Source organism: Cytobacillus gottheilii (genome assembly GCF_001636345.1).
Classification (GTDB): Bacteria; Bacillota; Bacilli; order Bacillales; family Cytobacillaceae; genus Cytobacillus; species Cytobacillus gottheilii.
This window is the reverse complement of record NZ_KV440945.1, coordinates 1,262,318-1,377,660: the sequence shown is the minus strand read 5'-3', so window position 1 is coordinate 1,377,660 and position 115,343 is coordinate 1,262,318. Positions and strand designations below refer to the sequence as shown.

Sequence of the window (115,343 nt, the reverse complement as noted above, 5' to 3'; positions counted from 1 at the left end):
TGACTTCGCTGACAGCTGAATATCTCCCTCCAAAAGTAATTCCTGCATTGCTTTTATTTGTTTCTTAGCGAGCTCCTTCCCTTTTATAAAGTATTTCTTTGCATCTTTATTTTGTGCACATTGAGCAAACCCCATGATCAGCTGCATTCCAATATTATTCGCTTCAAGATTATGGTGAAGGATGCCAACCTCCAGATCATTTAAAGGCCTTTTATCACCTATTAACTTAAAACCTGCCATATAATTCTTATTTCGAATCACTTCCGTTTGTTTCGGTACCGTTACGAATGGCGGCGGAACCAAAATGCCTTTTTCAAGTAAATACGATGTGGATAGCTTATAGATTTTCTGAGTAACTGTAGTGAGTCCCTCATAAATTCCCATAACCTTTTTATTGTAGGTCATATTCATGCCAAGCGTGTAAAGGCCCATACTCACTTCCTTTAATATACGGACAAACATGATATCGAAGCCGTTATCGTATAATTTCGGAGCCTCCAGATTAACATCTTCTGAAGTAAATCCTATTGGTTTAACCATTCCTTGCTCAGAAAAAAGATTCTCCATTTCAGTCACATAGAAATTAAGCTCTTGCCATAACCCGCCAAGAATATTTCTGGCTTGAGGATCCTCTGCCTTTTCAATGAAATATTCCAAAAATCTCATAATTAGTGTTTTCTCTTGATAGGTCTGCCAAATGGAACCTATTTCCGAGACATTAAGCTTATTGGTTTGTACCATGCCATGTACCTCCTGAATCCTAAAAAATATCCCTACTATTAATTTGTCATTTATTTCTAGAATATCCAATAACGAAAATACGATACCCATTGTCAGGAGACTAATGAATCCTATTCAATCGAGATTTATCTAAATTGAAAAAGCACTTTCCGATTGGAAAGTGCCTAGTGGATGAAAACCAAATCATTATATGTTTATGCTGCTTCCTTAAAAAACTCCGTCCATTTAATCACGGTTACTTTTTCACGCAATAAATAACAAAGCAGGGTAATGACACCTATAATGACGATGATCATGGTCGGTGTAAATCTGCTGATAAACTGGCCAAACACGGTATAGAATACTGCAAGCGGAATATTTGCAATGACCGTAGCTTTTGCATACTGTGGAAACCTTTTGCATTTTTCCATTATACAAAAGCTGATCAAATGATAATGGAGGAAAGGAACAAGCCTTAACACTGCCGCTTGGGATACGTTTATATTTCGGTATTCCCCAAACCAGCGCTTTTTTAAATTCGATAACTTCCCATGTGTGTTTGGCAGCCTATGAATCAAAAAGAAAAACAAAAAGCTGCTGAGGGTTAAGCCAATTAAGGAAAAAAGCGCACCAAAAACACTGCCAAACATCACTCCTCCTGCTACACAGACAAGCGGAACCGGAATAAAAAGAAACTGCCTTACAATATGAAAAAGAATAAATGCCATTGGAGCTAGAATTCCTGCGGTCTCCACCATCGTTAACAGTACCGCCACCTTATTTCACCCCTTCATTATGCTTAAGTCATGATGTCTACTCTAGCATATGGGGAGAAATCAGCGGTTATGACAACTTGGATTAAGAAAGCGATCAGCCTACAGTATGTCCTATCTGATTCCTGCTGGTTATGAAGTTAAATGATGTGCGGTAAAAAATATAAAATAACCAGCTGAATAATAGTAAGCAAGGGCAGACCTATTTTAAACTGAGTATGCTTTGTTTTATGCCTAAACATGTTCATGCCTACTGTCATCCCCGCTGCACCAAAGAATATGGCGACTGTCCATAGAGTTTTTTCACTGATTCGGTACTCCTGTTTGACCGCTCTTCGCTTATCGATCATCATGATCAGAAACCCGACGATGTTTATAGCAATAATAATGAATGCTGCTGAAATTAATATCATACCTGTACCTGCTTCTCTTTCGTTTTAAGTTGAGTATACGTTCTAAAAGTATAAAAAGCCATTCTCATGAAAGAGAATGGCTTTTTTAGAAGCAATTACTTGCTTAAGTTTTGTTTTGCAACTGCAGCTAATTCAGCAAATGCTTTTTCGTCAGCGATCGCTAATTCAGCTAGCATTTTGCGGTTTACTTCGATGCCTGCAAGCTTTAAGCCATGCATTAAACGGCTGTAAGAAAGACCGTTCATGCGAGCTGCTGCGTTGATACGAGTAACCCATAGTTTACGGAAGTCGCGCTTTTTCTGGCGACGGTCACGGTAAGCATACATTAAAGATTTCATAACCTGCTGGTTAGCAACTTTGTATAATGTATGTTTTGAACCGAAATAACCTTTAGCTAATTTTATAACTTTTTTACGACGTTTGCGAGTAACAGTACCGCCTTTTACACGTGGCATTAAATTTCCCTCCTAATATCGGATATTACTTAAGATTTACTAATAAGTTACGGATGCGCTTGTAATCGCCTGAAGAAACAAGAGTTCCTTTACGAAGTTTACGCTTTTGCTTTTGAGATTTATTCGCGAACATGTGGCTTCTGTAAGCGTGAGAACGCTTCAGCTTACCAGAACCTGTTCTTTTGAAACGCTTTGCAGCGCCGCGGTGAGTTTTCATTTTTGGCATTTGGAATTCCTCCTCTTACTTGTCGTTTTTCGGTGCTAGCACCATGAACATGCTACGGCCATCCATTTTAGGATGTGATTCTACCGTTCCAACTTCAGAGCAAGCCTCTGCAAATCGGACGAGAACGCGCTGGCCGATTTCTTTATGTGTAATTGCACGACCTTTGAAACGAATCGATGCCTTTACTTTATCGCCTTTTTCAAGGAATTTAATCGCATTGCGAAGCTTTGTATTAAAGTCATGCTCTTCAATCGTAGGACTTAGACGCACTTCTTTAATACTGATGATCTTTTGATTTTTACGCGCTTCTTTCTCTTTCTTCTGCTGTTCGAATTTAAATTTGCCATAGTCCATAATACGGCCAACTGGCGGTTTTGCATTCGGTGCAACAAGCACAAGATCAAGATTTACACGAGCAGCAATCTCAAGTGCTTCATTTTTAGACTTGATTCCTAATTGCTCGCCATTCTGGTCAATGAGACGAATTTCGCGGGCGCGAATACCCTCGTTTAACAACATATCTTTGCTAATAGTTAGACACCTCCAAGGTTTAATCGGAACACAATGTTTGGGTCAAGATTGATTTGATCAGTAGCTTTGTTGGGGCAAGACGTATTCTTTAGCTCCACCATACTGTCGAATTCTGAAAGAAGCTGCTAGCTGCACCGGATCAAAGCTAAATGGGCAATAAAAAAAGTGCGGATGAAAACACCCACACTTACGTATATAAACAAAAAATGTTCACGTAAAACCTGCCAACTGCTATTTGCGTCAATCAGGTGAGAAGCGGGTGCTTCTTCTTTTCCTCAAACAGTATTCAATTTCCTTAGATACTATATCACAAAAGACAATAGGCTGTCAAACTGTCGTTTTTATTGCAACGAAGAAAATGATATCAAAATAATAGGGATTTGGCAATATAAATTTTTTCATTTTCTTTTTTAACATTTAAAAACGAGGTGATTTCCACTGCATGGCACTCGCTTTCCGCGGGTGAGAGGTGAGCTTCTCCCGCAGGAGTCTCGTGCCATTCCGTTTCAATCAATTGGCGTATTGCTAAAATTCTCTTTTTGACAAAGCAATTAATAACTGAACTTTTATCTCTTAACTTCTTTTGTAATATTCTCCAAGAAGTCTGCAAAGGAGATGGTTTCTGATTTTTGTTCGCCGTATTTGCGGACGTTGACTGCTTTTTCAGTTACTTCATTGTCTCCGACTACTAGCATATATGGTGTTTTTTGCACTTGGGCTTCACGGATTTTATAGCCGATTTTTTCATTGCGGTCATCAAGCTGGACACGCAATCCTTGTGCCTGAAGCTGTTCTTGCACTTCTTTTGCATAGTCGAAGTGCACTTCTGGTGAAACTGGGATCACCTGAACTTGTACAGGAGCGAGCCATGTAGGGAACGCACCTTTGTATTCTTCAATTAAGAACGCCACAAAACGTTCCATTGTTGATACAACACCGCGGTGGATAACGACCGGACGATGCGGTTTCCCGTCTTCACCAACATATGTTAAATCAAAACGCTCTGGAAGTAGGAAGTCAAGCTGAACTGTTGACAATGTTTCATCCTTGCCAAGAGCTGTTTTCACCTGTACATCAAGCTTAGGACCGTAGAATGCCGCTTCTCCTTCAGCTTCAAAGTAGTCAAGGCCGATTTCATCCATTGCTTCTTTCAGCATTGCCTGTGCCTTTTCCCACATATCGTCATCATCAAAATACTTCTCCGTATCCTGAGGATCACGGTAGGATAAACGGAAAGAGTAATCATTTATGTCAAAGTCTTTGTATACTTCTAAAATTAAATGAACAACACGCTTGAATTCTTCCTTGATTTGATCAGGACGCACAAAGATATGAGCATCATTCAATGTCATTCCGCGCACACGCTGAAGACCTGAAAGAGCACCTGACATTTCATAGCGATGCATTGTTCCTAATTCTGCAATACGGATTGGCAATTCGCGATAGCTGTGAATGCCATTTTTGTATACCATCATATGGTGCGGACAGTTCATTGGGCGAAGCACAAGCTGTTCGTTGTCCATTTCCATCACAGGGAACATGTCTTCCTGATAATGATCCCAGTGACCAGATGTTTTATATAAATCAACGCTTCCCATGATTGGTGTATACACATGGTCATAGCCTAGGCGTTCTTCTTTGTCGACAATATAACGTTCAATGTTGCGGCGGATGGTTGCACCTTTAGGGAGCCACATCGGCAAACCTTGTCCAACTTTTTGAGAAGTCATGAACAAGTTTAACTCTTTCCCAATCTTACGGTGATCACGCTCTTTTGCCTCTTCAAGCAAGCGAAGATGCTCAGCCAGATCTTCCTTTTTAAAGAAAGCTGTTCCATAAATACGCTGAAGCATTTTGTTATCGCTGTTTCCGCGCCAGTATGCACCTGCAATGCTCAGGAGCTTAAACTCTTTTAGCTTTCCTGTTGACGGAACGTGGACACCGCGGCATAGGTCAAAGAAATCTCCCTGCTCATAGATTGTTACCTTTTCGTCTGCCGGAATGGCTTCAATAAGCTCTAGCTTATATTCATCGCCGATCTCCTTATAAAGAGCGATCGCTTCATCACGGCTGACTTCTTTACGGACGATATCGATGTTTTCATTGATGATTTTCTTCATTTCTTTTTCAATTACCGGCAGATCTTCTGGTGTTAATGATTCTTCAATGTCCACATCATAGTAAAAGCCGCCTTCAATAACTGGACCAACACCAAGCTTCACGTTTTTATATAGACGTTTAATCGCTTGAGCCATTAAGTGAGCCGAACTGTGGCGCAATACTTCAAGCGCTTCCGGAGAATCATTCGTTACGATTTCAACCGCTGCATCTCCTTCAATTTCTCTGCGGAGATCGTACATTTCTCCGTTCACCTTGCCAGCGATTGCCTTTTTCTTCAGCCCTGGGCTGATGGACGCTGCAATTTCCTCAGTTGTTACACCATTGGCAAATTCTTTAATTGCACCGTCTGGAAATGAAATTTTAATCATTTCAGTCATCGTCTTTTCCTCCTAATGAATGGTAAAAGTTATGTTTTTCAGAAAAATAAAAAAACCCGTCCCTAAAAAAGGGACGAGTTATTATATACACGTGGTTCCACCCTACTTCTCATTTTCCCCATAGGAAAAAATGACTTGTAGAAAATAACGGATGTAATCCGCCAGCCCATTTCCTGGCCGGAGCTCGATAGGTGGTAAGTATCCGATCTATGCTAGGAAGGTTGCAGCCGTGCCTTCCCTCTCTTCAAACAAGAAAAGAATACCCATGTCCTTGTCATAACTTTTGCTGTATTAATGTAATATGTACGTATTATAGCTTTTTTACAGCAAAAAAATCAAGGGCATCCTCAGTAAATTTTTCTAAACAAAACTGCAGGTTGTGTCTTCCTAATTAATTTCACGTTTTTGTCCGCTTAATTCCTGCATGTCCTTACAGGTTTGGAAAGCAGAAACCGGTTTAATTGTCAGCCGTTCTTCAAAAATATTCGAGATTGTCCGTACTAAAGGAAGTTCCTCATCATCACAATACAAATAAACTGTCTGCGGTGCGATGGATAAGAGCGGTGCAATCGTTGCCGAGTCGACATAAACAGGATGATGAAAGAGAAGCTTCCTGTCTATAAGGGCCCGCAGCTCGGTATTTCGAATCTCAATCAGGCTTTCATCATAAAAAAAGACCCCTTCATTCATCAGCACATGAATCTCTTCGAACTTTGCCTGGCGCTTTGCGAGGAACTCACGCAGCATTTGCACAAACATTTGGTATTCCTGCTCCATTTTGTATTCATCAATGGAAATTTCAATATACTTGACCAGCTGATCCATAAATGAGCGCATTCTAAATTTCACAAAAGAGTCAAAGGAGAAGTTGATGTCTGGCTGTATCATCTGGTGAATATCTTTTCTGACACTTTCCTTCACATTGCGGTCAGGGACAAAAGAAGAAAGGTCCTCTCGATTGCCTTCAATAATAGATTGAGCTATCTCTATAATCTGATGCTGCTCTTCCTCATCGTGATAATAATATTGATCTATTAAAATAGTGCGAAACCAGTCCTCCATCTTGCTTTCTATGACAAACTCATAAAAAGCATCTTTCAGCAAGTGTATCGAAATTTCAGCTTCATGAAAAAATTGCAGCTTACCTATATGGTGATCTTCATATCGAAGGTGAATTTGATCAGTACAGCCTGAAGCGGTCAGCAAATTTTGAAGCAGTGTATGTAAACGTAATGCATCCTTCTTACTTCGGAAAATGATTTCGATCAACCAAATCCCCCCTTAAAAGAAATCTCTACCTTTCGCTTCCCCTGCATAGTGAATGACTAAACAGGGGCAAGGTTTCCTTTAATGTATATGGGGGACATGTCTAAATTAGAAGCAGAAATGTGATTAGCAGATTCAACTAATTATTGATAGATGGATTTTGAGGAAAAAAAACCGTTTAAGTTAAAATCAGGCAGATTTTTGCTGTATTTGTGAGACTTTGAATAAAATATCTTTTTTACTGATGAAAAAGAAGAAAACAGCTGTGCTATTCTTTTTGAGACAGACGTGATATCCGCCGTCCAGAAAATATATCCGCCAAAAAAGAGGTTTTATCCGCCGTTAAAATTTTTTTATCCTCCAAAAATACGGGTTTATCCCCCAAACTTTAAAAAAACAAAAAACCGCCTGTTCTAAACAGGCAGTCCAAAAATATCATCTTCTTCTATTCGGACCTTCAACCAAAACAGGCTCAGATAAAAATTTAATCCGTTCCATAATGCGGCGCGCCTTCATCCGTTCTTCTTCACCGCGCTGTGTATAGGATAAATGATGTTCAAGTTCTTTTAAATCAAAGTTTGAAGTGAAAAATGTCGGCAGGTTCTCAAGCATACGGAATTGAAGCAGTGGTCCAAGAACTTCATCCCTTGTCCAGCTTGACATCGTTTCGGCACCAATATCATCAAACATAAGAACGTTAGCCCGTTTAATAGCTTCCATTTTATCATTTAATGTTGAATCACCTATAGAGCTCTTCATTTCCCTGAATAATTCTGGAACGTATACGATCATCGAAGAGACCCCTTGATTTGCGAGCGCGTTTGCTATTGCACCTAACAAGTATGATTTTCCTACACCAAATTGTCCGTAAAAATAAAGGCCCTTTTGAGAAGGGTTTTTACTATAATTTGTTATAAAAGTAACAGCTTTGTCTACTGCATCAGCTCGATATACGTCATCATGCAAATCTTTAAATTTCGCATGCAATATATCCTTTGGCACATACAAGCTTTTTATTAAGCTTTCGTTTTTGCGCTTTTCATCGTGAATCACTTTACGCGGGCATTTATCATACTTAATATCTATCAGGCCTCTTGTGATGACTAGCTCAGGATGATAGCCTTGCATAAAGTTAATGCATCCTTCAAGATTTGGACATTTGTTGCATTCTTTACTAAGCTTCGAATACTCATAAAGCTTAATAAGACTTCTGTTCACCATATCTTCCGTTAATTCATGCTGATGCTCAATTAGAAAAGCCTTTATATCTGGATGATTTAGTGTATCTGCCCGCTGCTGTTCATATCTTTTTTTAAAGTCCTGGTTGCCAGTGAGCCTCTTTAATGTATCATTAATATTCTCCATTTTTACTCACCACCCGAATGCAGTTTCTTTAAAGCTTCCTGCATTTTTTTCTTTTTCTTTTCCATTTCTTCATCCTGACCTTCATTCGCGGTTTTTACATCCCCGCCATCGTTATCAAACCAATCAGGCAAAAGTTCAGAGCGAATTGGCTGTTTTTTCGACGTTCTTTTGCTCGTCTTATTTCCCCCAGCCCATTCTAAATATTGTCTATGTTCGTTTTTCGCCAGCTCCATCGCATCTTTTGCCCTTTTTACTTGCTTGCGGGCCCAATGGCTGGCAATCTTCTCCACATATGACTTCGTAAGCTTCATATCTGTTTTTAACATAACATATTGTATAAGAACATTCACAACAGCCGGCAGCAGTTTTTGCTGAAAAAGAACGTCCTCAATTATTTTCAAGTCGCCTTTGGAAGGCTCGGCTCCTCCCGACAGATCCTTCAATAATTGTCTCGGAGAAGTCGTTTCTAAGTATAATATGAGCTCATCCTCTTTGGATGCTGGTGCTGATTGTGCTGTACGTTGTGCTGCTGGCTGTGTACGGTCCAATAAGGAAGGCAGCTGGTCATTGTGCTGAAATTGATACCAATCTCTCGCAGACTTTCGCAATTCTTCAATATTGATATCATTATTTTCGGTAAGCGCACTTATCATAACATTTTTCATCTGCAATACATCTATATCATATAAAAAAGCTAGATTACTAATGGCTAGTTTAACTTTTTTCGTTAAGGCATTTTTGGGTACCAGCGATTCATTTAGACCAGCCATGAGGAGATCAAAGTCAAATGTATCTATGCTAATCTGAATGCCGTCTGATTCATCTCTTCCCATAAAGACCGCATCTTCCTGCAAATCATGCTCCTCATATTGTGTTAACCCTTGATGGCCTGACATATAAACATCTTGGAACGACTTTGTTGCCTCTGTGTACCCTTCCTGCGAATGTACCGCTTTATCGGAAAAGAACCGCTTTAAGCGTGCATATTGAGTTTTTCCGACTTTTTTAAATAAGTATATATTCAGCATGCCATCTAGAAAGAATTGCTGTGGCGATAAGGGCGGCTGCAGTTCGTATATGAAAGAGCGTATGTCGTCCTCTTTTTTTATAAAAACCTTTAATAATCCCATGCCTTCAAGCTTTGCCCTTGCCTCGTATATTTCTTTCAGCCCCAGACCCATTGTTGTCATCAGGTAATGATGGGTGCTTGACTCCGACCAGATTCGATTTTCCTCCACTTCTGCCCATAACGTCATATAAAGACTTAGACAGGTGGAACCAATCAGCGGCTGGTATAAGAGTGTCATAATTTTTCTGTCGTATTCATGCAGCAGTCCGCCAGCGGCCACGGCATATCGATCAATCGGTATCAGTTCTGTCCAATGCTGGGCCAATTGTATTCAACCTCACTTCATTATAGAGAAAATCCTTTTTATAGCCTTAACTTGCAAAAAAAGAGCCAGAGATTCTACCATACACTCTTAGGCTCTGACACTCTATTGCTCTTTTTTAATTAATTCCTTTAATTCATCGATAAAAACATTAATGTCTTTAAATTGTCTATAGACTGAGGCAAAACGAACATAGGCGACATCGTCCACCTTGGCGAGCCTGTCCATCACCATTTCTCCAACCTCGTCACTTTTGATCTCTGACACGCCGTTGCTGCGCAGCTCTGCTTCTACCTCTGCAGTAATCGCTTCGAGCTCCTTAAGTGCAACAGGCCGTTTCTCACAAGCCTTAATCAATCCGCGCAGTATTTTCTCCCGGCTGAACTCTTCTCTCGTGCCTTCCTTTTTTACGACAACAAGCGGTATTTCTTCCACTTTTTCAAACGTCGTAAAGCGATAGTGGCATTGCTCACATTCCCGTCTTCTTCGGATGGATCTTCCGTCATCCACCGGCCTGGAGTCGAGCACACGGGTATTATTATTGTGGCATGAAGGACATTTCATACAATCAACTCCCGATTAACGATCAATTTTTTCCTTAAGCTTATCTTATAAAAAAGAAGTTGTCAGTACAAGCACTTGTCACTTGTTTCCGTACCTTCCTGCTCCAATAAATTCAAATTCATTGTTTATTGCATCATATAAAGACAGCAGTTCTTTTTTTAGCGTTGGATAAATGCCTAGCGGTGACGACTGTTCAGTTGAAATAGTAATATCCACTGCTGTTTCTAACGGCATAAGTCCTGTAACGGTAATCACAGCAAAACACTTTTTTACGCCATTTAGCTCTGCCGCTATTTCTCCATGCTCTCTTGAAGAGCTGATGATTCTCAAATTTTGTTTCCTGCGCAGTAATTGTTCCAGCAATTGAAATAATTCAGATGAATTTTTTTTATAATATCTCGTTTGCAGACTTGGATCCAAGTGATGATCATTTGTTTCACACTGCTTCTCAAATCTGCCCATTATTGGACGTAAAATCGGCATTTTATTTCCTCCATGATGTACATATATCTCTATTGTACTATTTTTTTGGAGAAAATTAAAAGGAGTGCATCTTATGCACTCCTGAGATTTCATTCGTTGTTTAAATTAAAGTACATTTGCTTTTGATTGCTTCACTTGAACAGGACCCATTCCACGAGGCAGTTCAATGTTTTCGCTAGCACTAGCACCCAGCGACTCTGCAATATGCTCAGCAGCAATGTTAGGATCAAGATCTCCGCAAGTATAAACATCAATGCTTGCATAGCCATGCTCAGGAAAGCTATGAATCGTTAAATGTGACTCAGAGATAATAACAACTCCGCTCACACCTTGTGGAGCAAATTTATGAAATGCCACCTCACGAATTTCAGCACCTGACTTTAATGCAGCATTTACAAACGTCTGTTCAATATACTCCATATCATTTAACTTTTCAAAATCGCATCCCCATAGTTCAGAGATTACGTGGCGACCCATTGTTTCCATATTCAATTTCCCCCTTTACGTTAATAAAATGAAATTCTAAGTTCATATTGACGTACTACTACCACGGGGGAAAGTTAGTCCGGAGAGGTCCTAACCCTTTAAGTAGTGATCAACCGCCATTACTTTAGAAGTTCACGATGATTAGTATACTTTGTTTATTATTTTTTTGCAACAAAAGGATTAAATATTTTATTTGCAAATTTCCAGGGAAACAGACACACTTTTTCAGCTTCCATTCGCATTTATAACATCCGCCTGGAAATGACAAAGTGAATCAATTCTTACTATTGCCCGACCAAGCAGAGATATACACCAAAGTAAAAATGAACTCATTGCGCCTGATGATGTCTGCTAGTATGGTTACTGGAAGTTCCATGGATTATAAAAAGGTATTTACGGAAGGAGACGCAGCTTATTTCATTCTAAATCGCAAAAAAAATCCCACTCTGCATGAAACAGAATAGGATCTTGATCTTCGGTTTTCTTTTAAATGATTAACTTACCTTGATGTTCTCTATCTCAACAAGCTGCATGGCCACGTGTTTTGCCAGATCTACAACTCGGCAGGAATAGCCCCATTCGTTGTCGTACCAGGCCAGAACTTTTACTTTATTTTCACCTATTACCATTGTCGACAAGCTATCAATAATCGCCGAATGTTCATTTGTATTAAAATCAACTGAAACTAAGGGTTCATCTGTAATTGCAAGAATACCCTGTAACTCATTGTCTGCAGCCTGTGCGAATGCTGCGTTGATTTCATCAATCGTCACTTCCTTTTGCAGATCCACTACAAGGTCAACAAGTGACACGTTTGGAGTTGGCACTCTTAGAGCCATGCCGTGTATTCTTCCTTCTAATTGCGGCAGCACTAAAGAAAGTGCTTTCGCAGCGCCTGTAGAGGTTGGGATGATTGATTGTCCGCAAGCACGTGCACGACGTAGGTCCTTATGCGGATTATCAATATTTTTCTGATCATTTGTATATGCATGAACAGTTGTCATTAAACCATTAATAATGCCAAAACGCTGATCAAGCACCTTTACTACCGGAGCAAGGCAATTTGTTGTACAAGAAGCATTTGAAATAATATCATGCTCTTCAATATTTAATACGCTTTCATTTACACCCATCACAATTGTTACATCCTCATTCTTCCCAGGTGCTGTTAAAATGACCTTCTTGGCGCCAGCATCAAGATGAAGACTTGCCTTATCACGAGAATTAAATTTACCTGTCGCTTCAATGACTATGTCGATCGCAAGTTCATTCCAAGGAAGCTGCAGGGGATCTCTGCTGTTTAATAATATTATTCTTTTGCCATTAACAATTAAAGCATTTTCCTCTGTTTGGATAGTTCCCTCAAAGGTTCCGTGATTCGTATCGTATTTAAGTAAATGTGCTAACGTTTCAGCAGGATAACTAGCATTGATCGCTGCAATTTCAAGATTATGATCAAGGATCGCCTTTCTAAAAACCATTCTCCCAATTCTGCCAAATCCATTAATCGCTATTCTCGCCGTCATATGATGTGATGACCCCTTTCAAATTAATGTTATACTTATTAATTTGCTAATCTTCAATTAGTATAACATATATCAAACTAAATGTGATATATTAAATAACACATTTAAGGAATATCATTTACATTCATATGCATATAAGACCGATTTCTTTCTCTCTTCCATTTTTCAAACAAAAAAACCTTGCATGACGATATGCAAGGTACGTAAGATGTAAACTAAAATTATTTGGTGTCAGTGACGATTCGTTATTCCCCACTTTTTCAATAATGAGAGTAATTGATGTTGAGTCTCTTCAATGGTTCCATTGTTGTAAATGATGTCATCCGCAAGCTTCTTTTTATCCGCCAGCGGCAATTGTGAACGTATACGTGCTATTGCTTCATCTTCAGTAAGCTTGTTTCTTGCCATAAGACGTGCTAATTGCGTCTGTTCATCAACATAAATTAACAAAGTCTGATCCGCCAGGTATTCCAGCTTACTTTCAAAAAGAAGAGGAATATCAAGGATAATCAGTGATTCTCCTTTTTGAATCGCAGCCTCTTTTTTCTGCAGCATCTGTTGGCGTACGGCTGGATGCACAATGCTATTAAGCTTTAAACGCTGTTCTTCTTCTTGAAAAATAATGGACCCTAACTTCGCTCTGTCAATTTCTTCTGTTTCGTTAAGTATATCCTCACCAAAATGACGCACAATTTCTTCATAAGCTTCTGTCCCTTTTTCAACTGCTAAACGAGCTTCTATATCTGCATCAATCACCGTAAATCCCATTTGTTTCAACATGGAAGAAACTGTACTTTTCCCACTGGCTATTCCGCCAGTTAATCCAATTACAAGTGACATGTTAAATCCTTTCTCCTATATTTTCCAAACACCTATAATAATCAGCAATAGACCAGGCAAAAATGAAAAGCGCTGAATAAATAGGCTGTTGGAAAATATTGCACCGATTTTAAGTCCAAACAGAACAAAGAGAGAACTCATAACAGCTACCGCTAATGCAAGCAAGTAAGGTGAATATCCAAGCAGAGCCGCTCCAATTCCAGCTCCAAATGCATCAAGTGAAAGAGCAAGCCCCAGCAGGATCGCTTCAATTCCCACAATCGTTCCTGACTTATCAAAATCGGCTGACATAGGTTTCTTTAAAATATGAACCACAAGACCAAGTGATTTGATTTCAAAATTAACAATGGTTTTTTCATGAGGAAGCAAGTCCTTATCCTTCTCTTTTTCCGGCCGGAAAAACTGATATAGTACCCAGCAGCCAAGAGCAATGAGAATGATTCCGCCAATTTGGTCAGCCGCATGAGGCGACAAAAATTCAACAATAATATGCCCAAGCCCCATCGCGATAAAAAGAGTGACCGCCGAACAGCAAGCAATAATCACGATAGACTTTATAGGAATTTTCATTTTCCTTAATCCATAAGTTAAGCCAACACTAAAACTATCCAAGCTTACCGCGAACGCAAGCAATAGAAGTGTAAATGAATACGACATATGATAGAGCTCCTTCCTGTCAATCGCTAGGATAGTATATGGAAGAAGCCCATCCAGTGTTAATAAGAAATGCGGAAGGCGCTTGCTCAGGGGCGACAATGACCTCGAGCCCCTAGCGCCTGCAGCTGGACACTACGAAATGCGGAAGCGCCTTGTTCAGCCCCGACAAGCATAAGACGAGCCAGACAGAAGGTCGTTCTTTGACCTTTGGCTGGATTGGCTTATGACCTCGAGGGGCTAGGCGCTGAAGCTGGACACTACGAAATGCGGAAGGCGCTTGCTCAGGGGCGACAATGACCTCGAGCCCCTAGCGCCTGCAGCTGGACAATCGAAATGCAGATGCACCTTGCCTATTCTCTTTTTTGGCAGGTTGGGCAAAAAACAGTGCCTCTGCCGCCGGTAATGATTCTTTCTAGGGCAGTTCCGCATATTTTACATGGTTCGCCTTTTCTGCCATACACGAATAAATCGAGCTGGAACATTCCGATTTGCCCTTGTGAATTAATGTATGAACGGATGGTGCTGCCGCCCTTCTCGACTGCATCTTCTAGGGTACGGTTTATTTCAGTATGAATGCGTGCAATTTCTTCTTCATTTAACGTATTGGCTACTCTCTCAGGATGAATATTCGCTCGAAATAACGTTTCATCTACATAAATGTTCCCAAGGCCCACCACTGTTTTTTGATCAAGCAAGACCGTTTTTACATGCCTTGCTGTTTTAGCAAATCTTGCGGCTAATAAATCAGGTGTAAAAGACTCTGTCATTGGCTCTGGTCCAAGCTGTGAAAGAGGAAGATATTGAAAAACCTCCTCCTTTTTATATAAATGCATCGTCCCAAATTTACGGACGTCTTTATACCTTAGCTCAGTATCATCGGTAAAATGAAAAATCACATGTGTATGTTTATCAACTGGCTCATCGCTTTGCGTTAATGCGTATTTCCCTTCCATTCGCAGATGAGAAATCAGTGCCAGACCTTCTGTATATAGTATTAAAAACTTCCCTCTTCTGCCTATGTCAATAAAGGATTGACCCATTAGCGCATCCTTGAACTGAGACAGCTCTTCTGGAAACTTAATTATTTTTGGCCAAAATACAGAAACATCTTTAATTTCTTTTCCAATAATCAGCTCTTTCAGTGTTCTGCGAACTGTTTCAACCTCTGGCAATTCTGGCATCTCTTATCACCTGCATCTTTTGCTTAGTTTTTATTATTTTGCATCAAACCATGTTGGACCAAAGGAGAAGTCCACTTTCAAAGGCACTTTTAGTTCTACCGTGTTTTCCATAACCTCTGGAACGATTTTAGAAAGCAATTCAATTTCATCTTTTGGTGCTTCAAAAATCAATTCATCGTGTACTTGAAGCAAAAGACGAGATTTTGCATTTTCTTTTTCTAATCTGGCAGCCATGTCAATCATTGCTTTTTTGATGATATCTGCTGCACTGCCTTGAATTGGTGTATTCATAGCCGTTCTCTCAGCAAAGCTGCGCAGATTAAAGTTCCTGCTTGTGATTTCAGGCAGATATCTTCGTCGCTGCAGAAGTGTTGTAACGAAGCCTTTTTGCTTCGCATCATAAACGATATCTTCCATATATTGTTTTACTCCAGGATAGCTTTCCAGATAGCGTTCTATAAATTGACCCGCTTCCTTTCTTGTAATCCCGAGGCTTTGAGATAGTCCGTAATCACTTATTCCGTATACGATGCCAAAGTTAACCGCTTTAGCATGGCGGCGCATATTAGAGGTAACATCTTCTGCTTCCACATGAAAAACTTCCATTGCTGTTTTCGTATGAATATCAAGATCTTCTCTAAAAGCAGAGATCAGTTTCTCATCATCAGCAATATGAGCCAGCACTCTTAGCTCAATTTGAGAATAATCAGCTGCAAAGATCACCCAGTCTTGCTCAGAAGGAATAAAGGCTTGTCTAATTTTTCTGCCTTCCTCCAGACGAATCGGGATATTTTGCAGGTTAGGATCCGTGGAACTGAGCCTGCCTGTTTGCGTGAGCGCCTGATTAAATCTTGTATGCACCTTTTCAGATTCATTATTCACAACTTTTAATAAGCCTTCAATATAGGTGGACTGCAGTTTGCCAAGCTGGCGATAATGTAATATTTCACGAATAATTTCATGATCTGCTTCCAGTTTTTCAAGAACATCTGCAGACGTAGAATATCCTGTTTTTGTCTTTTTAATTACCGGCAGGCCAAGCTTATCAAACAAAATAACGCCAAGCTGTTTTGGAGAATTGATATTAAAGGCTTCACCGGCTAAGGCAAAGATGTTTTTTTCAATCTCATCCAACTTTAATATGATTTCTTTTCCCATTTCTTTTAGGCGGTTCAAATCCACCTGAATTCCAAATGACTCCATGTCAGCAAGAATAAGGGATAAGGGCATTTCCAGATTGTAAAAAAGATCGGATTGCTTATTTTCTTCAAGCTCATCAATCAGCTGATTCTTTAAGGAATCCAGCACTAACGCTTTCCGTACAAGATGCTCGGCCAATTGTTCCGTTTCCGGCACTTTGCGCTTTGCGCCTTTCCCATAGAAAATTTCATCCGATTGAATAGCTGAATATCCGTGCTTTTTGGCAACTGATGCAACATCTTCAATCGTTTCAGATGGATCAATGATATAAGTCGCTAAAAGCAGATCAAAGTCAACACCCTTTAGGTGGATGCCATGATGACGAAGTGATACTTCCGAACGCTTAGCATCATAAACGGTTTTCTTCTTATCAGGGTCTTCCGCCCACTTTTTAAACAGTTCAGACTGCAAGGCAGCTTCCTTGCTGATAAAGTAGCTTCCTGATTCATTTACAATTGAAAAACCTGTGATATCAGCATAATGGTAATTATCTTCTAGTATCTCTACATAAAAAGCACTGTGATCTGTCAGCATCTCTTGTTCAATTTTCTCGACAATTGTATACGAAATTTCCGCTAAGCTTTCTTCCTCGGCATCCTCATCGGCAACACCAAGCTTGTCCAGCAGGGAATTAAAGCCTAGTTCCTTATATAAACTTTTAACTTGGTCTAGTTCATATCCTTTATAATGCAAATCCTGCAGAGATACTTCAACTGGTGCTTCCCTAGTAATGGTGGCCAGCTGTTTGCTCAAGATCGCTTGGTCCTTATGTTGTTCAAGCTTTTCTTTTAGCTTGGCACCACTTACTTGATCGATCGACTTCAGCAGGTCTTCAAGAGTTCCAAATTCTTTTAAAAGTTTTAGCGCCGTTTTTTCACCGACTCCTGGAACACCGGGTATATTATCTGAACTATCTCCCATTAGTCCCTTCATATCAATAATTCTATCCGCTGTAATCCCATACTTTTCTTCAATATGTGCGGGTGTATACTCTTCAATTTCGGTAATTCCTTTTTTCGTTATCGCAACGGTTGTGTTTTCGGAGCTTAATTGTGTTAAATCTTTATCTCCAGAAATCACTTTCACTTCAAAGCCTTCCTTTTCCGCCTGAAGTGAAAGGGTACCGATAATATCATCGGCTTCATAGTTTTCTAATTCATAGCGGGAGATGCTATAGCGATCCAGCAGTTCTCTTATAAATGGAAACTGTTCTGACAGCTCTGGCGGCGTTTTCTGTCTTCCGCCTTTATATTCGCTGAATGTCTGATGGCGAAAGGTCGTCTTTCCAGCATCAAAGGCGACAAGAATATGTGAAGGTTTTTCATCCTCTAATATTCTTGTCAGCATCATTGTAAAGCCATATATAGCATTGGTATGTACACCTTTATCATTGTTTAGGAGCGGCAGTGCAAAAAACGCACGATAAGCGATGCTATTGCCGTCAATGAGAACAAGCTTATTTTTCGTCATCTTTTTCTTCCTCCCGTATTTTTTTCTGGCATCATGTATTATAAGCCTAAAAAAACCGTTATTTCCTTTATTTTATCATGTCATGATAAGGAAAGGAAAATAACGGTTTGTGTGTATGGTTTCTATTTATTCTGTATCAGTGTAACCCATCAACAAGCGTGCATATGGTGAATCAGATGGCAGAACAATAACCGTTTCGCCATTGATCGTCTTTTTATAAGATTCTAATGTTCGATATAAACTATAGAAACTTTGATCTTTTGAAAAAGCTTCATTATAGGTTCTTGCTGCTTGTGCTTCTCCTTCAGCCCGGATTTGTTCAGCTTCAGCCTTTGCAGCTGCCAGCATTTTTGTGACATCCCGATCTGTCTCGGCAATGATCTTATTTTTTTGAGCATCCCCTTTGGATAAATACTCCTGTGCAGTTGATTCACGTTCAGAAATCATTCTTGTAAACACGGATTGCTCGTTCTCTGGCGGAAGATCTGTTCTTTTAATGCGGACATCAGTCACTGAAATACCATAATTATCTTTTGCAAGAAGCTCATTTACCATCTCTGTAATCTCAGTGTTGATCGATCCCCTAGAAGACTTTTCATCATTAATGATCTCGTCATAATCAAGCTGCCCAAGCTGCGTTCTCGTAACAGAATAAATAAATTCCTCCATTTTTGCTTCTGCACCCTGAAGCGTTCTTGCATTGGAAATCATTTTAATTGGGTCTTCTATTTTCCAGACTGCATAGTTGTCAATAATCATACGCTTTTTATCTTTTGTATTAATTTCCGCTTCAGATACATCGTATGTCATTTGATATTTTGGCAATGTTGTTACGCTTTGGATAAACGGAATTTTATATGAAAGACCTGGTGAATTCTCAATGCGGACAACTTCTCCAAACTGGCGGACTACTTTATATTCACCCTCCTTGACGATAAAGAGGTTCATAAACAAAATAATAAGAATTGCGATGAAAATAACAGCAAAAATACCAAACTTAATAAATTTGCGGTTTCTAAGCTGATTGCCTCCCCCGCCTCCGCGTTCATTCATATTTACTATGTTTTGATCACTCATTATTTTCACTTCCTTCAGCTGCTGGCTTTTGCTGCTCTTTCTCTAAGGGTCTGATTGGGAAATACTTCATCGTATTGCCATCATCATTCATGATATAGATTTCAGAACCCGGCAATACTTGCTCCATCGTTTCGAGCATTAACCGCTCCCTCGTGATTTCAGGGCTGTTTCTATATTCTTCATATAAACTGTTAAAGACTGCAACATCTCCACGGGCACCCTGAAGCCTGGCCTCCTGCTCACCTTGTGCGCGGGATTTAATGGCTGAAACCTCACCTTGTGCCTCATTCATTCTTTGATTCTTGTATTTCTCTGCTTCATTGATCTTTGTGTTCATTGTTTCACGTGCATCTGTTACATCGGTAAAGGCTTTTCGGACATCTGCATTAGGAAGCTCTACATCCTGCAATTTAACCGCTAAAATGGAAATGCCTATGTCATATTTTTCAACGAGTGATGTTAATAACTCCCAAACATCTGCTTCTATTTGTGCTTTCCCTGAAGTTAGAGCATCATCAATTTGTGAGCTTCCGATAATACTGCGAAGTGATGAAGATGTACCATCATATAAAATTTCTTCTGGATCTTCAGCATTGAAAAGGAATTTTTCCGGATCAGTAATTTTCCATTGAACAACAAGGTCTGCTAATACAATATTCTCATCCCCCGTGATCATTTTCGTTTCATCAGGAAAGTCCTTTATCTCTCCTTCTTGCTCTTCATAACCAAACTGGAGACTGAATGTTTCTTTTGATAATTTTTCGACGCTCTGAATTGGCCAAGGCATTTTAAAATGCAATCCAGGTTCGGTAATTGTATCTTCGGCATCTCCAAAGGTTAAAATAACCGCTTGATCTGATTCATCGACTGTATACCATGAAGTAAAGGCAATAATGGCTAAAACGACAATTGCAATCGCCAAACCCGATAATGTATAAATTCTTTTTAAACTAACCATTTATACTCCCCTTCCCTGTTTCTTTGTCTGTAACTTTATTACGAGCTGAATACAGAAAAGTTTCATAAGATTTACAATTCAATAAATATACAATTGAATATTCGGAAAGTGGAGGAAAGACAAGAAGACAGAGAATGACTAAAAACAACGAAGTTCATATGTTTTTTAACATCTATGAAGAAAAGATCTTAAAAAAGCAAAAAGAAAAGGAGAAAGCGGGGTAAGCTTTCTCCTTTCTTTGGTACCTTGGATGAAGGGGTTTCCCTAATCATTATAAAGGTCTATTGTAAATAGAAAATAAAAAGACTGTAAATATAATGTAAACCCCTCATTTTTTATCTATTTTTCCAAATCTATTGAATATGGTCTTCAATTTTTCCTTTTGGAAGTTCAATATGAAAGGCTGTGCCTTCACCTACATCACTTGTAACAGAAATTTTCCCCTTATGAGCTTCCACAATATGCTTTACAATTGCCAGACCTAATCCGGTTCCGCCTGAATTTCTGCTTCTTGCTTTATCGACTCGATAAAAACGTTCAAAAATCCGCGGAATTTCCTCTTGGTCAATTCCAATACCTGTATCCTGAACCTTAACATGTACCTTTTTTGGCCCTTCTGATACCGACAAAGAAACTCTTCCGCCTTGGGGCGTATAGGAAATAGCATTTGATAATAAATTGATGATTACCTGTTTTAGCCTAGATGGATCTCCTTCCATTAAGACGGCTGCTTCCTGCCTCTCAAAGAAAAGAGAAATATCCTTTTCTTCCAATTTCCCATGCATAATAGCCAAAACTTCTTTCATCATCACTTGTATATCGAATATTTCTTTAGACAAACTAAAGCCCTGCTGCTCAATTTTTGATAAATCTAGCAGGTCCTGAATAAGGGATTGCAAACGATCGCTTTCCTGCAAAATGATTTTAAGGAAGTCGGTTAATGCCTGCTTATCTTCCATTGCACCGTCCAGCAAAGTCTCTGAAAACCCTTTGATAGATGTAATAGGAGTTTTCAGTTCATGTGAAACATTTGCAACAAAGTCTTTCCTCATTTGCTCGAGTTTCTTTAACTCTGTAATATCATGAAAGACAAGCAAGACGCCTTTCCAGACATTATTCGTACCAATAATAGGCACTCCTGAAACATCGAAATGCTTTCTTTCAATTCCAACAGGAATCATAAGCTGTTTGCGCACTTTATGTTCGGTCATAAATACTTCTTCTACCATGGATGTTAACTCATTATTATTCATCACATCATAATACAGCTTATGTAAGTAAAAAGAAGATTTTGCTTCGAAAATCTCTTTATATGATCTGTTAATTAAATTGATATAGCCTTTGCTATCAATAAGAACAAGACCGCTGCCCATGTTTTCGATTAATGTCTCAATTCGATCTTGCTGAATCTCTTGAGATTTCACCATTTCCTGCAGATTTCTAGCTAAAATATTGATAGAATTACTTAACATACTTGTCTCATTCAAAGGATCTTCATATGTTCTAGCCCTATAATTCCCTTTTGCCAGTTCAATTGCTACTTTTGTAGCTGACTCGATCGGCTGTGTATAATTAGACGTAATACGAGTTACAAGGAGAATAATGACAAAGAGCGCCGCTCCAAGACTAATGGTCAATGTCCACCAGATTTGCCTGTAGGCATCTTGTACTTGTGTGATTGCTGTGCTTAAAATGATGTAACCATCAGGATCTTCACTTGAACCTATCGGACGCCAATAATAATTCAGGTCAAAACCGCCTTGAATCTCCAGGAAATCTTCTGAGCTGTAGACTCCATTTGTTATTTCCTCAACAATGGCTTCATGCCTGCTTACATTGTTTTTGTCATGGCTCTCAAGTACAATACTTCCATTAACATTAGCAATTGTAATCTGGACATTTAATGCATCAGCCATTTCTTTTACTTTTCCGTCGTTAAGCCCGTTGACACCGCCTTGGTCATCGACATAATTTTTTACTAGATCACTCTCATTTTGCAAGCGTTCATCAAAAGACTGTAAAGAATTCGTTTTAAAAAGCTGCCCTAATAAAATACCCAGAAAAATTAACACAGCGATTATTAAGGTAATAAGGGCAAACAAAAGCCTCGATCTGAAATTAATCATTCTTTCTTAGGTTCCTCCAGTTTATATCCTAGTCCGCGGATCGTTTTAATATAAACAGGCTTTTTCGTATCATGTTCAATCTTTTCTCGCAGATGGCTGATGTGAACATCGACGATGCGTGTATCCCCTGCAAAATCATAGTTCCAAACTGCACTTAAAAGCTGATCTCTTGTTAATACCCTGCCTTTATGTCTGCCTAGATAAAGCAGAAGCTCAAATTCCTTTGGTGTTAATTCTAAAAGCTCTTCATCAGCAAAAGCTTCGTATCGATCCGGATAAATTTTCAGCTCTGCAATTTGAATATAATCCTGAGATTCTGCTTGGCTTACATCATATTCCGGCTGCGTTTGTATTCTGCGCAAAATAGCTTTTACACGCGCAACAACCTCACGGGGACTAAATGGCTTCGTCATATAATCATCAGCGCCTAATTCAAGTCCTAGTACTTTATCAAATTCATCATCCTTTGCCGTCAGCATTAAAATAGGCACTTCTATCTTTTGCTGTCTAAGCTGTTTGCATACTTCAATTCCATCCATTTTTGGAAGCATTAAATCAAGAACAATTAAGTCTGGTTTTTCTGAAATAGCAAGCTCCATCCCCAATTCTCCATCCTCTGCAGTTAAAACGTCATATCCAGCTTGCTGTAGATTATATTGCAGCAAAGTAACAATTGATTGTTCATCATCGACGACAAGTACTTTTTTATTCATGAAAAGCCTCCGATATTTTTATTCCCCCAAAAGCATTACCGGCTAACCGGCAATGACCCCCCAACTACCTAAATCTATTATAATATAAACACTTCTTTACAATGCAACCCTTTCAGAAGAATATCTGATAATGTAAGCATTTTCATTATAATTGATAGAGCTTATAAGTGTCGTCCTAATAGGAACTTTGTTCCATCAGGCAGAGAAAATTAATTTTTTTAACATAAAGTACTTTAGGAAAATATATGGCAAGTGTGGAGGGTGGGAACAAAATATTGAACTCTAAAGATAACTCTCAATACAACAAGCAATTTTGTCATTCACTAAAAAGCAAGATTAAGCTTATTCTTCGAACACTTTCATGCACTGGGAGGAAGGCTGGCGCTTCTAGACAGGTCCGCAGAGTTTCCCTCTGAAATCAATTGAACTTACTTCCTCCCGCACATGCATTTTTGGGGTTGTATGATCTAAACGAACAATCCATGTTTGATGTTTATAGAACCTCTATCTACTTAAAAGCTTTCTGCTTTTTCACAGGAATATAAATATCCATTTCTTTGTCTTCAGTACCATAGCATCGTTCATCATAGAACTCGAATTCAATCGTTCCATTATGCTCATACCCTGATTTCGGAAACCAGTCTGTGAAGATATAGTTCCAGGTAGACTGAATAGATGCAGTGAACATTTCCTCACTTGCTTTCGGTGTTGTAAACACTGCATATTCCTGCTCTGGAAAACTTCTGTAAACTAATCCCTCAGGTGCAATAGTTCCCTCAGCTACTTCCATTCCAATGACGTAAACAAACTCACCTGAAGAAGAATTAAAATCTGTACAAATTCCATATTCTTCGTTTTGATGCAAAGGATCGGGAATGGCAGCTCCTAATTTATTTTTCATATACTGCTGCCAAAATTCTGGAATATCTTGATTATTTTGACCATCCTGATTCTTCGTTTTAAGTTCATAGCCAATGATGTGAAAAGCTGGTTTCGCAAGTAGTTTTGGTTTCATTTTTAGTCCTCCTATTAAAGGGTTTTTATTTAGGCAGGCTTTTCCTCTTAACGGACCGGACATTTTCTTTGCACGCCGATATTGCTTTGGTGAAACCCCATAGAACTTTTTAAATGCCCGATTAAATGATTCATGATATTGAAACCCAACGCTGATTGCTATTTCAAGCACTTTTTCATTTGTATAGAATAGTCTTTCCGCTGCGGTTGTCAGCCTTCTCTTTCTGACATATTCCATCACAGATTCTCCAACCATTGCCTGAAAAACACGATGATAATGAAAAGGAGAAAAACAAGCAATCTCAGCCAGCCGCTCCAACGATATGTGTTCATGAATATGATTTTCAATATAATCCAGTGTTAATTGGATAGAGTTTATATAATCCATTTCCGTCACCTGCCTACTACCACTATAACAGCAAACAAACGTTTGTTCTTAACTTTTCTTGCTAAAGAACTGTTTTTGCGAACTATTCTGTTTCTTGGATGAGTGTGCTAGTATTTTTCTTTCCATGAGGAGGCAACTGGACCCTTCTACATATTGATGATAAATAATCGACATTAAAAAAACCGAAAGATTAGAAGGGGTTTTCTAATCTTTCGGCTTTTTTCTTAAGTCTCGTTATTCTTTATAAACTTTAGTACATTAAAAGTTATCAAGCGCATTTCCATCCATTTGCTGAATCCGATGAGGTGGACACACAACTAGTTCTCCTCGAATGACAACTTCATTTTCTTCATTTGTTCCTATTACACTGAGGTGAATGGTATGTTCAGAGGTGTTTACCGCTGTTACCTCAAATAAAAAAGTAACAGAAGCATAATGATAGACAGGCTTAACATAATCAAGGTCCTGCTTTAAAATGTGGCTGCCAGGGCCGGGAAGGTACTTGGAAACAGCTGAAGTGATCATGCCATTTAACATGATACTTGGCACAATAGGTTTCTTATACGGAGTCTGTGATGCATAATCATGCTGAATATATAAAGGGTTGGCATCATTGGTTAGTCCTAGATATAACAACAGATCTTTATCCTCAATTACTTCTGTTAAGGTTAATTTTTCGCCTTTGGATATCTCTTCAATCTTTCTTCCGATCTTTCTTTTTTTCCCTAAAAGCATGCAAACACCTCCATAAACATGTAAGCGGTTTCATTATTGAGTAAAAAATAAAAGCCTTCTTTAGCATATTAAAATCAGTTGTTGACTTATTATTCTGTCATTTTATATTATCATAAATCATCTGGATAAGCAAAATGAATATGAAAAGGTGAGTCTTATTTCTTTTTTGTTATTTATCAAAAGCAAACAATCAAAAAGGATTGAAGGAATTGTACAGCTAGTCACATTCCTTTCAACCCTTTTATATCTGTCAAATCGTATCAGTATTAATTTTATACAAGTATCTCTAAAACGCTTTTAACAGAATGAACAGATTGATTCAGTGCTGCTTTCTCGTTTTCTTCTAAATCAAGCTCAATAATCTTTTCAATTCCGTTAGCACCTAAAATTGTTGGAACGCCAAGATAAATACCTTCATATCCATATTCACCCTCGAGGTAGGCAATGGCCGGAAGCACACGGCGCTGGTCTTTTATAATGGCTTCACACATTTCAACTAAGGCAGCTGCTGGGGCATAATATGCACTGCCGTTTCCTAGCAGGTTAACGATTTCACCGCCGCCTTTGCGGGTCCGTTCAACAATTGCCTCTAAGCGGTCTGCTGGTATTAATGTTTCAAGCGGAATACCACCTGCATATGAATAACGGACAAGCGGAACCATGTCATCACCATGGCCTCCTAACACAAATCCAGTAATATCTTTTACAGAAAGATTCAATTCCTGCGCTACAAATGTTCGGAAACGTGCAGTATCTAATACCCCTGATTGTCCAATTACACGATTTTTAGGAAAGCCAGACTCCTTAAATACCGTATAAGTCATAGCATCAACAGGATTTGTTAAGACGATAATATAGGAATTAGGAGAGTATTTAACGATCTCCTGTGTTACACTTTTCATTACCTTTTGGTTTGTCTGTACTAAATCATCACGGCTCATGCCAGGCTTACGTGCAATTCCAGCAGTGATCACGACAATATCTGAATCCTTCGTATCCTCATAATTGGATGTACCGATAATATTTGCATCAAACCCTTGTACTGGACTTGCTTCAAGCATATCAAGCGCTTTCCCTTTTGTGGGATTTTCATTATGAGGCATATCAACCAGCACGACATCTCCAAGCTCTTTTTGAGCAAGCAGAAAAGCTGTTGTTGTGCCAGTAAATCCGCCGCCGATAACAGATATTTTTTTTCGTCTCATTGTCATGAAATTTCCTCCTAAACATGATGAATATATTCGGTTTAAACAAAAGGCTGTTCTATTCGAACAGCCTTTTGCATCAGTTATTGAATAGGATTAACCCATATTTTTAATTAATTCATCTCCGAATTCAGAGCATTTTACTTCTGTTGCTCCATCCATTAAACGGGCAAAGTCATATGTTACAACTTTAGATGCAATTGTTGTTTCCACTGATTTCAGGATTAAGCTTGCTGCTTCACTCCACCCTAAATGCTCAAGCAATAGCACACCTGATAGAATCACAGATGATGGATTTACTTTATCAAGACCAGCATACTTCGGTGCTGTTCCATGTGTTGCTTCAAAAATCGCATGGCCAGTTTCGTAGTTAATGTTAGCACCTGGTGCAATTCCGATTCCGCCAACTTGTGCAGCCAAAGCATCAGAAATGTAATCACCATTCAGATTCATTGTTGCCACAACGTCAAATTCGCTTGGGCGTGTAAGGATTTGCTGTAAGAAGATATCAGCAATAGAATCTTTAACGATGATTTTGCCAGCTGCTTCAGCATCGGCTTGTGCTTTGTTCGCAGCATCTGCACCTTTTTCATCTTTAATGCGGTCATACTCTGCCCAAGTGAATACTTTTTCTCCGTATTCTCTTTCTGCAAGCTCATAACCCCAGTTTTTAAATGCGCCTTCTGTAAACTTCATAATATTGCCTTTATGTACAAGTGTTACAGATTTACGTCCTTCTTTGATTGCATATTCAATTGCAGCACGTACTAAACGAGAAGTACCTTCTTCTGATACTGGTTTAATGCCAATTCCTGACGTTTCAGGGAAACGGATTTTATTAACACCCATCTCGTCTTGTAGGAAAGAAATAAGCTTTTTCACTTCGTCAGAACCTTTTGCATATTCAATTCCAGCATAAATGTCTTCCGTATTTTCGCGGAAAATCACCATATCTGTGTCTTGAGGACGTTTTACAGGAGAAGGAACTCCTTCGAACCAGCGTACAGGGCGTAAACAAACAAACAAGTCAAGCTCTTGACGAAGTGCAACATTAAGAGAACGAATTCCTCCGCCGATTGGAGTTGTTAATGGGCCTTTAATTGCAATTAAATACTCATTAATCGTATCTAGTGTTTCAGATGGCAGCCACTCACCTGTTTGGTTAAATGCCTTTTCACCAGCAAGAACTTCTTTCCATTCAATCTTGCGCTCGTTGTTATACGCCTTCTCAACAGCAGCGTCTAAAACTCTTGATGCTGATGCCCAAATATCAGGACCAATCCCATCTCCTTCAATAAAAGGAACGATTGGATTATTTGGTACATTTAATACCCCATTGCTTACTGTAATTTTTTCACCTTGCATGTTCATTTCTCCCTTCCTTTTCACATCTCGTTTTCATGCCAAAATAATAAAGCGGAAAGGTCAGAAAGCAGGTCTGCCTCTAACCTTTAGCTCTCTTCAATCTAACACAGCAATTATACACAGAAAAGTAAAATGCTGTACATGATTTAGATAAGTGAAACAGCAGCTGGAAATTAGCCTCTGTTTTCAACAGTTACGTATTTTTGCATGCCTGGTCCTGTGTATTCAGCACGAGGACGGATCAAACGGTTATTTTCATATTGTTCTAGAATATGAGCTAACCAGCCAGAAACGCGGCTTACAGCAAAAATTGGTGTAAATAAATCATGATCAATGCCTAAGCTGTGATAAACAGACGCAGAATAAAAATCAACATTCGGCGGCAGGTTTTTCTCTCCTGTTACTATGCCTTCAATTTGTGTAGACATTTCATACCAATGAGGTTCTCCTGTAAGTTCTGTTAATCTTTTAGACATTTCTCTCAAATGTTTTGCGCGCGGATCACCCTGACGGTATACACGGTGCCCAAAGCCCATAATTTTTTCTTTGTTCGCAAGTTTCTCACGAATATACGGGTCGACGTTATCAAGTGTTTCAATCTCAGATAACATTTTCATAACCGCTTCGTTAGCTCCGCCGTGCAGCGGTCCTTTAAGTGCTCCAATGGCTGCCGTTACACCAGAATAGACATCTGATAATGTAGCAACACATACACGGGCAGTAAACGTAGACGCGTTCAACTCATGGTCTGCGTGAAGCACTAAAGCTTTATTAAACGCTTCAATCGCAATATCTTCTGGCTCTTCGCCAGTCAGCATATAAAGGAAATTGGCAGCAAAACCTAAATCTTTCTTTGGCGCCACTGGCTCTAAACCTTTACGAATACGAGAAAAACTCGTAACAATTGCCGGCATTTTTGCTTGAAGACGAACAGCTTTTCGATAGTTTGCTTCCTCATCCATTAAATCCGCTTCTTCATCATATAAAGAAAGCAGTGAAACGGCAGAACGCAAAGCAGCCATTGGATGAACTTTATTAATTGGATACATTTTAAAGTGCTGCAGAACCTCATCAGGCAGTTCAGCATTTTCAGCAAGCAGAGATTTAAATTCCTCTAATTGCGCCTTAGTTGGAAGACTGCGGTGCCATAACAAATAAATAACTTCCTCAAAGCTTGCATTCTCCGCCAAATCATCAATATCATAGCCTACATACGTTAGTGTATCGTCTATGATTGAGCTTATAGATGACTGTGTTGCAACGATTCCTTCAAGTCCGCGTGTTACTGTCATATAAAACATCTCCTTTACGTAATAAAATTTCCCCTTACCCTTTGCACGCATAAGCGTTTACAAATCATCTTTGTGAATACTCTCGAATGAATTTTCAGATTAATTTAAGCTTTAATGCCGGCACAAGCAGCCATTTTGCAGACTATTTTGGATATCTAACCTATTATTGCTCTCGGCTAAATGATCAGGAGGTATGTATAGATCCATTACAGATCCCCCCTAAGTAAGTAACTTTTTTATATCCTTGACCGGACTGAGCGCTTGCTCGAGAATATACAATAAAAAAAGAAAATGCTTACATTTCTTTTTGACACAAAAAATAGTTATTACTATTTTAATAGAGAATATGATGAATAACAAATAGTTTGCGCTTACAAGTCCTATTATAAACAATTATCTGACTTTTGTGAACGAAAACAACTTAAATTAATAAAATAAATTGTTTTATAAGAAAAATGTTATTTGATTAAATCAATTATTTTCATCAGGAAATAGGCTATTCCTGCACCAATTAATGGACCGACAGCCACTGCTTTAAATATGGAGACAGCAAGGATAGTCCCTAATACCAGAGCGACTGTAATTTGCGGATCCTCAGCCAAAAGAGTTACTCCGCCTTTTGCAATCAGAGCGACCAAAATTCCAGATATGAGTGCTACCCAGGCATAAGGTGATTTAAATGCATCTCCTAGATCACGCAGTCCAATATCACCGCTGGCAATGGGAGCTAAAACAGCAATGGTAATAATGGTGACGCCCCAGTTAATTCCTTTTGATTGTATAAAGGAAAACAGGTGACTCCCACCGCCAACCGCCTTTAAAATCAGCAGCACAAATACAGCGAGCATCAATGATTGGTTTTTAGCTATTATACTTATTCCCAATAATAACAATAAGAAAACAAGAGATTGCGAAATCATTATTTATTCCACCTTATACAAATTATCGTAACATAGTTATATGACCGAACATGCTAATTCCTGGTAACAGAATTACATGGTCTTCTGCCCAGACAAAGATGACCCTCAAAACGACCTCTCAGTTTTAAAAAGCAATAACTTTATCATTCATTTTTAAAGGTAATTATGGTTTGATCGTCGTATATAATCATAACACCTTTTTTTAGAATAAAGAGCAGGGGGGCCATTGATTGAACAGTATTTATCTAAATCGGACACTGAGGTTTTTCTTCGTCATAGCTATTATTATATTAGCCCTAATTTCTTTTTACTACATATCCAAAATTACATATCCATTTATCATCGCGCTGGCAATTGCCTTTTTTATTAATCCTGCTGTGAATTTTCTTGAAAGCAAAGGACGCATGCCCAGACTTCTGGCAGTATTAGTTGCGTTAACCCTTATTTTTGCCATTTTCGCCGGCTTGATTACACTGCTTGTTGCTGAAATCGTCTCAGGAGCTGATTATTTATCTAAGGTTGTACCCGCACATTTAGATACACTAATTACACATATCGAACTCTTCTTTGCGGGACAAATCATTCCGCTATATAATCAGATAACCAGCATTTTCAATAATTTAGAAACCGGACAGCAGGACACCATTATGACGAATATTGAAAATGTAGGCCGCAATATCGGCAGTACACTTGGTACATTTATTCAATCCTTTTTTGAAAAAATCCCAAATATATTATCCTGGTTTCCGAATGCCGCGACCGTCATCATCTTTTCATTGCTCGCGACTTTTTTTATTAGCAAAGACTGGTACCGTCTGTCAGGGACGTTTGGAAAAATTCTTCCTTCAAGGGCAAAATCCAGCAGCAGAACCGTTGTTGCTGATCTAAAAAAAGCTTTATTTGGTTTTATCAAAGCGCAGGCAACACTTGTTTCTTTCACAACCGTCATCATCTTAATCGGCCTCTTGATTTTACGAATTGATTATGCGATTACAATCGCGCTCATTACAGGAATCGTTGATATTATTCCCTATCTGGGAACAGGTTTGATTTTTGTGCCTTGGATTATTTTTGAAGCTATTTCCGGTGATATGGGGATGGCGATTGGTCTTGGGATTTTGTATCTTATCGTAATTGTACAGCGGCAGATCATGGAGCCGAAGGTCCTTTCCTCAAGCATTGGTCTCGATCCGCTGGCAACACTTATCGCCCTTTTTGTTGGCTTTAAGCTAATTGGATTTCTGGGGCTCATTGCAGGTCCAGTCACACTTGTCATCATTACAACTCTACATCGCGCCAACGTCTTTCGTGACATATGGTCTTTTATAAAAGGGACAGAAAAGTAAATAAATGACCAAAAAAGACAAAAGAGCACTGAAAAAGTGCTCTTTTTTGTTACGTAATAATTTTGATATTACGTTTATTAACTCGTTTTGTAATAGCTTTAAAGAGTCTTCCTTTAATCAGGGCGCGTGTTGGGGGCAATAACAGAACCAGTCCAAGAATGTCTGTAAAAAAGCCTGGCAGCAATAATAAAATAGCTCCCACAAGGATACAGACTCCATCCATGATCGTATCTCCTGGCATTTCTCCGTATTGCATCTGCCTTTGTGCTTTCCTAAACGTTTCAAGTCCTTGTTTGCGCGCATAATACCCGCCTAAAAGTGCCGTGAGAAAAATAAGAATTAGTGTTGGACCAATTCCAATTATATTGCCTGAAAGCATAATTGCTGTAATCTCTAATACCGGTATGATAATAAATATGGTCAAAAGGATGTAGCGCATAATGCCACCTCACTGTTTATTTATTCTTACTAACATTGTATCAGAAAGTAGAAGAACCTCAGAGTAAAAAGATTATTGGCTATTTTACGCTACATACTAAATTCTATTCACCAAAATGCGATTATAAAATGAACAAAAAACCCGGCAATAAGCAGAAAACGGATGATACTCTGCTTATTGTCCGGGTTTTTATATGCTGAAATACAATGTGCAGTCCAGCCTGTTTAATTGCCTACTATTTATTAAAGGACGCTAGCATGTCCGTTGTAAATAATACCACGGCGTGCATCTACAGTAATCTCTTGTCCATCTTTGATCAATTTCATTGCGTCTTCCACGCCAACAATGACAGGAACCCCTACATTTAAGCCTACTACAGCTGCATGGCTAGTAAGTCCGCCTTCTTCTGTAATTAATGCACTGCACTTTTCAATAGCCGGGACCATTTCACGATCCGTACCAATCGTAACAAGGATAGAGCCTTCTGTTACTTTCTCTAAAGCTTCTTTTGCTGTACGGGCAATAACAGCCTTTCCATAAGCCGTTTTTCTGCCAATCCCTTGTGCTCTTGCAATGACATCGCCAACAACATGGATTTTCATTAAGTTAGTTGTACCAGCTTCTCCGACTGGAACACCTGCAGTAATGACAACTAAGTCACCAGATGAAACAATTCCGCTATTTATGCTTTCTTGTACAGCAACATCTAACATTTCATCGGTTGATGTGGATCTTGGCCCAACTTGTGTATGAACGCCCCACACTAATGCCAAGCGGCGGGAAACAAACTCGTTTGATGTTACAGCCACGATTGGAGACTTTGGTCTGTATTTTGAAACCATTCGAGCTGTATGTCCGCTTTCAGTAGCTGTAATGATCGCACTCACATCTAAATCTAATGCAGTATGTGCAACAGATTGTCCGATCGCATCAGTTAAATTGTGTTCAGTGCTCTTGCTGCGCTTCGATAAAATGTCTTTATGGTTAAGTGCAGATTCCGCACGGGCAGCAATATTATGCATTGTTTGTACAGCTTCAACCGGATATGTTCCTGCAGCCGTTTCACCTGAAAGCATGATAGCATCTGTACCATCAAAGATTGCATTGGCTACGTCACTTGCTTCCGCTCTTGTTGGACGTGGGTTACGCTGCATAGAATCAAGCATTTGTGTTGCTGTAATAACTGGCTTACCTTGAATATTACATTTTTTGATTAAGCTCTTTTGTACTAAAGGAACCTCTTCAGCCGGGATTTCTACACCGAGATCTCCTCTGGCAACCATTAAACCATCAGAAACATCAAGAATTTCATCGATATTATCGACACCTTCCTGGTTTTCGATTTTAGGGATAATGTTAATGTAAGAAGCTCCGTTATCTTCAAGCAGCTGGCGAATTTCCAAAACATCCGATGCTCTGCGGACAAATGATGCAGCAACAAAGTCTACTTTTTGCTCAATTCCAAAAAGAATATCATTTGCATCCTTTTCAGTTATTCCAGGAAGTTTTACTGATACACCAGGAACATTTACACCTTTTTTATTTTTCAATGTACCGCTGTTTAAAATTTTCGTATGAATTTCACTCGTTGCTTTATCAATCTTTGTTACTTCAAGACCGATCAGACCGTCATCTAATAAAATTTTCGAACCGACATGGATATCATCAATAAGACCTTCATATGTAACAGAAAACTTATCTGCAGTTCCTTCAACTTCAGTCATGGAAACAATAATATCATTTCCAGCTACAAGCTCAATCGCACCATTCTGCATGTTGTTTGTACGAATTTCAGGACCTTTTGTATCTAATAAAATAGCAACTGTTTTACCTGTCTTTTCAGATGCCTCGCGAATATTTTTAATCCGCGCGCCATGCTCCTCATAATCACCGTGTGAGAAGTTAAGTCTTGCAACGTTCATACCGGCTTCAATCAGTTGTGTAAGTTTTTCAATGCTTTCACTGGCAGGACCAATTGTACATACAATTTTAGTTTTACGCATTTTTCTTCCTCCAATATCTCTTTTTTTATTTTATATGGATAATTCTTGAGATAACTTATATAGATCAGTATCAATCTCATGCTTCATATTGAAAACCTCTTCGAAATGAGTATCAACAACATTGTTGTTTTGAACTCCAACTGCTCGTCCGCCTTTACCTTCTAAAAGAAGCTCAACTGCACGTGCTCCTAAACGGCTTGCTAATACACGATCGAATGCTGTAGGTGATCCTCCGCGCTGGATGTGGCCAAGCACTGATACACGTGTATCAAAGTCGGTAACTTCTTTTACTTGCTTAGCAAATTCAACACCGCTGCAGACACCTTCTGCAACTACAATGATACTATGTTTCTTTCCACGCTCATGACCTTTTATTAGACGTGTCTTAATTTCTTGAATATCATATCCTACCTCAGGAATTAAGATCGTTTCTGCACCGCCTGCAAGCCCTGCCCATAGAGCAATATCACCAGCATCTCGGCCCATTACTTCAATAATAAATGTTCTTTCATGTGAAGTTGCTGTGTCTCTAATCTTATCAATAGCATCAATAACAGTATTTAGTGCAGTATCAAATCCAATTGTATATTGAGTGCCATTAATATCGTTATCAATAGTTCCAGGAACGCCAGCACATGGGAAACCTTGTTCAGTCAATGCTTTCGCACCGCGATATGAACCATCTCCGCCAATAACGACAAGCCCATCAATGCCGTGTTTCTTTAACTGTTCAATCCCTTTTTGCTGTCCTTCTTTTGTTTTAAACTCCTCACATCTTGCTGAATAAAGCATTGTGCCGCCTCTATGTATAATATCGCCTACTGATCCTAATTCAAGCTTCTTAATATTGCCGCTGATCAGACCGGCATATCCGCCGTAGACCCCATAAATCTCAACATTATGAAAAATTGCTTTACGCACGACTGCACGAACCGCTGCGTTCATGCCAGGAGAGTCTCCACCACTCGTTAAAACACCAATTCTCTTCATGTTCTTCTCACCTCATATTTAGAATTATGAACACATTAGGTTCATATTTGCTAATAATGTAAATTCTTCATATTCTTTACATAATTACACACTTCATTTATTCTATACTAATCAATATTTCTAAAATACCATGAAGAACAGCCTATCTCAACTCAAACAAAAAATAATCACTAAAGACGGAATAATCCGTGAAATGAAAACGCTTATTTGTACAAAATTAAGACACAATTAGAAAACCTGCATATACAAAGTCTTAGATTCCCTTGTTTGTAAAAAAGAATAAACCCGCCGGCAATCTAATCATGCTTTACCATACAAACTTGCTGCCACGGTGAATTTGCAGAAAAAGCATTTAGATTCTCAGCTGCAACTTCTATTCTAAACGAGATTGCTCAAAGTACCAAATCAGCTGTACTGCAGTTTCTATGCAATTCCTTTTAACTCATAAGCTCAATAAAAAAACAAAAAACGTGCGTAAGCACGTTTTATTTTACCCCAATGTAATCATTTAAAAACGAATATTTGCCAATCTGTTTATACTTCCCATAGCGCTGATTGACTAAACCTTCTTCTGTTAAAGAAAGAAGCTCTTTTAATGAAGATATTAGAATTTCTCCTATTGCAATTGCCTGCTGCTTGATATCTTTATGTGCCCCGCCTTTAACTTCAGGAATAATTTCATCAATAATGCCAAGTTCTTTTAAGTCTGGAGCAGTAATTTTCATGGATTCTGCTGCTTTTTTGGCTTGTGTCGAATCTTTCCATAGAATCGCAGCAGCACCTTCAGGTGAGATAACAGAATAGGTTGAGTTCTCAAGCATATGAATGTGATTCCCAACTCCTAATGCAAGAGCACCACCGCTTCCTCCTTCACCAATCACAATGCAAATAACAGGAACAGTTAAGCTTGCCATTTCAAACAAATTGCGGGCAATCGCTTCACTTTGCCCACGTTCTTCAGCAGCTTTTCCAGGATAGGCACCTTTTGTATCAATAAAACAAATAATAGGGCGATTAAACTTTTCAGCCTGTTTCATTAAGCGCATTGCTTTACGATACCCTTCAGGATGAGGCATTCCAAAGTTTCTGCGGATATTTTCCTTTGTGTCCTTTCCGCGCTGATGTCCAATGACGGTTACCGGCAGGCCTTTAAACCTTGCGATTCCGCCGACAATAGCCTCATCATCGCCGAATACCCGATCTCCATGACATTCAAAAAAACCTTCAAATAGCTCAGAAATATAATCTAAAGTGGTTGGTCTTTGCGGATGACGCGCTATTTGTACCCGATCCCACGGCTTCATGTGTTCATAGATATCTTCTTCCAGCTTGGCAAGACGATGCTCCAGTTTTGTAATTTCTGCTGATAAATCAACATCAGCTGTTTTTGTAAATTCCTTTAACTCGGCAATTTTCTTTTTTAACTCAACAACCGGTTTTTCGAATTCTAATTCTCCTACCACTCTAAATCACCTCCTGGCTGATGAATGGATAAAATATTTGAAAGCTGATCTTTCAGCTCGCTCCGGTGAATCACTGCATCCAATTGACCATGCTTCAGTAAAAACTCACTCGTTTGGAAATCCTCTGGAAGATCTTCACGAATGGTTTGTTCAATAATTCTTCTGCCTGCAAATCCAATTAATGCACCAGGTTCTGCAAAATTATAATCTCCAAGTGAAGCAAAGCTCGCAGAAACTCCGCCCGTAGTCGGATGGGTCATAATGGATATAATTAACCCGCCATGATCACTGAATCTTTTCAATGCAACACTTGTTTTGGCCATTTGCATAAGACTTAGTACTCCCTCTTGCATTCGGGCACCGCCAGACGCAGTAAAGATTACAAATGGGACAGATAGTTCATCAGCCTTTTCAATGGCACGCGTAATTTTTTCACCGACAACCGACCCCATACTTCCCATGCGGAAGGTAGAATCCATCACGGCAACAACAAGAGACTGGTTGTCTACCGTCCCAATTCCAGTAACAACAGCTTCATTGATGTTTGTTTTTTGTCTATCTTTTTCCAGTTTTTCTAAATAACCTGGAAAGTTTAATGGATTCTCAGAAACCATATCTTCATTGATTTCTTCAAAGCTTCCATGATCAAGAAAACTTTCCAGACGCTCAGAAGCATTCATGGAAAGATGATAATCACAATTCAAACAAACCTTTAAATTTTTAACCAGTTCTTTTGAATACATGATCTTTTTACAATTTGGACATTTTGTCATAATGCCCTCGGGAACATCCTGCTTCGCTGCTTCCGATGGTATTGTTGCATATTTAATCTTTTTGGTTTTCGTAAAGATCTCTTTAAACAAGATGAAACCTCCCCGTTTGATAATAATACAAATTTATAATTTCCCCACCCCACCAGTGGTCTGACCACCAATGCATAAAAAGTTGCTGATTGCGGTAGACCTTAGGCGCAATCAGACAGTTTTATTTATCATTCATTTCAAAAGTTCATTCAGAGTTACTTCACATTAAAATAAGAACACCGCTTTTGCGTACATCATTTTACTCTTGTCCAACTACTATAAACGATTAAATTTAAAAATAGTGCTGAAATATGTCAGCTTTCATTCGACAAGCTTTCTTAGTTTCTTATAAGCACCGCGAATTCTCATTTCTTCTTTTGTTTGCAGCTCTTCAATTAAATGAAGATAATCATGCTTTTGAAGCTCTTCAGCTGGGAAATCGAGCGAATTATAATAGTCTTTTAAAATTTCCCACATTCTTAAAAACAAATGATTATCTGCCAATAAGATGATTTTATAGAAAAATTCATCATCTGTAAAAGTCGTCTGCTCTGCCCAGTTTTTAAAAGCTAAGAGTTCATCATCAGTCTTTTTTTGCATAATAAGCCATAAGCAGTCAAGCTCGATTAAAAATTTCGTTTCCTTAATATCCTTTTTAGCCTTTTCATCCTGAAGAATAAATGTACTGAGCACCTGTACAAGCTGATGACCTTTAAAGTCGCGTATGAAAGTGCCTTCTCCTCTTCTTGTTTCGATGAGACCGAGCAGTTCCAGCGCTCGAAAAGCTTCGCGAACAGAAGAACGCCCAACCTTCAGGCGTTCGGATAATTCACGTTCAGATGGCAATTTATCTCCAGGCTTTAAATTTTCCGCTGCAATCATTTCGCGAAGCTTCTTAACAATTACGACATATACTTTAGATCCAGTTTGAGCTGATAACACGTCAGTTCATCACTCGCTTTTTCCGATAACAGCTAATCTGATTGTTTTCTCTTTTATTTCTTCAGGATCTACTTTCAGTCGTGCTACCCCAGTTTCCATTGCTGCCCTGGCGACCGCAGCAGCTACAGCAGGCGCAACTCTCGGATCAAATGGCCCTGGTATAACATAATCAGCATGCAAATCTGATTCATCTATAAGACTAGCAATCGCCTCAACAGCAGCAACCTTCATTTTTTCATTAATATGAGTTGCACGCACATCAAGAGCACCGCGGAAAATGCCTGGAAAAGCAAGAACGTTATTGACTTGGTTCGGAAAGTCGGATCGTCCCGTACCTACGACCAGTGCCCCTGCAGCTTTTGCATCTTCTGGCATAATCTCAGGAATAGGGTTAGCCATCGCAAAAATGATTGGGTCTGCGTTCATTGTTTTCACCATGTCAGCTGTTAATGCACCGGCAGCTGAAACACCAATAAAGACATCTGCACCCGTAATCACTTCTGCAAGACTGCCTGATTTCTTATCTCGGTTTGTATATTTAGCTACATCGTTTTTAATTTCATTCATACCTTGCGGACGGCCTTCATAAATGGCGCCCTTCGTATCGCACATAATGATTTCTCTTACGCCATAACTGTACAGCAGCTTAATAATCGCAATGCCTGCTGCACCCGCGCCGTTTGCTACTACTTTAATTTCATTCATTTTCTTGCCAGAGAGTTTTAATGCATTCACTAATCCTGCAACTGTGACAATGGCGGTTCCATGCTGATCATCATGGAAAATAGGAATATTGGTTTCCTTCTTAAGTCTTTCTTCTATATAAAAACAATTAGGAGCTGCAATATCCTCCAGATTTACACCGCCAAAAGTAGGCTCAAGCAGCTTCACCGTTTCCACAATTTTATCAATATCTGTTGTATTTAAGCAAATAGGGAAAGCATCTACACCTGCAAAGCTCTTAAATAGGACCGCTTTGCCCTCCATTACTGGAAGTGCAGCTTCCGGACCAATATTTCCAAGGCCAAGCACTGCTGTTCCATCGGAAACAACTGCTACCATATTTCCTTTCATTGTATATTCATATACAGTCTCAGGCTTATCATATATTTCTTTGCACGGCTCAGCAACACCAGGGGAATAAGCTAAGCTCAAGTCCTTGGCGTCCTTTACCTCTACTTTTGACTTTGATTCAAGTTTTCCTTTATTCACTCTATGCATATGCAGAGCTTCTTCTCTCAACGTCAAATTATCCACCCCTCTGTGTCCCAAAAAGACGAATTAAATTAATCTATTTTAAAGTTCGTATGTTTTAGCTTGCAGACCTCAATATTGGAAGCAGAACCTGTGTTTTACAGCAGATTCTTCTATACAGCGTAGTGGTCTGACCAATGATCTTAACACCAACTACTATAACATATATGATCTTGATGTAAAGGGCTATCGCTTTAATATCACATTTTCACTGCCTAATAAACCTTTTAGCCTATCCATAAAAATTGAAGTGGGATGAACACAATCTTCTTCTCCAAGCTTGATCCTCTTGCCGCTGCTCTCATAATAGAGAATAACTGAAATAGCTCCGGAATTTTCTCTAAACAAATCCTTAAGCTTTCGCAGCTGTTCATTTGTTTCCTGCTGCTCTGTAATTTTCAAATAAAGGATAGGCTCTTTCGGCTTAAATGTAGCTATTGCCTGTTCTGGCGTTTGGATCGATTGTACAATGATCTGCTTCTTTCCATCCCTTTCTTCGGGCTTGCCTGATATGAAGAGAATCCTTCCTTTGTTTAGAAGATGCGAATATTGATTTAGGACATTCGGAAAGATGACTCCTTCTACTTCACCACTCTGATCACTAAGTGTGATAAACGCCATCGTGTCCCCTTTTTTAGTGCGAATTTTATTTAACTCTGCTAAAAAGACGAATAACTTTACCTGACGGGCTGATGTATCCAATTCAGCGATGATATCCGTCCCCATCCTTTCCTGCTCATTTTCATAAACAGATATAGGGTGGTCAGACAAATACAGCCCCAGCACTTCTTTTTCAAATGCCAGCTTAGCTTCTGCAGTTATTGGATCAACGATTGTATATTTAGGTTTCGGGAAAAATTCACCGTCAGAAAAGAAGTCAGCCTGCTCATCATCCGGGTTCACAAGTAATGCATGCTCCAATGCTGCATCAATGCTGGCAAGAAGGACTGCCCGGTCTTCACCGAATTCATCAAAGCTACCGGAATGGATAAGTGTTTCAATGATTTTTCTATTGGCTATTTTGTGGGAAACGCGCATACAGAAATCAAATAAATCATGAAATTTCTGCTGTCCCCGCGCCTTGAAGATTTCCTTTAGAACATTTCCTCCTATCCCTTTAATAGCACCAAGGCTATAGCGGACAGAATGGTGTTCAACAGTAAATGTATACCAGCTTTTGTTAATGGATGGAGGCAGCACTTTGAGTTTCAAGTCTTTTAACTCTCGAATATATTGAGAGATTTTCACCTCATTGCCTGCAGAGGATGAAAGCAGGGCCGCCATAAAATGAAGCGGGTAGTTTGCTTTTAGAAAAGCTAGCTGATACGCAATTAAACTATAAGCAACCGCATGGCTCCTGTTAAATCCATAGTTAGCAAATTTCACAATTAAATCATATATATTGTGTGCCGTTTGCTCTGAATACCCTTTTTTCAATGCGCCAGCAACAAAATGAGTCCGTTCTTGATCCAGTACTTCCTTCTGTTTCTTACTAACTGCCCGTCTGAGCATATCTGCTTCCCCTAAAGTAAATCCAGCCATCATCGCAGCAATCTGCATAATCTGCTCCTGATACACGATAACACCATATGTGTTCTCAAGGATCGGCTTTAAGTCAGGATGGTAGTATGAAATCTCTTGTTTCCCATGCTTACGGTCAATAAAGAGAGGAATGTTTTCCATTGGACCTGGACGATAGAGGGCATTAACGGCGACGATATCTTCAAAGGACGATGGACGCAAATTTTTCAGTACTCTTTGCATCCCTGCTGATTCAAACTGAAAAATCCCATTGGTTCTGCCGCTGCTCAGCAGTTTAAAAACATGTTCGTCATTTACAGGGATAGACTTAATATCTATTTTTTCTTTTGAATGTCTATTAATGGAGTTCACTATATTTTCGATAAGGGATAAGTTTCTTAATCCCAAAAAGTCCATTTTTAAGAGACCTATATTCTCTAAATATTCCATTGAGTATTGTGTCAGGTACACTTGATCATGCCCTGCCTGTATAGGGACAACAGAAACTAGCGGCATTTCGCTGATCACCACTCCAGCTGCGTGTGTAGATGTATGCCGCGGCAATCCTTCCAGTTTTAGTGCTGTTTCAAATAGACGTTTATGCAGGCCTGATTCTTCTGTAAATCTTCGCAGAGAATCGGATGAATTATATGCCTCACTCAGTGTAATCCCCAGCTTGGAAGGCACTGACTTTGACAGCCTGTCCAGCTCCTTTGTATTTAAGCCAAAAGCTCTGCCAACATCCCGCAGTGCAGCTTTTGCTGCCATCGTTCCAAAGGTCACAATTTGGGCTACATGCATTTCGCCATACTTGTTGGCCACATACTGAATCACTTCATCCCGGCGATGATCTGGAAAATCAATATCGATATCAGGCATAGAAATTCTCTCAGGGTTCAAGAAACGCTCGAACAGCAATCCGTGAGCGATTGGGTCCACATCTGTAATATACAGAACATAAGCCACCATCGAACCGGCTGCTGAACCCCGGCCAGGTCCTGTTAAAATATCGTGCTCTCGGCAATATTTCATAAAATCATAGACTATTAAAAAATAGTCGCTGTATTTCATTTTCTTTAGAATACTTAACTCATATGCCAGACGTTCCTTATGCACTTTTGTATCCTGAGGATAGCGTTCCTGATACCCTTGCCAGCATAATTTTTCTAGTAATTGTTCTGACGTTAAACCATCCACCGCAGGATATTTTGGCAGATGTTCTCCATTCAGCTCAAGCATTACATTGCATTGCTCAGCGATTTTTAGCGTATTTTCCAACGCATCAGGATACATGGATAAAAGCCCAGTCATTTCCGCTGCAGATTTTAAGTTGTATTCTTCGCCCTGCAGTCTCATTCTGTCTTCAGCTTGAATCTTTTCACCGTTTTTAATACAAGTCAGGCAGTCTTGCGCAAAAGCGTCTTCCTTCTGCAAATAATGCACCGCATTCGCAGCAGTAAGCTCAATCCCCGTTTCTGAACTGATTTGCACAAGCCCATTTCTCACTTTTTCTTCATTTGATATTCCATGATCATGCAGCGATAAATAAAACTGCTGCTCCTCGCAGTGATCCCGATAGAAACATGCTGACTTTTTCGCTTCTTCGTATTCGTCATTAATCAAGTGCTGCTCAATTTTCCCTTCAAGACCTGGACTCAGCATAATTAAGCCTTGGTTATATGCCTTTAGCCATCTTGCAGGAATTCCACCTGGAGATTTTGTGCCAATCACACTCGAAATCTTAAGCAGATTTTGATAGCCTGTTTGATTTCTAGCCAGTAACACTAGAGGAAATGGCTCTGCCTGTTCAGATTCATCATCTACTACATCTGCTGTTAAACCTAAAATAGGCTTTATCTCATTTTTTAAGCATTCCTTATAAAAAGAGACAGCGCCATACATCACGTTTCTGTCTGTTAATGCAATCGCCTCAAAGCCAAGTTGTTTGGCTTGTTTAGCCAAGTCCTCCACTTTTGCTGTACTCATCAGCAAGCTATATGCACTATACACATGAAGGTGAATAAAAGACACTGTAATCACACCCTTATTTCTTCTATTCCTTTTATTATAGAACGGGAGATATAAAAAAGAAAATATGTTCTCTTTTTTCAATTCACCGTACCTAATGAGGAAGAATCATATGCAGCAAAGAAATCCGCTTTTAGCGGGAGGGTGATGAAAGTTTGAATGCTTATAGCTTTAATACTTATGTGTATGCTTTTGCAGAACGTTATGAAAGGACATTTCTCCAAGGTTTGTTAAAAATGAGACAACCATCATAAAAAAAGCAGTATGTCCATATGATGTAATAATAAATGTTTACGAATATGCTAAACAAGGATGGAGATATATGGAGAATCAACCCTTTTTCGCATCACTGTTTGAAAGCTACTTTATTGCACTTGGTGTTTTGCTTGGCGGATCTATTATCGGTGCACTTGCAGCGTTTATTACTGGAAAGCCGCCGCTAACAGAAGTTTTCCGTCTTTCGAATCTTATTCGAATCTGGGCGATTATTGCTGCAATCGGCGGGACATTTGATACTGTTTATAGTTTTGAACGAGGCGTTTTAGATGGACAAACAAAAGATCTTTTCAAGCAATGCCTGCTCATCCTTTCCGCCCTTGGAGGTGCTCAAACCGGAGCACTGCTGATTAACTGGTTAACACAGGAGCATGTTTCGTAATGAGAATCCCACCTCTTTACCGCAAGCCCTCATGGCAGCGCTTTTTAGGAGGGATGGCTATCGGTGCATTTATCAGCTGGTTTTTTTTTCTGTATATCTTTGGAGAATGGCAGGAGGATTACAGTAAACAAATTGATGGTCAAAAGGACTTAATACAGGAACTCACCAAGGAAAAGGATATTTGGCAGGAAGAATTTAAGAAACTGAATAAAGAGAATAAAGAAAAACTGACCGTTCAGCAGATCCATTTAAAAATAGATAACTATAACAAATACAAACTTGATGTATACAGTGTCTTTGAAGCTGAAAAAACGTTAAAAGAAGAAATCAGCATGATGGTTGCAAAAGATATTGAAACTGTACATTCAAGCTTAGGCTTAATTGAAAGAATCATTCAAAACAAAACACTTGAAATCAATGGAAAGCGTTATAAAGTAACGATTAAAAAAATGAGTGTATATACGACCTTCTCCATCCATGTGAATCTGCAGCTTGAATAGAAAATATCTAAGGCTGGACGGATAGGAGGAAGCTTATCTGCACTTAATAAGCAAAAAAAGCTGACATTTGTCAGCTTTTTACTTTTTACAAACCTCTTCTAAATCCTTTATGACAGAACTCATTTCATCCCACGAATAAATTGATGCACCTGCTGCAAGCGGGTGGCCGCCTCCGTTGTATTTAGCAGCAATCGTGTTGATGACCGGTCCTTTCGAGCGCAGGCGAACACGGATTTGATCATTTTCCTCGATGAAAAATACCCATGCTTTAATGCCTGCAACGTTCCCAAGCTCACTTACAAGCAAGGACGCTTGAGAAGGTTTTGCATCATAGGTTTCGAGCAGTTCTTTCTTCAATACCATCATGGCAGCTCCATGCTGGAGCATTTCAAAATTCTGCAGCACAAAACCATTCAATTTAACGATATTCGGCTGAAGCTCATACATTTTATCAAAAAGCTCTGTCCGGGAAAATTGATAGTGAATTAGCTCACCCGCATATGCAAATGTCTTTTCTGTTGAGCTTGGATATAGAAACCTGCCAGTGTCCCCTACAATTCCTGCAAAAAGAAGACGCGCTGCTTCATCAGACATTTGGAGGCCATCATCCTTGCCTTCCTTATAAAATTCATAGATCATTTCACTAGTGGAGCTGGCATTAGTATCTACCCACATGATGTCTCCATATGGATCCACATTCGGATGATGGTCAATTTTGATTAGGAAATCACCCTTTGTATAGCGCTGGTCACAAATTCGTTCTGTATTAGCTGTATCGCATACAATGACAAGTGCTCCTTTAAATGTATCATCGGAGATGTTGTCCAATCTGCGCAGATAGTGCAGAGTATCTTCTTCCTGACCAACTGTATAAACTTTTTTCTCCGGGAATGATGCCTGAATCACCTCAGCCAGACCGCCTTGAGAGCCATATGCATCTGGATCTGGTCTTACGTGTCTATGTATGATAATGGTTTCATACTGCTTTATTTTTTCGATTATTTGCTTTTTCATGAGATACTCCTTTTGGATATACATTTGATAAATATAAAAACAACAGCAGATCAAGCTGATCTGAGAGATCTTTTAACAATTTACCGCTCTAAACGCCCAAATAACTTTTATCATATATTAATGGATTTTAATCGTTTTGCCTACTGATTGTAAATATAATTGGAATTTTACTGTCTTTCCCGTTAAAATGAATATGATTGATTATACTTGGAGGTTTAACAATGCCCATACTCGTTATACTGGTGATTGTATCTTTTTCACTTTATATTTTCTATAAGATCAGATCCTTCATGGCTAAAGGTCCTGCTGAAAGGCATTGGATTACTGCAAAAGGCAGAATGGCATTAGGCTCATTTGTTGGAATTTTTGGAGTAAACCAGCTATTTCTAACGCCGAACACAACAGCCTATATCGTTTCAGCTATTTTTATCATTGTCGGTGTTCTTTGCCTATATACTGGCTTTAAAGCGTATAAATTTCATCTGCCGCATGCAGCAGCAGAGGTTGAAGCGTATAAAAAAGGATAAAAGTCGTTATTACTTGCCCGCCAGACAATGGCGGGCTTTTTGATGTGCTCTAATTCTCTATTTAGTGATCACATTAGCTTCTGTCAATCAGCTGGCACATCATCATTGCTTTACCGACAAGAATCCCTTCATTGAAGACTTCAACGTCGACTTTACCAAACTTTCTTCCAACCTCAAGTACTTTTGGGAATATATCAAGGGTGCTGTCAATTTGAACAGGTTTTAAAAAATAGATCGTCATATTTTCTACAACAAGATCACCTTTTTTATAGCTTTTCAAAATGCGATTGGCTGCCTCAGAAACAATTGTAGTAAAAACACCATAAGAAATCGTGCCAAGATAATTTGTCATTTGCGGTGTTACCTCGCATTGGTATACATCATCACCTTTGCCTTTGCCTTTCATGACGGTAAACTGATTTGTAACGATATCATCCAGCGTTTCCCCCACCTGCGGCTGGCGCTGAATCATTTGCAATGCCTTTAATACATCCTGCCTGCTGATGATGCCAATTAATTTATTGGCATCATCAACTACAGGCAGCAATTCAATTCCTTCCCATACCATCATATGAGAGGAAGAAGCAACACTTGTTTTTCCGCCAACCGTCATTGGATTTTTCGTCATTATTTTTTCAATAGAAGTATGCGGGTCTCTGCCCATAACGTCTTTAGAGGTAACCATTCCATAGACTTTTCCATTATGATCTACAACAGGAAAACGGCTATGGGTAGTCTGCCGGTTATATGTAAACCAATCCTCGACTGTATCAGTTGTTCTCAGAATAGTCGTATCTTCAATAGGTGTTAAAATGTCCTCTACCAGGACAATCTCTTTTTTTATGAGCTGATCGTAAATCGCCCGATTAATCATGGTTGCAACAGTGAATGTATCATAGCTAGTCGAGATGATCGGGAGCTGCAGTTCATCTGCAATTCGCTTCACATCCTCATCGGTATCAAACCCACCCGTAATGAGTACTGCCGCACCTGCTTTTAGAGCCAGTTCATGAGCATTTGTCCGGTTCCCGATAATCAGGAGGTTTCCCGCACCGGTATAACGCATCATGGCATCGAGCTCCATTGCTCCGATGACAAACTTATTAAGTGTTTTATGGAGCCCGGTTCTGCCGCCAAGTACTTGACCATCAACGATGTTTACAACCTCAGCGTACGTAAGCTTTTCAATGTTTTCTTTTTTCTTCCGCTCGATTCTAATCGTGCCTACACGTTCAATGGTGCTTACGTAACCTTTATTCTCAGCTTCCTTAATGGCCCTGTAAGCTGTTCCTTCGCTTACAGATAATGCTTTCGCAATTTGCCTGACAGAAATTTTTTCCCCAACGGGCAATTCATCTATATATTGCAGGATTTGTTCGTGTTTCGTCGCCAATCCATGTCACCCTCTTCTCCTCATTGCTAAGTCTATTATAAGGTTAAGAGGGTCTATATTCAATTCAGTCTGCCGCTCTGCTAGCGATAAGAGCGGATCTTCTTTTTGTCAGCGATTAATGTTTTTTGTGTACGAGCTGCGCGTCTTGGAGCGTAAAGCATCGCTGTTAAATTCCCGGCAACGGCCATAAGCATAAATGCAAGCCATACGGCAGAGAATAAGCCTTGTTCTCCTCCTGCCTGAATACTTAAGCGAGGCACAGCATAATAAAGCATGAGCCCACAAATGAGCAAACATAATAAGTAACGATTTTTGTTCATGATTTCCCCTCCTAATACATCTATCATTAAAATGTATGCGGACATGCTGAAAACATGCAAAAAGCACATGCTCTAAAATGAAGCATGTGCCTCTTTTCTATTTTTAGCTTTCCTCGGTTAGAAGGCAACTCAACATTCTCTTATAATACAAAGCTGACTACAGTTCAATCGACTCGCCGGCCTCTAATACTTTTCCGCTTTGATCATCAAGAAGCTCAATAAATTCATGGGGATCCTGTTTAATTGGCGGGAATGTATTAAAATGAATTGGTACCACTGTTTTTGCCTGCAATAATTTGGCTGCATAAGCAGCATCTTCAGGGCCCATCGTAAAATTATCCCCAATCGGCAAAAATACTACATCGATAGGATGACGCTCCCCAATTAGCTTCATATCTGAGAATAAAGCTGTGTCTCCCGCATGATATACGGTCTTTCCTTCTGCCATAAACAGCACTCCGGCTGGCATCCCCAAATAAATAATTTGCTGGTCATCCGTAATGTACCCTGTTCCGTGGATAGCTTGCGTTAACTTCACTTTCCCAAAATCAAATTCATAAGCTCCGCCAATGCTCATTCCATGGGTCTTGACTCCTTGCCAGCCTAAATAGGCAGCAAGCTCTGCATTCCCAATTACTAACGCATCATTCTTTTTTGCTATTTCAACTGTATCACCTAAATGATCGCCATGGCCATGTGTGACAATGATGACATCTGCTTTTACATCTTCAGCTTTTAAATCTGTTAGTTCATTCCCATTAATAAAAGGATCGATAAGAATCGTTTTTCCATTTGTTTCAATCTTCACGATTGAATGTCCATGATATGATACTTTCAAGATCAACACTCCTTAACATTTTCTTCATTCACTACTTCCACATAGTTGCTATTCCCTTTTTCTATATCCATTATGTAACGAAAAATATAAATTCAGTGAAAATCCCCTTGTAACATGAATTATAAATTTCATCGACATCTCTCTAGGTTCTTGATATTTACTTTTCCTTTATTAGTTGCTACTCTCATAGTAAGGACGATAAGGGAGGTACATATATGAATACAAAGTTACATAGTGTTTCTGAGTGGATGAAAGAGAATGATATCCAGTTTAGCTTTATCACTTCATCTGAAAATGTTTTTTATTTGAGCGGTTTTTTCAGTGATCCGCATGAACGGTTACTGGGACTTGCTGTTTTCCAAGATGCAGAGCCATTTCTCGTCTGCCCTGCCATGGAAATAGAAGACGCTAAACAAGCAGGCTGGAACCATGAAATCATAGGTTATAGCGATATTGAAAATCCTTGGGAGAAAGTTCACCAGGCAGTAAAGAAACGAGTTGCTCACATTTCCAGTGCAGCAATTGAAAAAGAGCATATGAATGTTGAACGATATGAAGCCATTACACAAATTTTCAGCGGAGCGCAGTTTGTATCAGCAGAAGATAAGCTCAGAAAGCTTCGGATGGTGAAGGATGAGCAAGAGCTTGAAATCATCAGAGAAGCATGTGCTTTAGCCGACTATGCTATTGAAGTGGGCTGCTCGGAGATTGCTGAAGGAAAAACAGAGCTTGATGTATTAGCAGCAATAGAGTATGCACTCAAGAAAAAAGGTGTCAACGAAATGTCCTTTTCAACCATGGTTCTAACCGGAGCTAACGGTGCCTCGCCACATGGCACACCGGGCATGACTCAGATGAAAAAGGGTGATCTTGTTCTTTTCGACTTAGGTGTTGTATGGAAAGGATACTGCTCTGATATTACAAGAACCGTTGCATTCGGTGATATCAATGATAAGCAAAAAGAGATCTATGATACCGTACTAAAAGCACAGCTGGCTGCAGTAGAAGCCAGTAGACCCGGCATGACAGCTGCTGATATTGATTTAACAGCACGGAATATTATTGGAGAAGCTGGCTATGGAGAATATTTCCCACACCGATTAGGTCATGGACTTGGAATCAGTGTACATGAATATCCATCCTTAACTGAGACCAATCCGCTTCAGCTTGAAAAAGGAATGGTCTTTACTATTGAACCAGGCATCTACGTACCAGGAGTCGCAGGCGTGAGAATTGAAGATGACCTGGCAGTTACTGAGAATGGGGTAGAAGTTTTAACTAAATTTCCAAAGGAATTGCAAATAATTTAGTATCCAGAATATAATAGCATTCTGCAAAAAAAGCCATCATTTTAAGAATGACGGCTTTTTTGCATTGACATACTCCCTCTATTAGCTGGAGAAACTTTTTAGTGACGTTTTTTCTTATTATGTTTTTGAATTTGTTCTTCTGAATAGTCAATTACACCGCTATTATAAGCGTTTGTAATTTGCTCACTAACTTCGTTTGTACCTTTTTCATCCATCTCGTAATAAGATTGATTATTTGCATCCTGTTTTTTCATTTGTATCGCTCCTTTTTTAAGTTCTCCATATATTGTTCGATTTTTTGTTAGAGTTATACAAGTTTTGGGTATGTATAAATTAGGCAAAGGAGGAGAAATTTTATGACTATGAATTATGAAAATATACTAGTTGCTGTAGATGGTTCGCCTGAAGCAGATTGGGCTTTTAGAAAAGCAATAGAAATAGCAAAGAGGAATAATGCAAAGATCATCGTAGCCCATATTGTTGATACACGCACATATGCTAATGTTGAAGCCTACGACCGCGGCGTTGCAGACCGTGCGAATGAATACGCAGAAGAACTAATGGAAAAATACAGAAAGGCTGCATTAGAAGCAGGTGTCAAAGAAGTTACTTATGAAATTGATTTTGGCTCACCTAAAGTTAAGGTGCCAAAAGAGATGGCTAAAAATCATAATGTCGACTTAATTATCTGTGGAGCAACAGGAATGAATGCAGTTGAACGATTCCTTATTGGCAGCGTTTCTGAGCATATAGCTCGTTATGCGGAATGTGATGTTTTAGTTGTTCGGACAAAAAAAGAAGCTGAATAAATTGTTAATGAAACGAAGCACTTGCCGCTTCATGACAAGAGCACGCTGTTATAAAACAGCGTGCTCTTCTTTATGTTTTAATATTGTTTTTGCTTTTTCTATGGCTGCCTCTACTTGTTTAAAGCCTGTTCCTCCTGCGCTGTTCCGTCTTTGAACCGCATTAGCAGGGTCAAGCACCTCATAAATATCTTCGTTAAATTGAGGATGAGCATTTTTATACTCTTCAAGTGGAAGATCTCCAAGATAACAGCCTTTCTCAACACATAACAGAACTAATTTACCTACTATTTCATGTGCTTCCCTGAAAGGAATTCCTTTATCAGAAAGATAATCAGCAAGTTCCGTAGCATTTGAAAAGTCTGTTTTCGTCGCCTTTTCCATTTGCTGCTTCTTCACCTTCATTGTACTTACCATTCCAGCAAAGATTTTTAATGAACCTGCTACCGTTTTAACTGTATCAAACATGCCTTCTTTATCTTCCTGCATATCTTTGTTGTATGCCAGCGGCAAGCCCTTTAAAACTGTGAGCAAACCAACTAAATTACCATAGACACGACCTGTTTTCCCGCGAATTAATTCCGCCATATCAGGATTTTTCTTCTGAGGCATTATGCTGCTTCCTGTTGCAAAGCTATCGTCAAGTTCAATGAATTGAAACTCCTGTGAAGACCAAAGAATAAATTCTTCACTTAAGCGGGACAAGTGCATCATTAAGATTGAACTATTTGATAAGAATTCGAGAATAAAATCACGGTCACTTACCGCATCAAGACTATTTTCGTAAATCCCATCAAATCCGAGTAAATCTGCTGTTTGCAGGCGGTCGATCGGAAATGTTGTTCCTGCAAGCGCACCAGCTCCAAGCGGAGATATATTTATGCGCTTTAAGCTCTCGATTAAGCGTTCTTTATCACGCTGCAGCATCCAAAAATAAGCCATTAAATGGTGCCCGAAAGATATAGGCTGTGCTCTTTGAAGATGCGTATAGCCAGGCATCAATGTTTCAACATGTTCTTCAGCCTTTTCTAACAGTGCCTTTTGCAGCTCTTCAACGAATTGAATGATTTGCCCAACTTCACTGCGCAAGTATAAGTGCATATCTGTAGCAACCTGATCATTACGGCTTCTTGCTGTATGAAGCTTTCCGCCTACAGGACCAACGATGTCTGTCAGCATGCTTTCGAGGTTTAAATGGATATCCTCCAGCTTCACAGAATATTGCAATTCTCCCTGCTCTGCCTTTTGTTTAAGCACGTTTAGTCCATCCTTAATTTTAGCAGCTTCATCTTCTGAGATAATGCCAGTGGAGGCAAGCATAGTAACATGCGCTATACTGCCTTCAAGATCCTCCTGCACCAGTTCCTGATCAAATGATATGGATGCACCAAACTCATCTACCCATTCTTCAGCAGATTTAGTAAATCTGCCTCCCCAAAGCTTTTTCACACTGTCACCTTCTTCTCTTTTTGAACAATGCTCTGTACTTTTGTTGGAAGTCCCCAAAGCTGAATGAAACCAACAGCTGCATTGTGGTCAAATTCATCATCAGATGTATAGGTTGCAAGCTTCTCATCGTATAAAGAATACGGTGACTTTCTGCCTTCAATAATGGCATGGCCTTTAAAGAGCTTTACTCTTACCGTTCCAGTAACATATGTTTGTGTTTCCTCAAGAAATGCAAGCAGTGCATCCTTTAGCTGTGAAAACCACAATCCTTCATAAATTAATTCAGCAATTTTCTTTTCAATGACAGGTTTAAAATGAGCAACCTCTTTTACGAGTGTTAAATCTTCAAGCTCTTTATGAGCTTTAATTAGCGTCATAGCACCAGGACACTCATAAACTTCACGAGATTTAATGCCCACAAGACGATTTTCAACATGATCAATACGGCCAACACCATGTTTTCCAGCTAAGAAATTCAATTCTAAGATCAGCTCAGAAAGTGAATATTTTTTACCGTTTAGGCTAACAGGCACACCTTTTTCAAAACCGATTTCAACTATATCTGCTTGATCTGGAGCATGTTCCAAACTGGATGTCAGTTCATATGCATCTTCAGGAGGAGCTGCCCAAGGATCTTCTAAAATTCCGCACTCATTGCTTCTGCCCCATAAATTTTGATCAATGGAATAAGGAGAATCCAGATTAATCGGAATTGGAATATTTTTTTGTTTTGCATACTCAATTTCTTCTTCGCGCGACCATTTCCATTCACGAACTGGCGCAAGTACTTTCAGTTCAGGATTTAATGCTTGAATAGCTACTTCAAAGCGAACCTGATCATTTCCTTTTCCTGTACATCCATGCGCAACCGCTACTGCCCCTTCTTTTTCTGCAACCTCTACCAGCTTTTTAGCTATTAAAGGTCTTGAAAGGGCCGATACAAGCGGATACTTATTTTCATAAAGTGCATGGGCTTTAAGTGCCACTAAAGCAAACTCATTTGCAAATTCTTCTTTTGCATCAATTACATATGAAGAAACAGCACCAACCTTAAGTGCTTTCTCCTTAATAAAGTCTAGATCTTTTCCTTCACCCACATCCAAGCAGCAGGCAACTACTGAATAACCTTGGTCTCCGAGCCATTTAATTGCAACTGAAGTATCTAATCCGCCTGAATAGGCAAGAACTATTTTTGGATTTGTCATTGTTTAAATCCCCTTTCAATTTATACGTATAAATATACAGTTTTATATATTTTTATTCATTTATTATGCTATTACTTTATCAATCTTTTATATAAAAATCAATACATATTCACTCGATTGAATAAAAATTAAATATTCTGTATTTGTATACTCACCGAAATATCCTCAAATGAAATACTGGGACATTTAAAATAGAACGGGACAAAAATAAAAAGATCATAATAAAATATACAAATAATAAAGCTGTCAACGCAGGAATCGAGTGGGGTCCTCCGCTCCATTTCACTCATGTTTAGAAATATTAAATCTTAAACAAATAAAAAACCAAATGATTGGAAAGTTTCACTTCCAAATCATTCGGTTCTGTGTTGTGTTAAATACTTATGTCCAGCCTCACTCGATTCTATTACTCGCTTGAATACTATGTCCGATCCTCTTATTAACTCGTAGTAAGCTCTATTTTGCTTTTAAGCTAAAAGCTCCGCTTATCCGGTCTTTTCTTTATAAATCTTTTTTCAATTCACGCACTACATGACCTAATTCAGGCAAAATGAGTTTGTTCATGGCCAATTTCACGGCGCCAGTTGAGCCTGGTGTAGAAAATATGGCTTTGTTTTGAAGTACTCCTGCAGAGGCACGTGAAAGAATGGCAGCCGATCCGATATCTTCTTGATAGCTGAGCAGACGAAAAAGCTCGCCAAAACCAGTTATTTCTTTTTCATAAAGTGCAGAGATGGCCTCGATTGTTACATCTCTTTTGGCGATTCCTGTTCCCCCATTTGTTAAGATCACATCAATATCAGGGGAATTACACCCTTTTTTTACTTCATCTGCAATAGAAGCAGCATCATCTTTGACAATGACATAGTCAACAATTAGATGGCCGTTATCTTTAAGGAGATCATTCATAAGCTGTCCGCTCTTATCTGTTTCCTTTGTACGTGTATCACTAACCGTAATGATCTTACATTTTACTATTTTGGGTGCTTCCATTTTATGCTCGAGCTGGCTCATCCTCATTCACCTTTTCCGTTTAGGTATTTAAGCTGATAGTATTTATGTGCAAAGTCTGTGACTTTTGCTGTTAATACATAGTTCGCACCTGCGCCAATTGCCATGCTGGCAAAAGGAATGCCCTGGATTGATTTTTTTCTGAGAAGCAGGATTAACAGCCCTTTCAAAACCTGCTGAATTGGCTGGTTCATCCAAGAAACATCTGTTAAATCTTCTTTTCCTTCGTAAAAATAACGTTCTTCTTCATCACTATTCAAATCTGCCTTTAACTCTTCCCATATAGCGGGCTGCAGACGTGCTGGAAGTAATGCGGAATGAAAAACTTTAAGTGAGTTCATCATTTCATATGGTGTATTTACTTCAAAACCATATGTCATTGCAATTAATTGCACGGCTCTTAAATTAATGACAGCCATGGCCGGCAGATCCGTGCCAAGCATGATCGCACTTCCTGTACCAGTAAGACCGCCTTGTGCAAGTGAATAGATCCGATGCCTTGAAATTTGCTGCTGAGCTATGTATTGAAGCTGGTCGATGGTCAATAAACGTAAATCTTCTACCTTTTCAATATTAGGATTATAAATTCTGCCTGCGCTTAAGATGCGTTCCTTTGCATCCAGCTGCAGCTGTGATCCTTGAATCAATGCATGTAAATGAAATAGCCAATTATCTAAAGAGGCAAAAAACTGCTGCTGTATTTCTTCAGGAAGCATAGAGAATGAACGTTCCAAATACTTATCATATGTAAGCATAAAATCATTTGGTTCGTAGCTATACAATTTCTCTTCCCATTCAAGAATTGAATTTAGTACCCTCTGCTCACTGGCTGTCAATGACATGATTCATCCCTCCGAAACCATTTTTCTTCTAATACCCCCAGTATAGCATAGCATGATAGCAGAATTCCTCTCCTGTAAAAGGAGAAGAGAGCGATTGCAGCAGACGCACAAAAAAAAGGGAACCCCGTCCAGTCAATGATCGTCTGGCGGATTCCCCTAATACATAAAGAATTACTTCGCTAATCTTACAACGTCACGTGCAATCATTACTTCCTCATCCGTAGGGATGACCATAACTTTTACAGGTGAATGCGGATAGCTGATGAATGCTTCCTTGCCTCGTACTTGGTTAAGTGCAGGGTCGAAGTATACACCCATGAATTCAAGTCCCTGAAGAACTTTTTCACGGATAACGTCACTGTTTTCACCAATACCAGCTGTGAAAATAATAGCATCTACACCATACATTCTTGCAGCATATGAACCGATATATTTATGAATTCTGTCTGCAAATACTTGTAGAGCTAGCTCAGCTCTTTCATTGCCTTCATTAGCTTGAACTTCAATATCACGAAGGTCGCTTGAGAAGCCGGAAACGCCAAGCATACCACTCTTTTTATTTAAAACATCAAGTACTTCTTCAGCTGTTTTTTCTGTTTTTTCCATGATGAATGGAATTAACGCAGGATCGATGTTACCGGATCTTGTTCCCATTGTCACCCCTGCAAGAGGTGTAAAGCCCATTGATGTATCGATTGATTTTCCGCCTTCAATAGCTGCAATACTTGCACCATTTCCTAGGTGGCAGGAAATAAGGCGAAGCTGTTCAATCGGACGGCCAAGCATTTCTGCAGCACGTTCTGATACATATTTATGTGAAGTACCGTGGAAACCATATTTACGGATTCCATACTCTGTGTAGTAATCATATGGCAAGCTGTATAAAAATGAAGCTTCAGGCATTGTCTGGTGGAATGCTGTATCAAAAACAGCTACAGCCGGTACATTTGGAAGAACTTGCTGGAACGCTTTAATTCCTGTAATATTTGCAGGATTATGTAAAGGTGCAAGCTCTGAAAGATCGCTAATTTTAGCAAGAACTTCTTCAGTAATTAATGCTGAATCTGGAAATTCTTCTCCGCCATGAACGACGCGGTGGCCAATTCCTTCAATTTCGTCTAATGATTGAATGATTCCAAGTGAAGTTAATTTATCAAGAAGGATTTTTACAGCTACTGCATGATCAGGAATATCTGTAACCTCTTTCACTTTTTCACCATTCACTGTAATATTAAACACTGCATTATCTAAGCCAATTCTCTCAATTAGACCTTTTGTAATTACTTCTTCAGTAGGCATTTCAAACAATTGAAATTTCAATGATGAACTGCCGGCATTAATTGCAATAATTTTTGCCATTTTGTCCGCTCCTTTATAAACTGCGTTTACATACAAATATAGTCTGCTCAACGCTGATCATTTATATCTCTCAATTTCTCATTTAATCATTGCTTTCCGTTTTTTTCAAGGCAAGTACAAATTGTTATCGTTTACATTATAAAAGTAATTTTATTCTGATAATTATCAGAAATTTAGTTTCATTTTAACTACAGAATATTCTCGTTAATGATTAGTCCTTATAAGGAGTTAACACTATATAAACACTAGAAAAAAAAGCCGGCAATGCCGGCTTTTATCCTACTTATTTTCTTTAATCCATTCATTCACTTGCGTAAGGATCCGGTCAACTGCCTGAGCTTTTGAAAGGCTTGGCAGATTAACTAGTAATGCCTCTTTAGGCGGCTTTACATTTTCACCTTTCTTTTGCAGGATCAAGATGCTTTTTGCAGCTTGTTCATTTTTAAATAGAGTTAACGGCAGTTGAAAGAGTCCTTGTATGATGGCATTCTCTTTTAAATACTCGTGAAGTTTTCCTGCCTGCTGACTTTCGAAAAGGCCGTTTGGTACGAGCAAAAATAAATAGCCGCCCTCTTTCACATGATTCACACTTTGCTCAATAAAGAGGTGATGTGCATATGCATGTCCTTCATCTGCTTTTAACTTATATTCAGCAGCTCTTACATCATTCGGATAGTAGCCTACCGGCAAATCACAAATTACAGCATCAGCAAGTTCGGTAAATAAAGGCTCTAACGCATCTTGGTTAAAAAATTGAATCGGATGCTCCTGCAGATTTGCATTAATATAAGCTAGCTTAATTAAGATGTCATCAATCTCCACACCCGTTGCTTCAATTGTACGATTATGCATATGATTTATGACAGTTGTCAACAGGTTCCCTGTCCCCACGGCTGGATCAAGCAGATGAATTTCTTTGCCGCTTAAAAACTTATCAGCTAAATAGCCCATGAACATCCCAATCGAATCTGGTGTCATTTGATGATTCTGCTGAATGTTTTGCTTCATCCCTTTTAAGATAGCAAGCTGAAACGATTTTCTTATTTCCTCGGAACTGAAGCGATCAAGCTGAATGGAATCATAGCTTTTACGGAGCCTTTTCACACTCAGCTCACTAAGTTCCTCTTGCAGTATGCTTCCGTGAAACAAGTTTTCCCCTGTTTCAGCTAATGCTTCTAAATATGTACAATCAAATTCCTCTTGCATAATGGTGGCTGTTTCATTAAAAACAGTAAATAATTCCTCCACCGGTGCTAAGTTATTCAATCCTCTTTCCCCCGTTCTATAAAATCATCATCTATTAGATGAAGCTATATTATCACAAGTTTGAACGAAACCTGCCATCATTTATACCATTTTAATTAAATTATACGATTGGCGAGCCTGCAAAAGGAGAAACAGTTTAGCCAAAAGCAGTAAAAAGCCCCGCTAGGCACGGGGCTGTCTATCTTATTTTGCTTATTTTGCTGCTTTTGCTGCTTCAATTGCAGCATCATAGTCAGGGTGATCTGTTGCTTCGCTTACGTATTCCACATATGTCACTTCGTCATTAGAATCAACTACAAATACCGCTCTTGCTAAAAGACGGAGTTCTTTTATAGCTACGCCATACGCTTCCCCAAAAGAAAGGTCACGGTGGTCAGATAGCGTTTGTACTTGCTCAATACCTGCTGCTGCACACCAGCGCTTCTGTGCAAATGGAAGATCAACACTAACTGTTAATACTTTTACATTGCCCAGTTCTGCTGCTGCTTCGTTGAAACGGCGTGTTTGTGCATCACATACTCCAGTATCAATGGATGGTACTACACTAATTAATCTAACCTGTCCTTTTGAATCTGCAAGTGTAACAGGAGATAAATCATTGGCAAGCACTGTAAATTCAGGAGCTTTGTCTCCAACCTTAACCTCTTGTCCTAACAGAGTAACAGGACCGCCTTTAAATGTAATAGAAGCCATAATTAAATCCTCCCTTTTGTGTTATGTACAGTGTAAATCATAGCTTTTCGGCTGTGGTTTTGCAAAGAAAAAGATTCTTGATTCAATAAAAAACTTGCCGTCCAGCCATTAAAAAAGCTAACTTCGAAGATCATGAAGTTAACTCTTTTTTTTATACTAAAATTGTAAATCTTCTTTAGGACCGTTATAGGCTTGATTTTGGTTTTGACTTTGATTCTGGCTTTGCTGCCCATTGCCAGATTGATTCTGGGCATCCTTTTTATTAAACATTTGCTGAATTTTTTCAACTGCTTGAGGTGCCAGGTCAATGATTTTCTCGTATAGATGGGTGCTTTCATCTAAGTGAACCATTTTCACTTCATGTGCATTTACGATTAGGAAAGCAATCGGTGTAATGGAAACACCGCCACCGCTACCGCCGCCAAAAGGATGCGTTTTTGTTTCTCCTTGGCCGCCGCTTTTATCTTCAAGCTTAAATTCACTTCCGCCGGCTGCAAAACCAAAACCTACTTTTGATACAGTTAAAATAACACTGCCATCCGGTGTTTCTACCGGGTCACCAATGATGGTGTTTACATCAATCATTTCCTTAAGATTTTCCATTGCAGTAGTCATCAAGCCTTGAATTGGATGTTCAGACATTTACTGCGCCTCCTAACTAAACAGTATTGGTTTTATCATCAGATAAGACAGATAATGGCTTGGTTCGAAAGTCTGCCATTCCGCCTTTCCAATATTTAATCAGTTTAATTCCTGCCACCATAGCATGCCCGATCCGAAAATGAAACATACATGTTAAAGCGGTTTGTGATACAGCAAATTGAAATTGAGGCGTTATCGTAACATCCGGTATTGCTTTCAGACGAAAATAATGGCTGATAAATCCAAGCAAACTTCCTTTAACACTCCAAAATGCACCGGTGATCATGCCCGTCAAGGCGGCATCTCCTACACCAACCAGAGTATGCCAGGATAAAGTTTTAATCGTGATTTTCTTGAGAAAAGATTGAATGATTTTATATAACGAAACAACATGATGTAATATTTCTTTTGTATCATGCAGACTATCAAGCAATGTATCGGCAGAATATTCCTTCGTATCTTTGCTCGTTTGATTCTCATTTGGTCCTGCAGCCGTTTTCTCTTTCACAACAAGAGTTGGTGAATCTTCTGCTATTTTAACGAGCGGAATATCAATTTTATATTTAATTAATCCATACCATGCCCTAAATTCAAGCTTCATATGATTTTGATCTTTATTATGATACAAATGAAAATACACCTTTACTCTTGTAAAGATGATCAGGAGCAGGAGAAATAGTAGAATACCAGTAATAATCAGCAGCCACTTCACTTCATTCACAGCCTTTCAGCCGCAAGTATGGCCAAATTCAGGCAAAAATAAACCTGCTGGGTATAATCACCAGCAGGTTTTGTCATCTTATTTTTCATGTACCACTGTTGTATCGACGAAAAGATCATGTAATCCTTGTTTTTTTGGCAGAAAAGCTACGATGACATATAACACAATGATATATCCAGAAATGAAACGGCCAATCCATTCTCTAAAGAGAACCGTATTCCATGATAGTTTTTCTCCATTTAACTGAACTACCTTTAAACCAAAAATCATTTTTCCTAATGTCTGACCGAAAAACTTGGTCATAAGGACAAAATATAAGTAAAAGGTCAGCGCTGTTGCAATGGTCATCATTGAAAATAGCCCTGTTTCATATAGAGGTAAATCCAGCAATCTAAATAGCGGATTAATTAAGAGACGATCAATGCTCCCTATTACGATTATATCGGCTAAGTACGCCCAAAACCGCATCCAAAATCCGGCAAATCGTATGTGACCAGTTTGCTGAATTGCCATGGCAGAAGAGTGCGTGCTTTCATCTGCTGAAGGATACTCATCTGTTTGAGCATGTATTTCATTTTTTTCAAGTTCTGCATCCAAACGTTTGTCATCAGTCATGAGAACACCTCCTATTCAGCATATAAGTACATGAGGCGTGGTGAGTGAGTATGCGATAATAGATTCACAAGGCCCGCCATTTCTGTCTCAGGACCAGCAAACTTTTGCACTCCCATGCTTAACAAAGAGCCAAAGCCAACGTTATCAGCATATTGAACAACTTGCGCCCCGCCTAGATCATAATCATCTTCCATCTGCTGTATAACATCATCGAGATAGCCAAATCCATCGATTAAATTTAATTCAAGTGCTTGACGGCCATCATAAATTCTTCCATCCGCAATCTCCCTGACCTCTGCTTCTGTCATCTCACGTCCTTCTGAGATTACTTTTACAAAGCCATCATAGGAGTTATCAATCATATCCTGCAATATGCTCCGTTCCGCTTCGGTCATTTCTCTTGTGGAACTCATAATGTCCTTATATTCCCCGCTTTTGATTGTGACGAAATCCACTCCAAGGTTTTCAGCAAGTCCCGAGAAATTATAGCCTTGCATGATAACACCTAAAGAACCTGTCATTGTTTCTGCACTGGCAAAGATCTTATCTGCAGGAGCAGAAATGTAATATCCGCCAGAAGCAGCCATAGATCCCATTGATATGTATACCGGTTTTTCTGTTTCTTCCTGAATTTCAACGATCTTGTCATGGATTTCTGCACTTTCCACAACACCGCCGCCTGGGGTATTCACACGAAGAATAATTCCCTCTACGCTGTTATCCTCTTTCACAAAATCCAGCTTTTTCATAAATGATTGATGATTATAACCTGTTGCCCCCAATAAAGAGCCTGCTTCACCTGTATCCTGAATCGTCCCATTCAAATTTAACACCGCAATTTTATTCATTGCATTGCCTTCTTCGATCACTTCTTCAGCAAATGGATCTGAAGCAGAAGTGAACATCTCTGCCAAAGAGCTCTCTGCATCTCTAAACGTGAACAATAAACTGCTGACGACGGAAAAGCCAAAAAGAAACACTGCAATACCTATAGCTGCCCAGCGTTTTCCATTCATACATAAAAACCTCCCTTTTAATAGCTAGTAACTCATACGAACGAAACTTTAAAAATGTTTCAAAAACATGTAAACTGGAAATGACAACACTATGATAACAAAATAAGGTTTACTTAGTAAAAGAATCACTACTCTATTTATACTAGTCTGGAGGAATAATGATGACAGCTCGCCGTAATATGTATTTCTACCATAAGCAGGATTCGAAGACATTAGAGATGGTTCAACCTCTTTACGATTTGGCAAAAGAGAATGGTTTTCATGTTTTAAGTGAGCCTGCCGACGCTAATATTATTGTCAGTATTGGCGGGGACGGATCGTTCTTACAAGCTGTGAGAAAAACAGGTTTTAGAGATGATTGCCTTTATGCAGGTATTTCAACAACTGGAAGCTTGAGCATGTATTGTGATTTCCAAATAGACGATATAGACAAAATGATAGAGGCCGCGCAAAGTGAAAATATTGAGGTTCGCCGCTACCCGACTATTGAAGTTTCGGTTGATGATGAGGCATCCTTTTACTGTTTGAATGAATATACCATTCGCTCTTCCATTGTTAAAACCTTTGCGATGGACGTGCTGATTGATGATCTTCATTTTGAAACATTCAGAGGAGATGGCATGATTGTATCTACGCCTACAGGCAGTACTGCTTACAATAAATCTGTAACTGGTGCAGTCGTAGATCCGATGATTCCTTGTCTGCAAGTAAGCGAACTTGCTTCACTTAACAACAATACGTATCGTACACTCGGCTCTTCTTTTATCCTGAGTGAAAATCGCAGACTTACCTTAAACGTGATTCAGGACGGTAATGACCATCCTGTGATGGCCATGGACAACGAAGCAATGAGTGTTCAGCATGTACAAAAAATTGACGTAAAACTAAGCGGCAAGGAAATAAAAACCGTTAAACTAAAAGACAACTCCTTCTGGGAGAAAGTAAAAAGAACGTTCTTATCATAATTGAGATAGGGGGAGGCGATTAACCTCCATTTATCCCTCTCACACCACCGTACGTACGGTTCCGTATACGGCGGTTCCGATTAAGTCGAACGCTGTAAGTCATATCTAGCAGAAATACTTTTTAACCCAAGGGAAAGCCAGTAGGCGTTCCCTAATGTTTTATGAAGAATTGGACTTTTGGATATCCTCCAATCAGCCTTTCTTGTATTTCCCCATTCATATGCTTTCCCTTTCGAAACCCCTAGTTTAATAAGTTTCTTGACCTTCGTTTGGGGAAGTTTCCATTCCTTCCATCGAATCATTCTTAACCTTCGAGTAAGCCATCCTTCGAGTTTTGCGATTACTGAACGGGTATCTGCTAAATGATAATAATTAACCCATCCCACTAGATATTGGTTAAGGTTATGAATCCTATCTTCCATGGCAATTGACCTTCGTCTGCTTGTAAGCTTTCTTATTTTATCTTTAAACCGTTTAACTGATTGGGGAGATATTCTCACCTTCGGTTTTAGATTACTTGTAAAACTGAACCCAAGAAATTTCCTTTTCCAGGGGCGGTCTACAGCACTTTTATCCTTGTTAACCTCCAGTTTAAGATACCTCTCGATAAAATGGGTCATTGCCTTCATAACTCTTTCTCCAGCGCTTTTAGATTTCACATAGATATTACAATCATCGGCGTAGCGGACAAAGCGATGTCCTCTGCGCTCCAGTTCTTTATCCAGTTCATCCAACACAATATTCGAAAGTAAAGGGCTTAAAGGTCCACCTTGCGGTGTCCCCTCAAGGTTAGGACTGACAAGTCCGCCTTCCATAACCCCAGAGGTTAAGAACCGTCTTATTAGTTTGAGGAGAGTATTATCCTTTATCCTCATCGCTAATTTACTCATTAATCTATCGTGGTTAACCTTGTCAAAGAACTTTTCAGGGTCAATGTCGACTACCCATCGATAACCCTCTTCTATATAGCTTTGGGCTAATTTAACAGCCTGGTGCGCTCGCCTGTTAGGGCGAAAGCCGACGCTACATTCAGCGAACCTAGGGTCATACATTCTGGTAAGCACTTGGGTGATTGCTTGTTGAATGAAACGGTCTGTCACGGTTGGGATTCCCAGTTTCCTCTTCCCTTTGCCGTCTGGTTTCGGGATTTCGACTCGACGGACGGGGGATGGGCTATAGGTTCCCTCGAAGAGGGCTTTTCGCAGTTCGCTCCAGTTGAGCATAATATGTCCACGAAGAGCAGTGACGGGCATTTCGTCCACTCCATGTTTTCCCTTATTCTTTTCTACTCTTTTAATCGCATTAAGTAGGTTTTCCCGTGACATGCTTCGTTCCATTAACATTGATATAACCTCCCGCGTATATAGGTGTTCTGTTGGTGTCCTTTTCATTCTCCACCCTGTTTAATGACCCCCGCGGATTCACCGTTTCTTTCATTAAACAGGTACTATGTTTTCTGTTTCATCGAATGGAAAGATACGCCTAGTTCCTATTTTCCATAACCGGTTCAGCCCTTCCTTATCCTCTTAAGCGAATAAGTACTATGGCTTCTACTGACGCCTGTCGTTCAACTTATCCTCACGGATAGGCTTACCGCATGAGTACGGCATATCGACAGGTTCTCCCCGGGTCAGAGTACAGACTTTCCTTCCATGTCTCCGCCTCATTTACTATGTGACACCTTTGGCAGTATAGACTTTGTCTTGTATTGCAGACTCACCCAATGTCATCTAGCCTCATATGAGATTCGTGTTCCTCAGAGCGGAAGTTTGCCGCCGACTTCCTTCAGATAGGAGGGTCACCCCGCATATCCTTGTCTTAAGCTACGGCTACTACTGCCTTCGCCGTTCGGGACTCGCACCCTAGAGCCTGCACCCATGCCGGGCACACAAATCGAGTAGGAGGGGGTGACTAACCCCCGACCTCTCACACCACCGTACGTACCGTTCGGTATACGGCGGTTCAATTAAGTTTGACGTAGAAATTCATATCTTTGATATAGACTTTTGAGCCCTTGATTACTCCAATAAGAGTTATTGAGGGTTTTGTTTAGAACCGGACTAGAGGCTATTCTCCAATATCTCTTTCTGGAGTTTCCCCATTCGTATGCCTTTTGGTCTGGAACACCTAAGCCCTTGAGTTTTCTTACTCTTGTCCCCGGATTCTTCCATTGTTTCCATTCAATCATACGAAGTCTTCTCCTAATCCACTCATCAAATTCTTTAAATTTGCTTGGTGTATCGGCTAATGCAAAATATCCACACCATCCCGTTAGATATTGATTTAGTTTCTCAATTCTAACTTCCATGGAAATGGATTTGGAACGGGAGGTTAACTCTCGTATTTTAGCTTTAAGCCTTTTAATACTTTCGTTGGCTATTCGAACCTTCGGTTTCTTATTAATCGTAAAGCTAAAGCCAAGGAACTTTCGTTTCCACGGGCGGTCAACCGCTGTTTTATCCCTGTTCACTTTGAGCTTTAGTTTCTGCTCAATAAAACATGTAATCGAGTTCATCACACATTCTCCAGCTTTCTTCGATTTCATGTAGATATTACAATCATCGGCGTAGCGGACAAACTTGTGACCTCTCCTTTCTAACTCTTTATCAAGCTTATCCAAAAGGATATTCGAAAGAAGAGGGCTCAGGGGACCTCCTTGTGGTGTTCCTTCTTCTGCATCGTAGACTACACCATTTATCATGATTCCTGCTTGGAGATATTTCCGTATTAATTTCAAGACCAATCGGTCTTGGATTCTGCTTGCCAATATCCCCATCAACTTATCATGATTCACTTTGTCAAAGAACTTCTCCAAGTCCATATCAATCACCCATCTATAACCTTCGCTTATGTATCCCCTTGCTTTACGAACAGCGTCATGGCCTCTTCGGCTTGGCCTGAACCCATAACTATGTTCTGAGAAGATTGGGTCAAAAAGTGTGGTTAGAACTTGGGCAATTGCCTGTTGAATGAACCGGTCTGTCACGGTCGGTATTCCTAGTAATCTTAATCCACCGTTCGGTTTCGGGATTTCGACTCGACGGACTGGGTTAGGCTGATAGGTACCCTTCCTTAAAGAGTCACATAGGGTGTCCCAGTTTTCATAGAGATGTCTTCGTAGGGATTTTACGGACATTCCCATCTATGCCGTGACTTCCTTTGTTCTTCTCCACACGTTTAAGTGCTTCTATTAAGTTTTCCCGTGACAGAATCAGATTCATTAACATGTGATATTTCCTTTCGACGTGAACGTAGAAGTCTAATTATGTTATTCCTGCTCCACCCTCATGAAGTCCCCTGTGGATTCACCACTTCCTCCTTCAAGTAAGTCCTTTCGGATTGTCTGCTTCTACACAGGAATTGTATGCCTAGTTCTCGTTCTTCCTAATTGTTCAGTCCTTCCCTTACCGTCTCGAGTAGGTAAGGTACTATGACCTCTGCTGACTTCTGGTTGTTCAGCTATCTATTTCTAGATAGGTTACCAAGTGTACTTGGCGTACCAACCAGACCTCCCCGGGTAAGAGTACAATCTTTCCCTCCATCTATCTGCTCCATTTACTCTGTACCACCTTCGGCAGTAAGGACTTTGTTTTGTCTAGCAAACTCATCCAATGGTACCTAGCCTTGTATGAAGTTCGTGTTCCTCAGACCGGAGGTTTGCCGCTCGCTTCCTTCAGATTCCGCGTCGCCGCGGACACCCTTGCGTTAAGCTAACCACTACTACTGCCTTCGTGGCTCGGGACTTGCACCCTATAGATTGCACCCATGCCGGGCGCACTAGAAAAGTGCCAGGTCAAAGAGACCTGGCACTTTTGCAATTACATTAAACAGCTATTTTCTTTCGTTCTTTCCTCTTCTCCTGCCAATGTACATATATCTTCGTTTTAGAAAGAGAGTAAACGGTCAGTGCACTCCAAATAAATAGGAAAGCCAGGAGGTCTACCGATGAAAATGCTTCACCATAAACAAACACCCCTAAAATTAGGGTAATAGTTGGCGCAATATACTGTAAAAATCCTAGCATGGATAAAGGGATCTTCTGTGCTCCTTTTGCAAAAAGCAGAAGAGGAATGGCTGTTGCAATCCCTGCTCCAAGCAGCAATAAATCTGTTCCTGCTGACGAGTGAAAAAGAGCCAATGATTGATTTGAATATAAAATAATTAAATAGATTAAGGCAAATGGTGCAACGACTAATGTTTCTAATGTTAACCCAATCGCCGGTTCAACGGTAATCAGCTTTTTCGCAAGGCCATAAAAGCCAAAAGAAAAAGCAAGCAATAGAGATGCCCACGGAACCTGGCCGTAAGAAATGCTTAATATAAGCACGCCAGCTAAGGCCAATATAAAAGATATATATTGCATAATTCCAAGCCGCTCTTTAAAGACAAGCATTCCAAGCAAAACACTTACAAGAGGATTAATATAATAACCAAGACTTGCTTCAATCATCCGGTCAGCATTCACTGCCCAAATATAAACAAACCAGTTGCAGCTAATTAAAACAGATGCTATTACAAGGGCGGCAGCCTGCTTTTTATTTGCCTTTAAGCCTTTTAGTGTTTGTAAAAATGGTGCCCATTTTCGGCTAAATACTAAAATGAAAATCATGAATATGAAACTCCATAAGATCCGATTTGCCAATATTTCATCTGAATTGACATGATGAATGAGTTTCCAGTAGATTGGCAGAATCCCCCACAATAAATATGAGAATCCAGCATACAGTGCGCCGTTTTTAATATCGTTTTGTCCCATCTTCCATCCTCAATTCTTTCTGATTTCGAAATATCACTATTATAGACACCTGTTAAAAAGACTTGCAATATATTTTTATCAATCTTTATTAAAAATTAACTCTATCAACCAAATTCGTTTTGCCCGCCGCTTCATTTCACTCATATTTATACACACTAAAAAAACCGAATCGTTAGAAAGATAAAATTTCTAATCATTCGGTAAAGTTGCTTAAAATATTTATTTCCCAATCTCATTCCGGTACACAGTTTTGCCGCCAATGACGGTTTGTTTTACAGGGATGGAAGCAATCGCTTCCGGAGCAATCGTAAATATATTTTCTTCCAGGATGGTAAAGTCAGCAAGATTTCCTTTTTTAATGACGCCTCGGTCATGTTCATGTGAAATCGCATATGCGCTTCCTTTTGTAAAAAGAGATACCGCTTCATACACAGTAAGTCTTTCTTCTTCGTTATAAACCGTACAATCGCTGCTGTCAATATTGGTTCTCGTTACCGCTGCATGGATGCCAAGCCGCGGATCAACAGGTTCTATTGGCGCATCAGAGCCGCCTGCACAATGGAGACCTTCATCCAATAATGTTTTCCACGCATAGCAATAATTCATATATTCCTGACCGACACGCTCCACGACCCAAGGGAAATCAGAAGCAACAAAGCGCGGCTGAATATCAAGAATAAGCGGGAGGTTTTTGATGCGGTCGATCAGCTCCTTACGCAATATTTGCGCATGAATGAGACGGTCTCTCCCTTTCCCAATTAAAGGATATTTTTCAATGGAGTTCACGACCATTTCAAAGGCAAGATCGCCTATGGCATGAACCGCTACAGGCAAGTTATACTCCCGTGCTTTACTCACGAGCTCATCAAGCTGTTCCTGAGAAAAGATGGCCACTCCAGAAGTAGTTTCATCATCTGCGTATGGATGGCTAAGCAATGCTGTACGCCCTCCTAAAGCACCATCTGCAAAAATTTTCATGGCTCCAAACTCAACCCATTCTGTACCGCTCATAAAATGCTGTCCACTGGCAATCATGCTGTCTACAACTTCGTGATGAACAAGCAAATGTGCCCGATAGTTATATTGATCCTCTTCAATGACTTCTTTTATTGCTTCATATGTATGTCCAAATCCATTGTAATAATTGAGATCTTCTGTGTGCGATCCTGTTAAACCTAATGAATAAGCGTCTGTTATAGCAGCTTGGAGTGCTTTTTTTAAGTACGCTTTTGTTACAGGAGGTACAGCTGAGAAAAGCAGGTCCTGTGCTTGGTCCTTCAATATTCCGTTGAGCTGACCTCGACTGTCCAATTCAATTACACCCCCAGGAGGACACTCTGTAGCTTCACTGACACCTGCGAGTTTTAAAGCTAAGGAATTAGCTGTTAATGCATGACGGCATACCCTTTTAAGAAAAACTGGATGATCTGGTACCACTTTGTCTAATTCCGCTGAAGTGATTGGCGAAGGATCTTCCCATAAATTTTCATTCCAGCCTTCTCCAACAATCCACTCACCAGCAGGGAACTGCAGCGAATATTCCTTAACAGCAGCAAGCACATCTCCTTTGGATGTACACTTTGACAAATCAAGTCTGATCAGCCTTTCACCATGACCAATTAAATGCATATGACTATCAACAAATCCCGGCAGCATGGTCGCTCCCTTAAGATCTTCAATCAAATCAAGATTATTTTTGTACTTTTCCAAAAGTTTATCGTATGATCCTATCTCAATAATCACGCCGCCGTCTGTATAAACGGCTTCTACTTGTTCATTTTCCTGCTGCAGTGTATAAATATTTCCCCCATGCCAAAGCGTTCCCATTGTCCATGCTCCTTTAATATCAATTTGAACATAGTATAGTACACCTTGTTTAAGACCGACAAGCAAAATAAATCTTTATATCCGCCAACGTAAAAATATGCCCTCATACAAAAAGCAGGCACCCTCGCCTGCTTCTCCTCAATTCACACCTTGTTTGCCACGCTCTCCAGTTCTTTTTTCCGCAGCTCCACTCTCATAATCTTTCCTGAAATTGTTTTAGGCAGTTCCTCAACAAATTCAATTTTCCGCGGGTATTTATATGGAGCAGTCATTGCTTTCACATGATCCTGCAGCTGCTGTATAATCTCGCTCTCCTTTTGCTGTGGCAGATCCTTCAAAATAACAAATGCCTTCACGATCGATCCGCGAACTTCGTCTGGGCTGCCGACGACAGCACATTCTTTTACATAAGGATGTTTTACAAGAGCGTCTTCCACTTCAAATGGTCCAATCGTATAGCCTGAGCTAATAATGATGTCATCTCCACGTCCTTCAAACCAAAAGTATCCATCTTCATCTTTTTTGGCTTTGTCACCTGTTATATAATATTCGCCTCTAAACTGCATAGACGTTCGTTCAGGGTCTTTATAATAATTTTTAAACAAAGCAGGTGTGCTGACATGAACGGCAATGTCGCCAACCTCCCCTGCCTCACAAGGTCTCCCTTCATCAGTGATAATGTCTACCTTGTTGCCTGGTGTCGGTTTTCCCATTGACCCAGGTCTGAGTTCCATATCCTTTGTCACTCCAACAAGTAATGTATTTTCGGTCTGACCATAGCCATCGCGCACATTGAGTTGAAAATGTTTCTTAAAAATATCAATCACTTCTCTATTTAACGGTTCACCAGCAGACACAGCACTGCGAAGGTGCGGCAATTGATATTGTCCAATTTCATCCACTTTTGCCATTAACCGATATTCAGTAGGCGTACAGCAAAGAACATTCACCTTATTATCCTGAAGAAGCTGTAAATATTTTTGGGGATCATATTTGCCATTATAAACAAAACCAGTTGCACCTGAGCCCAGCACGGATAAAAAGGGACTCCAAACCCATTTTTGCCAGCCAGGGCCAGCTGTTGCCCAGACGATATCTCCTTCTTCAATCAAGAGCCAGTGAGGTGCAGCTGTTCTTAAATGTGCAAAGGCCCAACCATGTGTATGGACAACCCCTTTTGGATTGCCAGTAGTACCTGATGTATATGATAAAAATGCCATGTCATCTTTTTTTGTATCAGCAGTTGTTAAAGTGGAAGAGGCCAATTCCAGCTCTTCATCTAAATAAAACCAATTATCTGCTTTTTGACCAATTGAAAATTTAACTAATGGTTCTGCTTCTTTAAGCTCTTTGACTTGATCAATAAATGGATAATAACTAATGATCCCCTTCACATCACCATGAGTTATTCGGTATTGCAAATCCTTAGCCCTAAGCATCTCAGAGCTTGGAAGCACTGTTAATCCGATTTTTAATGCACCTAAATATACTTCATATGCTTCAATTAAGCGAGGAATGATGACAAGGACAGTATCTCCTTTTTGCAATCCATGATTTAAGAAAACGTTTCCAACTTTATTCACTCTTTCAATCAAACGATGATATGTAATATTCTTTTTCTCTCCAAACTCATTTTCCCAAATGAGTGCTATTTTACTTTGGTCAGCTGTGAATTTCTCAACTTCTTCAACAAGGTTATACTGTTCGGGAGCAAGTAAATCTTCACGTTTCATATTGATAATCCTCCTTAATTGGTTTATACTCCCAACATTATACTAAATTTTTCAAAAAATCAAAACAATCAAATTTATCAACTTTACAACAATTAATCTAAACGAGGTACTGGCAAAAGAACGTGTGACAAATAAGCTTAAGAAATGCCTAGATTCTTCGCTAGTAAGGTTCAATGATCTTTATGAAATAAAAAAAAAGAAGCAGGGCGTTTGCCCTGCTCCTTGTAGCCATATTATCTATTTTTATTTTTGGTAACCGCCTAATTGTTGTTCAGCCATTTGAACTAAACGCTTAGTGATTTCTCCACCTACTGAACCGTTAGCACGAGAAGTAGTTTCTGCACCAAGGTTTACACCAAATTCAGTAGCGATTTCGTACTTCATTTGATCTAGAGCTTGTTGTACACCAGGAACTAAAAGCTGGTTTGAGTTGTTGTTGTTTGCCATGTGATTTCACCTCCTTGTGAGTATAGAATGTGTAGAATCACATGGCGGTATGCACTTTTAAATTGGTAATTTCATGAAGATCTTCTTAAAATAGATCCTCATCCTCATTTTCATAGCTGAAACCTGGTGTAATTGTTAGCGTTTCTGTATCTTGTACTGCTTTTGATATTGCCTCTGTAAAATCAACAAAGCTTTCAAACCGCTCAACTTTTTCAAGTTTTGGTTTTGTTTTTGGGGATGCTGGAACAAAAACAGTACAGCAATCTTCAAAAGGACGATTAGAGATTTCAAACGTGTCTATTTTTTGTGCGATTTCCACAATTTCTTCTTTATCCATCGTTATCAACGGACGCAGCACAGGTGTAGACGTTACATCGTTAATGGCATACATGCTTTCTAACGTCTGACTGGCAACTTGTCCTAAACTTTCACCCGTGATAATAGCAAGGCCTTCATTTCTTTTGCGAAGCTGATCAGTTATGGTTAGCATCATTCTTCGGGTTGATGTCATCGTATAATTTTCAGGCACCTGCTTCTGAATCATTTGCTGCACCTCAGTAAATGGCACAATATGCAGTGTAACTTTCCCGCAGATTTTTGAAAGTTTTTCGGTTAAATCAATCACTTTTTGCTTTGCTCGTTCACTTGTGAAGGGAGGACTGTGAAAATGGACAGCCTCAATTTCAATTCCTCTCTTCATCGCTAAATAGCCAGCTACAGGACTATCAATTCCGCCTGAGAGCATGAGCATGGCCTTTCCGCTTGAACCAGCAGGAAGACCGCCGGCTCCTTTTATATTTTCACAGGTTAAATAAACTCCTTCTTCCCTCACCTCAATTTGCAGGTTGATATCAGGGTTCTTCACATCCACCTTAGCATGTTCTACATTCTTTAAAATATGGGAGCCAAACGTATGATTCATTTCGCCTGTATCAAGCTGAAACTTCTTATCTGCACGCTTCGATGTGATTTTAAAGGTTTTCCCTTCTTCAAACACCTTTTCAAATAAGGATAAGGCGGCATCCTTAATTTGATCAATTTCACGTTCAGTTTTTATAGCAAGACTAAAGGACTGGATGCCAAAAACTTCTTTTAAACATTGTGCAGCCGCTTCTCCATCTGCACCATTTAATTTCACAAACATTCGGTCACGCTGTGTTTCTATTTTGATTTCCGGGAATTGATATAGCACTCGCTTTACATTCTGTCTTAATTTTTCCAGAAACTTGCTGCGATTTCTCCCCTTGGTAGAAATCTCACCAAAGCGGATTAATATACGGTCATAGTTGATCATCATTTCATTACCTTTCTTAAACTTGTAATTGTTTTTTTAACAGCATTAATAAATAAATGTGCTTCTTCCAATGTATTGTCGTAAGATAAACTCACTCGCAATGCTCTTTTGGCTAATTCTTCATGCACACCCATTGCCAGCAGTGTCTGGCTGACTGCTTTTGATTTAGAAGAGCATGCACTTGTTGTAGAAACGTATATATCATGCTCAGCAAGAGCATGGACAAACACTTCTGCTTTCATACCGCTTATCGAAAAATTGATGATATGCGGCGCAGCTTGATTTGCTGGAGTATGGATCGTTATTCCCTCCATCACACCTAATTCTTCTATGATATAACGCTTAATTTCAGAAAGTGTACTGGATTCTGTTTCCTGCTTAGTCAATTCCATTCTAAGCGCTTTGGCCATCGCAACAGAACCTGGCAGATTTTCGGTTCCGCTTCTTAATTGCTGCTCTTGGCTGCCGCCGGAAAACAGCGGGGAGATCTTTACTCCTTTTCGTATATACAAGGCGCCTGTGCCTTTTAAACCGTGAAATTTATGAGCCGAGATTGTGCAAAGGTCAATATGACAATGCTTAATATTTAGAGGCACCTTCCCAATCCCCTGTACATGGTCGACATGAAAAAGAATATCAGGATAGTTCTTCAGCATTTGCCCAATTTCATGAATTGGCTGAATGGATCCGACCTCATTATTAACATGCATAACGGATACAAGCACAGTATCGTTCGTAATGGCTGCCCGAATATCCTCTATGTCCACAATTCCATCAGCATCAACAGGAATAAAAGTAATCTGGTAGCCGAGTTTCTGCAATTGTTTCATGGCTTCCTTAACAGATGGATGCTCAATTTCAGTCGTAATCAAATGTTTTCCGCGCTTTGCCAGTGCGCCTCCTTTTATGGCAAGGTTGTTGCCTTCCGTTCCGCCAGAAGTAAAAATGATCTCCTGTGCATCCACTTTCAGCAAATTAGCCATCTGTTCGCGCGCCTGAGAGAGCAGCTTTTCAGATTTGGCTCCATATGAATGCAGGGAAGATGGATTACCATAGTAATCTTCACTTACCTTTACAAATGATTGAATGGCTTCTTTATATGGTTTCGTTGTTGCGCTATTATCAAAATAAATCATGATTGGTCACCACCTTATGCAATTCTCAATCTTACCATAAATAGAGGAACTTCGATATATAGAATGAATGGGTATTCTATATTATTGCAATATATTTTTCCTAATATTAAAATTATTTTAAAATCTGCTTTTTTTAAAAATGCATGTTACTATGTTAATGTTCTAAACATTTTGAGGAATGAAAGAATAGTGCAATTGTTTAGGAGGACTATTTTTGAAGCAGCAAACATTATCTTTAAAACAAATATTTGCGATTGGATTAATGCTTTTCGCTTTATTTTTTGGAGCCGGGAATATGATTTTCCCTCCATTTATGGGCCAGGAGGCCGGTACATCCGTCTGGACTGCTGCTTTCGGTTTTTTAATTACCGGTGTTGGATTGCCTTTATTGGCGATTATTGCGATTGCCAGAACGGGTGATGTCCAAACAATGGCGAGCAGAGTTCACCCTGTGTTTGGAGTTGTTTTTACCGTCATTATGTATTTAGTGATCGGACCGCTGTTTGCTATACCGCGGACTGCTACTGTTTCATATGAAATTGGTATTATTCCGTTTCTTGATGAAAACGTTTCCAATTCTTTTTGGCCATTACTTCTGTTTTCAGCTGTCTTTTTCGCCATTACCTTATGGCTCGCTATGAATCCAACCAAACTGGTGGATACCATTGGAAAAGTGTTAACACCTGCGCTTTTAATCCTCTTAGGAATCATAGTAATAAAAGCCATCATTTCACCACTTGGGGAACAAGACCTCCCAAAGGATACATATAATGACACAGCTTTTTTTACAGGGTTTATTGAAGGCTACTTAACGATGGATACCATTGCCGCTCTAGTATTCGGCATAATTGTTATTGGCTCTATTAATGGGTTAGGTGTAACCAACAAAAAAGCAGTTATGAAAATATGTATATATGCTGGTCTCATCGCTGCAGCCGGTCTCGCAATCATTTACGTGTCTCTTGCTTTTATTGGTTCAACTGCTCCAGAAGCAATTGGATTTAAAGAAAATGGCGGAGCGATATTGTCTGGTACCGTACAATATTTATTCGGCCCGCTTGGATCCGTGATTTTAGCAGCTGCCATCATTTTTGCATGTTTAACAACCTCCGTTGGACTTGTTTCATCTTGTGCGGAGTATTTCTCAAAGTTATTTCCAGCTTTCTCTTATAAGACGATTGTTATTGTATTCTCCCTTTTTAGTGCCGTACTGGCGAATGCAGGGCTGACTCAGCTTATTACTTTTTCTGTTCCTGTTCTGGTTATTATTTACCCGCTTGCAATTGTATTAATTGTTTTGTCTTTTTTTCACCAGCTTTTTAAAGGACGTTCTTTCGTCTATATTTGCGCGTTGCTTCCTACCGGTTTAATCAGCTTTGTGGATGGTTTAAATGAAGCGGGAGTGAATGTTTCAGCTATAGGTGAGAACCTTTCGTTTTTGCCTTTATATGCAGAAGGGCTCGGCTGGATCATGCCTGCAATTGCCGGAGCAGCCCTTGGATACTTTCTATCCTTGTTTACGGGCGCAAAGAAGCTTTCTTAAGATGATAACTAACAAAGTACATTCAAAAAGGCTTAGAGGTACATACCTCTAAGCCTTTTTTTACACTGTCTTATTCTTCTTTTACCAGCTCTTCTATTTTCTTCAAAGCACCAGGCTCAACTTCTTCAATTGAAGTGGCAGCCTGTTCAAGTGATGTTTTGTAATCGTAGCTTCTAAAAGACTGTTCTGCCTCTTGTAACGCTTTTTCGATTGATGGATATGAACTTCTATAGCGGTTTCCATATTGAATGACTCTTTCAGCAAGCTGAATCGTTTCGATCATTTCTTCCGTGTAATGTGCCAGTTTATCCACTGTCATTACTGCAACCTCGAGATATTGCTGAACAGTTGGGATATTAAGAGGTTTTTCCTCCAGTTTCTGCATCACATTTTCAATGCTTTCTTGAGTATCGTGCACCAAATATTTATATTCCTGAGATAAACCTGGAATATTGCTTTTGGATACAAGCTTGACCGCCTCTGTCATGGTTTTCTTTAATTCTGCCACTGTTTCTCTAGCAGTCATTTCATCTTTTCTAAGCGCCTGCAGTTTTTCCGAAAAAACATCCTGCTCCAGACAAATTTCATCCAGACTTGATTTGATCTGCAGGAACTCTTCCAATAGATGCGTTTGTGCAGAACCTTGATTTTTAATTTTATGATGCAAAACATCGTATTTTTTGGTTAAAGCTGATAGCGTTTTTTCAAGTTTTATTTGTATTTCTTTATCCTGCTGATCCACATGGTAGCTTTCACAAATTTCGTCAAGCTCACCTTTTAGATCCTTATTGCTTTCTAAGCTATCATATAATCTCTCTCTGACAAGCGGCTCATCCTGCTGCAGATTATGTTTAGCATGTACTTCCTTTTCGAGCAGATCATATAAAAGGTCAATGCTGTCTCTCATATTGTCTACTGTACTTTGCACATGATCAAGCTCTACCTTATAAAGGGATTCCAGGAGCTTATCGAGCTCTTGCTGGAATTGTTCAATGTCTTTTTCCAGCTGAATATGATCGAGAATATAACCGCCTTCCCGCATTTCTTCATATCCATCCCGCAGGTCCGCCATTTGAGAAGGAAGCTTAGACTGGCATTCGATTAGCAGTTCAGGAATAGAGTCCATGCACTGCTGCAAATGATCCAGTATTTCCTGAATCGCCAGTACAACTTCCCGTGCCTCTAAATAATTTCCCTGATCTGTTTTTTCGGCAAACTGTTCAAATAATTCGGCAGCTTTGTCAAATTGCTTTTCCAGTACTTCCTCTGCTTTGCCAAATGTATGTCTGTGTGCCAGCAAAAGTTTTTTGTTTTCCCGATAATTTTCTTTCAGTTCTTCAATTTCCAGCCTGTTTTTTTCCTCACTGCCAACAAGATCTTTTACTTCCACTAGAAGTGCTTTGATTTGTTCTTCAATGCGTTCAAGACTGCTTTCTATCGCACTTAATGCTTCTTTCGCTTTACCGAAGCGATACTTATCAATCGATTCTTCAGCATCAAACAAATATTCCTCTACATTTGGAAGTTCTGCTGTTACGATCTCATCCCAGTTATAGCGCCAGCCTTCAAACAGTTCTTCTGTTTGACCAGTCATATTCAGCTGTTTGACCTTTGCCATTTCATCCAGCACAGGGCGGTCCATAATATCCATTTTCCATGTTTCCAGCCGATCAACTTCTTTATAATATTTCTTTTTTAAAAAATATCCTGTCAAATATATAAGAATGACAATTACGATACCGCCAATTATGTATCCCACTTTTTAAAAGCCCCCTGTTCTGTTCCGAGCCGGTATGTCCATCTATACTTTCACTTTTCGTGTTCAATTCAATGTTTTTATGATACCATGTAAACGACATTTTTTGACTATTTATTTCACATTTTATCGAAATAAATCAATAAATCTTTAACATTCGTTAACATCCAGTTCAAGGAGGGAAAAAAGTATATGAAAAAAGATGGTCATATTCATACACCTTATTGTCCACACGGAACAAAAGATCCTCTTGAAAGTTATATTATAAAGGCAATCTCGCTGGGATTCCAAGAAATATCCTTTACAGAGCATGCACCGCTCCCTCAGAGGTTCTCAGAACCAACTCCTTTAAAAGATAGTGCTATGTCAATGAATCAACTCGAAGACTATTTTAAGGAAGTAAATGGATTAAAGGAAAAATACAAAAGCAGCATCACCGTGAATGCTGGGTTAGAAGTAGATTTTATTGAAGGATACGAGCAGGAGATTAAAGCTTTTCTCAACGAATATGGGAGGCTCATTGACGATTCCATACTGTCCGTTCACTTTTTAAAGCACGATAATGTGTATGATTGTCTCGATCATAGTCCAGACGTTTTTGGTGAAATGATCAAGAGATATGGAAGCGTTGATGCTATTTATGAGCGCTATTACCAAACTGTCACCCTATCTATTCTTGCTGACTTAGGAAAATATAAACCTAAACGAATTGGACATATCAACCTTGTTGAGAAATTTAAGAAAAAATTCCAAAGTGAAAAAGATTTTAAGGACACTTTAATGCCCATTCTGCAAGCGGTGAAACAGAACGGGTATGAGCTTGATTATAATGGCGCCGGTTCAAGTAAACCTTTATGCCGGGAACCATATCCGCCTTTGTGGACAGCAAATGCTGCACTTGAAATGGGCATAACACTTGTTTACGGTTCAGATGCACATCAAGTCAAAGAGCTTGGCCAGGGTTTGCCTATGATGCTTAGCCAAGAATATCTCTATTAAATACTAGGATCATGATGATACAGTCAGTATTTGTTTCCCCTGCTGCTGGCTGTTCATCCTTCCATCGACCCAGCTGTATAATTCCTGCAAATATTTATCAGCAAAATATTTTTCCTGAGGAAGAAGATACAGCACTTCTGTCATATAATGTGTATTTAAAAAAGGCATGGTCAATAGCCCCTTAAGCTGGAGCAGATAATAGCCTGAAGATTCCTGCCGAAATTCCCCATTGGCAAAGCCGTATTCAAAGATGTTTTGAAAAAAGTATTTTTCCTTCATGGCATATGTGGACATAATTTCGCGAACCATCTGTGAATCTAAGGACATTTCCCGCACGATCATTCGTGTTAATTGACTATTTTCAAACTGATAATAGATGATTCTTTCAAGTGTCTTCTTTAAACAAATGATCGCACCATCCTCTAGATAGACGACAGCTTTTTCCATTTCTTTCAAATAGCCCTCATAATAGGCTGTAAAGCAATATTCCAATAAACCTTCCTTATTTCCAAAGTAATAAGCGATATTAGCGGAATTTGAACCTGACTTTTCTGATATATCACGTACTGAAGTGCCTTTAAACCCTTTATGATTAAATAAATATACTGCAGCATCAACGATCGCATCACGTGCATTTTTTTTCAAAATCTTCCCTCTCTTTCTGCATCAGCTAAGATCGTAAAATTTTTCTATAGATTCAAGATTTGTTGCTGTTCATTGAGTTTCTACTTTTGCTATAATGTATACATTCTTGTTAAGATTTCTAGATTCCTTTATAAACATATCGACAAATTCCCGCGAGAATCTTGTGATTTTGCGATACATCTCTATACATTTTTTGAAAGATAGGTGAAACATGATGTTTAACGTCGAAACATACCGCGGAAAACGCGAAGAGAATTACGATCTTGTCATCAAACAGCTTGCCGCTTTGCTTGAAGGGGAAACGAATACCGTTGCGAATTTAAGCAATGCTTCCGCTTTGCTTAATCAATTTTTAGACCGAGTTAATTGGGTTGGTTTTTACGTATTAGAAGATGGTGAGCTTGTGTTAGGGCCTTTCCAAGGTTTGCCTGCGTGTGTGCGAATTCCTTTAGGACGAGGTGTTTGCGGATCCTCTGCACAAGAAAAGAAAACATTCAGAGTAGAGGATGTCCACCAATTCCCTGGACATATTGCCTGTGATGCTGCCTCACAATCAGAAATTGTTGTACCTTTAATAAAAAACGGTGAGCTTCTTGGAGTTTTAGATATTGATTCTCCAGAAAAAAACCGCTTTGATGAACTTGACCAAAGCAAGCTTGAACAATTTGTGCAAGAACTTGTTAAGCATTTGTAATCCATTATAATTAAATGTCAAAATAGCTTGTACATTTATACAACGTTTTAGGACTGCCATGAGCAGTCCTATTTCTTTTTCTAATTCAGTTGGATTCTGATCTGAGGTTTTCTTTAAATTTTTGCTAATGCATTCTCGAGATCCTCGCGAAGATCTTCCCATGCTTCAAGTCCAACCGATAAGCGCAGCAGCGAATCAGATATTCCCATTTGCACTCGGTTCTCTGGAGGAACTGAAGCATGTGTCATCGTTGCCGGATGCTGAATCAGCGTTTCTGCATCTCCAAGGCTGACGGCGATCTGGATAAGCTGCAGTTCATTCATAAATGCCTGTGCTGCTCGCTTATCTCCCTTTAATTCAAAAGAGATCAAACCACCAGGCTTTCTCATCTGTTTATTTGCTATTCTGTAATCAGGATGTTTTGAGTTGCCTGGGAAATAAACTTGTGCAACCTTATCATGCTCACACAGAAAAGCTGCCAGTTTTTCAGCGTTCTCGGTATGACGATCCATCCTGACAGCTAGTGTTTTTAAGCCTCTAAGTAATAGCCATGCATCGAAAGGAGAAAGTACGCCGCCAATATCCTTTTGAGTTGTCTGGGCAATTTTCGCCATCATTTCCTTGCTGCCTGCTGCGATACCGGCAATGACATCACCATGACCGCTAATATATTTCGTTGCACTATGAACGACAATATCACACCCAAGTGCAAGCGGATTCTGCAGATATGGCGAACAAAATGTATTATCCACAACAACCGGTATTCCTTTTTCACGGCCCACATCAGCCACCATCTCCAAATCAACAAGCTGCATGGTTGGATTAATTGGCGTTTCAATATAGAGACAGGTTGTTTCCGGCCGGATCGCCTGCAGCAGTTCATCTCTTGACCTCATTGAAGAAAAATCGTGAGTGATTTTATATTTTTCTTCCATCAGCTTTAACAATCCAAATGTACATCCATACACACCTTGTGAGCATAAAATATGATCTCCCGTCCGTGTTAATGACAGCAGAATCGCAGAAACCGCAGCCATTCCAGAGCCAAATGCTAGTGCCGCCTCAGCCTGTTCCAATTGCGCCATTCTTTGCTCAAAGCTGGCTACTGTCGGATTGCCAAGGCGCGAATAAATAAATCCATCCTCTTCACCTGAAAAACGCCTCTCTCCTTGCTCAGCATTTTCAAAGGTAAAGGTAGAAGTTTGAAAGATTGGCGGTGCAAGACTGCCTTTGAATTCATTAGAATGGTAACCTCCATGAATCGTCATTGTCTCGAAATGCTGCTTTTTCATAGGCTAATCTCCCCTTCTTTTTTTGGAAGCGTTTACATTATTCTCTTATTAGAATATGATACTTTATCAAAAAATGGAAGAGTAATAACTTCATTTATTTATATAAACCCTTTCGCGTTGTTGGGAGCTGAAAACAATTAAAATGTAAAAAAATTAAGATGCCCTTAGTGGACATCTTAATTTTTTTGGACAACCATTTTGTTTTTCCCTGTTTCTTTTGCTATATAGAGAGCTTTATCTGCACGCTTAAATAGTGCTGAGTACGTATCTTCTTCTTGTACATCCGTAATACTTGCTTTGCTCCAATAGGAGACCCCGCATGAAATGGTAACATGGGGGTTAGTAGTATTGCCTACTTTTTGCACAAGTCGATTGGCAATAGCAATCCCAACTTCTAAGCCGACGTTTGGCAAATAAACGGCCAGCTCCTCACCGCCCCATCGTGCCCCAATATCCGAGCCGCGAATATTTTTTCTGATTAAATTGGCGACTTGAACAATTACCTCATCACCGGCCTGATGACCATATGTGTCATTTACCTTTTTAAAGTTGTCAATGTCAATTAACATAAAGGTTCCTTCTTGATCCTCATTCATGGAGCTATAGATCTTTTTATCAAGATAGCTTCTTGAGAAAAGCTTTGTCAGATGATCTGTGACGACCATTCTTTCTAACTCTTCTCTTAACATTGAATTGGTAAAAGCCAATGTAGAATGATGGATAAGTGATTGCAGCAGTTTAAAGGATTCAAACGAGAAATGATACGGCTGCTGATGCATCACAAGCGCAAATCCCTTCAATTCGCCCGATTGATCCATTGGAACGGCCATTATGGATTTAAATCCTTTTTCTTCTGTGCTATCAGGAAAATGAAAGTCACCTAAGAACAGCGGCTCTCTTTCCTTCGCAATCTTGTCTTTCATCAGATGAATATATCTCTCCGACTCTCTTACCTGAAAGAAGGAAGTGCTGCCCTGCAACACGTTAATATCCTCACCATCATTTAATAATAAAATGAAGCCGACTTCCTCGGCACCGAATGAACTTGAAATTTGCTCTGACATGTATTTCATTGTTTCAGTAAGTCTTAAATCGGAATTTAACCGGTGGGAAGTTTCATTAATAAGCTGCAAGTCCGAGATCAATCGCTTTGATTGCTGATACAGCTGGGCATTTTCAAGGGCACTTCCTGCTGTATTTGCGAGCAGTGAAATAAACTCAACCTCATTTTTAGGAAAATTCACCGTGTTTGGCGCAATTACCTGCAAAACGCCATATACTCCTTGCTTACCCATTAATGGTGCATACAGCACGGATCTTTCATACGACTGGGAATCCTCAAATTGAATCGTTCCAGTCACATATGCCTGCATCGCAGAAATGTTTTCACTATCATATTCCAAATCCTTAATAGGCAAGTCTGTATTATTATTGTTGTCGTGTGAAAGAAGCAGATAATAGGTAAATGTTGGGTAAACCTCCTGCAAAGTTTGGATAATCTCACCTAAAACACTATCCATACTCATGGAAGAGTGAAACTTTTCTGTAACCCTAAATAACTGCTGATATCGCTTCTCCTCAGAGAGCACAGTTGACAGCTCTTGAATTTTCGCTAAAAAATGTCCGCATTCATTTGCAAAAACCTGCAAAACATCTTCAGAAATATGAAATTCCTGATCATTTCCCTCAAAAATAAGGCAGCCAAGCAACTGATTTTCCTTTTCTAATAAAAGCATTAAAGCATTTCCTTCAATTTCAATTAAACTCGTCCGATTCATTGGTGCACCACTGCGGCTAAAGTCAGGAATGGAACGGATGTCGATTTTTTTCGGAAACATCTCTACATCAATATTGCCCATTGGAGCTTTAAATTGCAGAACTTGCTCTTGTTCATTACGTTTATAAAGAAGGATACCAGGCACTTCAAGCAATGAATGAATGGCTGTCAGCATTTTATTTACAATATGATCATAATGAAATAAACCACTCTCTGTATCAATAAGATCATAGAAGTGACTTTTTAGTTTTATTATTATTGGATCTTCCTGTGTATTGACCATCAACATCATCACCTGTTATACATGCTGACATTTAACCAGCATGCCCACTGTTATTTAATCCTGCAAGTTCTCAACTATACTAAAACTGCCGCTTTTTTGAACAACTAGCCATAAAGATTGATCAGCTGCCAAAGAATGAATAGCGATGGGCTCCTGCACTCCTTGTCTATGCAGCTCCTCCACTTTCACCCTTGTTAGCTCATCTCTAAATAAAGGATCTTTTATTTTGGATGCTTCATCTTTCTCAGCTGCTTCAAGGGATTCATCCAGATAAATCCAATCATTACTCATATATACCCATATTCCTCGTTTTGACTCATCATTTGTAAGCTTTTCTGGAATTCCTTTTAATGTGACTGCCTGAAGAGCTGTGAATTTATGCCCATTTGACACGTCAACTTCATAGATTGCCAGCACATGCTCTTGATTTGTCTCTTTGTACAATGCCACTTTAGGATTTTCATTTATAGATGTCCCTTGTTCTAAAACTAGATAAAGCGGTGTATATGTGTCTTTTGAATCAATCACTTTATCATTTTTTACATATAAAAAAGCAAAAACAGTGACACTGATACATAGAAAAATGAGCACCATGCGGGTGTTTCTTTCTTTTCTTGATTCCTTCACAACGATCACTCTTATATCTATTTTCCTATATTATAACATTAGGTTGCCTTATCCTGTATATTTAATTTCATTAATTAGCTTTTTACGATATCATGGTAAGATTGTACTTATATTGATTTGAGAAGTTGCTCCCTGAGTAAAGGCAAATCGTATAGTATTTCCACTAGTCTGCATCTCTGCATCTCGGTCAACAAAAGATCTGAAGAGTTCTTTCTGCTGCAATCGTATTATGTATGGCTTAGCAGCCAATAATATAAGCGGAGTTTTTCCGGTTAAATGCAAAATAATGCTCAATTGGGCTTAAATAAGGGGAGTTTTTCCGGTTATTCACAGCAAAACCCTTTATTTTGTCGTTTTTTTAGGAGATAGTCGGAAATCCTCCGTCTATTTTAGCTATTTTTAGGGGTTTTTTATAAATAAGAGAAATTTCTCCGCTTATTTCAGGCTTGCATTGTTTCAGCAGGCTATCCCGTTATTTTTAACAGATGTTTCTTTTCGGATTTGAGTTTAATTTCTTCTTTTAAAACAGTTAGCTTTTTTCCATGACAATGATTAGCCTAAATTTACTTAGTCCGTAAACGCCTCTTCTATCATCCCCTTTAACCCGTGGCTGGTATACTTTCTTTTTAAGTATTGAGATTCCTATTGACTTATTGCAGGTAAAAATTATATAATACTCTTTGTGTAAAATATTGCAGCCTATGCAAACACTTTTTGATCTCATTTTGTTCCTCAATCAGATTTTATTCTGAGGATGGGGTACTGTGTAACCCTTAGCTGCTAGGGCGAAGGTACATGAAAACAAAATGCTCTTAGAGAACGTAAGCATCTGTTTTTATTTTACCCAAATAAAAACACTAAAGGAGGAGTCTCTCATGGCTCGTTATACTGGCCCAAGCTGGAAATTATCTCGCCGTCTTGGCATTTCTTTAAGCGGTACAGGTAAAGAATTAGAAAAGCGTCCTTACGCTCCTGGACAACATGGTCCAAACCAACGTAAAAAATTATCTGAATACGGTTTACAATTGCAGGAAAAGCAAAAGCTTCGTCACATGTATGGTGTGAACGAGCGCCAATTCCGCAACTTGTTCGATAAAGCAGGTAAAATGGCTGGTAAACACGGTGAAAACTTCATGATTCTTCTTGAATCACGTCTTGACAACGTTGTTTATCGTTTAGGCTTAGCGCGCACTCGCCGCCAAGCTCGCCAAATCGTTAACCACGGTCACATCATGGTTGATGGAGCTCGCGTAGATATCCCATCATACCGCGTTGCACCTGGTCAAACAATCACACTTCGCGAAAAGTCTCGCAACCTTGACATCGTGAAAGAAGCAATCGAAGTAAACAACTTCGTACCTGATTTCGTTTCTTTCGACGCTGACAAGTTAGAAGGAACATTCACTCGCCTTCCTGAGCGTTCTGAACTTCCTGCTGAAATCAACGAATCATTAATCGTTGAATTCTACTCTCGTTAATAAAAATACTTTATTAACGAGTATAAGAAAAAGCCTAGTCCTTGTTATATCAACATGGACTAGGCTTTTTTTATTTTCTGGTTTGTAGAATAATGTATAATCAACTATTAATTTGGGGCTGACTGGGACTAATTTAGGACTAAATATAAGTGGACAGGTGCATTACATAATCTCACTAAAACATTATATAAATTTGAAGCATCCATAGATTTTAGGTGATATACGAAAGCAACTAGTTAAGTAAAATTGTTTTAAAATCCCATAAATGATATTTAAAGTATTATAATTATATTAAAGATATAGTTATCAAATATTATAAGAGAGTCTATTTCGTATAGACGCTCTAGCTTTTTTTAGGAGAATATATAATGACAGGCACATTATTAAAAATAATTGCATTGATCGCAATGTTAATTGATCACATAGGTCAGTTTATACCAAATACACCAGAATTCTTAAGGTGGATTGGAAGATTAGCTGCCCCAAACTTTATTTATTGTGTAGCAATAGGATATAAATACACAACAAATACTACAAAATACTTAAAACGATTATATATTTCTGGTGTTATAATGGCCTTTTTAAATGTAGGTCTTCATATTGTATTCAGTAAAGATGGCGGGATGGCTGTCTCAAATAACTTTTTTACAACTCTTTTCTTGTCTGGCTTTATTATGTATTTACTTGATAAAAAAGAGATAAGACTTTTTATTATATTCTTTTTATGGCAAATAGCATCTTTAATCCTGTGCATAGTTTTTTCTGAATTATGGGTGATTAGTGACGACCTTTCGTACCCATTTTACGGTGCAATATTTGGTAATCTTTATCTGGTTGAAGGCGGCTTCTTGTTTGTTCTTCTTGGAGTCATTTTCTATTTTTCAAACAGCAAGAGAATTATGACAATAAATTATATACTTTTTTGCCTTTTACTAATCTTTTTATCTGAAACTTTTGGAGGTGGGTACGGCTTCTTTACATACTATGGATTTCCTTTTAGTGAATATCAATGGATAATGATTGCCTCACTTCCAATCATCTTACTTTATAACGGAAGAAAAGGCATAGGGCTTAAATACTTTTTTTATTTGTTTTATCCGATCCATATAATTATTCTCTATATACTTGGTGTTAAACTCTTTGGATAGATATTAAATTTAAAATGGATATTCTGCCCCTACACTTGGAATGACTCTCAGTAAGTTTTTTTAAAGGCTTATTTAATACACGCATGAGTGAAAAGAGTTCCGTTTTCATCTAATATGAGATGGGACAACCTATTTCAGAGTCTTTGAGTGAACATACAAAAAACCCTTGAAATGTTGTTCAAGCAACATTTCAAGGGTTTTTATTTTGATTACACCCGCAAATTATTTCCTGCTCATTAAGGGATCTCCAGACAGATAATTTCGCAAAAATTACGCCAGAATTTGTGCTTTAATTTTCTCAAACATCTCTTCTTTGCCCATTCCTGTGAGTAATGGAACTCCATCAATAATTCTGCTTTTTACATTATCCGGAACCAATGTAGTCGACACAATAATATCATAATCATCAAGACGGCTTAATTCCTCACTAATTTTTGACTGGTATAGTTTCACATTGTTTTGAAGTCCATTAGCTTCTAGCCATGACTTTACTTTTCCTGTAACGATTGTTGATGTTGCAACACCTGTTCCACACATAATTAATAATTTCTTCATTTCCTATCACCCTTTTTTTATAGTTTGTTTTCTTCTTTTTGTCCATAAGCCGTTTTATAAAAATGGCTGCACTGTCTGATTACTTCTTTGCTGAGCGGCTGGAGATCTGGTTCATGCAAGGTAGCGTAATGTGCATATTCTGCTGTTTCCTCTAAGATGACAGCAGCCTTTAATGCATGCTCAATATCTTTGCCAACAGTGAAAACTCCATGGTTTCGAAGCAGCACAGCAGATGAATCACTGATATGGTCGATAATTTGCTTGCCTATCTCTTCTTCACCAATGGCAGCAAAATCAGAACAGGGTACCCGATCATTAAACAGATTAGCTGCTGTTGTTGTGTATGAAGGAATATCCAGCCCACGTATTGCAAAGCTTGTTGCAAATGGCGAATGGGTGTGCACGATGCTATGAATATCATCACGATGCCGATAAACATATAAATGACTGGCGGTATCTACAGATGGCTTTAGTCTGCCTTCAATCACATTGCCATCTAAATCAACGATAACCATATCCTCTGGTTTAAGCACATCAAAGTGGACTCCGCTTGGTTTGATAACTACCCTATTACTCTCAAAATCTCGATAACTGACATTTCCGCTAGTCCATTTTACTAGCTGCAAATCCTTTAATGCCTTATTTGCGTCACATACTAACTGTTTCCAAATCTCCAGCATTTTTCTTCACCTTCAATCTTGTAAAAATAATTATAAGTTAGCACCAATGTCGTCGTTTAATTTCGCTTCTCTCTTAGGTTTAATTTTATTTAAATAGATTAATCCGGCAAAAGCGATAACACCGATGATTGTAATCCCGCCCCAGCTGAGAACCTGTGCTAAGCCGACAAATATGAATGTCGTCCAGACAGCCCCATCAACAAGGGCTGAAATACTTGAGTTCCCTGCCATATCAAAGTTTGCAGCCAAAGCAGCCTCAGTAATTAATGGCGCCGCCCATGAAGCTATTAACAATCCAACCGCCATATAAATGGTGCCTGCTACGACCGTTCTAATAATATTCCCTCTGAAAACCGGCGTCATCAAACACACTAAGAAAGGAATGGTCGCTAAATCACCAAATGGCAATACTGTATTCCCTGGTAAAATGACGGCTAAAAACAGGGTGATTGGTACAATAATTAATGATGCAGATAGTACTGCCGGATGTCCTACTGATAAGGCACTATCCATTCCAATGTAAAGATCTCGTCCCGGCATCCGTTTTTTAACAAACTCACTGGCAGCTTCCGAAATTGGTGAAAGCCCTTCCATAAGTAGGGATACCATTCTAGGCATTAACATCATCACTGCTCCTGTTTGAACAGCAAGCTGCATGACTTCACTCACACTGTAGCCCGCTAAGAAACCAATCACAACCCCAATTAACACACCCATTACGGTGGAGTCTCCGAAAATACCAATCTTCTTTTGAATCGTTTCAGGATTAGCTTCTAACTTATTAAAACCAGGAATTCGATCAAATACCCAATTTAATGGCTTCGCTACTAAATAGGATGGAGCAGATGCACCGTGCGGAAATGTAATCTTCGGAAAGCCATAGAATTTCTCTATATCCTTTGCAATTAAGTCACCCAGGAAGAAAATGACAACTAAATGAATGGCAATTGTATATAGGCCAAGTGCAAAGTTTCCAGTTAAAACGTAAACGAGGGATCCCGTAAAAGCACAATGCCAATAATCCCAAATATCAACATCCAATGTCTTTGTTAATCCTGCAAACAATAGGACTACATTCAGTCCGATCCCTAATGGAATCGCTAAACTTCCTAAAGCGGTACCGTAGGAAATGGCTGCAGCGGCTGGCCAGCCAACATCAATTGTACTGAGCTGAAACCCAAAATTATCAACCATTGCTTTCGCTGCTGGTCCTAAGCTGTTTGTTAACAATCCAATAACAAGGTTCAGACCAACAAATCCAATCCCAACAGTTAAACCAGCTTTAAAGGCTTTGGCAGGTTTAGTGCCTAATATAATCCCAAAGATAAACAATAGAATAGGTAGCATAACACTTGCACCAAGATCAACAAACCATTGTAATACCGCCATATAAATCCCCCTTTTTCAAAAGAATTATTTTAGTCCAGCCTGATTTAGTAATTGCTCTAATCCTTCTTGACTCTTGCATTCAGCAAATTCACTTAATAACTTCTGGTCTTCGAAGATTTCCATTAACCGCTGCAGCATCGTTAACTGATCCTCGGATTTTTTTAATGCAAGCATGAAAATTAATGAAACATCTACCTCTACATCACTTGTTCCCATCAGACAGAATTTAACTGGACTCTTTAATGAAGCGAAAGCAATCTGCGGTTTAATAACTTTGTCAGCATCTGTATGTGGAATGGCGATCCCTATAGTCCCGACTGACAGGCCGGTTGGAAAACGATCTTCCCGTTCCAAAACACCCCTTTCAAATGTTTCTGAAACTAACTTTGCATCATATAAAGACAAGGCCATTTTCCTGATTGCATCACAGCGATCACTGGCTTCTAAGTCAATAAACGTAATATTTTCATCAAAAAACATGGTCTTTCCCCCTACTGTCTCAACTTCCGTTGATAATAAGCCACGCATCAGCAGCCTCCTTCAAGTCCAGTAATTTAGACATTTTAACATCGTCTTCTGCAAGATCTGCCAATTGAAATAGGGCCTTTAAGTGGCGATTCGGGTTAAAAATGGCGAGCGGTGTAACGACGGATACCTTCTGTCCATTTGCAAACTCTACCGGATTTTTTAAGATAAGCATTGCAAATGCATCAGCCAGCACTCCTTTTTCAGTTGCTGCATGCGGAATAGCCATACTTTTTCCTAAAAAACTGTATATATGCTGATGATCATTTTCCTCGATTAAGGTTGTTACATAGGCTGCTCTGATAATATTGTTTTTCACCAAAGGCTCACAGGCGATTTTTATTGCCTCTTTCCAATTCTCCACATTGTCTTTATATTGGATGAAATCACTTGGCAGGAATTGTCTCAATCCATATGAATGGATATGGCCGTCCTTTACTTCCCTTTTCGGATTCTCTTGAAATAAACTGGAAAGCGAAGTGATCAATGCAGTCTCATCTGTTATAATTGCGTTCTGTTTGATGGTTTCTATTAATTGAGTCATCTTAATATTTTCATAGCCTTTTTTATCAATGGTGGCAATGACCTGTTTACGCAGCCATTCTTTTTCATGTAACGTCATAAGAGGATTAATTAAATACACAGGCTGAGAGGACTGAATGGGAATGGTGCTGAAAACAATTTCATAATCTTGCTGATACATTTGAAATTGTCTTAGAGACAGACTTTCAGCAAAATAAAACTCCGGAAAGATTTCCTTCAATGTCTGCTGCATGATCTTTGATACAGTGAGACCATTGGTGCAAATCACTATTGCTCGTTTCTTTTTATGAAGATCTTCGCCCTGTTTAATAAGCTGCCCGGCTAGAAACATAGTAATAAAGGCAAGCTCATCTTTTGGAAATTTCTCTCCAATTAATTTTTCAAGCGGAACGATCGAAGCTGATACCATCTCATGTAATTCCATATACTCCTCAATCAACTTAATCGAGTAATGATCTTTCAATGTAAGATGATATTTGATTCGATAATATGCTGGTCTCATATGAACCATTAATTTATTGAGGATTTCCTTTTTATCATGTATAAAGATACATGATTTTTTCTCAAAAAGTTCAAGCATATCAAGGATTGCAATTTTTAACTCATTTAACCTTTTGTCGGTAAGAATGTCCGACGAGCGAACATTAGAGGTTAATAGTTGAAGTGTAAGCCATATTCTTTCACTCTTTGGCAAATCCATATCTTCGTTTATCAGCAGCTCTGTAACTAAGTATTCCTCCGTATCGGCCAGCTCTCTTAAACCAATATGAAAATCTGCGTTAAGCAAATGCCCTTGTTCAATGCGTGTAAAAATTAATTCTAAAATGTAAGGCAAGCTTTCATAGCTTTCATCCGTTAAATGGATGTTCAATGAGGTTTCAATCGAATTTACTATCTTTGTCATTGGAGAAATATCAAGCTGCAGGATCTTTTCAAAGTATTGATGTCCATTAAACAGATTTAGAACGGATTTAACGACTATAATCAGTAACTTTCGGATTTGAAACTCATCCCCGATAATTTCATAACCATCAGCTCTGCTATAACTGATTGATAAAGAATATTTTTTAATGTGGTCAGACGCCTCTTTAATATCACTTATCCCTGTGTTTTTGCTTACATTAAAAAGATCAATTATATGAAACAATGAAATTTCTTCTCTTTTTCCAAGTAAATATAAAATAATTAAAAGTGCACGTTCCTTCTCAGTTGGGATATAATCTTCCAATTGATTTCCTGTTGGATGAGGGACTGAAAAATGCTCAAATATTTTTTTATCAATAATAAAGTTACCGTTTCTGCTCTTTGTAATCGGTGTTAAATTTTTTGTTTTTAGCCATTGATTAATTTTTTCTAATGAATATGAGATTTGCCGTCTGCTTAGCTTAAATTTCCCTTCAAGTTCCTTATTTTTTATTTGAGGTGTTCTAATCAATTCATTTAACAAACTTACACTTCGGTCATCAAGGAACATGACTACAACCTCCCTTATGTCTTTATTATATTTGAATGGCTGAAATAAAAGTAAGCGTTTTCATAACAACTTTTCTCCGTTGGTTATATCATTTTTTGTGCAAGTCTGTGATGAATTTTTACATTTGTTCCTACTTATTACTTTTGTAGTGATTTTTTCATTAAAGTTTACTTTCGTCAATTACTTTTGAAAATAAAATGACCATTAACCTAGAAACCCTTGTCTAATGCTATCCAAATAGAAAAATAAGAAACAAAAAAACGGCACCGATTGGTTACCGTCTCTTTTCCTCTGTGAGATTATAAAGAATTCCTTATTCTTCTTTGTTTGTTTCTTCTTTACTGTTCTGTTTTACATCATCCACATCTCTCACTTCCTCAATCTTCACATTGCAGCATGAACTCTCTTTTCTTCCGAATAAACCTTTTAAGATATTCATTTTTATTCCTCCCATTATTCTAGATTAGGTAAAACAACAAACCTGATAATGTCGCCATCATAAAGACAGAGCCTACAAACGCTATTACTAACTTCTTTTTAAATATGCTATTTAATAGTGCTAATTCCGGCAAGCTGGCACCTGCTGAGCTAATCATTAACGCCATTACTGGTCCAAGTGCCATTCCTTTAAGGATCATAATCTGTGAAATGGGTATCATGGTGGAAAGCCTTATATAAAGCGGAATACCTAAAATCGCAGCTATAGGGACAAGCCACCATTGCTCACCGCCGAGGTAAGCAGCGATCCACTCAGTTGGAATGACTCCATGAATCAATGCTCCAATTGCAGCACCGACTATTAAAAATGGATATACTGTTTTCATCAGCTGTAAGGTTTCAAATAAGGCTCCTTTTAAAGAGAACGTGACTTGTTCTTGATGATATCCTGTCATGACCACATTTTTAACATGCCTTTCAAATCCAAATCTCTCCAATGTAAAACCAATAAGAACGGAGAAAAGAGAGGTAACAACTGTATAAGTCACTGCAACTTTTAAGCCCAGAGTCGCAGTCATCAAAGTGATAATCGTTGGATCCAGAACTGGCGAAGCAAATAGAAAGATCATCACAATGCTAAAACGTACTTTCTTGTTTAATAGATTAACAACGATTGGAATCGTTGAGCATGAACAAAATGGTGTGATGAAAGCAAATCCAAGTGTGACCATTACACTTGTCAGCGGATGGCTTTTTTCCATCAGCTTTTCCATTTTTTCATATGGGATCAACACTTGAATAAGGTTAATGAAAAAAGAGATACATACAAATAAAACAGTTAGTTCCAGAGCAATTCCAAGAAAACTCCGTAAAAATTCTTCCCACACAATAATCACCTCATTTTATTTGCATTTTGCAAATATTATTCCTTAAATATGAGCAAGTTGCATCTTGCTCATATTAATGGTTTACAGCATACAGTTGACTTTGCCATAGCATTATTCAGCAGATTAATGGAACGGAGAACAGTTTCTTTCTCAAACTCGTTCATATGTGAAAACACTTCTTCTAAGTATTGATTCATCTCTGCATCAATGGCAGCTGCTGTGTATTTCCCTTCTGTTGTAAGTGAAAGGATATGTATTCTTCTATCTTCAGGCAGCTGTGATTTTTTAACAAGATTCATTTTAACCAGTGTCTGTATCTGTCTGCTGAATGTTGTAATATCCATTCCTAATATATCTGCCACCTGCTGTACATTGGGCTGATCCAGACGGTCTATTTCATAAAGAATGTGACTTTGCACTAAAGAAAGGTCATTTCCTCCGCTTGAACAGCAATTCTTATTAAGCATTCCAAACCTTCTTGTCATAATTTGAAAAAGCTCTCTTGGATTTTCCATTATTTTCACCTCTGTTTTAGTTATAACATATTACTTGCAATTTGCAAATAAATAATATTTCTAAAACACGAAATTTCATCGTCATGATCTGCGAGTTTTCACAAGCCCGTTCCACCTGCGCTGCGGACCCTCGCTCCATTTCACTCATGTTTAGAAAGAAAAACTTTAAAAAAACAAATAAAAAACCGAATGAGTAGAAAGAGTCACTTCCTACTCATTCGGTTCTATGGTCGTGTTAAATGTCCAAACTTCTAATGATCTGGTGTTACTCTTTATTATTTTGCTTCAAGATGTACAGTAATACTGTTTGGCTGATATGTTACATTTACATCGTATCCTTCAGCTGTTACAGAATCAAACTTACCGATTACATCATCTGCAGTCAATAGAGTAAATGATGTTCCGTTTCCAACCTCATAGTTAGATAAATCTAATTTCACATTACCGCCATCTAGATATGCAATCCCATCAACATCCATTTGAATATTATTATTGTCCATTGCAATATCCAGATTTCCAGCTTCGATCGTAAACTCGCCATTTAATTGAAGTGTTTCATCAGCAGATACTAATACACTGCCATTTTCAACAAAAAGGTCGCCATTTCCGAAAGCAGTTGAGGATTGTGCTTCTAATGTTCCTTCTTGCAGCAAAGTTCCTCCTGTAAAACTGTTATCACCTGTTAAAGTAAGGGTTCCAGTGCCTTTTTTCGTTAGCATCCCTTTACCATAGATGTTATTTCTCCACCAGTCTTGAGCATTAAATCTGCCTAATGAAGCGTCCATATCCACTGTTACATTGTTTAAAAAGGCTCCATATCCATCAGCTGCTGTTACTAAATCGATTCTGCCCCAGCCATTAGATTCGTCAAGGACAGGGTATCCTGAATCGATTGAAGTTGTATAAAGAATTTCTCTGCGCTGCTGATCTGTTAAATAAGGCTGACGTGTTTCTAATAAAACTTCTGCTCCTTTAGGAACTTCAGGTGCTAAACCTTTAACTCCTGTTTGCGGCAATCCATAAGTCATTTTTTCACGGTAGAAAGCTTTATTTGCATCATGATTTTCCCATTTTTGCTCATCGTATGCATTTTCGAACGTGTAATCTTCAGTTACCGTATGCGCATATTCATATAAGCTCATATTTTTAGATGCTGCTAATTTACCGAAAACTTCACCTGCATTTTTATAAGCCTTGTCCAAAACTTCTCTGTTTTCTGCTTTGTTAAATGCATAAGCAGTCATTGCTGTAGATTGGATTCTTCCGCCAATTACATCAAGCGGAGAGTGCATACCTGTTACGATACGGTTTTCTCCCATTTGAGCTGCTCTTGTTAAAAACTCAGAAAATCTTTCCGGAGTAGCATAAGCAAAACCAAAAGTAGATAAATACGATGCACTTGTATGTCCGCTTGGGAAAGCACCGTCTTTTCCTCTTCCGTCTTCTGCTATTCTTCTAACATACCTTAAAGCAGGAATTACTTCTACATTTGTTTCATACTGCTGGTAATGCCTTTCACCTGTTTCCTTTTTACCTCCTGAAGGTAAAGGTTCTGAAACCTTTTCACCGCTGCCAATCGTTTCCCAAACAGGTAAACCATTTTCATCGACCTTTTCTTTTACTTCACCATTCGAATTCATTCTCCATGGTCTTGGAGAAGAATAAAAGTACTTAGAAGGATTTGAAGAAGAAGGATTTCTAAACCTGATTAAGCTAACTAAATCCATAGCCTCTGCAAGTTCAGAATTTGCCGCGTTTCCTAATCCCTGACTTTGATCTTCTACCGTTGTTTCTTCTAATAATTTATTCATATCTTCTACGTTTCTAACAACGCTTGTTACTGGTTTAACAATATCTACATAAGCATTCGCCAATGGACCAAATCCATCGATCATACTATAAATCTTGTCTCTCTGGTCATCATAATAAGCAGCCAGAGCTTCTTCATCTGTTCTATTTTGCGTTACCTCTTCTACATATTTGATGTTGGCAACCCAAGTATCTTCATTTCGAATTTCTTCATTTGCATATGTCTTTTTCTCTGCTACTACTTTCGTTTCGTCATTTTTATATCCATCAAAATATACAGTAGGTCCGTCACCATATTTTGCAATTTTCCCGTTAGCACCTTCAACTTCTAATGCTTCACCGTTTCTCCAAGCGGGCTGGTTCATTGACCATACTTGATCAAAACCGTCTAAAATTTTGATAAAAGGATTTGTTGCCGCAATATCCTTTTTAGCAGGATCAGCAGCATTTTCACCATAATCTACTGCAGGGAACGCCTGCTCACTCTCTGGAACACCCACATTTAAATCATAATCCGTTCCAACCGGCTTTGATGGTTTAGAAACACCCGGTTCCTCTGGATAAGATGGCGTTGGCACAACAACTGTGTCATCTTCTTCTGGAGGAGTTGGTTTTGGTTCTTCTGTTTCTTCATCTGGATTCGGCTCAGTATCCTTAATTAATTCAAGTACATTATTTAAGGTAACAACTGACTCTGCACGAGTTATTTTATTCAATGGTTTAAAGCTTCCGTCTAAGTAGCCAACCATAAGGTCTGCTGCACGGACACTGCCTATATATCCTTTGCTCCATGCCGGGATGGATGAGGAATCTTTAAATAGCTCAGCAGCAGTTTCATCTTTCTCCAGCTTATTAATAATGGAAATAATTTTTGCTACTTCTTGGCGTGTAATTAAATTTTGAGGTTTCATCGTTTGATCTGGAAATCCATCTAAGTATCCTGCCGCAATTGCTTTGGATACTTCTTGGTAAAACCAGTCGTCGGAAGAAACATCTTTGAAGTTGATTTCTACTTCTTTGTTATACTTAAATGCTCTGTTAACAAGAACCATAAATTCTGCTCTAGTTATCGATTTGTTCGGTTTGAAGGTACCATCAGAATACCCTTTGATTAAATCTTGATCAACCCATGATTGAATTTCTTCTTCTGCAAAACTTCCTTTAATATCGGAAAGTTGATCGTTCGCATAAACTGGAAGCGTTGAAACGAGCATTGTTAACATTAAAAGCAACGCAATTGTTCTTAAAAATGATTTCTTCATAAATCGCAAATTCCTCCTTATTAAATAGTACCGAATTTGTGCACATTTAAAATACAATCATTCTAAGATGTTAAACTGCATTTTTTGAAGTATTGAAAATATGTACTTATATAACCATGTGGTTTATTATGGAAGAAGAAGATAGGTATAAATTACTATGTTAATATACTTTATTGGAGGCTATTAGAATCTGAAATTAATACATCTTTATTTTCCAGCTTTTCAACTAAAAGGATCCTTGTTAGAGTTCCTCCCTTCCCTATATTTCATTTTTAAACTGATCAATTAGCTGAAATGGCAAATAAAAGAAGTAGTATAGTCCAATTTTCATATAACACTATCTTCTACACAGAGATCTACCAAAATTAGTAATCTAAATGATAGATATTATCAGTGACCACACAAATTTTATGATAGAAATTCTATATTAATAAAATGTAGTGAAAATATTAAAAAGATGTAAAGTTGTGAATGTACTGTAAATAAATTAAAGTAATATAATAAGTTGTAAACTCCAGAAGAGATCATTAATGGTTGGCAAGGCGAGAAGATGAAGAAGAGTTCATTAAAAGGAGTAAGAAGTGGAAGGTCGGCCGTAAAAGATGCTTTCATTATGTTGAGCACTTGAACACTATTCCATTAGTAAAGCCTAGTTGATTCAGTTACAAAGATACTAGGCTTTTAATACCTTTTATCACATCATTGTTGGATCAGCACCAAACCACGCTTGAATTTCATTTTCTTTCGAACAAGGATGAATCCAGCTAACACCATATTTAAAAATCCGATCCCCAGTAGTTTGGAATGTTTCATATTGAATTCCATTATCTAAATACTTACCACTATAATCTATATTTTGAGGGTATTCATGAAATTCGCCTTCTGCTCCAATTGTAAGTTTGATATTGTCCTTATAGAAAGCAATCGCTTCAAGTCCTTCTCCACTTTCTATATCTCCCTCTATATTTATAGACGGTATCAAGCATTTAATTATTTGAGCACCGCATTCTTTCAAATACTCATATTCAATTAAATACCTGCCGTTTACATCAGGACAACGTCTATCGATATTTTCTAATTTTCTTGCTGTGTATTCTATTTCATTGTCATTGATAAAAATCTTAATAGGACCTAATGGTGTTAGTAACATTGAATGCTCACCTGCCTTCTTTTTTATAATAAAAAAAGAGGACATATGCTTATTATGAACATATCATCCTCTTCGTTGTTTATTTTAATTCTTGAATTATACTGCTCAGTATTTAATTAAAAAGTACTTCTTTTTCCCGCGGCGGATAATCGTAAATTGTCCCTCAATGCGATCTTCTTCAGAAAGGGTATATGCTGTGTCTGTTACACGCTCGCCGTTAATGGAAACCGCTCCATTTGTTACGTCTTCACGCGCTTGACGCTTTGATGGTGAAATTTTTGCTTCTATTAAAAGATCGATAACATTGATTTCAGCTTCGCCATTATGCTCATATGATGGAACATCCTTAAAGCCTTGCTTAATTTCTGCTGCGGTTAAGCTTTTAACATCTCCGCTAAATAATGCAGCTGAAATCTTTATAGCCTGCTGCAATGATTCTTCTCCGTGAATCAAACGAGTCATTTCTTCAGCAAGTGCCTTTTGTGCTTTACGCAAATGCGGTTCTGCTGCAACTGCTTCTTCCAGTTCCTCAATTGTTTCTCTCGTTAAGAAAGTGAAGAACTTAAGGTACTTAATGACATCAGCATCAGCTGTGTTAATCCAGAACTGGTAAAACTCGTAAGGAGTTGTTTTTTCAGGATCAAGCCAGATTGCACCGCTTTCTGTTTTCCCGAATTTTGTTCCATCTGCTTTTGTAACAAGAGGAATGGTTAAGCCGAATGCTTTTGCACCTTCAGGCATCATCTTGCGGATGAGTTCAAGACCAGTTGTAATATTGCCCCATTGATCACTGCCGCCAATTTGCATTTTACAATCATGATTTTTGTATAGATGGTAAAAATCCATCGCCTGCAGAATTGTGTACGTGAATTCAGTAAAGGAAATTCCCGTTTCCAAACGTGAAGAAATCGTATCCTTAGCCAGCATGTAGTTGACGCCAACATGCTTTCCAAAATCACGAAGGAACGTAACAATATCCATTGAGCCTGCCCAATCATAGTTATTGACCATGATTGCGCCATTTTCGCTTTCAAAATCAAAAATATTTTCAAGCTGGTTTTTGATGCAGCTGACATTATGCTGAACCATTTCTAAAGTTTGCAGCTTACGCTCTTCACTCTTGCCGCTCGGATCACCAATTAAACCCGTTGCACCGCCAACAAGTACGATTGGACGATGTCCTTCATTTTGAAAACGTCTTAATGTTAAAAATGGAAGCAAATGCCCAATATGCATACTGTCAGCAGTCGGGTCAACGCCACAGTACAAAGAAATTTTCTGATCGTTTAGCGTATTTTTAATCCCTTCTTCATCTGTCTGCTGGTAAACAATCCCTCTCCATTGTAAATCCTCTAATAAACTCATCATTTATCCTCCTATTTCAATCAAATAAAAAACGCCCCTGCAAATTGCAGGGACGCATAAATACATTGCGCGGTACCACCCAGATTGAGGATAAAAAATCCTCCACTCAAACAAAAATAACGGTTTGATCCGTCCGCTGCTATAACTGCCCGATCACAGGTTGACAGCGAAAACGCTCAGGGAGGTAATTCATCCTTCTATTTGCACCGGCTCACAGCAGCCGCCGGCTTTCTGAAACAGGGATAGAAGCACTACTAATTCCCGTCAATGCATAAGCTATTTAGTTAATAAAGCAGTTTTATCATATTTAGTATTCTGGTGTCAATATTATAAGGGATCAAATATGATTTCTTTGAATTTCTCCCCAATTCTGCTGACATAGACATCTTTGGTGTCCTAGAGACATGAATCCCCATCTATAGAAACATATTCGCCATGATTATTAATAAAATAACATTATTCGCTCAATAATCCTAATAGAAATAAAAGGAAATTTCAGATAAATGGTGAACGTTGTCATATTACAGTTTGACTTATGCTATAATGTATGTGATTTTAGGGGGAATGATGCGTATGAAAGAAATTCTTCAAAGATGGAAGAATAAGTTAAAGCCGACAACCGGTTTCTTTACAGATAAGAAAACAGTCAAAGGTGCTAGCATCACATACCAGGTCATTTGGAATTTGACGCTCTTATTTATCATTGTTGCCGTACTTGGTACAGCCTTTGCAGGCGGAGCTGGCGCAGGCTACTTTGCTTCACTTGTTAAAGATGAACCAATTCGTTCATACGACAATATGAAAAAAGACATATACAACTATGAAGAAACATCAGAGCTTTATTTTGCAAACGATGTCTATTTAGGAAAGCTTAGAACAGATCTGGAACGTGAAGAAGTAAATATTGATAATGTTTCCGAGTATTTGGTGAATGCAATTGTTGCTACTGAAGATGAATATTTTTATGAGCACGAAGGAGTTGTTCCTAAAGCAATACTGCGTGCACTTTTTCAGGAAGTCAGTAACTCCTCTGTCCAATCTGGAGGAAGTACTTTAACGCAGCAGCTGATTAAAAATCAGATTCTAACAAATGAAGTTTCTTTTGAACGAAAAGCAAAAGAAATTCTGCTCGCTTTAAGGCTTGAGAAGTTTTTTGATAAGAAAGAAATTCTAGAAGCTTATATGAATGTCTCTACCTTTGGGCGCAATTCTGCCGGGAGAAATATTGCAGGAGTTCAATCGGCTGCAGAAGGAATTTTTGGTGTTGCTGCAAAAGATTTAAGTCTGCCGCAGGCTGCCTTTATTGCAGGTCTTCCGCAAAGTCCGTTCGGCTATACTCCTTTTACACAGGCTGGTGAATTAAAGGAGCCGGAAGGATTAGAACCCGGACTCAGCAGAATGAAAACCGTTTTAAAAAGAATGTATGATGATGAACAGATCGATAAAAAACAATATGATGAAGCGATTGCTTATGATATTACGCAGGATTTCAGAAAACAAAGTGAGGACAATCCTCTGGAGAAATATCCTTATTTAACGGTTGAAATCGAAAAACGAGCAGTTGACATCATGAGTAAGGTATTAGCTGAAAATGATGGATATGAAGAAGAAGACTTGAAAAATGATGATCAGCTAAGGGAAGAGTATCGTACTTTAGCAGACCGCAATATTAGACAAAATGGCTATAAAATTCATTCTACTATTAATAAAGAAATCTATGACAGCATGCAAAAAGTGAAAGATAATTATCCAAATTACGGACCAGATAAAGGGGAAACCTTTGAAGATCCTGAAACTGGAGAGAATGTTCAAGTCATGGAGCCTGTTGAAGTAGGGGCTATCTTAATTGAAAATAAAACCGGCAAAATCATCAGCTTCGTAGGCGGCCGTGATCATGAACGGGAACAGACGAACCATGCAACAAAAGCTATCAGGCAAAATGGCTCAACAATGAAGCCATTGCTTGTTTATGCACCGGCAATGGAGTTAGGAAAAGCATCGCCAGGCACAATTTTGCCTGACGTACCGCTTCACTTGAATCCAGCTTTAAGCAGACCATGGCCGAACAACTATACGAGATCCTATAGCGGTCTTGTATCCGCACGTTATGCATTAGCAGAATCTTATAACGTGCCCGCTGTTAAGCTATATAAAGATATTGTTGATCAAAGACCAGCAGAATATCTTGCTAAAATGGGCTTTACTTCCCTTTATGAAGCAGACTATACCAATCTTGCAACATCTATTGGATCTTTAGAATATGGTGTGACAGTAGAAGAAAATACAAATGCATATGGCACCTTTGCAAATGGCGGCCAGTTTGTGGATGCCTATCTCATTGAGAAAATAACAGATAAAGAAGGAAACCCGATCTTTCAGCATGAAGCCGAGCCAGTTGATGTTTTCAGTCCGCAAACTGCATACTTAACGATCGATATGATGCGTGATGTTATTAATAACGGAACAGCTACATCTATTAAAAGCAGATTGAAGTTTGCCTCAGATTGGGCTGGAAAAACAGGAACAGGAAACGAATTTTATGATTCCTGGTTCGTTGCTTCCAATCCAAACGTATCTTTTGGCATATGGACCGGTTATGATACACCTAAATCATTAAAATCCGGCGGTCTAAACTACAGCTTAAGGACGAACTATCTATGGGCTGATCTAATGAACGCTGCCTATGACATAGCACCTGAACTTGTAGATCCTAGCGAAAGCTTTAAAATGCCGGGCGGAATCGTCAGCAGATCATTCTGTGCCATCTCTGGACTGCTTCCATCCGAAGCATGTTCCGCAGCAGGGCTTGTGGAAACAGATCTATTTAATGCAAAATTTGTTCCTACACAAACTGACGACAGCTTAGGTACAGGTCGACTGGTAAGAATCGGAGACAGAAAATATATGGCTCTTCCATCTACACCTGAGGAATTTTCTGAGCCAGGCATGATCTTAAATCCAGATTATATCGAAAAGTTATTCGGAATATCAAACGTCAATCCAAGTGATCTTATTCCTAGAAAAGATCGATGGTCCAGGATACTTGTTGCCGATGACAAAATGGAGGAAAACGGGAAAGTACCAGCGCCGCCTGCCGTTAAGTCCTCTGGCAGCACATTAACATGGAATGCACATTCAGAAAATGATGTAATTGGCTACCGTATATATGGCGGAGGCGGAAAGGTTGCTTCGATTCATGCTGGCGAGGCATTGTCATTTAAGGCAGGCAATGGCACCTATTATGTAACAGCCGTTGACATTGCTGGTCAGGAATCAGCACCTTCTAACTCAGTACAAATCGGCAGCACACCAGAGGATAACCCTCCTGCCGACAATTCTGACAGCGAGAAGCCTCCTGAAAATAATGATACAGACACAGAGCCAGAGCCAGACCCTAACCCTGATACACCGCCAGAGCCACCTCAAAATCCAGGTAACGATGATGGGAATGCAGGCGGAGGAGCAGAGGAGCCGGAACCGCCTGGTGACGGAGGTTCCGAATAAGACAAAGAAGTGTTTAGCCTCGCGCCAGACACTTCCTATATAACGTAAAAAAAGCGCCAAATGGCGCTTTTTTTATTTATCATCATTTTCCTTCATGATCTTGAAAAGGAGCTATTTCCTTTTAATCTTCCATTGTCGATAAATCGCCTGTTGGAAGCTCTAATTCCCATGCTTTTAAAACACGGCGCATGATTTTTCCGCTTCTCGTTTTAGGCAATTTATCGCGGAATTCAATTTCTCTTGGTGCAGCATGTGCAGCCAATCCTTTTTTAACAAATACGCGAATATCTTCAATGAGTTCATCTGATGCTTCATAGCCGTCCATTAAAGCAACAAAAGCTTTAATAATTTCTCCCCTGACAGGATCCGGCTTCCCAATGACTCCAGCCTCTGCAACAGCTGGATGCTCTAACAGCTTGCTCTCAACCTCAAATGGGCCAACACGTTCGCCCGATGTCATAATCACATCATCTACACGCCCTTGGAACCAGAAATACCCTTCCTCGTCCATATAAGCAGAATCTCCTGAAACATACCAATCTCCTGGCATAAAGTAAGATTCATATTTTTGCGGGTTATTCCAGATCGCTGCCATCATGGATGGCCAGCCTTTTTTAATAGCCAAGTTCCCCATTCTATTTGGAGGAAGTTCATTTCCCTGGTCATCAACAATAGCTGCCTTAACACCTGGGACTGGTTTCCCCATCGAACCAGGCTTAATCTCCATTGATGGATAATTACAAATAAGCTGTGCACCTGTTTCTGTCATCCACCATGTATCATGAATGCGCAATCCAAATACCTTCATTCCCCATTTAATCACTTCCGGATTGAGCGGCTCACCTACACTCAAAATATGGCGCAGGCTTGATAAATCAAATTTTTTAATGACTTCATCTCCTGCTCCCATCAACATCCTAAATGCAGTTGGAGCGCTATACCAGACAGTTACTCCATATTCTTCAATCATTTTGTACCACGTTTCAGGGTTGAAGCGCCCGCCCACAATGACATTCGACACTCCGTTTAGCCATGGTCCAAAGATTCCATAACTTGTGCCTGTAACCCAGCCTGGATCAGCTGTACACCAGTATACATCATCCTCTTTTAAATCCAGAACCCATTTGGCTGTCTGTGCATGCTGCACCATCGCTTTATGAACATGCAATACTCCTTTTGGCTTCCCAGTCGAACCGGAAGTATAATGCAGGATAAGACCGTCTGATAAGTCAACCCACTCAATCTCCAGCTGTTTGCTCGCTTCTTCCATTCTTTTTCTGAAATCAATATATATGCCTTCTTCCTTGATGTCTTCCCCGATTAAAACAATTGACTTTAATGCAGGCAGCTGGTCAACCGGTACACGATCAAGCAGTTCAGGTGTTGTAATCAGCACCTTCGCTTCACTGTCCTCAAGACGATCCTTTACAGCTCCCTCCATAAATGCTTCAAATAAAGGTCCAATAATGGCTCCCAGTTTAATCGAACCTAATACAGAGAAATAGAGCTCCGGGCAGCGTGGCATAAAAATAAATACCCGATCCCCTTTTTCAACATTTGCATGTGTCTTAAGAACATTTCCTGCTTTATTGGACTGATCTTTCATTTCTTTAAACGTATACTTTTCATTTCTGATTCCATCTCGATAATAAAGAGCGACTTTATTTTTCCTAAAGTTTTCAGCATGGCGATCGATGGCTTCATATGCCAGATTTACTTTTCCCGTTTCACTCCACGAGAAATTCTTCTCTGCTTCTGACCAATCATAACTAGCGTATTGCTCATCATAATTTTCCAAATAATAATTCCCTCGAATTACTGGCAGCGCTTCCAATTTCATATGCCAAAATCCCCCTTTTATTCGTTTGCTATTATTATAGTACAGATAATTTGTTTTCTCAATTTTTAAAATATTATTCCTTCTAAATGACTATATATTTTTACAATTAGCCTTATGTTTATATTCACAAAAATTTTATAGAAAATTCAGTGAAAGCGCTTCACACATTATAGTTTTATGTATAATAGAACTAAACTATGAAAATACTAGGCGGTGAATTGATGGAGCATCCGAAAACATATAATGCCAAAGAACTCAAAACACCTGGAGGAAATATAATAATTGAAGGACCCATACCACCAGAAAAACTAGCAGAATATGAATTTCATAAAGATTTGACTGCTTTTCGCCCCCCAGAACAGCAAAAGAAAGCCCTAATTGAAATTGCCGGACTTCCAGAAGGAAGGATTATCATTGCACGCTGCAGGGATACGATTGTCGGCTATGTTACCTATCTATATCCAGATCCACTTGAAAGATGGTCAGAAGGAAAGATGCCTGATTTAATTGAATTAGGCGCCATCGAAGTTATTCCTGGTTTCCGCGGTTACGGAACAGGGAAAAATTTGTTAAGGGTTTCAATGATGGACGATGCGATGGAAGATTATATCATCATTACAACAGAATATTATTGGCATTGGGATCTAAAGGGCACCGGGTTAAATGTATGGGAATATCGTAAGGTAATGGAAAAAATGATGAATGCCGGCGGACTGGAATGGTATGCAACAGATGAGCCAGAGATAAGTTCACATCCTGCCAATTGTTTAATGGCCAGAATCGGAAAAAGAATTCAAGCTGATTCAATCCAGCAATTTGATCGTTTAAGATTTATGAATCGTTTTATGTATTAATAATATTTTCTTACTAAAGGTGGGGCAGAACATGCTTGTGGAAGAAATAATGAAACAAGACGTCACCACATTAACAAAGGAACATAGTATTGGTGACGCTGTAAAAATCATGAGTGCAAATAAAATCCGCCATTTGCCAATTATTGATGAGCAAGGTCAACTAATTGGACTTGTAACAGATCGGGATATCCGTGATGCAACTCCATCGATTTTTGAAACTGATCAATTTATGAGTACATTACAAAAGCCACTGCATTTACTTATGCAAAAAGATATCATTACTGGGCATCCGCTTGATTTAGTTGCAGAAGTATCTGCCCTTTTATACGAACACCGGATTAGCTGTCTGCCCATTGTGAAAAATCACAAGCTCGTCGGCATCGTCACTGAAACGGATCTTCTTCATACTTTAGTCGAACTCACTGGTGCTCATCAGCCCGGTTCCCATATTGAAGTAAGAGTAGAAAATAAATCTGGAAAGCTTTATGAAGTTACATCCATTATTAGGGAAAGAAAAGCGAATATACAAAGTGTGCTTGTTTATCCGGATAAAAAGAATGATCAATTTAAAATCATTGTCATCCGTGTTCAAACGATGAATCCTCTTTCGATCATAAAGGATTTAACATCAGCAGGATATGAAGTGCTCTGGCCAAATCACTCCGGGAAGCCGTTATGATGCAGGATTCCATATTTATTTACTCGAAAGATTTAATGAACTACAAATTCAGCGAAGACCATCCTTTTAATCAAAAGAGACTAGAACTAACAGTCAGTTTACTTCAATCAATTGGGGCACTGCAAGAGGGATTAATGATTCCTCCGCGCTTAGCACTGGACGAAGAACTCCAGCTTGTTCATGACCCAAGCTATATACAGGCGGTTAAAAATGCAGGAGCTGGCATGCTTCATGAAGAAACGGCTGAAAATTATGGCTTAGGAACAGAGGATACACCTATTTTCCCTCATATGCATGAAGCCAGTTCATTGCTTGTAGGCGGGACTTTAGCTGCAGCTGATTATGTCATGAGCGGGAAGGCAAAACATGCTCTTCATATTGGCGGAGGTTTGCATCATGGCTTTAGAGGAAAAGCATCTGGTTTTTGCATCTACAATGATAGTTCTGTTGCCATAAAGTATCTGCAGGAAAAATATCAAGCACGAGTTTTGTATATTGATACAGATGCACATCACGGAGATGGGGTACAATGGGCATTTTATGACGACCCTAATGTGTGTACATTTTCAATCCATGAAACTGGCCGCTATTTATTCCCAGGAACAGGAAATGTAAATGAACGGGGACAAGGAAAAGGGTATGGTTATTCTTTTAATATTCCTGTTGATGCCTTTACAGAAGATGATTCATGGATTAATGCCTACAAAACAGCTCTTCGCAAAATTGCTGACTTTTTTAAGCCTGATATTATACTTACACAAAATGGTGCAGACGCACATTTTTTGGATCCGCTTACACACTTATCTGCCACGATGAAAATTTATCGTGAAATTCCAAAGCTGGCGCATGAAATAGCTCACCAATATTGTGAGGGCAGATGGATTGCAGTTGGCGGGGGAGGCTACGATATTTGGCGTGTTGTTCCCAGAGCTTGGGCGCTGATTTGGCTTGAAATGACAGAAAACTCGAATAGTTACGGAAAATTACCGAGGGAGTGGATTGAAAAGTGGGCAAAAGAAGCTCCTGTTCCTTTACCAGTCGAATGGGATGACCCAGTGGATGCCTATAAAGCAATTCCCCGAAAAAAAGAAATTGAAGAAAAAAACCAAATTACATTGGAAAAAGCTTTATATCCGTTGAAAGATATAAAGCCGATCTCTTCAGAATAGAGCGCCTAACAAAAAAACGTTCTGAGGACTATGAAGTCCTGCAGAACGTTTCCTATTGCTCTTCCTGAATCTCTTCATTGTAAGCAGGATCAGAAATAATAATTTCAACTCTTCGGTTTTTGCTCAAATTTTCCGGACTGTCATTTACAGCTACTGGACGCGTATCACCATAACCAACTGCCGCAAAGCGGCTGCTGTCTAATTGCTGTGATTCAACTAAATAACGAATGACACTGGCAGAGCGCGCTGCTGACAGTTCCCAGTTCGATGGATAACGGTAAGTGGTGATCGGCCTGCTGTCAGTATGACCTTCAACCTTCACCAAATTATGCATTTCCGAAAGCATGGTTGCCACTTTGTTTAAGAATGGGAAAGATTGTTCTTTAAGATCGGCGTCGCCTGTTTCAAACAGGATCTGCTCTTGTAAAACCAACACAACTCCCCGCTCTGTTCTATTGGCAACAATGACATCTTCCATGCCGTTTTCCTGCAGATACACCTGTACCTCAGTAAGCAAATGATCCAGCGTTCCTTCTTCTGAACTGCTGCTCACATCTTCATCGCTGTCTTTGGCTTCACCTGGATGTTGATTTTCGATAACAGAAGGGTAGAAATCTAAGATTTCTCTTGTTCGAAAAGACTCCGCAATCGCCTGAAATTTAGAAACGTCTATTTGCGACATGGAAAATAGCAGAATAAAAAATACTAGAATGAGCGTAACTAAATCAGAGAAGGTAACCATCCAAGTCGGCGCGCCTTTTTTAGGTTTTGGCCCTCTCTTTTTAACGTTCATTTTCTAGTGCCTCCCCAGATCTGCTGATCTCAGCGGAACGTTTTTTCTCTTCGGCAGATAAAAAGGCACTAAGCTTTTCTTCTAATATTTTGGGATTTTGTCCTGACTGAACGCCAATGACTCCTTCAATGACAATCTGCTTCATAAACACTTCCTGCTCTGTCTTTAACTCAAGCTTTGCAGCAATCGGAATAAAAAACAAATTTGCCAGCAGTGAACCATATAAGGTTGTTAAAAGAGCAATCGCCATATTAGGACCCAATGTTTCCGGATCATTAAGACTTTTAAGCATGAGGACAAGTCCAATTAATGTCCCAATCATCCCCCATGCTGGAGCATACTCTCCTGCCTTTTCTAAAATACTTCTGCCTTTTCGATGGCGTTCTTCTAATGCAGAAATTTCAGCACTCATAATGTCATGGATAACGTCCTGTTCAATCCCGTCTATAGCCAGTAAAACACCTTTTCGAATAAACGGATCCTCAACCTCTTCAATCACTGATTCAAGAGACAGCAATCCTTCTCTTCTTGCTTTTTCAGCCAGCTTCACAAAAATAGCAATTAACTCGCCAAGACTTTCATCTTTCTGAGAGAACGCCTGACGAATAACCGTAAACATGTGACGTACACTTTGCAAGGGAAAACTGACGAGTAAACCTGCGCCAAGTCCTCCTATTACAATTAAAATGGAGGCAGGATCAATAAACGAAATAATGTCCGCTATTCCTCCATTTGCTGCAATCCCAAAAAGCAGCAGGGCTAATCCGACCATAAGACCTATAGGTGTTAACATGTCCAGCTTTTTCATAAATTCTCTCCCTGATCAGCACAAAATTGCCATTTTAGCGGAGAAGTTACGACTTAATAAGGATTAAGACATAGTGTCAAGCAGTGGAGCAGGCAGTTCTGAATACGAACGAACAACAGAACCTATAACAATTGCCTCTTTTCATACAAGTACGGACCTGTATTTCCAATGCTTCCGGTGTCTAGGCCAAGTGAAAAAGCTTTTCATGCAGATGTACATGAAGCTTAAGCCGCCTCCGCATTTCTATATAGGCTTAAGGCGCCTCCCAGGTACGTTCTAAAGTAAGAGCTGCCTTCGTAATTGACTGCACACTCCACTTTCTTTTGTCCTAAATAAAGCGCCTCTTTCTTACCTTTTTTATCGGCAATTGTCTTATTTTGTTGAGTCGCGCTGCTCAATACGGTGCGGAAGTACTACGATTTGATCACTAACTGATTCTTTATTCATAAGTTTTGTTAATAATCTCATTGCAACAGCTCCTATATCATATAAAGGCTGAACAACTGAGGTAAGCTGCGGACGCACCATCAATGTCAATCTTGTATTGTCGGAACTGATTACTTCAAAGTCATTAGGAACACTAAATCCTTTGTCTTGAGCTCCGTGTACGACTCCAAGTGCCATCTCATCAGATCCTGCATAAATAGCTGTTGGTTTTGGATCTGCTTCTACTAATTTTTCGAATGCTTCGATACCGGAATCATAAGTATCGTCCCCTTCAACAACTAATTCTTCTCTGTAAGAAATGCCAGCCTCAGCTAATGCACGCTTATAACCTTCCAGCTTCTTCTCGGCATTAATCGGTTCGCGGAGCGGCCCAACTACAAGGGCTGTATCTTTATGGCCTTTCTCAATTAACGCAGTCGTCGCATCAAAAGCAGCCTGCTCATAATCAATATTGACAGATGGGATACTGCCTGATTCTTCAATGGAACCTGCTAAAACAATCGGAACAGGAGATTTCTTAAATTCATTTACATGTTCATCTGTAATATTTCCACCCATAAACACGATCCCGTCAACCTGTTTGCCCAGCATCGTATTTAGCAGGTGAAGCTCTTTATCTTCATTTTGATCAGAATTGCTCAAAATGATGTTGTATTTATACATGGTTGCAATATCTTCAATTCCGCGTGCAAGCTCTGCAAAAAACGTGCTTGAGATATCAGGAATAATGACGCCAACAGTTGTTGTCTTCTTACTAGCTAGTCCTCGTGCTACAGCATTTGGACGATAGCCAAGTCTGTCGATTACTTCAAGTACCTTTTTTCTTGTTGTCGGTTTTACATTCGGGTTTCCGTTCACTACTCTTGAAACGGTTGCCATTGAAACGTTTGCTTCACGTGCAACATCATATATTGTTACATTCATTTCATTCACTCCTCGATATTTACGGTTTTCCGCTTTAATATAGTTATTTTACTGCATGCGCACGTAACCTACTCATAAAAAATGATATTGTGATAGGCTACACATGTCTAATTATGTATAATCATACGACACGAAGCGAATTGTCGCAATGTCAACACCTTCATTTTTGAAAAAAACTGTGATATTTTCATAAAAGATCATGGCTTTTTCATATATTTAATAAAAAATTAACATTTCTCTTCTCAAAACCCTGTATGAATATAAAGAAATCCACAAGATTTATATCCTGTGGATTTCTTTTATCTTAACTATTATACCCTTGCAAAAGGTGTTGCTTTCAGCTCTTTCATAAAATGATCGAATTGCTCTAAGTCCATTTGCTGAGCAGAATCAGATAATGCCACTGCAGGATCCGGATGAACCTCAGCCATAACACCGTCTGCACCGATCGCCAATGCAGCTTTGGCTGCAGGAAGAAGCAGATCTTTTCTTCCTGTAGAGTGAGTCACATCAACAAGTACCGGAAGATGCGTTTCTTGCTTTAAAATCGGAACCGCTGAAATATCAAGCGTGTTTCTTGTAGCACGCTCATACGTACGGATACCGCGCTCACATAGTATAATCTGACCATTGCCTTGAGACATAATATACTCTGCGGCGTTAATGAATTCTTCGATTGTCGCTGCAATCCCTCTTTTTAATAAGACTGGTTTATTAACAGATCCAGCAGCCTTTAATAGTTCAAAGTTTTGCATATTGCGGGCACCAATCTGGATGACATCGATATAATTTACCGCAGTTTCAATATCTGCAGGACTTACAATTTCAGAGATGACAGCAAGATCGTATTCATCAGCCACTCTTTTTAGAATTTTTAACCCTTCTAGCCCTAAGCCTTGGAAATCATATGGAGATGTTCGCGGCTTAAATGCTCCTCCGCGTAATAGTTTCAGACCTTTAGCTTTAACAGCTTCTGCGACCGTTGCTACCTGTTCATAAGACTCAACAGCACATGGACCAAAAACTAGATGAGGGTTTCCGTCTCCGACCTTTTCCCCCTTAATATCAACAATTGTGTTTTCTGATTTCTTTTTACGGGAAACAAGCAGAGCTTTGCTGTGATCATCTTTTTGCAATTCAAGTCCAGCTTTAAAAATTTCTTTAAACATATGCTCAATCGTTGAATTTTCAAATGGTCCATCATTATTCTCTTTAATTAAATCAAGCATTCCTCTTTCACGGACAGGATCATAACGATAAACCCCTTGTGTTTCCTTAACTTTTCCGATTTCCTGCACTAGTTCTGCTCTTTCGTTAATTAACTTTAATAGCTGCAGATTAATCTCATCCACACGGTCACGCAATTGATCAAGCTCTTTACCCATTGTTATCCCTTCCCTTTCTGCTTAGCCTGGCCTCAAGTCATAAATGATTAACATCATCTTATTATTCTTTATTGACCGGTCATTTTGTGATACATTTTTTATAATTAGGGTTATTATATCGGAAATATTCTAACATGTCACTATATTTATCTTTATTAATTAAACGCTTTTAAGCGGTAAAGTAAAAGTAATCGTCAAAAGAGGGTGTACGCCTTGGAAGAAACCAAAAAATTGTTCGCTCTGGATATCGGTACCCGATCGATTGTAGGAATTATCCTTGAACAGCAGGAAGATCAATTTCATGTTATAGATATACTTATTCAAGAACATACGGAACGTGCCATGCTCGATGGGCAGATTCACGATGTGTTAGCTGTCTCAAAAATCATCATTCAAATTAAGGAGAAGCTGGAGAAAAAGCACGGACCATTAAAAAAAGTAAGTGTAGCTGCAGCTGGACGTTCATTAAAAACGAAACGCGCAGTCTCTTCGATTGGGATACAAGGGAAGCCCATGATGAATAAACAAGACATATTACATCTCGAATTAAGTGCTGTTCAGCAGGCACAGGCTCTTGTCGCAGAGGATCAAGAAAGTGAAAAGAGTGCTATGTACTATTGTGTCGGCTATTCAATTCTTTATTACAAGCTCGATGGAGAAGAGATTGGGAATCTAATTGATCAGCAGGGGAATGAAGCGTCTGTTGAAATTATTGCCACGTTTCTGCCAAAAGTTGTGGTTGAATCACTTATTTCAGCTTTGCATCGTTCTGATTTAGAGATGGAAGCACTCACCCTTGAGCCTATCGCAGCGATCAATGTTCTCATTCCTCAATCAATGCGCAGACTAAATGTCGCGCTTGTTGATATTGGCGCAGGTACTTCCGATATTGCGATAACGGATTTAGGAACAGTTGTTGCCTATGGAATGGTTCCAGTTGCGGGAGATGAAATTACTGAAGCGATTAGTGATCAGCTTCTGCTTGATTTTCCGCGTGCAGAACAGGCAAAGCGTGAATTGCTGACACAGGATTCCATCATGGTTGAAGATATCCTTGGCTTTGAGGCTGAGGTAACAAAAAGCGAAATTATTGAACAGATTTCACCTGCCATTAACCGTTTAACAGGATCCATATGTGATGAAATCCTCACGTTAAATAATCACAAGCAGCCTAAAGCCGTTATGCTTGTTGGCGGAGGCAGCCAGACACCTGCATTAGCTGAGCGAATTGCTGAAAAATTGCAGCTGCCTGCCAATAGGGTAGCGATTCGCGGCATTGATGCCATTCATGCTTTAACACTTTCAGAGCATATCTCACGCGGTCCAGAACTAGTGACGCCCATTGGCATTGCCATAGCGGCTCATAAAGCGCCTGTACAATATAAAACCGTTCATGTAAATGAACAGCCTGTACGATTATTTGAGGTGACCAAATTAACGGTTGGTGACTGCCTGCTTGCTGCTGGTATAAAAATGAATAAATTATATGGAAAACCCGGTTTAGCCATGATTGTATCTTTAAATGGCCATCAGATCACCATTCCCGGATCTCACGGAGATGCACCTTTATTAATGAAAAATGGAGACATCTGCGGATTAGATGATAAAGTCCTAAGCGGTGATGAAATTACTGTCAAAAAGGGGCAAGACGGCTTGAGAGCTGAGGTCTTAATTCGGGATTTAATCGATGAGCTTCCAAATAAAACAATTTATGTGAACGACAAGGAATATATTCTTGATGCAATGATCAAACGCAATGGCAAAGCAGCAAATATTGAAGAGCATGTCTTAGACCATGACATGATTGAATGTACCGTGCCTGAAACGATTTCTGAAATGCTCACAGCATTACATTTGGAATATTTACTGGACAGACTAAAGCCCTTCAAATTAAAAATAAATGGAAAAGACACGATAATTCCGTCATTCTCTGGAGCACTTCTGCGCAATGGTTCACAGGCAAAAGTGCATAATGGCATTGACCACTATGATAAAATCACTATTTCGAAAAGAAGCGAGCCAACGCTGAAAGATTTAATGCTGCTTAAACAAATGGTCTTGGAATTCACTTTGCCAGTAACCTTTAATAATAAAGAAATACAATTAAAAAAGCCATTTGCCCTTTTTAAAAGAAATGGAGAAGAATTGGCATTAGAGGATATTATCTCTGACGGTGATGAATTAGAATACATTCAGATTAAACGAGAGCCTTTCATTTTTCAGGATATTTTTAAAGCAGTAGAAATTGCCATGCCTCAAAATGCTAAAGGGAATTTCCTTCTTTTAAAAAATGGAGAAAACGCAACGTTTTATGATGAATTAAATGCAGGCGATCAGCTGGAAATTGTCTGGCCAATTAAACAGATGCAGACATATGTGAATAAAACGTCACTATAAGCTTTAAATATTTTCGTACTCCCTTCCCGCCAGAGCCTTGTTTCTAAAAGCAGTTAAAGGAACGAATTTTTCAAAGAGGAACCTTTTAAATATGGTAAAAAAAAACGGTTCTGGATTGTCCAGAACCGTTTTTTTGATTATTTATTCTCTTCAATTGCCTTGCCTAAAGAATCAGTCGTAATTTTCCAATGGGAAGCATGCCAAACAACATCTCCATTTTTAAACAAAATAGATTGTGGTGATTCATGCTTAATATGAAATTCCTCGGCAATATGATCTGATAACGGACGATCATCTTGAACAATTAATACATATGTTTTCAGATCCTGCTGCTCTCCAGAAAAGCTTTCATATTCTTCATAAGCTGCTTGGCTGATTGGGCAGGTAGAACTATGCTTTAAAAGCATAAAAGTGCCCCCGGCCTTAATCACTTCATTAAATGCTTCTACATTAGTTAGTCTTTCCATTCAAAAATAACCTCCAAATAGGATAATAAACGGTGAAGTAATCTTACCACTTCACCGTTTATAAGACAAATATCGAGTTTTATCGATTATACTTTAGCTCAGTCTCATCAAAAGCTTGCTTTGTTTCATCAAGCTTAAGCTGTATCTCAGCATCATTTACTGGAGAATTCCCCTCAGGAAATACTTCATTGTCCGTTTTAACAGCAGTTAATTCAGAAGTTTCCTCCGATTGAGTATCCTGATTATTTTTAGCCGTTAAACCTTTCACTTTGTTAACCAATTCCGAAGATTGCTTTGAAACAGAAGATGAAACTGCATTTGTTTTTTCTTTAGCTGCACCAGCTAATTCTGTTCCTTTTTCCATAGCTGTATCGCGGATTTTGCTTGTTTTTTCCTTTATGACAGAAGCTTGTTCGCTAATATCGTGCATCAATTCTTTACCTGGTTTTGGTGCGAGCAATAGCGCAGCACCTGCACCAATGATTCCTCCGATTAAGGCGCCAATCACAAAATCTTTTGTGTTCATGCTTTCTTCTTTCACATCCGTACCCGCATCAAATTGATTGCGATCTTGTTTACTCATTTCCATCCCTCCGCATAATTTAGTTTCTTACTCGTACCTTCTCTCTTTTGTCCGGCAAAACATCTTCTTGCTTTTCATATTGATATGGATCAGGTTTTTTCATTCTCCACTTATTCTTTATCTCAAGAAGCACATTGCTCCACTGAACAACTTGTGATATCTTGTCCTTATTTTGCTCAAGTTGATCATTTACAGTAGATGTTATTTTCTGGACAGATCCGTTAAAACGTCGAACTGAATCTCCGACTTCTTTCACTGCATATACGACACTATTTAAGCTTTCAGATTTCTGCTGGATATCACTTGCAAGTGAGTTGGTTTTATGTAGAAGCACTGTTGTTTCTTTCGTGACTCCATCTAATTGTTTCTCCAACCCAGTCAGCGTATGTGAAACACTTTCCAATGTCCCCTGCAAGGAATTTAATGTTTTTGATAAATAAACAACCAACACTAAAAATGCGACTGCAATAACCGCTACACTTACGTATAAAATAATTTCCATTGTGCACCTCCGTCTTTCTTTCAAGAAAAATCTGTTTTTCAAGCTGTTATTATCATTTACCCAATGCCTTGTACTATAAACCAGCCTATTGATTAAATCTTACCATAATCTCCTGAAAATTTTATAATAATAAACAAATTGAATTATTTCGGTTACAATAATAAATGCAAGTATATTTATTAATGGGGGTAAAAAAATGAGAGACTCACGTATCGATCAGCTCGCAAAAAACTTAATCAATTACTCAGTGCGCCTGCAAAAGGGTGAAAAGGTACTGATTGAAAACTTCGGCTTACAGAAAGAGCTTGTAACGGCCCTAGTAAGAGAAGCATATGCTGCAGGAGGACAGCCATTTGTCTCCCTCAAGGATCATCAAGTGGACCGAGCATTATTGTTAGGTGCACAAGAAGAGCAATTTAAGCTTGCAGCTGAGTTTGAAGCAAATGTTATGAAAAACATGGACGCTTATATCGGACTTCGTTCTGGTGACAATATTAACGAACATGCAGACGTGCCAGACGATAAAATGAAGATCCATGGTGCTACAATCGGCAAGATGGTACATAGAGAAATCCGGGTTCCAAAAACAAAATGGGTCGTACTCCGCTATCCAAACGCTTCGATGGCACAATTAGCGAAAATGAGCACTGAAGGTTTTGAAGATTTCTATTTCAATGTCTGTAATTTAGATTATGGAAAAATGGATAAAGCGATGGATCAGCTTGTTTCCTTAATGGACCGTACCGATAAAGTGCGTATTACCGGTCCTGGTACTGATTTATCTTTCTCCATTAAAGACATTCCTTCCATTAAGTGTTCTGGTCAGATGAATATTCCAGATGGAGAAGTTTACACTGCGCCAGTACGCAATTCTGTTAATGGTGTTCTTACTTACAACACTCCATCGCCATATCAAGGCTTCACATTTGAGAATGTAAAGCTTACATTTAAGGATGGCAAAATTATAGAAGCAGAAGCAAACGATACGGAACGTATTAATAAAATCTTTGATACAGATGAAGGCGCGCGCTTCATTGGCGAATTTGCCATTGGTGTAAATCCATATATTCTTCATCCAATGCAGGATATCTTATTTGATGAAAAAATTGACGGAAGCTTCCACTTTACGCCTGGACAATGCTATGACGAAGCTTCGAACGGCAACAATTCAAACATTCACTGGGATA

101 protein-coding genes, 1 pseudogene and 2 other annotated features (2 of these 104 running past the window's edge) are annotated in these 115,343 nt (G+C 39.1%); of the genes and pseudogenes, 18 read left to right on the top strand and 84 right to left on the bottom strand.

The genetic code is table 11. The annotated features are described in order from the left end of the window. The 28 genes from A6754_RS06570 to A6754_RS06430 form a co-directional block, all read right to left on the bottom strand. Positions 1 to 741 carry the 5' portion of a DUF3231 family protein gene (locus A6754_RS06570; RefSeq protein ID WP_066443066.1) on the bottom strand. It extends 273 nt beyond the left edge of the window, so the window shows 741 of its 1,014 coding nt (coding positions 1–741); the start codon lies at positions 739 to 741; the stop codon falls past the left edge of the window. Between the two features lie 194 nt (positions 742 to 935). Beyond that, on the bottom strand, positions 936 to 1,496 hold the full coding sequence (locus A6754_RS06565; protein ID WP_257297421.1) for a TVP38/TMEM64 family protein: 561 nt from the start codon (positions 1,494 to 1,496) through the stop codon (positions 936 to 938). A 137-nt stretch (positions 1,497 to 1,633) separates the two neighbouring features. Next, complete coding sequence (locus A6754_RS06560; protein WP_066443065.1) at positions 1,634 to 1,906, bottom strand: DUF1294 domain-containing protein; 273 nt, start codon at positions 1,904 to 1,906, stop codon at positions 1,634 to 1,636. Positions 1,907 to 2,001: 95 nt separating this feature from the next. Then, positions 2,002 to 2,361, bottom strand: coding sequence for a 50S ribosomal protein L20 (rplT, locus tag A6754_RS06555; protein ID WP_066443064.1), 360 nt, complete (start codon positions 2,359 to 2,361; stop codon positions 2,002 to 2,004). A gap of 25 nt (positions 2,362 to 2,386) precedes the next feature. After that, entirely contained in the window at positions 2,387 to 2,587 is a 201-nt protein-coding gene (gene rpmI, locus A6754_RS06550; RefSeq protein ID WP_009333215.1) for a 50S ribosomal protein L35, read from the bottom strand. A gap of 15 nt (positions 2,588 to 2,602) precedes the next feature. Beyond that, positions 2,603 to 3,106, bottom strand: coding sequence for a translation initiation factor IF-3 (gene infC, locus A6754_RS06545; protein WP_066443063.1), 504 nt, complete (start codon positions 3,104 to 3,106; stop codon positions 2,603 to 2,605). Positions 3,107 to 3,271: 165 nt separating this feature from the next. Then, positions 3,272 to 3,395, bottom strand: a sequence feature (ribosomal protein L20 leader region). 289 nt (positions 3,396 to 3,684) lie between these two features. After that, complete coding sequence (thrS, locus tag A6754_RS06540; protein WP_066443062.1) at positions 3,685 to 5,616, bottom strand: threonine--tRNA ligase; 1,932 nt, start codon at positions 5,614 to 5,616, stop codon at positions 3,685 to 3,687. A gap of 387 nt (positions 5,617 to 6,003) precedes the next feature. After that, positions 6,004 to 6,885 carry a putative sporulation protein YtxC gene (gene ytxC, locus A6754_RS06535; protein WP_066443061.1) on the bottom strand — a complete coding sequence of 294 codons (882 nt, stop codon included), beginning with the start codon at positions 6,883 to 6,885 and terminating at the stop codon, positions 6,004 to 6,006. Positions 6,886 to 7,317: 432 nt separating this feature from the next. Further along, the gene (dnaI, locus tag A6754_RS06530; RefSeq protein ID WP_066443060.1) at positions 7,318 to 8,247 is read right to left on the bottom strand and encodes a primosomal protein DnaI; all 930 of its coding nucleotides are present in this window, start codon (positions 8,245 to 8,247) and stop codon (positions 7,318 to 7,320) included. Positions 8,248 to 8,249: 2 nt separating this feature from the next. Further along, positions 8,250 to 9,641 carry a replication initiation and membrane attachment family protein gene (locus tag A6754_RS06525; protein WP_066443059.1) on the bottom strand — a complete coding sequence of 464 codons (1,392 nt, stop codon included), beginning with the start codon at positions 9,639 to 9,641 and terminating at the stop codon, positions 8,250 to 8,252. Positions 9,642 to 9,743: 102 nt separating this feature from the next. Then, positions 9,744 to 10,202, bottom strand: coding sequence for a transcriptional regulator NrdR (gene nrdR / locus A6754_RS06520; protein ID WP_066443058.1), 459 nt, complete (start codon positions 10,200 to 10,202; stop codon positions 9,744 to 9,746). Between the two features lie 78 nt (positions 10,203 to 10,280). Continuing rightward, entirely contained in the window at positions 10,281 to 10,685 is a 405-nt protein-coding gene (locus A6754_RS06515; protein ID WP_066443057.1) for a hypothetical protein, read from the bottom strand. A gap of 105 nt (positions 10,686 to 10,790) precedes the next feature. Next, positions 10,791 to 11,171, bottom strand: coding sequence for an adenosylmethionine decarboxylase (gene speD / locus A6754_RS06510; RefSeq protein WP_066443056.1), 381 nt, complete (start codon positions 11,169 to 11,171; stop codon positions 10,791 to 10,793). Positions 11,172 to 11,665: 494 nt separating this feature from the next. Then, positions 11,666 to 12,697, bottom strand: coding sequence for a glyceraldehyde-3-phosphate dehydrogenase (locus tag A6754_RS06500; protein WP_066443054.1), 1,032 nt, complete (start codon positions 12,695 to 12,697; stop codon positions 11,666 to 11,668). A 231-nt stretch (positions 12,698 to 12,928) separates the two neighbouring features. Then, positions 12,929 to 13,537, bottom strand: a complete 609-nt coding sequence (coaE, locus tag A6754_RS06495) for a dephospho-CoA kinase (RefSeq protein ID WP_066443053.1) — start codon at positions 13,535 to 13,537, stop codon at positions 12,929 to 12,931. Positions 13,538 to 13,552: 15 nt separating this feature from the next. Next, on the bottom strand, positions 13,553 to 14,194 hold the full coding sequence (gene ytaF / locus A6754_RS06490) for a sporulation membrane protein YtaF (RefSeq protein ID WP_066443052.1): 642 nt from the start codon (positions 14,192 to 14,194) through the stop codon (positions 13,553 to 13,555). A gap of 350 nt (positions 14,195 to 14,544) precedes the next feature. Beyond that, a complete protein-coding gene (gene mutM, locus A6754_RS06485; RefSeq protein WP_066443051.1) occupies positions 14,545 to 15,375 on the bottom strand; it encodes a DNA-formamidopyrimidine glycosylase in 831 nt (276 codons plus the stop codon). 33 nt (positions 15,376 to 15,408) lie between these two features. Then, a complete protein-coding gene (polA, locus tag A6754_RS06480) occupies positions 15,409 to 18,045 on the bottom strand; it encodes a DNA polymerase I (RefSeq protein WP_066443050.1) in 2,637 nt (878 codons plus the stop codon). Positions 18,046 to 18,171: 126 nt separating this feature from the next. Next, the gene (gene hflC / locus A6754_RS06475) at positions 18,172 to 19,122 is read right to left on the bottom strand and encodes a protease modulator HflC (protein ID WP_066443049.1); all 951 of its coding nucleotides are present in this window, start codon (positions 19,120 to 19,122) and stop codon (positions 18,172 to 18,174) included. Then, complete coding sequence (gene hflK / locus A6754_RS06470) at positions 19,115 to 20,080, bottom strand: FtsH protease activity modulator HflK (protein WP_066443048.1); 966 nt, start codon at positions 20,078 to 20,080, stop codon at positions 19,115 to 19,117. The genes hflC and hflK overlap by 8 nt, the downstream gene beginning before the upstream one ends. Positions 20,081 to 20,433: 353 nt before the next feature. Then, positions 20,434 to 22,206 carry a two-component system histidine kinase PnpS gene (pnpS, locus tag A6754_RS06465; protein ID WP_066443047.1) on the bottom strand — a complete coding sequence of 591 codons (1,773 nt, stop codon included), beginning with the start codon at positions 22,204 to 22,206 and terminating at the stop codon, positions 20,434 to 20,436. Then, on the bottom strand, positions 22,203 to 22,919 hold the full coding sequence (locus tag A6754_RS06460) for a response regulator transcription factor (RefSeq protein ID WP_066443046.1): 717 nt from the start codon (positions 22,917 to 22,919) through the stop codon (positions 22,203 to 22,205). Before A6754_RS06460 ends, pnpS begins: the two co-directional genes overlap by 4 nt. A gap of 508 nt (positions 22,920 to 23,427) precedes the next feature. Next, complete coding sequence (locus tag A6754_RS06455) at positions 23,428 to 24,321, bottom strand: AraC family transcriptional regulator (protein WP_066443045.1); 894 nt, start codon at positions 24,319 to 24,321, stop codon at positions 23,428 to 23,430. Between the two features lie 258 nt (positions 24,322 to 24,579). Then, complete coding sequence (locus A6754_RS06450) at positions 24,580 to 25,056, bottom strand: MaoC/PaaZ C-terminal domain-containing protein (protein ID WP_066443044.1); 477 nt, start codon at positions 25,054 to 25,056, stop codon at positions 24,580 to 24,582. Positions 25,057 to 25,328: 272 nt separating this feature from the next. Beyond that, positions 25,329 to 26,267: a malate dehydrogenase gene (mdh, locus tag A6754_RS06445; RefSeq protein WP_066443043.1), complete on the bottom strand. Its 939-nt coding sequence runs from the start codon at positions 26,265 to 26,267 to the stop codon at positions 25,329 to 25,331. Positions 26,268 to 26,357: 90 nt separating this feature from the next. After that, positions 26,358 to 27,626, bottom strand: a complete 1,269-nt coding sequence (gene icd, locus A6754_RS06440) for an NADP-dependent isocitrate dehydrogenase (protein ID WP_066443042.1) — start codon at positions 27,624 to 27,626, stop codon at positions 26,358 to 26,360. 173 nt (positions 27,627 to 27,799) lie between these two features. Next, positions 27,800 to 28,918, bottom strand: a complete 1,119-nt coding sequence (gene citZ / locus A6754_RS06435) for a citrate synthase (RefSeq protein WP_066443041.1) — start codon at positions 28,916 to 28,918, stop codon at positions 27,800 to 27,802. Positions 28,919 to 29,376: 458 nt separating this feature from the next. Next, positions 29,377 to 29,838: a DUF441 domain-containing protein gene (locus A6754_RS06430; protein ID WP_066443040.1), complete on the bottom strand. Its 462-nt coding sequence runs from the start codon at positions 29,836 to 29,838 to the stop codon at positions 29,377 to 29,379. A gap of 230 nt (positions 29,839 to 30,068) precedes the next feature. Here A6754_RS06430 and ytvI point away from each other — a divergent pair, with 230 nt between their 5' ends. After that, on the top strand, positions 30,069 to 31,184 hold the full coding sequence (gene ytvI, locus A6754_RS06425; RefSeq protein WP_066443039.1) for a sporulation integral membrane protein YtvI: 1,116 nt from the start codon (positions 30,069 to 30,071) through the stop codon (positions 31,182 to 31,184). A gap of 49 nt (positions 31,185 to 31,233) precedes the next feature. On the opposite strand, the gene A6754_RS06420 is transcribed toward ytvI, so the two are convergent. From A6754_RS06420 to dnaE, 8 genes are all read right to left on the bottom strand, one after another. Next, positions 31,234 to 31,623 (bottom strand): FxsA family protein, encoded by a 390-nt coding sequence (locus A6754_RS06420; protein ID WP_066443038.1) that lies wholly within the window; start codon positions 31,621 to 31,623, stop codon positions 31,234 to 31,236. A gap of 242 nt (positions 31,624 to 31,865) precedes the next feature. Next, positions 31,866 to 33,626: a pyruvate kinase gene (pyk, locus tag A6754_RS06415; protein WP_066443037.1), complete on the bottom strand. Its 1,761-nt coding sequence runs from the start codon at positions 33,624 to 33,626 to the stop codon at positions 31,866 to 31,868. Positions 33,627 to 33,656: 30 nt separating this feature from the next. Continuing rightward, positions 33,657 to 34,616 (bottom strand): 6-phosphofructokinase, encoded by a 960-nt coding sequence (gene pfkA / locus A6754_RS06410; RefSeq protein WP_066443036.1) that lies wholly within the window; start codon positions 34,614 to 34,616, stop codon positions 33,657 to 33,659. A gap of 485 nt (positions 34,617 to 35,101) precedes the next feature. After that, positions 35,102 to 36,079, bottom strand: a complete 978-nt coding sequence (gene accA / locus A6754_RS06405; RefSeq protein ID WP_066443035.1) for an acetyl-CoA carboxylase carboxyl transferase subunit alpha — start codon at positions 36,077 to 36,079, stop codon at positions 35,102 to 35,104. Then, positions 36,073 to 36,942 (bottom strand): acetyl-CoA carboxylase, carboxyltransferase subunit beta, encoded by an 870-nt coding sequence (accD, locus tag A6754_RS06400; protein ID WP_066443034.1) that lies wholly within the window; start codon positions 36,940 to 36,942, stop codon positions 36,073 to 36,075. Before accD ends, accA begins: the two co-directional genes overlap by 7 nt. 261 nt (positions 36,943 to 37,203) lie before the next feature. Continuing rightward, on the bottom strand, positions 37,204 to 37,764 hold the full coding sequence (locus A6754_RS06395; RefSeq protein WP_066451446.1) for a FadR/GntR family transcriptional regulator: 561 nt from the start codon (positions 37,762 to 37,764) through the stop codon (positions 37,204 to 37,206). Positions 37,765 to 37,833: 69 nt separating this feature from the next. Beyond that, positions 37,834 to 39,072, bottom strand: a complete 1,239-nt coding sequence (gene ystJ, locus A6754_RS06390; protein WP_066443033.1) for an NADP-dependent malic enzyme — start codon at positions 39,070 to 39,072, stop codon at positions 37,834 to 37,836. Positions 39,073 to 39,264: 192 nt separating this feature from the next. Then, positions 39,265 to 42,630, bottom strand: coding sequence for a DNA polymerase III subunit alpha (gene dnaE / locus A6754_RS06385; protein WP_066443032.1), 3,366 nt, complete (start codon positions 42,628 to 42,630; stop codon positions 39,265 to 39,267). 319 nt (positions 42,631 to 42,949) lie between these two features. Here dnaE and ytrH point away from each other — a divergent pair, with 319 nt between their 5' ends. Both ytrH and ytrI read left to right on the top strand, forming a co-directional pair. Beyond that, on the top strand, positions 42,950 to 43,285 hold the full coding sequence (ytrH, locus tag A6754_RS06380) for a sporulation membrane protein YtrH (protein WP_066443031.1): 336 nt from the start codon (positions 42,950 to 42,952) through the stop codon (positions 43,283 to 43,285). Then, on the top strand, positions 43,285 to 43,785 hold the full coding sequence (ytrI, locus tag A6754_RS06375) for a sporulation membrane protein YtrI (protein ID WP_066443030.1): 501 nt from the start codon (positions 43,285 to 43,287) through the stop codon (positions 43,783 to 43,785). The genes ytrH and ytrI overlap by 1 nt, the downstream gene beginning before the upstream one ends. Before the next feature lie 78 nt (positions 43,786 to 43,863). Here ytrI and A6754_RS06370 read toward each other — a convergent pair whose 3' ends face one another. Then, positions 43,864 to 44,799 (bottom strand): DHH family phosphoesterase, encoded by a 936-nt coding sequence (locus A6754_RS06370; protein ID WP_066443029.1) that lies wholly within the window; start codon positions 44,797 to 44,799, stop codon positions 43,864 to 43,866. A gap of 221 nt (positions 44,800 to 45,020) precedes the next feature. On the opposite strand from A6754_RS06370, the gene A6754_RS06365 reads away from it, so the two are divergent. Further along, entirely contained in the window at positions 45,021 to 45,326 is a 306-nt protein-coding gene (locus A6754_RS06365) for a YtpI family protein (RefSeq protein WP_066443028.1), read from the top strand. A gap of 73 nt (positions 45,327 to 45,399) precedes the next feature. On the opposite strand, the gene A6754_RS06360 is transcribed toward A6754_RS06365, so the two are convergent. The 3 genes from A6754_RS06360 to A6754_RS06350 form a co-directional block, all read right to left on the bottom strand. Continuing rightward, positions 45,400 to 46,719 carry a CBS domain-containing protein gene (locus tag A6754_RS06360; RefSeq protein ID WP_066443027.1) on the bottom strand — a complete coding sequence of 440 codons (1,320 nt, stop codon included), beginning with the start codon at positions 46,717 to 46,719 and terminating at the stop codon, positions 45,400 to 45,402. An 80-nt stretch (positions 46,720 to 46,799) separates the two neighbouring features. Beyond that, positions 46,800 to 47,039 (bottom strand): hypothetical protein, encoded by a 240-nt coding sequence (locus A6754_RS06355; RefSeq protein ID WP_066443026.1) that lies wholly within the window; start codon positions 47,037 to 47,039, stop codon positions 46,800 to 46,802. A gap of 157 nt (positions 47,040 to 47,196) precedes the next feature. Then, entirely contained in the window at positions 47,197 to 47,877 is a 681-nt protein-coding gene (locus A6754_RS06350; RefSeq protein WP_066443025.1) for a metal-dependent hydrolase, read from the bottom strand. A gap of 215 nt (positions 47,878 to 48,092) precedes the next feature. Here A6754_RS06350 and A6754_RS06345 point away from each other — a divergent pair, with 215 nt between their 5' ends. Continuing rightward, complete coding sequence (locus tag A6754_RS06345) at positions 48,093 to 49,187, top strand: M24 family metallopeptidase (RefSeq protein WP_066443024.1); 1,095 nt, start codon at positions 48,093 to 48,095, stop codon at positions 49,185 to 49,187. 98 nt (positions 49,188 to 49,285) lie between these two features. Here the strand turns inward: A6754_RS06345 and A6754_RS22910 are convergent, their stop codons facing one another. Next, positions 49,286 to 49,441, bottom strand: a complete 156-nt coding sequence (locus A6754_RS22910) for a hypothetical protein (protein ID WP_180320195.1) — start codon at positions 49,439 to 49,441, stop codon at positions 49,286 to 49,288. A gap of 102 nt (positions 49,442 to 49,543) precedes the next feature. Here A6754_RS22910 and A6754_RS06340 point away from each other — a divergent pair, with 102 nt between their 5' ends. Next, positions 49,544 to 49,996, top strand: coding sequence for a universal stress protein (locus tag A6754_RS06340; protein WP_066443023.1), 453 nt, complete (start codon positions 49,544 to 49,546; stop codon positions 49,994 to 49,996). 48 nt (positions 49,997 to 50,044) lie between these two features. Here A6754_RS06340 and argH read toward each other — a convergent pair whose 3' ends face one another. The 11 genes from argH to sppA all read right to left on the bottom strand — a co-directional run bounded on the left by argH (position 50,045) and on the right by sppA (position 60,812). Continuing rightward, complete coding sequence (gene argH / locus A6754_RS06335; RefSeq protein ID WP_066443022.1) at positions 50,045 to 51,442, bottom strand: argininosuccinate lyase; 1,398 nt, start codon at positions 51,440 to 51,442, stop codon at positions 50,045 to 50,047. After that, entirely contained in the window at positions 51,439 to 52,647 is a 1,209-nt protein-coding gene (locus tag A6754_RS06330; RefSeq protein WP_066443021.1) for an argininosuccinate synthase, read from the bottom strand. Before A6754_RS06330 ends, argH begins: the two co-directional genes overlap by 4 nt. A gap of 501 nt (positions 52,648 to 53,148) precedes the next feature. Continuing rightward, positions 53,149 to 53,661: a MogA/MoaB family molybdenum cofactor biosynthesis protein gene (locus A6754_RS06325; RefSeq protein ID WP_066443020.1), complete on the bottom strand. Its 513-nt coding sequence runs from the start codon at positions 53,659 to 53,661 to the stop codon at positions 53,149 to 53,151. A 2-nt stretch (positions 53,662 to 53,663) separates the two neighbouring features. Beyond that, positions 53,664 to 54,500 carry an EcsC family protein gene (locus tag A6754_RS06320; RefSeq protein ID WP_066443019.1) on the bottom strand — a complete coding sequence of 279 codons (837 nt, stop codon included), beginning with the start codon at positions 54,498 to 54,500 and terminating at the stop codon, positions 53,664 to 53,666. Positions 54,501 to 54,671: 171 nt separating this feature from the next. Next, positions 54,672 to 55,859 (bottom strand): acetate kinase, encoded by a 1,188-nt coding sequence (locus tag A6754_RS06315; RefSeq protein ID WP_066443018.1) that lies wholly within the window; start codon positions 55,857 to 55,859, stop codon positions 54,672 to 54,674. A gap of 279 nt (positions 55,860 to 56,138) precedes the next feature. Further along, positions 56,139 to 57,125 carry a class I SAM-dependent methyltransferase gene (locus A6754_RS06310; protein ID WP_343216725.1) on the bottom strand — a complete coding sequence of 329 codons (987 nt, stop codon included), beginning with the start codon at positions 57,123 to 57,125 and terminating at the stop codon, positions 56,139 to 56,141. Between the two features lie 192 nt (positions 57,126 to 57,317). Next, a complete protein-coding gene (gene tpx / locus A6754_RS06305; RefSeq protein ID WP_066443017.1) occupies positions 57,318 to 57,818 on the bottom strand; it encodes a thiol peroxidase in 501 nt (166 codons plus the stop codon). Between the two features lie 156 nt (positions 57,819 to 57,974). Further along, complete coding sequence (gene ytfJ, locus A6754_RS06300) at positions 57,975 to 58,460, bottom strand: GerW family sporulation protein (RefSeq protein WP_066443016.1); 486 nt, start codon at positions 58,458 to 58,460, stop codon at positions 57,975 to 57,977. A 16-nt stretch (positions 58,461 to 58,476) separates the two neighbouring features. Beyond that, the gene (locus tag A6754_RS06295; protein WP_306806916.1) at positions 58,477 to 59,181 is read right to left on the bottom strand and encodes a DUF2953 domain-containing protein; all 705 of its coding nucleotides are present in this window, start codon (positions 59,179 to 59,181) and stop codon (positions 58,477 to 58,479) included. A gap of 78 nt (positions 59,182 to 59,259) precedes the next feature. Further along, positions 59,260 to 59,778, bottom strand: coding sequence for an RDD family protein (locus A6754_RS06290; protein ID WP_257299093.1), 519 nt, complete (start codon positions 59,776 to 59,778; stop codon positions 59,260 to 59,262). Between the two features lie 29 nt (positions 59,779 to 59,807). After that, complete coding sequence (gene sppA, locus A6754_RS06285; protein WP_066443013.1) at positions 59,808 to 60,812, bottom strand: signal peptide peptidase SppA; 1,005 nt, start codon at positions 60,810 to 60,812, stop codon at positions 59,808 to 59,810. A gap of 161 nt (positions 60,813 to 60,973) precedes the next feature. On the opposite strand from sppA, the gene A6754_RS06280 reads away from it, so the two are divergent. Next, complete coding sequence (locus tag A6754_RS06280; protein WP_066443012.1) at positions 60,974 to 61,777, top strand: NAD kinase; 804 nt, start codon at positions 60,974 to 60,976, stop codon at positions 61,775 to 61,777. A gap of 80 nt (positions 61,778 to 61,857) precedes the next feature. On the opposite strand, the gene ltrA (A6754_RS06275) is transcribed toward A6754_RS06280, so the two are convergent. The 8 genes and pseudogenes from ltrA (A6754_RS06275) to A6754_RS06240 all read right to left on the bottom strand — a co-directional run bounded on the left by ltrA (A6754_RS06275) (position 61,858) and on the right by A6754_RS06240 (position 72,970). After that, a complete protein-coding gene (gene ltrA / locus A6754_RS06275) occupies positions 61,858 to 63,120 on the bottom strand; it encodes a group II intron reverse transcriptase/maturase (protein WP_066443011.1) in 1,263 nt (420 codons plus the stop codon). Positions 63,121 to 63,743: 623 nt separating this feature from the next. After that, positions 63,744 to 65,004: pseudogene (ltrA, locus tag A6754_RS06270) on the bottom strand (group II intron reverse transcriptase/maturase). Between the two features lie 596 nt (positions 65,005 to 65,600). Continuing rightward, positions 65,601 to 66,533, bottom strand: a complete 933-nt coding sequence (rarD, locus tag A6754_RS06265) for an EamA family transporter RarD (protein ID WP_066443010.1) — start codon at positions 66,531 to 66,533, stop codon at positions 65,601 to 65,603. Positions 66,534 to 66,752: 219 nt separating this feature from the next. Then, positions 66,753 to 68,360, bottom strand: a complete 1,608-nt coding sequence (locus A6754_RS06260) for an amidohydrolase (RefSeq protein WP_066443009.1) — start codon at positions 68,358 to 68,360, stop codon at positions 66,753 to 66,755. A 143-nt stretch (positions 68,361 to 68,503) separates the two neighbouring features. After that, positions 68,504 to 70,093: an acyl-CoA synthetase MbcS gene (mbcS, locus tag A6754_RS06255; protein ID WP_066443008.1), complete on the bottom strand. Its 1,590-nt coding sequence runs from the start codon at positions 70,091 to 70,093 to the stop codon at positions 68,504 to 68,506. 243 nt (positions 70,094 to 70,336) lie between these two features. Next, a complete protein-coding gene (locus tag A6754_RS06250; RefSeq protein ID WP_066443007.1) occupies positions 70,337 to 70,540 on the bottom strand; it encodes an alpha/beta-type small acid-soluble spore protein in 204 nt (67 codons plus the stop codon). 85 nt (positions 70,541 to 70,625) lie between these two features. Next, entirely contained in the window at positions 70,626 to 71,831 is a 1,206-nt protein-coding gene (thiI, locus tag A6754_RS06245; RefSeq protein WP_180320276.1) for a tRNA uracil 4-sulfurtransferase ThiI, read from the bottom strand. Positions 71,832 to 71,833: 2 nt separating this feature from the next. Beyond that, on the bottom strand, positions 71,834 to 72,970 hold the full coding sequence (locus tag A6754_RS06240) for a cysteine desulfurase family protein (RefSeq protein ID WP_066443006.1): 1,137 nt from the start codon (positions 72,968 to 72,970) through the stop codon (positions 71,834 to 71,836). 214 nt (positions 72,971 to 73,184) lie between these two features. Here A6754_RS06240 and brnQ point away from each other — a divergent pair, with 214 nt between their 5' ends. Further along, a complete protein-coding gene (gene brnQ / locus A6754_RS06235; protein WP_066443005.1) occupies positions 73,185 to 74,513 on the top strand; it encodes a branched-chain amino acid transport system II carrier protein in 1,329 nt (442 codons plus the stop codon). A gap of 70 nt (positions 74,514 to 74,583) precedes the next feature. Here brnQ and ezrA read toward each other — a convergent pair whose 3' ends face one another. Further along, on the bottom strand, positions 74,584 to 76,272 hold the full coding sequence (ezrA, locus tag A6754_RS06230; protein WP_066443004.1) for a septation ring formation regulator EzrA: 1,689 nt from the start codon (positions 76,270 to 76,272) through the stop codon (positions 74,584 to 74,586). 189 nt (positions 76,273 to 76,461) lie between these two features. Here ezrA and hisJ point away from each other — a divergent pair, with 189 nt between their 5' ends. Continuing rightward, positions 76,462 to 77,268, top strand: coding sequence for a histidinol-phosphatase HisJ (gene hisJ, locus A6754_RS06225; RefSeq protein WP_066443003.1), 807 nt, complete (start codon positions 76,462 to 76,464; stop codon positions 77,266 to 77,268). 9 nt (positions 77,269 to 77,277) lie between these two features. On the opposite strand, the gene refZ is transcribed toward hisJ, so the two are convergent. Next, complete coding sequence (gene refZ, locus A6754_RS06220) at positions 77,278 to 77,913, bottom strand: forespore capture DNA-binding protein RefZ (RefSeq protein WP_066443002.1); 636 nt, start codon at positions 77,911 to 77,913, stop codon at positions 77,278 to 77,280. A gap of 214 nt (positions 77,914 to 78,127) precedes the next feature. Here refZ and msrC point away from each other — a divergent pair, with 214 nt between their 5' ends. Further along, positions 78,128 to 78,607 (top strand): free L-methionine (R)-S-oxide reductase MsrC, encoded by a 480-nt coding sequence (msrC, locus tag A6754_RS06215; protein WP_066443001.1) that lies wholly within the window; start codon positions 78,128 to 78,130, stop codon positions 78,605 to 78,607. A 113-nt stretch (positions 78,608 to 78,720) separates the two neighbouring features. Here msrC and megL read toward each other — a convergent pair whose 3' ends face one another. The 3 genes from megL to A6754_RS06200 all read right to left on the bottom strand — a co-directional run bounded on the left by megL (position 78,721) and on the right by A6754_RS06200 (position 82,586). Continuing rightward, complete coding sequence (megL, locus tag A6754_RS06210) at positions 78,721 to 79,899, bottom strand: methionine gamma-lyase (protein WP_066443000.1); 1,179 nt, start codon at positions 79,897 to 79,899, stop codon at positions 78,721 to 78,723. A gap of 176 nt (positions 79,900 to 80,075) precedes the next feature. Continuing rightward, complete coding sequence (locus tag A6754_RS06205; RefSeq protein WP_066442999.1) at positions 80,076 to 81,959, bottom strand: sensor domain-containing diguanylate cyclase; 1,884 nt, start codon at positions 81,957 to 81,959, stop codon at positions 80,076 to 80,078. Between the two features lie 54 nt (positions 81,960 to 82,013). Then, positions 82,014 to 82,586: a hypothetical protein gene (locus A6754_RS06200; protein ID WP_066442998.1), complete on the bottom strand. Its 573-nt coding sequence runs from the start codon at positions 82,584 to 82,586 to the stop codon at positions 82,014 to 82,016. 875 nt (positions 82,587 to 83,461) lie between these two features. Here A6754_RS06200 and rpsD point away from each other — a divergent pair. Then, positions 83,462 to 84,064: a 30S ribosomal protein S4 gene (gene rpsD / locus A6754_RS06195; RefSeq protein WP_066442997.1), complete on the top strand. Its 603-nt coding sequence runs from the start codon at positions 83,462 to 83,464 to the stop codon at positions 84,062 to 84,064. Positions 84,065 to 84,432: 368 nt separating this feature from the next. Next, a complete protein-coding gene (locus A6754_RS06190; protein ID WP_066442996.1) occupies positions 84,433 to 85,212 on the top strand; it encodes a TraX family protein in 780 nt (259 codons plus the stop codon). Positions 85,213 to 85,482: 270 nt separating this feature from the next. On the opposite strand, the gene A6754_RS06185 is transcribed toward A6754_RS06190, so the two are convergent. From A6754_RS06185 to tyrS, 11 genes are all read right to left on the bottom strand, one after another. Further along, positions 85,483 to 85,767 (bottom strand): PTS sugar transporter subunit IIB, encoded by a 285-nt coding sequence (locus tag A6754_RS06185; RefSeq protein WP_066442995.1) that lies wholly within the window; start codon positions 85,765 to 85,767, stop codon positions 85,483 to 85,485. 17 nt (positions 85,768 to 85,784) lie between these two features. After that, complete coding sequence (locus tag A6754_RS06180; protein ID WP_066442994.1) at positions 85,785 to 86,447, bottom strand: L-ribulose-5-phosphate 4-epimerase; 663 nt, start codon at positions 86,445 to 86,447, stop codon at positions 85,785 to 85,787. Positions 86,448 to 86,477: 30 nt separating this feature from the next. Continuing rightward, positions 86,478 to 87,836, bottom strand: a complete 1,359-nt coding sequence (locus tag A6754_RS06175) for a PTS galactitol transporter subunit IIC (RefSeq protein ID WP_066442993.1) — start codon at positions 87,834 to 87,836, stop codon at positions 86,478 to 86,480. A gap of 24 nt (positions 87,837 to 87,860) precedes the next feature. Next, on the bottom strand, positions 87,861 to 88,364 hold the full coding sequence (locus A6754_RS06170) for a PTS sugar transporter subunit IIA (RefSeq protein ID WP_082851624.1): 504 nt from the start codon (positions 88,362 to 88,364) through the stop codon (positions 87,861 to 87,863). Further along, positions 88,336 to 90,378, bottom strand: a complete 2,043-nt coding sequence (locus tag A6754_RS06165; protein WP_066442992.1) for a BglG family transcription antiterminator — start codon at positions 90,376 to 90,378, stop codon at positions 88,336 to 88,338. The genes A6754_RS06170 and A6754_RS06165 overlap by 29 nt, the downstream gene beginning before the upstream one ends. A gap of 313 nt (positions 90,379 to 90,691) precedes the next feature. Next, positions 90,692 to 90,817 (bottom strand): hypothetical protein, encoded by a 126-nt coding sequence (locus tag A6754_RS23160; protein ID WP_257297420.1) that lies wholly within the window; start codon positions 90,815 to 90,817, stop codon positions 90,692 to 90,694. A 19-nt stretch (positions 90,818 to 90,836) separates the two neighbouring features. Continuing rightward, a complete protein-coding gene (locus A6754_RS06160; protein ID WP_066442991.1) occupies positions 90,837 to 91,703 on the bottom strand; it encodes a permease in 867 nt (288 codons plus the stop codon). Positions 91,704 to 91,771: 68 nt separating this feature from the next. After that, positions 91,772 to 92,218, bottom strand: coding sequence for a MarR family winged helix-turn-helix transcriptional regulator (locus A6754_RS06155; RefSeq protein WP_066442990.1), 447 nt, complete (start codon positions 92,216 to 92,218; stop codon positions 91,772 to 91,774). Between the two features lie 275 nt (positions 92,219 to 92,493). After that, positions 92,494 to 95,289 (bottom strand): S-layer homology domain-containing protein, encoded by a 2,796-nt coding sequence (locus A6754_RS06150; RefSeq protein ID WP_257297419.1) that lies wholly within the window; start codon positions 95,287 to 95,289, stop codon positions 92,494 to 92,496. Positions 95,290 to 95,983: 694 nt separating this feature from the next. Further along, complete coding sequence (locus tag A6754_RS06145; RefSeq protein ID WP_082851623.1) at positions 95,984 to 96,439, bottom strand: hypothetical protein; 456 nt, start codon at positions 96,437 to 96,439, stop codon at positions 95,984 to 95,986. 105 nt (positions 96,440 to 96,544) lie between these two features. Then, positions 96,545 to 97,804, bottom strand: a complete 1,260-nt coding sequence (gene tyrS / locus A6754_RS06140) for a tyrosine--tRNA ligase (protein WP_066442988.1) — start codon at positions 97,802 to 97,804, stop codon at positions 96,545 to 96,547. Between the two features lie 45 nt (positions 97,805 to 97,849). After that, positions 97,850 to 98,081 (bottom strand) — a binding site (T-box leader). A gap of 296 nt (positions 98,082 to 98,377) precedes the next feature. Here tyrS and A6754_RS06135 point away from each other — a divergent pair. After that, positions 98,378 to 101,308: a transglycosylase domain-containing protein gene (locus tag A6754_RS06135; protein WP_082851622.1), complete on the top strand. Its 2,931-nt coding sequence runs from the start codon at positions 98,378 to 98,380 to the stop codon at positions 101,306 to 101,308. 121 nt (positions 101,309 to 101,429) lie between these two features. Here A6754_RS06135 and acsA read toward each other — a convergent pair whose 3' ends face one another. Next, positions 101,430 to 103,148, bottom strand: a complete 1,719-nt coding sequence (gene acsA, locus A6754_RS06130) for an acetate--CoA ligase (RefSeq protein WP_066442986.1) — start codon at positions 103,146 to 103,148, stop codon at positions 101,430 to 101,432. Positions 103,149 to 103,369: 221 nt separating this feature from the next. Between acsA and A6754_RS06125 the strand changes: the two genes are divergently transcribed. Genes A6754_RS06125 through A6754_RS06115 form a run of 3 tightly spaced genes read left to right on the top strand, consistent with a single transcriptional unit; the run spans position 103,370 to position 105,850 of the window. Next, positions 103,370 to 104,002 (top strand): GNAT family N-acetyltransferase, encoded by a 633-nt coding sequence (locus A6754_RS06125; protein WP_066442985.1) that lies wholly within the window; start codon positions 103,370 to 103,372, stop codon positions 104,000 to 104,002. Positions 104,003 to 104,033: 31 nt separating this feature from the next. Continuing rightward, complete coding sequence (locus A6754_RS06120) at positions 104,034 to 104,681, top strand: acetoin utilization AcuB family protein (protein ID WP_066442984.1); 648 nt, start codon at positions 104,034 to 104,036, stop codon at positions 104,679 to 104,681. Further along, positions 104,678 to 105,850 (top strand): acetoin utilization protein AcuC, encoded by a 1,173-nt coding sequence (locus A6754_RS06115; RefSeq protein ID WP_066442983.1) that lies wholly within the window; start codon positions 104,678 to 104,680, stop codon positions 105,848 to 105,850. The genes A6754_RS06120 and A6754_RS06115 overlap by 4 nt, the downstream gene beginning before the upstream one ends. A gap of 52 nt (positions 105,851 to 105,902) precedes the next feature. Here the strand turns inward: A6754_RS06115 and motS are convergent, their stop codons facing one another. The 4 genes from motS to A6754_RS06095 form a co-directional block, all read right to left on the bottom strand. After that, positions 105,903 to 106,643 (bottom strand): flagellar motor protein MotS, encoded by a 741-nt coding sequence (motS, locus tag A6754_RS06110; RefSeq protein ID WP_066442982.1) that lies wholly within the window; start codon positions 106,641 to 106,643, stop codon positions 105,903 to 105,905. After that, positions 106,633 to 107,451, bottom strand: a complete 819-nt coding sequence (gene motP / locus A6754_RS06105; protein ID WP_066442981.1) for a flagellar motor protein MotP — start codon at positions 107,449 to 107,451, stop codon at positions 106,633 to 106,635. The genes motS and motP overlap by 11 nt, the downstream gene beginning before the upstream one ends. A 372-nt stretch (positions 107,452 to 107,823) precedes the next feature. Then, on the bottom strand, positions 107,824 to 108,822 hold the full coding sequence (gene ccpA / locus A6754_RS06100; RefSeq protein ID WP_066442980.1) for a catabolite control protein A: 999 nt from the start codon (positions 108,820 to 108,822) through the stop codon (positions 107,824 to 107,826). 311 nt (positions 108,823 to 109,133) lie between these two features. After that, positions 109,134 to 110,207 (bottom strand): bifunctional 3-deoxy-7-phosphoheptulonate synthase/chorismate mutase, encoded by a 1,074-nt coding sequence (locus A6754_RS06095; RefSeq protein WP_066442979.1) that lies wholly within the window; start codon positions 110,205 to 110,207, stop codon positions 109,134 to 109,136. Between the two features lie 213 nt (positions 110,208 to 110,420). Here A6754_RS06095 and A6754_RS06090 point away from each other — a divergent pair, with 213 nt between their 5' ends. Continuing rightward, a complete protein-coding gene (locus tag A6754_RS06090; protein ID WP_066442978.1) occupies positions 110,421 to 112,604 on the top strand; it encodes a cell division protein FtsA in 2,184 nt (727 codons plus the stop codon). Between the two features lie 137 nt (positions 112,605 to 112,741). Here the strand turns inward: A6754_RS06090 and ytxJ are convergent, their stop codons facing one another. From ytxJ to A6754_RS06075, 3 genes are all read right to left on the bottom strand, one after another. After that, positions 112,742 to 113,071: a bacillithiol system redox-active protein YtxJ gene (ytxJ, locus tag A6754_RS06085; RefSeq protein WP_066442977.1), complete on the bottom strand. Its 330-nt coding sequence runs from the start codon at positions 113,069 to 113,071 to the stop codon at positions 112,742 to 112,744. A 79-nt stretch (positions 113,072 to 113,150) separates the two neighbouring features. Next, the gene (locus A6754_RS06080) at positions 113,151 to 113,654 is read right to left on the bottom strand and encodes a YtxH domain-containing protein (RefSeq protein ID WP_066442976.1); all 504 of its coding nucleotides are present in this window, start codon (positions 113,652 to 113,654) and stop codon (positions 113,151 to 113,153) included. Between the two features lie 19 nt (positions 113,655 to 113,673). Next, positions 113,674 to 114,156, bottom strand: coding sequence for a DUF948 domain-containing protein (locus A6754_RS06075; RefSeq protein ID WP_066442975.1), 483 nt, complete (start codon positions 114,154 to 114,156; stop codon positions 113,674 to 113,676). A gap of 196 nt (positions 114,157 to 114,352) precedes the next feature. Between A6754_RS06075 and A6754_RS06070 the strand changes: the two genes are divergently transcribed. Then, on the top strand, positions 114,353 to 115,343 hold the 5' portion of the coding sequence (locus tag A6754_RS06070; RefSeq protein ID WP_066442974.1) for an aminopeptidase. Its footprint extends 125 nt past the window's final position; only the first 991 of its 1,116 coding nucleotides appear in the window; the start codon lies at positions 114,353 to 114,355; its stop codon lies beyond the right edge, outside the window.

Coding starts and splice junctions, on each gene's coding strand:
- A6754_RS06280 (WP_066443012.1), top strand. CDS start 60,974: ATGACAGCTCGCCGTAATATGTATTTCTACCATAAGCAGGATTCGAAG.
- rpsD (WP_066442997.1), top strand. CDS start 83,462: ATGGCTCGTTATACTGGCCCAAGCTGGAAATTATCTCGCCGTCTTGGC.
- A6754_RS06315 (WP_066443018.1), bottom strand. CDS start 55,859: ATGGCAAAAATTATTGCAATTAATGCCGGCAGTTCATCATTGAAATTT.
- A6754_RS06135 (WP_082851622.1), top strand. CDS start 98,378: ATGAAAGAAATTCTTCAAAGATGGAAGAATAAGTTAAAGCCGACAACC.
- A6754_RS06420 (WP_066443038.1), bottom strand. CDS start 31,623: ATGCGCTACATCCTTTTGACCATATTTATTATCATACCGGTATTAGAG.
- A6754_RS06190 (WP_066442996.1), top strand. CDS start 84,433: ATGACAGGCACATTATTAAAAATAATTGCATTGATCGCAATGTTAATT.
- polA (WP_066443050.1), bottom strand. CDS start 18,045: ATGACGAAAAATAAGCTTGTTCTCATTGACGGCAATAGCATCGCTTAT.
- hisJ (WP_066443003.1), top strand. CDS start 76,462: ATGAAAAAAGATGGTCATATTCATACACCTTATTGTCCACACGGAACA.
- A6754_RS06330 (WP_066443021.1), bottom strand. CDS start 52,647: ATGACAAATCCAAAAATAGTTCTTGCCTATTCAGGCGGATTAGATACT.
- A6754_RS06080 (WP_066442976.1), bottom strand. CDS start 113,654: ATGAGTAAACAAGATCGCAATCAATTTGATGCGGGTACGGATGTGAAA.
- A6754_RS06260 (WP_066443009.1), bottom strand. CDS start 68,360: ATGGGAACGCTTTGGCATGGGGGAAATATTTATACACTGCAGCAGGAA.
- ytrI (WP_066443030.1), top strand. CDS start 43,285: ATGAGAATCCCACCTCTTTACCGCAAGCCCTCATGGCAGCGCTTTTTA.
- A6754_RS06145 (WP_082851623.1), bottom strand. CDS start 96,439: ATGTTACTAACACCATTAGGTCCTATTAAGATTTTTATCAATGACAAT.
- A6754_RS06355 (WP_066443026.1), bottom strand. CDS start 47,039: ATGAACAAAAATCGTTACTTATTATGTTTGCTCATTTGTGGGCTCATG.
- A6754_RS06515 (WP_066443057.1), bottom strand. CDS start 10,685: ATGCCGATTTTACGTCCAATAATGGGCAGATTTGAGAAGCAGTGTGAA.
- A6754_RS06340 (WP_066443023.1), top strand. CDS start 49,544: ATGACTATGAATTATGAAAATATACTAGTTGCTGTAGATGGTTCGCCT.
- A6754_RS06205 (WP_066442999.1), bottom strand. CDS start 81,959: ATGGTCAATACACAGGAAGATCCAATAATAATAAAACTAAAAAGTCAC.
- A6754_RS23160 (WP_257297420.1), bottom strand. CDS start 90,817: ATGAATATCTTAAAAGGTTTATTCGGAAGAAAAGAGAGTTCATGCTGC.
- A6754_RS06320 (WP_066443019.1), bottom strand. CDS start 54,500: ATGTCATTGACAGCCAGTGAGCAGAGGGTACTAAATTCAATTCTTGAA.
- A6754_RS06240 (WP_066443006.1), bottom strand. CDS start 72,970: ATGATTTATTTTGATAATAGCGCAACAACGAAACCATATAAAGAAGCC.
- acsA (WP_066442986.1), bottom strand. CDS start 103,148: ATGAAATTGGAAGCGCTGCCAGTAATTCGAGGGAATTATTATTTGGAA.
- pnpS (WP_066443047.1), bottom strand. CDS start 22,206: ATGATTAATTTCAGATCGAGGCTTTTGTTTGCCCTTATTACCTTAATA.
- msrC (WP_066443001.1), top strand. CDS start 78,128: ATGTTTAACGTCGAAACATACCGCGGAAAACGCGAAGAGAATTACGAT.
- A6754_RS06430 (WP_066443040.1), bottom strand. CDS start 29,838: ATGATTTCGCAATCTCTTGTTTTCTTATTGTTATTATTGGGAATAAGT.
- A6754_RS06180 (WP_066442994.1), bottom strand. CDS start 86,447: ATGCTGGAGATTTGGAAACAGTTAGTATGTGACGCAAATAAGGCATTA.
- A6754_RS06455 (WP_066443045.1), bottom strand. CDS start 24,321: ATGGATTATATAAACTCTATCCAATTAACACTGGATTATATTGAAAAT.
- mutM (WP_066443051.1), bottom strand. CDS start 15,375: ATGCCAGAATTGCCAGAGGTTGAAACAGTTCGCAGAACACTGAAAGAG.
- A6754_RS06250 (WP_066443007.1), bottom strand. CDS start 70,540: ATGGCAAACAACAACAACTCAAACCAGCTTTTAGTTCCTGGTGTACAA.
- A6754_RS06150 (WP_257297419.1), bottom strand. CDS start 95,289: ATGAAGAAATCATTTTTAAGAACAATTGCGTTGCTTTTAATGTTAACA.
- dnaI (WP_066443060.1), bottom strand. CDS start 8,247: ATGGAGAATATTAATGATACATTAAAGAGGCTCACTGGCAACCAGGAC.
- A6754_RS06155 (WP_066442990.1), bottom strand. CDS start 92,218: ATGGAAAATCCAAGAGAGCTTTTTCAAATTATGACAAGAAGGTTTGGA.
- ytxJ (WP_066442977.1), bottom strand. CDS start 113,071: ATGGAAAGACTAACTAATGTAGAAGCATTTAATGAAGTGATTAAGGCC.
- motS (WP_066442982.1), bottom strand. CDS start 106,643: ATGAACGTTAAAAAGAGAGGGCCAAAACCTAAAAAAGGCGCGCCGACT.
- pfkA (WP_066443036.1), bottom strand. CDS start 34,616: ATGAAGAGAATTGGTGTTTTAACGAGTGGTGGAGACTCTCCTGGCATG.
- A6754_RS22910 (WP_180320195.1), bottom strand. CDS start 49,441: ATGAAAAAACAGGATGCAAATAATCAATCTTATTACGAGATGGATGAA.
- megL (WP_066443000.1), bottom strand. CDS start 79,899: ATGAAAAAGCAGCATTTCGAGACAATGACGATTCATGGAGGTTACCAT.
- icd (WP_066443042.1), bottom strand. CDS start 27,626: ATGCAAGGTGAAAAAATTACAGTAAGCAATGGGGTATTAAATGTACCA.
- infC (WP_066443063.1), bottom strand. CDS start 3,106: ATGTTGTTAAACGAGGGTATTCGCGCCCGCGAAATTCGTCTCATTGAC.
- A6754_RS06125 (WP_066442985.1), top strand. CDS start 103,370: ATGGAGCATCCGAAAACATATAATGCCAAAGAACTCAAAACACCTGGA.
- hflK (WP_066443048.1), bottom strand. CDS start 20,080: ATGGTTAGTTTAAAAAGAATTTATACATTATCGGGTTTGGCGATTGCA.
- A6754_RS06325 (WP_066443020.1), bottom strand. CDS start 53,661: ATGAGCCAGCTCGAGCATAAAATGGAAGCACCCAAAATAGTAAAATGT.
- A6754_RS06175 (WP_066442993.1), bottom strand. CDS start 87,836: ATGGCGGTATTACAATGGTTTGTTGATCTTGGTGCAAGTGTTATGCTA.
- A6754_RS06095 (WP_066442979.1), bottom strand. CDS start 110,207: ATGGGTAAAGAGCTTGATCAATTGCGTGACCGTGTGGATGAGATTAAT.
- tyrS (WP_066442988.1), bottom strand. CDS start 97,804: ATGAGTTTATTAGAGGATTTACAATGGAGAGGGATTGTTTACCAGCAG.
- A6754_RS06460 (WP_066443046.1), bottom strand. CDS start 22,919: ATGAATAAAAAAGTACTTGTCGTCGATGATGAACAATCAATTGTTACT.
- A6754_RS06120 (WP_066442984.1), top strand. CDS start 104,034: ATGCTTGTGGAAGAAATAATGAAACAAGACGTCACCACATTAACAAAG.
- A6754_RS06365 (WP_066443028.1), top strand. CDS start 45,021: ATGCCCATACTCGTTATACTGGTGATTGTATCTTTTTCACTTTATATT.
- rarD (WP_066443010.1), bottom strand. CDS start 66,533: ATGGGACAAAACGATATTAAAAACGGCGCACTGTATGCTGGATTCTCA.
- citZ (WP_066443041.1), bottom strand. CDS start 28,918: ATGACAGTAACACGCGGACTTGAAGGAATCGTTGCAACACAGTCATCT.
- speD (WP_066443056.1), bottom strand. CDS start 11,171: ATGGAAACAATGGGTCGCCACGTAATCTCTGAACTATGGGGATGCGAT.
- ytrH (WP_066443031.1), top strand. CDS start 42,950: ATGGAGAATCAACCCTTTTTCGCATCACTGTTTGAAAGCTACTTTATT.
- coaE (WP_066443053.1), bottom strand. CDS start 13,537: ATGTCACTTGTAATTGGATTAACTGGCGGAATAGCCAGTGGGAAAAGT.
- ytaF (WP_066443052.1), bottom strand. CDS start 14,194: ATGTCGTATTCATTTACACTTCTATTGCTTGCGTTCGCGGTAAGCTTG.
- A6754_RS06185 (WP_066442995.1), bottom strand. CDS start 85,767: ATGAAGAAATTATTAATTATGTGTGGAACAGGTGTTGCAACATCAACA.
- ytfJ (WP_066443016.1), bottom strand. CDS start 58,460: ATGTCTGAACATCCAATTCAAGGCTTGATGACTACTGCAATGGAAAAT.
- A6754_RS06560 (WP_066443065.1), bottom strand. CDS start 1,906: ATGATATTAATTTCAGCAGCATTCATTATTATTGCTATAAACATCGTC.
- pyk (WP_066443037.1), bottom strand. CDS start 33,626: ATGCGTAAAACTAAAATTGTATGTACAATTGGTCCTGCCAGTGAAAGC.
- A6754_RS06370 (WP_066443029.1), bottom strand. CDS start 44,799: ATGAAAAAGCAAATAATCGAAAAAATAAAGCAGTATGAAACCATTATC.
- ltrA (WP_066443011.1), bottom strand. CDS start 63,120: ATGTTAATGGAACGAAGCATGTCACGGGAAAACCTACTTAATGCGATT.
- tpx (WP_066443017.1), bottom strand. CDS start 57,818: ATGGCTTCTATTACATTTAAAGGCGGTCCTGTTACTCTGTTAGGACAA.
- thrS (WP_066443062.1), bottom strand. CDS start 5,616: ATGACTGAAATGATTAAAATTTCATTTCCAGACGGTGCAATTAAAGAA.
- sppA (WP_066443013.1), bottom strand. CDS start 60,812: ATGAATGGAAAACGCTGGGCAGCTATAGGTATTGCAGTGTTTCTTTTT.
- A6754_RS06115 (WP_066442983.1), top strand. CDS start 104,678: ATGATGCAGGATTCCATATTTATTTACTCGAAAGATTTAATGAACTAC.
- A6754_RS06395 (WP_066451446.1), bottom strand. CDS start 37,764: ATGATTGCAGCGGAAAATTTAAAGCCTGGAGATAAATTGCCATCTGAA.
- A6754_RS06450 (WP_066443044.1), bottom strand. CDS start 25,056: ATGCTTTTAGGGAAAAAAAGAAAGATCGGAAGAAAGATTGAAGAGATA.
- nrdR (WP_066443058.1), bottom strand. CDS start 10,202: ATGAAATGTCCTTCATGCCACAATAATAATACCCGTGTGCTCGACTCC.
- ccpA (WP_066442980.1), bottom strand. CDS start 108,822: ATGAATGTAACAATATATGATGTTGCACGTGAAGCAAACGTTTCAATG.
- rpmI (WP_009333215.1), bottom strand. CDS start 2,587: ATGCCAAAAATGAAAACTCACCGCGGCGCTGCAAAGCGTTTCAAAAGA.
- A6754_RS06075 (WP_066442975.1), bottom strand. CDS start 114,156: ATGGAAATTATTTTATACGTAAGTGTAGCGGTTATTGCAGTCGCATTT.
- A6754_RS06345 (WP_066443024.1), top strand. CDS start 48,093: ATGAATACAAAGTTACATAGTGTTTCTGAGTGGATGAAAGAGAATGAT.
- A6754_RS06500 (WP_066443054.1), bottom strand. CDS start 12,697: ATGACGGCGAGAATAGCGATTAATGGATTTGGCAGAATTGGGAGAATG.
- motP (WP_066442981.1), bottom strand. CDS start 107,451: ATGAAAAAGCTGGACATGTTAACACCTATAGGTCTTATGGTCGGATTA.
- hflC (WP_066443049.1), bottom strand. CDS start 19,122: ATGAGTGATCAAAACATAGTAAATATGAATGAACGCGGAGGCGGGGGA.
- A6754_RS06165 (WP_066442992.1), bottom strand. CDS start 90,378: ATGTTCCTTGATGACCGAAGTGTAAGTTTGTTAAATGAATTGATTAGA.
- mbcS (WP_066443008.1), bottom strand. CDS start 70,093: ATGAAACGTGAAGATTTACTTGCTCCCGAACAGTATAACCTTGTTGAA.
- A6754_RS06170 (WP_082851624.1), bottom strand. CDS start 88,364: ATGCGTGGCTTATTATCAACGGAAGTTGAGACAGTAGGGGGAAAGACC.
- rplT (WP_066443064.1), bottom strand. CDS start 2,361: ATGCCACGTGTAAAAGGCGGTACTGTTACTCGCAAACGTCGTAAAAAA.
- mdh (WP_066443043.1), bottom strand. CDS start 26,267: ATGACAATGAGACGAAAAAAAATATCTGTTATCGGCGGCGGATTTACT.